Origin of the sequence: Citrobacter telavivensis, from assembly GCF_041807075.1 — a bacterium.
Taxonomy (GTDB): Bacteria; Pseudomonadota; Gammaproteobacteria; order Enterobacterales; family Enterobacteriaceae; genus Citrobacter_A; species Citrobacter_A telavivensis.
Genome location: NZ_JBGUBF010000003.1, coordinates 171,915 through 287,257 on the forward strand (window position 1 = coordinate 171,915; position 115,343 = coordinate 287,257).

The 115,343-nt window shown below is 53.2% G+C and carries 104 protein-coding genes, 1 tRNA gene and 1 other RNA gene (2 of these 106 cut by a window edge); 62 read left to right on the forward strand and 44 right to left on the reverse strand.

Annotated elements, in window-relative coordinates; genetic code table 11:
* Positions 1 to 519, reverse strand: the 5' end (the start) of a protein-coding gene (gene coaBC, locus ACERJC_RS15525; protein WP_373672125.1) for a bifunctional phosphopantothenoylcysteine decarboxylase/phosphopantothenate--cysteine ligase CoaBC. The gene continues 702 nt to the left of window position 1, outside the view; 519 of the gene's 1,221 nt are visible here — the first part of the coding sequence; it begins with the start codon at positions 517 to 519; the stop codon falls past the left edge of the window.
* 173 nt (positions 520 to 692) lie between these two features.
* Here coaBC and radC point away from each other — a divergent pair, with 173 nt between their 5' ends.
* The 4 genes from radC (at position 693) to mutM (ending at position 2,907) form a co-directional block, all read left to right on the forward strand.
* The gene (gene radC, locus ACERJC_RS15530; protein WP_152400652.1) at positions 693 to 1,358 is read left to right on the forward strand and encodes a RadC family protein; all 666 of its coding nucleotides are present in this window, start codon (positions 693 to 695) and stop codon (positions 1,356 to 1,358) included.
* A 216-nt stretch (positions 1,359 to 1,574) separates the two neighbouring features.
* Positions 1,575 to 1,811, forward strand: a complete 237-nt coding sequence (gene rpmB / locus ACERJC_RS15535; protein WP_003024071.1) for a 50S ribosomal protein L28 — start codon at positions 1,575 to 1,577, stop codon at positions 1,809 to 1,811.
* 20 nt (positions 1,812 to 1,831) lie between these two features.
* Positions 1,832 to 1,999, forward strand: coding sequence for a 50S ribosomal protein L33 (gene rpmG / locus ACERJC_RS15540; protein ID WP_003024094.1), 168 nt, complete (start codon positions 1,832 to 1,834; stop codon positions 1,997 to 1,999).
* 98 nt (positions 2,000 to 2,097) lie between these two features.
* Positions 2,098 to 2,907, forward strand: coding sequence for a bifunctional DNA-formamidopyrimidine glycosylase/DNA-(apurinic or apyrimidinic site) lyase (gene mutM, locus ACERJC_RS15545; protein ID WP_152400650.1), 810 nt, complete (start codon positions 2,098 to 2,100; stop codon positions 2,905 to 2,907).
* A gap of 25 nt (positions 2,908 to 2,932) precedes the next feature.
* Here the strand turns inward: mutM and coaD are convergent, their stop codons facing one another.
* Together coaD and waaA are read right to left on the reverse strand one after the other, a co-directional pair.
* On the reverse strand, positions 2,933 to 3,412 hold the full coding sequence (coaD, locus tag ACERJC_RS15550; RefSeq protein WP_046492137.1) for a pantetheine-phosphate adenylyltransferase: 480 nt from the start codon (positions 3,410 to 3,412) through the stop codon (positions 2,933 to 2,935).
* Positions 3,413 to 3,420: 8 nt separating this feature from the next.
* On the reverse strand, positions 3,421 to 4,698 hold the full coding sequence (waaA, locus tag ACERJC_RS15555) for a lipid IV(A) 3-deoxy-D-manno-octulosonic acid transferase (RefSeq protein WP_286631980.1): 1,278 nt from the start codon (positions 4,696 to 4,698) through the stop codon (positions 3,421 to 3,423).
* A 410-nt stretch (positions 4,699 to 5,108) separates the two neighbouring features.
* Between waaA and rfaQ the strand changes: the two genes are divergently transcribed.
* The 10 genes from rfaQ to ACERJC_RS15605 all read left to right on the forward strand — a co-directional run bounded on the left by rfaQ (position 5,109) and on the right by ACERJC_RS15605 (position 15,111).
* Positions 5,109 to 6,179 carry a lipopolysaccharide core heptosyltransferase RfaQ gene (rfaQ, locus tag ACERJC_RS15560; RefSeq protein ID WP_152400645.1) on the forward strand — a complete coding sequence of 357 codons (1,071 nt, stop codon included), beginning with the start codon at positions 5,109 to 5,111 and terminating at the stop codon, positions 6,177 to 6,179.
* A complete protein-coding gene (locus ACERJC_RS15565; protein ID WP_373672025.1) occupies positions 6,176 to 7,300 on the forward strand; it encodes a glycosyltransferase family 4 protein in 1,125 nt (374 codons plus the stop codon). The genes rfaQ and ACERJC_RS15565 overlap by 4 nt, the downstream gene beginning before the upstream one ends.
* The gene (gene rfaP / locus ACERJC_RS15570) at positions 7,293 to 8,090 is read left to right on the forward strand and encodes a lipopolysaccharide core heptose(I) kinase RfaP (protein WP_373672026.1); all 798 of its coding nucleotides are present in this window, start codon (positions 7,293 to 7,295) and stop codon (positions 8,088 to 8,090) included. The genes ACERJC_RS15565 and rfaP overlap by 8 nt, the downstream gene beginning before the upstream one ends.
* Positions 8,091 to 8,113: 23 nt before the next feature.
* Positions 8,114 to 9,055, forward strand: coding sequence for a glycosyltransferase family 52 (locus tag ACERJC_RS15575; protein WP_286631977.1), 942 nt, complete (start codon positions 8,114 to 8,116; stop codon positions 9,053 to 9,055).
* A 42-nt stretch (positions 9,056 to 9,097) separates the two neighbouring features.
* Positions 9,098 to 10,195 (forward strand): lipopolysaccharide 1,6-galactosyltransferase, encoded by a 1,098-nt coding sequence (waaB, locus tag ACERJC_RS15580; RefSeq protein WP_373672126.1) that lies wholly within the window; start codon positions 9,098 to 9,100, stop codon positions 10,193 to 10,195.
* A gap of 5 nt (positions 10,196 to 10,200) precedes the next feature.
* On the forward strand, positions 10,201 to 11,214 hold the full coding sequence (gene waaO, locus ACERJC_RS15585) for a lipopolysaccharide 3-alpha-galactosyltransferase (RefSeq protein ID WP_373672027.1): 1,014 nt from the start codon (positions 10,201 to 10,203) through the stop codon (positions 11,212 to 11,214).
* A 20-nt stretch (positions 11,215 to 11,234) separates the two neighbouring features.
* Entirely contained in the window at positions 11,235 to 12,251 is a 1,017-nt protein-coding gene (locus tag ACERJC_RS15590; protein WP_373672028.1) for a glycosyltransferase family 8 protein, read from the forward strand.
* Between the two features lie 13 nt (positions 12,252 to 12,264).
* Positions 12,265 to 12,963 carry a lipopolysaccharide core heptose(II) kinase RfaY gene (gene rfaY, locus ACERJC_RS15595; RefSeq protein ID WP_373672029.1) on the forward strand — a complete coding sequence of 233 codons (699 nt, stop codon included), beginning with the start codon at positions 12,265 to 12,267 and terminating at the stop codon, positions 12,961 to 12,963.
* Positions 12,964 to 13,143: 180 nt separating this feature from the next.
* On the forward strand, positions 13,144 to 13,998 hold the full coding sequence (waaZ, locus tag ACERJC_RS15600; protein ID WP_373672030.1) for a 3-deoxy-D-manno-oct-2-ulosonate III transferase WaaZ: 855 nt from the start codon (positions 13,144 to 13,146) through the stop codon (positions 13,996 to 13,998).
* A gap of 36 nt (positions 13,999 to 14,034) precedes the next feature.
* Positions 14,035 to 15,111 carry a glycosyltransferase family 9 protein gene (locus ACERJC_RS15605; RefSeq protein ID WP_373672031.1) on the forward strand — a complete coding sequence of 359 codons (1,077 nt, stop codon included), beginning with the start codon at positions 14,035 to 14,037 and terminating at the stop codon, positions 15,109 to 15,111.
* Between the two features lie 26 nt (positions 15,112 to 15,137).
* Here the strand turns inward: ACERJC_RS15605 and ACERJC_RS15610 are convergent, their stop codons facing one another.
* The 4 genes from ACERJC_RS15610 to rfaD are packed head-to-tail and all read right to left on the reverse strand — an operon-like array spanning position 15,138 to position 19,368.
* Complete coding sequence (locus tag ACERJC_RS15610; protein WP_373672032.1) at positions 15,138 to 16,409, reverse strand: O-antigen ligase family protein; 1,272 nt, start codon at positions 16,407 to 16,409, stop codon at positions 15,138 to 15,140.
* A gap of 11 nt (positions 16,410 to 16,420) precedes the next feature.
* A complete protein-coding gene (gene rfaC / locus ACERJC_RS15615; protein WP_373672033.1) occupies positions 16,421 to 17,383 on the reverse strand; it encodes a lipopolysaccharide heptosyltransferase RfaC in 963 nt (320 codons plus the stop codon).
* A gap of 3 nt (positions 17,384 to 17,386) precedes the next feature.
* Complete coding sequence (gene rfaF / locus ACERJC_RS15620; RefSeq protein ID WP_152400620.1) at positions 17,387 to 18,433, reverse strand: ADP-heptose--LPS heptosyltransferase RfaF; 1,047 nt, start codon at positions 18,431 to 18,433, stop codon at positions 17,387 to 17,389.
* A gap of 2 nt (positions 18,434 to 18,435) precedes the next feature.
* Positions 18,436 to 19,368 (reverse strand): ADP-glyceromanno-heptose 6-epimerase, encoded by a 933-nt coding sequence (rfaD, locus tag ACERJC_RS15625; RefSeq protein ID WP_373672034.1) that lies wholly within the window; start codon positions 19,366 to 19,368, stop codon positions 18,436 to 18,438.
* A gap of 215 nt (positions 19,369 to 19,583) precedes the next feature.
* Between rfaD and kbl the strand changes: the two genes are divergently transcribed.
* The 3 genes from kbl (at position 19,584) to ACERJC_RS15640 (ending at position 23,086) form a co-directional block, all read left to right on the forward strand.
* The gene (kbl, locus tag ACERJC_RS15630) at positions 19,584 to 20,780 is read left to right on the forward strand and encodes a glycine C-acetyltransferase (RefSeq protein ID WP_152400615.1); all 1,197 of its coding nucleotides are present in this window, start codon (positions 19,584 to 19,586) and stop codon (positions 20,778 to 20,780) included.
* Between the two features lie 9 nt (positions 20,781 to 20,789).
* On the forward strand, positions 20,790 to 21,815 hold the full coding sequence (tdh, locus tag ACERJC_RS15635; RefSeq protein WP_042323301.1) for an L-threonine 3-dehydrogenase: 1,026 nt from the start codon (positions 20,790 to 20,792) through the stop codon (positions 21,813 to 21,815).
* Positions 21,816 to 22,051: 236 nt separating this feature from the next.
* Positions 22,052 to 23,086, forward strand: coding sequence for a glycosyltransferase (locus tag ACERJC_RS15640; protein WP_286631964.1), 1,035 nt, complete (start codon positions 22,052 to 22,054; stop codon positions 23,084 to 23,086).
* Here the strand turns inward: ACERJC_RS15640 and ACERJC_RS15645 are convergent.
* From ACERJC_RS15645 to gpmM, 3 genes are read right to left on the reverse strand one after another with little or no spacing between them, the layout of a single operon-like run.
* The gene (locus ACERJC_RS15645; RefSeq protein WP_152400611.1) at positions 23,073 to 24,032 is read right to left on the reverse strand and encodes a divergent polysaccharide deacetylase family protein; all 960 of its coding nucleotides are present in this window, start codon (positions 24,030 to 24,032) and stop codon (positions 23,073 to 23,075) included. The two genes, ACERJC_RS15640 and ACERJC_RS15645, sit on opposite strands and share 14 nt — an antisense overlap.
* Before the next feature lie 3 nt (positions 24,033 to 24,035).
* Positions 24,036 to 25,319, reverse strand: a complete 1,284-nt coding sequence (gene envC / locus ACERJC_RS15650) for a murein hydrolase activator EnvC (RefSeq protein WP_178827657.1) — start codon at positions 25,317 to 25,319, stop codon at positions 24,036 to 24,038.
* 9 nt (positions 25,320 to 25,328) lie between these two features.
* The gene (gene gpmM / locus ACERJC_RS15655; protein WP_373672035.1) at positions 25,329 to 26,873 is read right to left on the reverse strand and encodes a 2,3-bisphosphoglycerate-independent phosphoglycerate mutase; all 1,545 of its coding nucleotides are present in this window, start codon (positions 26,871 to 26,873) and stop codon (positions 25,329 to 25,331) included.
* A 246-nt stretch (positions 26,874 to 27,119) separates the two neighbouring features.
* On the opposite strand from gpmM, the gene ACERJC_RS15660 reads away from it, so the two are divergent.
* From ACERJC_RS15660 to cysE, 5 genes are all read left to right on the forward strand, one after another.
* Positions 27,120 to 27,551, forward strand: coding sequence for a rhodanese-like domain-containing protein (locus tag ACERJC_RS15660; RefSeq protein WP_046492084.1), 432 nt, complete (start codon positions 27,120 to 27,122; stop codon positions 27,549 to 27,551).
* 76 nt (positions 27,552 to 27,627) lie between these two features.
* Positions 27,628 to 27,879 (forward strand): glutaredoxin 3, encoded by a 252-nt coding sequence (gene grxC / locus ACERJC_RS15665; RefSeq protein WP_152400605.1) that lies wholly within the window; start codon positions 27,628 to 27,630, stop codon positions 27,877 to 27,879.
* A 62-nt stretch (positions 27,880 to 27,941) separates the two neighbouring features.
* Positions 27,942 to 28,409, forward strand: coding sequence for a protein-export chaperone SecB (gene secB, locus ACERJC_RS15670; protein WP_042323288.1), 468 nt, complete (start codon positions 27,942 to 27,944; stop codon positions 28,407 to 28,409).
* Positions 28,409 to 29,428: an NAD(P)H-dependent glycerol-3-phosphate dehydrogenase gene (gene gpsA, locus ACERJC_RS15675; RefSeq protein ID WP_286631959.1), complete on the forward strand. Its 1,020-nt coding sequence runs from the start codon at positions 28,409 to 28,411 to the stop codon at positions 29,426 to 29,428. The genes secB and gpsA overlap by 1 nt, the downstream gene beginning before the upstream one ends.
* A gap of 78 nt (positions 29,429 to 29,506) precedes the next feature.
* Complete coding sequence (cysE, locus tag ACERJC_RS15680) at positions 29,507 to 30,328, forward strand: serine O-acetyltransferase (RefSeq protein ID WP_152400600.1); 822 nt, start codon at positions 29,507 to 29,509, stop codon at positions 30,326 to 30,328.
* A gap of 78 nt (positions 30,329 to 30,406) precedes the next feature.
* On the opposite strand, the gene trmL is transcribed toward cysE, so the two are convergent.
* From trmL to ACERJC_RS15710, 6 genes are all read right to left on the reverse strand, one after another.
* Positions 30,407 to 30,883, reverse strand: coding sequence for a tRNA (uridine(34)/cytosine(34)/5-carboxymethylaminomethyluridine(34)-2'-O)-methyltransferase TrmL (gene trmL / locus ACERJC_RS15685; RefSeq protein WP_152400598.1), 477 nt, complete (start codon positions 30,881 to 30,883; stop codon positions 30,407 to 30,409).
* 46 nt (positions 30,884 to 30,929) lie between these two features.
* Positions 30,930 to 32,270 (reverse strand): MFS transporter, encoded by a 1,341-nt coding sequence (locus ACERJC_RS15690; protein ID WP_178824876.1) that lies wholly within the window; start codon positions 32,268 to 32,270, stop codon positions 30,930 to 30,932.
* Between the two features lie 192 nt (positions 32,271 to 32,462).
* Complete coding sequence (gene lldD, locus ACERJC_RS15695; RefSeq protein WP_373672036.1) at positions 32,463 to 33,653, reverse strand: quinone-dependent L-lactate dehydrogenase; 1,191 nt, start codon at positions 33,651 to 33,653, stop codon at positions 32,463 to 32,465.
* The gene (gene lldR, locus ACERJC_RS15700; RefSeq protein WP_152400591.1) at positions 33,650 to 34,426 is read right to left on the reverse strand and encodes a transcriptional regulator LldR; all 777 of its coding nucleotides are present in this window, start codon (positions 34,424 to 34,426) and stop codon (positions 33,650 to 33,652) included. Before lldR ends, lldD begins: the two co-directional genes overlap by 4 nt.
* Entirely contained in the window at positions 34,423 to 36,078 is a 1,656-nt protein-coding gene (gene lldP, locus ACERJC_RS15705; protein ID WP_178826934.1) for an L-lactate permease, read from the reverse strand. Before lldP ends, lldR begins: the two co-directional genes overlap by 4 nt.
* Before the next feature lie 252 nt (positions 36,079 to 36,330).
* Positions 36,331 to 36,693, reverse strand: a complete 363-nt coding sequence (locus ACERJC_RS15710) for a YibL family ribosome-associated protein (protein ID WP_152400587.1) — start codon at positions 36,691 to 36,693, stop codon at positions 36,331 to 36,333.
* A gap of 287 nt (positions 36,694 to 36,980) precedes the next feature.
* On the opposite strand from ACERJC_RS15710, the gene ACERJC_RS15715 reads away from it, so the two are divergent.
* Entirely contained in the window at positions 36,981 to 37,187 is a 207-nt protein-coding gene (locus tag ACERJC_RS15715; RefSeq protein ID WP_152400585.1) for a hypothetical protein, read from the forward strand.
* A 15-nt stretch (positions 37,188 to 37,202) separates the two neighbouring features.
* Here the strand turns inward: ACERJC_RS15715 and mtlR are convergent, their stop codons facing one another.
* The 3 genes from mtlR to mtlA form a co-directional block, all read right to left on the reverse strand.
* Positions 37,203 to 37,793 (reverse strand): mannitol operon repressor MtlR, encoded by a 591-nt coding sequence (gene mtlR / locus ACERJC_RS15720; protein ID WP_152400583.1) that lies wholly within the window; start codon positions 37,791 to 37,793, stop codon positions 37,203 to 37,205.
* Entirely contained in the window at positions 37,793 to 38,938 is a 1,146-nt protein-coding gene (gene mtlD, locus ACERJC_RS15725) for a mannitol-1-phosphate 5-dehydrogenase (RefSeq protein WP_152400581.1), read from the reverse strand. The genes mtlR and mtlD overlap by 1 nt, the downstream gene beginning before the upstream one ends.
* A gap of 129 nt (positions 38,939 to 39,067) precedes the next feature.
* Positions 39,068 to 40,981: a PTS mannitol transporter subunit IICBA gene (mtlA, locus tag ACERJC_RS15730; RefSeq protein ID WP_373672037.1), complete on the reverse strand. Its 1,914-nt coding sequence runs from the start codon at positions 40,979 to 40,981 to the stop codon at positions 39,068 to 39,070.
* Between the two features lie 532 nt (positions 40,982 to 41,513).
* Between mtlA and ACERJC_RS15735 the strand changes: the two genes are divergently transcribed.
* The 7 genes from ACERJC_RS15735 to aldB all read left to right on the forward strand — a co-directional run bounded on the left by ACERJC_RS15735 (position 41,514) and on the right by aldB (position 50,067).
* Positions 41,514 to 41,876 (forward strand): DUF3302 domain-containing protein, encoded by a 363-nt coding sequence (locus ACERJC_RS15735; RefSeq protein ID WP_152400576.1) that lies wholly within the window; start codon positions 41,514 to 41,516, stop codon positions 41,874 to 41,876.
* A 2-nt stretch (positions 41,877 to 41,878) separates the two neighbouring features.
* Positions 41,879 to 43,015: an HlyD family secretion protein gene (locus ACERJC_RS15740; protein WP_373672038.1), complete on the forward strand. Its 1,137-nt coding sequence runs from the start codon at positions 41,879 to 41,881 to the stop codon at positions 43,013 to 43,015.
* Positions 43,016 to 43,087: 72 nt separating this feature from the next.
* The gene (locus ACERJC_RS15745) at positions 43,088 to 43,696 is read left to right on the forward strand and encodes a glutathione S-transferase (protein ID WP_178824759.1); all 609 of its coding nucleotides are present in this window, start codon (positions 43,088 to 43,090) and stop codon (positions 43,694 to 43,696) included.
* 120 nt (positions 43,697 to 43,816) lie between these two features.
* Complete coding sequence (gene selA / locus ACERJC_RS15750) at positions 43,817 to 45,208, forward strand: L-seryl-tRNA(Sec) selenium transferase (RefSeq protein ID WP_286631955.1); 1,392 nt, start codon at positions 43,817 to 43,819, stop codon at positions 45,206 to 45,208.
* Positions 45,205 to 47,052: a selenocysteine-specific translation elongation factor gene (gene selB, locus ACERJC_RS15755; RefSeq protein WP_373672039.1), complete on the forward strand. Its 1,848-nt coding sequence runs from the start codon at positions 45,205 to 45,207 to the stop codon at positions 47,050 to 47,052. The genes selA and selB overlap by 4 nt, the downstream gene beginning before the upstream one ends.
* 185 nt (positions 47,053 to 47,237) lie before the next feature.
* Positions 47,238 to 48,389, forward strand: coding sequence for an L-threonine dehydrogenase (gene yiaY, locus ACERJC_RS15760; RefSeq protein ID WP_373672040.1), 1,152 nt, complete (start codon positions 47,238 to 47,240; stop codon positions 48,387 to 48,389).
* A gap of 145 nt (positions 48,390 to 48,534) precedes the next feature.
* The gene (gene aldB, locus ACERJC_RS15765) at positions 48,535 to 50,067 is read left to right on the forward strand and encodes an aldehyde dehydrogenase AldB (protein ID WP_373672041.1); all 1,533 of its coding nucleotides are present in this window, start codon (positions 48,535 to 48,537) and stop codon (positions 50,065 to 50,067) included.
* 46 nt (positions 50,068 to 50,113) lie between these two features.
* On the opposite strand, the gene ACERJC_RS15770 is transcribed toward aldB, so the two are convergent.
* Positions 50,114 to 50,428 (reverse strand): hypothetical protein, encoded by a 315-nt coding sequence (locus ACERJC_RS15770; RefSeq protein ID WP_152400561.1) that lies wholly within the window; start codon positions 50,426 to 50,428, stop codon positions 50,114 to 50,116.
* A 188-nt stretch (positions 50,429 to 50,616) separates the two neighbouring features.
* Between ACERJC_RS15770 and ACERJC_RS15775 the strand changes: the two genes are divergently transcribed.
* Together ACERJC_RS15775 and ACERJC_RS15780 are read left to right on the forward strand one after the other, a co-directional pair.
* Positions 50,617 to 50,943 carry a DUF3302 domain-containing protein gene (locus ACERJC_RS15775; protein ID WP_152400559.1) on the forward strand — a complete coding sequence of 109 codons (327 nt, stop codon included), beginning with the start codon at positions 50,617 to 50,619 and terminating at the stop codon, positions 50,941 to 50,943.
* Between the two features lie 2 nt (positions 50,944 to 50,945).
* The gene (locus ACERJC_RS15780; RefSeq protein ID WP_178828533.1) at positions 50,946 to 52,082 is read left to right on the forward strand and encodes an HlyD family secretion protein; all 1,137 of its coding nucleotides are present in this window, start codon (positions 50,946 to 50,948) and stop codon (positions 52,080 to 52,082) included.
* Here the strand turns inward: ACERJC_RS15780 and ACERJC_RS15785 are convergent.
* On the reverse strand, positions 52,079 to 53,053 hold the full coding sequence (locus ACERJC_RS15785; RefSeq protein ID WP_371895520.1) for a LysR family transcriptional regulator: 975 nt from the start codon (positions 53,051 to 53,053) through the stop codon (positions 52,079 to 52,081). The genes ACERJC_RS15780 and ACERJC_RS15785 overlap by 4 nt on opposite strands.
* A gap of 122 nt (positions 53,054 to 53,175) precedes the next feature.
* On the opposite strand from ACERJC_RS15785, the gene ACERJC_RS15790 reads away from it, so the two are divergent.
* From ACERJC_RS15790 to ACERJC_RS15800, 3 genes are all read left to right on the forward strand, one after another.
* On the forward strand, positions 53,176 to 53,916 hold the full coding sequence (locus tag ACERJC_RS15790) for a MipA/OmpV family protein (RefSeq protein ID WP_152400553.1): 741 nt from the start codon (positions 53,176 to 53,178) through the stop codon (positions 53,914 to 53,916).
* A 478-nt stretch (positions 53,917 to 54,394) separates the two neighbouring features.
* Positions 54,395 to 54,802: a winged helix-turn-helix domain-containing protein gene (locus tag ACERJC_RS15795; protein WP_226991609.1), complete on the forward strand. Its 408-nt coding sequence runs from the start codon at positions 54,395 to 54,397 to the stop codon at positions 54,800 to 54,802.
* 240 nt (positions 54,803 to 55,042) lie between these two features.
* Positions 55,043 to 55,516: a 4Fe-4S dicluster domain-containing protein gene (locus ACERJC_RS15800; RefSeq protein WP_152400551.1), complete on the forward strand. Its 474-nt coding sequence runs from the start codon at positions 55,043 to 55,045 to the stop codon at positions 55,514 to 55,516.
* A 34-nt stretch (positions 55,517 to 55,550) separates the two neighbouring features.
* On the opposite strand, the gene avtA is transcribed toward ACERJC_RS15800, so the two are convergent.
* The gene (gene avtA / locus ACERJC_RS15805; protein WP_152400549.1) at positions 55,551 to 56,804 is read right to left on the reverse strand and encodes a valine--pyruvate transaminase; all 1,254 of its coding nucleotides are present in this window, start codon (positions 56,802 to 56,804) and stop codon (positions 55,551 to 55,553) included.
* A gap of 173 nt (positions 56,805 to 56,977) precedes the next feature.
* Entirely contained in the window at positions 56,978 to 59,008 is a 2,031-nt protein-coding gene (malS, locus tag ACERJC_RS15810; protein WP_373672042.1) for an alpha-amylase, read from the reverse strand.
* A 316-nt stretch (positions 59,009 to 59,324) separates the two neighbouring features.
* Between malS and ACERJC_RS15815 the strand changes: the two genes are divergently transcribed.
* Positions 59,325 to 60,149, forward strand: coding sequence for a protein bax (locus ACERJC_RS15815; RefSeq protein WP_178826323.1), 825 nt, complete (start codon positions 59,325 to 59,327; stop codon positions 60,147 to 60,149).
* A gap of 49 nt (positions 60,150 to 60,198) precedes the next feature.
* Here ACERJC_RS15815 and xylR read toward each other — a convergent pair whose 3' ends face one another.
* From xylR to xylF, 4 genes are all read right to left on the reverse strand, one after another.
* On the reverse strand, positions 60,199 to 61,377 hold the full coding sequence (xylR, locus tag ACERJC_RS15820) for a D-xylose utilization transcriptional activator XylR (RefSeq protein ID WP_152400543.1): 1,179 nt from the start codon (positions 61,375 to 61,377) through the stop codon (positions 60,199 to 60,201).
* Between the two features lie 83 nt (positions 61,378 to 61,460).
* Positions 61,461 to 62,642, reverse strand: coding sequence for a xylose ABC transporter permease XylH (gene xylH, locus ACERJC_RS15825; RefSeq protein WP_152400541.1), 1,182 nt, complete (start codon positions 62,640 to 62,642; stop codon positions 61,461 to 61,463).
* A complete protein-coding gene (locus ACERJC_RS15830; RefSeq protein ID WP_373672043.1) occupies positions 62,620 to 64,161 on the reverse strand; it encodes a xylose ABC transporter ATP-binding protein in 1,542 nt (513 codons plus the stop codon). The genes xylH and ACERJC_RS15830 overlap by 23 nt, the downstream gene beginning before the upstream one ends.
* 78 nt (positions 64,162 to 64,239) lie before the next feature.
* Positions 64,240 to 65,232 carry a D-xylose ABC transporter substrate-binding protein gene (xylF, locus tag ACERJC_RS15835; RefSeq protein ID WP_042998578.1) on the reverse strand — a complete coding sequence of 331 codons (993 nt, stop codon included), beginning with the start codon at positions 65,230 to 65,232 and terminating at the stop codon, positions 64,240 to 64,242.
* A gap of 363 nt (positions 65,233 to 65,595) precedes the next feature.
* Between xylF and xylA the strand changes: the two genes are divergently transcribed.
* From xylA to yiaB, 3 genes are all read left to right on the forward strand, one after another.
* The gene (gene xylA, locus ACERJC_RS15840; RefSeq protein WP_373672044.1) at positions 65,596 to 66,918 is read left to right on the forward strand and encodes a xylose isomerase; all 1,323 of its coding nucleotides are present in this window, start codon (positions 65,596 to 65,598) and stop codon (positions 66,916 to 66,918) included.
* A gap of 101 nt (positions 66,919 to 67,019) precedes the next feature.
* On the forward strand, positions 67,020 to 68,474 hold the full coding sequence (gene xylB, locus ACERJC_RS15845) for a xylulokinase (protein WP_152400536.1): 1,455 nt from the start codon (positions 67,020 to 67,022) through the stop codon (positions 68,472 to 68,474).
* Positions 68,475 to 68,641: 167 nt separating this feature from the next.
* The gene (gene yiaB / locus ACERJC_RS15850; RefSeq protein WP_152400534.1) at positions 68,642 to 68,983 is read left to right on the forward strand and encodes an inner membrane protein YiaB; all 342 of its coding nucleotides are present in this window, start codon (positions 68,642 to 68,644) and stop codon (positions 68,981 to 68,983) included.
* Positions 68,984 to 69,097: 114 nt separating this feature from the next.
* Here yiaB and ACERJC_RS15855 read toward each other — a convergent pair whose 3' ends face one another.
* Positions 69,098 to 70,093 carry an acyltransferase gene (locus ACERJC_RS15855; protein WP_373672045.1) on the reverse strand — a complete coding sequence of 332 codons (996 nt, stop codon included), beginning with the start codon at positions 70,091 to 70,093 and terminating at the stop codon, positions 69,098 to 69,100.
* 177 nt (positions 70,094 to 70,270) lie between these two features.
* Here ACERJC_RS15855 and ACERJC_RS15860 point away from each other — a divergent pair, with 177 nt between their 5' ends.
* The 3 genes from ACERJC_RS15860 to glyS all read left to right on the forward strand — a co-directional run bounded on the left by ACERJC_RS15860 (position 70,271) and on the right by glyS (position 73,723).
* Entirely contained in the window at positions 70,271 to 70,576 is a 306-nt protein-coding gene (locus tag ACERJC_RS15860) for a YsaB family lipoprotein (RefSeq protein WP_152400531.1), read from the forward strand.
* Positions 70,577 to 70,672: 96 nt separating this feature from the next.
* On the forward strand, positions 70,673 to 71,584 hold the full coding sequence (glyQ, locus tag ACERJC_RS15865; protein ID WP_042323214.1) for a glycine--tRNA ligase subunit alpha: 912 nt from the start codon (positions 70,673 to 70,675) through the stop codon (positions 71,582 to 71,584).
* A 9-nt stretch (positions 71,585 to 71,593) separates the two neighbouring features.
* The gene (glyS, locus tag ACERJC_RS15870) at positions 71,594 to 73,723 is read left to right on the forward strand and encodes a glycine--tRNA ligase subunit beta (RefSeq protein ID WP_373672046.1); all 2,130 of its coding nucleotides are present in this window, start codon (positions 71,594 to 71,596) and stop codon (positions 73,721 to 73,723) included.
* 77 nt (positions 73,724 to 73,800) lie between these two features.
* Here the strand turns inward: glyS and cueP are convergent, their stop codons facing one another.
* From cueP to ACERJC_RS15890, 4 genes are all read right to left on the reverse strand, one after another.
* A complete protein-coding gene (gene cueP / locus ACERJC_RS15875) occupies positions 73,801 to 74,340 on the reverse strand; it encodes a copper-binding periplasmic metallochaperone CueP (protein WP_178827603.1) in 540 nt (179 codons plus the stop codon).
* A 179-nt stretch (positions 74,341 to 74,519) separates the two neighbouring features.
* Positions 74,520 to 74,732: a transcription antiterminator/RNA stability regulator CspE gene (gene cspE / locus ACERJC_RS15880; protein ID WP_004126446.1), complete on the reverse strand. Its 213-nt coding sequence runs from the start codon at positions 74,730 to 74,732 to the stop codon at positions 74,520 to 74,522.
* Positions 74,733 to 75,004: 272 nt separating this feature from the next.
* Complete coding sequence (locus ACERJC_RS15885) at positions 75,005 to 75,295, reverse strand: HTH-type transcriptional regulator (protein WP_373672047.1); 291 nt, start codon at positions 75,293 to 75,295, stop codon at positions 75,005 to 75,007.
* 257 nt (positions 75,296 to 75,552) lie between these two features.
* Positions 75,553 to 76,923 carry an MFS transporter gene (locus ACERJC_RS15890; RefSeq protein ID WP_373672048.1) on the reverse strand — a complete coding sequence of 457 codons (1,371 nt, stop codon included), beginning with the start codon at positions 76,921 to 76,923 and terminating at the stop codon, positions 75,553 to 75,555.
* A gap of 443 nt (positions 76,924 to 77,366) precedes the next feature.
* On the opposite strand from ACERJC_RS15890, the gene ACERJC_RS15895 reads away from it, so the two are divergent.
* Complete coding sequence (locus tag ACERJC_RS15895; RefSeq protein ID WP_152400520.1) at positions 77,367 to 78,077, forward strand: DUF3053 domain-containing protein; 711 nt, start codon at positions 77,367 to 77,369, stop codon at positions 78,075 to 78,077.
* Positions 78,078 to 78,118: 41 nt separating this feature from the next.
* Here ACERJC_RS15895 and ghrB read toward each other — a convergent pair whose 3' ends face one another.
* From ghrB to ACERJC_RS15925, 6 genes are all read right to left on the reverse strand, one after another.
* A complete protein-coding gene (gene ghrB / locus ACERJC_RS15900) occupies positions 78,119 to 79,093 on the reverse strand; it encodes a glyoxylate/hydroxypyruvate reductase GhrB (RefSeq protein ID WP_152400518.1) in 975 nt (324 codons plus the stop codon).
* 22 nt (positions 79,094 to 79,115) lie between these two features.
* The gene (locus ACERJC_RS15905; RefSeq protein ID WP_152400516.1) at positions 79,116 to 80,396 is read right to left on the reverse strand and encodes an MFS transporter; all 1,281 of its coding nucleotides are present in this window, start codon (positions 80,394 to 80,396) and stop codon (positions 79,116 to 79,118) included.
* 69 nt (positions 80,397 to 80,465) lie between these two features.
* The gene (locus tag ACERJC_RS15910; protein ID WP_178823091.1) at positions 80,466 to 81,404 is read right to left on the reverse strand and encodes a sugar kinase; all 939 of its coding nucleotides are present in this window, start codon (positions 81,402 to 81,404) and stop codon (positions 80,466 to 80,468) included.
* A gap of 3 nt (positions 81,405 to 81,407) precedes the next feature.
* A complete protein-coding gene (locus ACERJC_RS15915; protein WP_152400512.1) occupies positions 81,408 to 82,157 on the reverse strand; it encodes a sugar phosphate isomerase/epimerase family protein in 750 nt (249 codons plus the stop codon).
* A 100-nt stretch (positions 82,158 to 82,257) separates the two neighbouring features.
* Entirely contained in the window at positions 82,258 to 83,274 is a 1,017-nt protein-coding gene (locus ACERJC_RS15920) for a LacI family DNA-binding transcriptional regulator (RefSeq protein ID WP_061075967.1), read from the reverse strand.
* Between the two features lie 124 nt (positions 83,275 to 83,398).
* A complete protein-coding gene (locus tag ACERJC_RS15925) occupies positions 83,399 to 84,061 on the reverse strand; it encodes an OmpA family lipoprotein (RefSeq protein ID WP_152400510.1) in 663 nt (220 codons plus the stop codon).
* A 153-nt stretch (positions 84,062 to 84,214) separates the two neighbouring features.
* Between ACERJC_RS15925 and ACERJC_RS15930 the strand changes: the two genes are divergently transcribed.
* A complete protein-coding gene (locus ACERJC_RS15930; protein ID WP_373672049.1) occupies positions 84,215 to 86,539 on the forward strand; it encodes a molybdopterin guanine dinucleotide-containing S/N-oxide reductase in 2,325 nt (774 codons plus the stop codon).
* On the opposite strand, the gene ACERJC_RS15935 is transcribed toward ACERJC_RS15930, so the two are convergent.
* The gene (locus ACERJC_RS15935; protein WP_373672050.1) at positions 86,508 to 86,948 is read right to left on the reverse strand and encodes an N-acetyltransferase; all 441 of its coding nucleotides are present in this window, start codon (positions 86,946 to 86,948) and stop codon (positions 86,508 to 86,510) included. The genes ACERJC_RS15930 and ACERJC_RS15935 overlap by 32 nt on opposite strands.
* A complete protein-coding gene (gene tag, locus ACERJC_RS15940) occupies positions 86,929 to 87,507 on the reverse strand; it encodes a DNA-3-methyladenine glycosylase I (protein ID WP_373672127.1) in 579 nt (192 codons plus the stop codon). The genes ACERJC_RS15935 and tag overlap by 20 nt, the downstream gene beginning before the upstream one ends.
* A 158-nt stretch (positions 87,508 to 87,665) precedes the next feature.
* Here tag and ACERJC_RS15945 point away from each other — a divergent pair, with 158 nt between their 5' ends.
* The 10 genes from ACERJC_RS15945 (at position 87,666) to dppF (ending at position 98,486) form a co-directional block, all read left to right on the forward strand.
* Complete coding sequence (locus ACERJC_RS15945) at positions 87,666 to 88,367, forward strand: autotransporter domain-containing protein (protein ID WP_373672051.1); 702 nt, start codon at positions 87,666 to 87,668, stop codon at positions 88,365 to 88,367.
* 230 nt (positions 88,368 to 88,597) lie between these two features.
* Positions 88,598 to 89,800, forward strand: coding sequence for an L-lactate MFS transporter (locus tag ACERJC_RS15950; RefSeq protein ID WP_373672052.1), 1,203 nt, complete (start codon positions 88,598 to 88,600; stop codon positions 89,798 to 89,800).
* Positions 89,801 to 90,062: 262 nt separating this feature from the next.
* Positions 90,063 to 91,754 carry a kdo(2)-lipid A phosphoethanolamine 7''-transferase gene (eptB, locus tag ACERJC_RS15955; RefSeq protein ID WP_152400500.1) on the forward strand — a complete coding sequence of 564 codons (1,692 nt, stop codon included), beginning with the start codon at positions 90,063 to 90,065 and terminating at the stop codon, positions 91,752 to 91,754.
* Between the two features lie 91 nt (positions 91,755 to 91,845).
* Positions 91,846 to 91,922: transfer RNA gene (locus ACERJC_RS15960), tRNA-Pro, on the forward strand.
* A gap of 32 nt (positions 91,923 to 91,954) precedes the next feature.
* Positions 91,955 to 92,087, forward strand: a non-coding RNA gene (locus ACERJC_RS15965) — RtT sRNA.
* Positions 92,088 to 92,784: 697 nt separating this feature from the next.
* On the forward strand, positions 92,785 to 94,392 hold the full coding sequence (dppA, locus tag ACERJC_RS15970; protein ID WP_371895534.1) for a dipeptide ABC transporter periplasmic-binding protein DppA: 1,608 nt from the start codon (positions 92,785 to 92,787) through the stop codon (positions 94,390 to 94,392).
* 158 nt (positions 94,393 to 94,550) lie between these two features.
* Positions 94,551 to 95,570: a dipeptide ABC transporter permease DppB gene (dppB, locus tag ACERJC_RS15975; RefSeq protein WP_152400497.1), complete on the forward strand. Its 1,020-nt coding sequence runs from the start codon at positions 94,551 to 94,553 to the stop codon at positions 95,568 to 95,570.
* A gap of 9 nt (positions 95,571 to 95,579) precedes the next feature.
* A complete protein-coding gene (gene dppC / locus ACERJC_RS15980) occupies positions 95,580 to 96,482 on the forward strand; it encodes a dipeptide ABC transporter permease DppC (protein WP_152400495.1) in 903 nt (300 codons plus the stop codon).
* A 10-nt stretch (positions 96,483 to 96,492) separates the two neighbouring features.
* Positions 96,493 to 97,476 carry a dipeptide ABC transporter ATP-binding protein gene (dppD, locus tag ACERJC_RS15985; protein WP_152400493.1) on the forward strand — a complete coding sequence of 328 codons (984 nt, stop codon included), beginning with the start codon at positions 96,493 to 96,495 and terminating at the stop codon, positions 97,474 to 97,476.
* Positions 97,473 to 98,486, forward strand: coding sequence for a dipeptide ABC transporter ATP-binding subunit DppF (gene dppF, locus ACERJC_RS15990; protein ID WP_152400491.1), 1,014 nt, complete (start codon positions 97,473 to 97,475; stop codon positions 98,484 to 98,486). The genes dppD and dppF overlap by 4 nt, the downstream gene beginning before the upstream one ends.
* Before the next feature lie 55 nt (positions 98,487 to 98,541).
* On the opposite strand, the gene ACERJC_RS15995 is transcribed toward dppF, so the two are convergent.
* Positions 98,542 to 99,840: an SLC5/6 family protein gene (locus ACERJC_RS15995; RefSeq protein WP_286631922.1), complete on the reverse strand. Its 1,299-nt coding sequence runs from the start codon at positions 99,838 to 99,840 to the stop codon at positions 98,542 to 98,544.
* 345 nt (positions 99,841 to 100,185) lie between these two features.
* Here ACERJC_RS15995 and ACERJC_RS16000 point away from each other — a divergent pair, with 345 nt between their 5' ends.
* Positions 100,186 to 100,293, forward strand: coding sequence for a type I toxin-antitoxin system toxin Ldr family protein (locus ACERJC_RS16000; RefSeq protein WP_152400487.1), 108 nt, complete (start codon positions 100,186 to 100,188; stop codon positions 100,291 to 100,293).
* Positions 100,294 to 100,374: 81 nt separating this feature from the next.
* Here the strand turns inward: ACERJC_RS16000 and bcsG are convergent, their stop codons facing one another.
* The 3 genes from bcsG to bcsE are packed head-to-tail and all read right to left on the reverse strand — an operon-like array spanning position 100,375 to position 103,798.
* Positions 100,375 to 102,054 (reverse strand): cellulose biosynthesis protein BcsG, encoded by a 1,680-nt coding sequence (gene bcsG, locus ACERJC_RS16005; RefSeq protein ID WP_373672053.1) that lies wholly within the window; start codon positions 102,052 to 102,054, stop codon positions 100,375 to 100,377.
* Positions 102,051 to 102,242 (reverse strand): cellulose biosynthesis protein BcsF, encoded by a 192-nt coding sequence (gene bcsF / locus ACERJC_RS16010; RefSeq protein ID WP_042323160.1) that lies wholly within the window; start codon positions 102,240 to 102,242, stop codon positions 102,051 to 102,053. Before bcsF ends, bcsG begins: the two co-directional genes overlap by 4 nt.
* Positions 102,239 to 103,798: a cellulose biosynthesis c-di-GMP-binding protein BcsE gene (gene bcsE, locus ACERJC_RS16015; protein ID WP_371895536.1), complete on the reverse strand. Its 1,560-nt coding sequence runs from the start codon at positions 103,796 to 103,798 to the stop codon at positions 102,239 to 102,241. The genes bcsF and bcsE overlap by 4 nt, the downstream gene beginning before the upstream one ends.
* 288 nt (positions 103,799 to 104,086) lie before the next feature.
* Between bcsE and bcsR the strand changes: the two genes are divergently transcribed.
* The 7 genes from bcsR to hmsP all read left to right on the forward strand — a co-directional run.
* Positions 104,087 to 104,275, forward strand: coding sequence for a cellulose biosynthesis protein BcsR (gene bcsR / locus ACERJC_RS16020; RefSeq protein WP_042323607.1), 189 nt, complete (start codon positions 104,087 to 104,089; stop codon positions 104,273 to 104,275).
* Between the two features lie 11 nt (positions 104,276 to 104,286).
* Entirely contained in the window at positions 104,287 to 105,039 is a 753-nt protein-coding gene (gene bcsQ, locus ACERJC_RS16025; RefSeq protein ID WP_373672054.1) for a cellulose biosynthesis protein BcsQ, read from the forward strand.
* Positions 105,036 to 107,657, forward strand: coding sequence for a UDP-forming cellulose synthase catalytic subunit (gene bcsA / locus ACERJC_RS16030; protein ID WP_178828172.1), 2,622 nt, complete (start codon positions 105,036 to 105,038; stop codon positions 107,655 to 107,657). Before bcsQ ends, bcsA begins: the two co-directional genes overlap by 4 nt.
* A gap of 10 nt (positions 107,658 to 107,667) precedes the next feature.
* Complete coding sequence (gene bcsB, locus ACERJC_RS16035) at positions 107,668 to 110,025, forward strand: cellulose biosynthesis cyclic di-GMP-binding regulatory protein BcsB (RefSeq protein WP_373672055.1); 2,358 nt, start codon at positions 107,668 to 107,670, stop codon at positions 110,023 to 110,025.
* 6 nt (positions 110,026 to 110,031) lie between these two features.
* On the forward strand, positions 110,032 to 111,138 hold the full coding sequence (gene bcsZ / locus ACERJC_RS16040; protein ID WP_152754504.1) for a cellulose synthase complex periplasmic endoglucanase BcsZ: 1,107 nt from the start codon (positions 110,032 to 110,034) through the stop codon (positions 111,136 to 111,138).
* Positions 111,120 to 114,617 (forward strand): cellulose synthase complex outer membrane protein BcsC, encoded by a 3,498-nt coding sequence (bcsC, locus tag ACERJC_RS16045; RefSeq protein WP_373672056.1) that lies wholly within the window; start codon positions 111,120 to 111,122, stop codon positions 114,615 to 114,617. The genes bcsZ and bcsC overlap by 19 nt, the downstream gene beginning before the upstream one ends.
* 143 nt (positions 114,618 to 114,760) lie before the next feature.
* Positions 114,761 to 115,343, forward strand: partial view of a biofilm formation regulator HmsP gene (hmsP, locus tag ACERJC_RS16050; RefSeq protein WP_373672057.1) — the start only. Its footprint extends 1,406 nt past the window's final position; the window shows 583 of its 1,989 coding nt (coding positions 1–583); its start codon is at positions 114,761 to 114,763; the stop codon falls past the right edge of the window.

The window sequence follows — 115,343 nt, forward strand, 5'->3', positions numbered from 1 at the left end:
GACAATCGTTAAGGGATCCAGCATGCGACCCGGACCCACGTCACCGCATGCCTGGCTGCCGCTGTCCGGTCCCCAGATGAGCAACCCACGGGAAGTCAGAACGTCCAGATTATGCTGAGTCGCCGCAGCCCGATACATCTGCTGGTTCATCGCCGGTAAAACGGCAATGGGCGCAGGTGTCGCCAGACAAATCGTGGACACCAGATCGTTTGCCATGCCGGCTGCGACACGCGCGATAAGGTCTGCGGTGGCAGGGGCGAGAACCACCAGGTCGGCCCATTTCCCCAACTCAATATGGCCCATCGCGGCTTCTGCCGCGGGATCCAGCAGACTGTCGGAAACGGGATACCCGGAAACCGCCTGTAAGCTGAGTGGGGTAATAAAGGCTTTAGCCGCCTCGGTCATTGCTACACGGACATCGGCACCGCGTTCGCGCAGACGACGCACCAGTTCAGGGGTTTTGTAGGCAGCAATGCCGCCGCTGACGCCGAGAACGATTTTTTTACCGGCCAGGCTCATCATGATCTTTCCTGTTGGATTACACCAGAAGGCGGATATTTTATCACAATCCGTAAACTGTCGTGCGTTCACCCATGAATCACTTTGCGAGGCGCTACGCAGGAGTGGAAATTGTACGTCGATTCCCCCTCATGGCTATGCCACCATTTGTGCTGGCATAAGGAGGTGTGGGGATGGAAACTGCTGAGTATGTGTTGCCAAGGGAAAAACTGTTGGCACTTGGGGTAGATACGCTGACGGATGATGAACTGCTGGCGCTCTTCTTGCGGACTGGAACGCCCGGAAAAGATGTCTTTACGCTGGCAAAAGAGATCCTGGAACATTTTGGCTCTCTCTATAGCTTGTTGACGGCGGACTACTCGCAGTTCAGTACGGTGACAGGGATTGGCGTGGCAAAATACGCGCAGCTTAAAGGCATTGCGGAGCTGGCCCGTCGCTTTTATGAAGTACAAATAAAAGGCTCGAACCCGTTACTCAGCCCGTTGTTAACACGGGATTTTTTGCAGAGTCAATTTGCGGGGGAAGGGCGAGAAGTTTTTATGGTGGTTTTTCTCGATTCCCAACACAAGGTCATTAAACATAGCCGCCTTTTTTCTGGCACCCTCACCCATGTTGAGATTCATCCGCGTGAAATTATTCGTGAAGCGATAAAAATCAATGCATCTGCGGTGATCCTTGCACATAATCATCCGTCGGGGTGTGCAGAGCCGAGTAAAGCGGATAAACTTATCACCGAGCGTGTCGTAAAATGCTGTCAGTTCATGGATATCCGTGTGCTTGATCACCTTGTCATTGGACGCGGAGAGTACGTTTCGTTTGCGGAACGTGGTTGGATTTGACGCACTTTGCGCGATCCATCGGGATCTTTGTCTGTTCGGGACTTGAGCACATCGCTGACTCAGCGTATACTACGCCACCTTTGAGAATCTCGGGTTTGGCATTTGGGCCTGGCAATCGAGTGTTCGCTTAGAACCGCGATGACCGGGCTGTAAAGCCTGACGAGGCGCCGATACCCCATACGAAGCTCGAGCTAATTTGATTTTTGGAGAATAGACATGTCCCGAGTCTGCCAAGTTACTGGCAAGCGTCCGGTGACCGGTAACAACCGTTCCCACGCACTGAACGCGACTAAACGCCGTTTTCTGCCTAACCTGCACTCTCACCGTTTCTGGGTTGAGAGCGAAAAGCGTTTTGTCACCCTGCGTGTATCTGCTAAAGGTATGCGTGTAATTGATAAGAAAGGCATCGAAACAGTTCTGTCTGAACTGCGTGCCCGTGGCGAAAAGTACTAAGTACTAAGAGGAAATAAATCATGGCTAAAGGTATTCGTGAGAAGATCAAGCTGGTTTCTTCTGCTGGTACTGGTCACTTCTATACCACCACGAAGAACAAACGTACTAAGCCGGAAAAACTGGAACTGAAAAAGTTCGATCCAGTTGTCCGTCAGCACGTTCTCTACAAAGAAGCGAAAATTAAGTAATTTCCGCTTTGCTGTAATGAAAAACCTCGCCTCGGCGGGGTTTTTTGTTTTCTGGCCATCCCCATATTAGTGAGACCTGATACACTGCCGGAGACGTTATGCCTGAATTACCTGAAGTCGAAACCAGCCGCCGCGGTATTGAGCCGCACCTGGTCGGGGCAACCATTTTGCATGCCAATGTGCGTAATGGACGTCTGCGTTGGCCGGTGTCAGAAGAGATCTACCGTCTGAGCGACAAACCGGTGCTCAGCGTTCAGCGTCGTGCGAAATATCTTCTGCTGGAACTGCCCGATGGCTGGATAATCATCCATCTGGGGATGTCGGGCAGTTTGCGTATCCTTCCTGAAGAACTTCCGGCAGAAAAACACGACCACGTCGATTTAGTGATGAGTAATGGTAAAGTCCTGCGCTACACCGATCCCCGTCGCTTTGGCGCCTGGCTGTGGACGAAAGCGCTGGAAGGGCACAACGTGCTGGCGCATCTCGGCCCTGAACCGTTGAGCGACGATTTCAACGGTGAATACCTGCAACAGAAGTGTGCGAAGAAGAAAACGGCGATTAAACCCTGGCTGATGGATAATAAACTGGTGGTGGGAGTTGGGAACATCTATGCCAGTGAATCCCTGTTTGCTGCCGGCATTCATCCTGACCGACTGGCGTCGTCGCTGTCGCAGGCCGAATATGAGCTGCTGGCGCGCGTGATTAAGGCCGTTTTGCTGCGCTCAATAGAGCAGGGCGGGACGACATTGAAAGATTTTCTGCAAAGCGACGGTAAACCGGGCTATTTTGCTCAGGAGTTACAGGTCTATGGCCGCAAAGGCGAACCGTGCAGGGTGTGTGGAACGCCGATCGTGGCATCGAAACACGCACAGCGCGCGACGTACTATTGCCGTCAGTGCCAGAAGTAAGGTGAAGCGTCCCGGCCCAGGGACGCTATTTGAGCTTAGCCAGCAGCGCCTGATGAATATTCTCTGGCAGGAAGTGGGTGACATCACCCTGATGGCGGGCCACTTCTTTCACCAGTGACGACGAGATGAAGGACCACTCTTTAGAAGGCATCAGAAAGACGCTTTCCAGTTCCGGCATCAAATGACGATTCATATGGGCCAGTTGCATTTCGTATTCAAAATCCGCAACGGCGCGCAATCCACGAATCAGGATATTGGCCTGCTGCTCACGCGCAAAATTTGCCATCAGATCGCTAAAGCCCAGGACTTCAACGCCGGGCAGATGGGCTGTAGCCTGCTGAGCCAGCGCAACGCGCTCTTCAAGGGTGAACATTGGTTTTTTACCGGGACTTGCCGCAATTGCCAGAATGACATGGTCAAACATCTGCGTAGCACGCGTGATGATATCGATATGGCCGTTCGTCAACGGATCAAAAGTGCCTGGATAAATCGCCCGTTTTTGCATAACAGCCCTCAATGCGTTTTCGGTGGCAGATAAGGTTCCAGCAGTTGCAGTAGGCGCTGTAGTGCACCCTGGTTTTGATAGAGAACTTCAACTGCGTGACGACCATAGAAATTACGATAATCGGCATCGGTCAGTAAAGAGGAAACCTCTTTAGCGAGGCTTGTGGCATCCGTGACCGTAATCAAACCGCTGGCCTGCTCCAGACGGGCGCAGATATCTTTGAAGTTGAACGTGTGAGGCCCCATCAGCACGGGAATCGCGTGGGCCGCGGCTTCCAGCGGATTGTGTCCGCCACGCTCAACCAGAGAACCCCCGACAAACGCCAGATCTGCAATTCCGTAAAGTAGCATCAGTTCCCCCATCGTATCACCCACAACGACCTGTGTACTGGCTGAAGGAACTTCACCGGAGGAACGTGTTGTATAGCTTAGTCCGGCTTCACGTACGAGGTTAATCGCATCCGGGAAACGTTCCGGATGACGCGGGACCAGAATCAATAGCAGGTTGGGGAACTGGTGTAGCAATGCCTGATGCGCGGCGATCACAATACTCTCTTCGCCATCATGGGTACTGGTTGCGATCCATACCGGGCGATGCGGCGCCCACTGGCGACGTAACGTAACCGCCTTCGCAGCGAGCTGTGGCGTCACGGAGATATCGAACTTCAGACTGCCGGTGACGGTCACCTGGTTGTTCTTCGCGCCCAGCGTCACAAAGCGCTGACCATCCTCTTCATTTTGCGCCGCAATTAGCGTAATACGACGGAGGATTCGGCGGATAAATTTCCCCAGTTTCGCGTAACCGTCAGCGGAGCGAGCAGAAAGACGCGCATTGGCGATGACCAGCGGAATATGGCGTTTATGCAGCGCGGCAATCAGGTTCGGCCACAGCTCCGTTTCCATGATCAGTACCAGCTTAGGATCGACTTGGTTCAGGAAGCGTCCCAGCGCATCAGGTAAATCATAAGGCAGATAGACGTGCTGAACATCGCTACCGAAGGCGGACTGGACACGCTCGGAGCCGGTCGGCGTCATCGTGGTGACCGTGATAGGCAGGTCGGGATAGCGATGCCGCAGGGCGCGAACCAAAGGAATGGCTGCCAGCGTTTCGCCGACAGAGACGGAATGGAGCATAATTCCGCCCGGTTTCAGGGGGCGGCGATAAAAACCGTAGCGTTCACCCCAGCGTTTACGGTAGGCCGGGGCTTTACGTCCGCGCACCCAAAGCCGTATCCAGATCAAAGGCTGAATAAGGTAGAGAAGGGCGGTGTAAAGCAATTCGAGCATAGTAAATAGCTGGCTTATGGATGTGCTGGGGATTCTATGTATTTAGACAGGGCTTTACCATTACTTTTCCCGTTTTTGACTTAAATAGCTTTAAGTTCGACTAATTCCGGCAGCCTGGCCCAGATTTTTTGCATTTTTATGCCATTTATTGATTTTTGCCGCCTTGCCGTTGTTTGCAGAGTCAATCAGTGACGTAAAAAGCGATGATTAGATTAATATCAGTTTGATTTAAAAAAGAAAAAACTCCTATTTGTGGTTAATTTATTCGAGTCGGATCGCAGCGAAAGAAGTGATACACTAGCGCGTAAAAGTCGGTGCAATATCAGTGATCGGGTAGCTGTTGAGCCTGGGGCGGTAGCGTGCTGTTTTCTGCTTAACTTTATCGGACAATCACAACAAAAGAGTCGCGTGTGGAAAAGCCTTTTCGAAAAATTCTGGTCATCAAGATGCGTTTCCACGGGGATATGCTATTAACCACTCCCGTCATCAGTACGCTGAAGCAGAACTATCCTGACGCCAAAATCGATATGCTTCTTTACCAGGATACGATGCCTATTTTGTCGGAAAACCCCGAGATTAATGCCCTCTATGGCATCAGTAATAAGGGAACGGGGGCGGCAGAGAAAATTAAAAATACGCTTTCGTTGATTAAGACTTTACGCAACAACCAATATGATCTGGTCATCAATCTGACCGATCAGTGGATTGTGGCGCTGATTGTCCGTTTTTTACGTGCAAGAGTAAAAATATCCCAGGATTTCGCCAACCGGCAGTCTGCATTCTGGAAACAGAGTTTTACCCATCTCGTTCCCTACGCCGGTGAACACGTCGTCGAACGCACGCTGTCAGCGCTCAAACCACTGGAGCTGGAACATGTTGTTACCGAAACGACCATGAGCTATCGGCCTGAGCACTGGGAAAATATGCGTCGACAGTTGCATCAACTCGGCGTGAATCGTCAGTATGTGGTGATTCAACCCACGGCAAGGCAGTTATTTAAGTGCTGGGATAATGACAAATTTTCCCGCGTTATTGATGCTCTTGAGCGTCGCGGCTACCAGGTGGTGCTGACATCAGGTCCTTCTGCAGACGATTTAGCGTGCGTGGAAGAGATTGCGCAGGGATGTGAAACCAAACCGGTCACCGGACTGGCGGGTAAAACCCGATTCCCGGAATTAGGTGCGCTGATTGATCATGCCGCGCTTTTCATTGGCGTCGATTCAGCGCCCGGACATATTGCTGCAGCGGTCAAAACGCCGGTGATATGTCTGTTTGGTGCGACCGATCACGTCTTCTGGCGTCCCTGGACCGACAATATTATTCAGTTTTGGGCAGGGGACTATCAGGCCATGCCTAAACGATCTGAACTGGACCGTGACAAAAAATATATGTCCGTTATTCCTGCTGAGGATGTGATTGCAGCAACGGAAAAAATGTTGCCGCAGAACGCGCAAATTATCGAAATGGATGCGCCGGTATGATCGTGGCTTTTTGTTTGTATAAGTATTTTCCGTTCGGCGGATTACAACGTGACTTTATGCGCATTGCGCAGACCGTAGCCGCACGCGGTCATCAGGTCCGTATTTATACCCAATCCTGGGACGGAGAATGTCCGGCTGTTTTTGAACTCATTCGCGTACCGGTTAAATCGCGAACCAACCATGGGCGCAATGCTGAATATTACGCCTGGGTGCAGGCACATTTGCGTGAACATCCTGTTGATCGGGTCGTGGGTTTTAACAAAATGCCTGGTCTGGATGTCTATTTTGCTGCTGATGTTTGTTACGCCGAAAAGGTTGCACAGGAAAAAGGCTTTTTCTACCGCCTGACCTCTCGTTATCGCCATTATGCGGCGTTTGAACGGGCAACGTTTGAGCAGGGTAAGTCAACGCAGTTATTAATGCTGACGGATACACAGATTGCTGATTTTCAGAAGCACTATCAAACCGAAGCGGAGCGTTTTCATATTCTCCCTCCGGGTATTTACCCGGACAGAAAATACAGTGCGCAAATTCCGAATGCCCGCGAAATAGTTCGCCAGAAGAACGGTATTTCGGAGCAGCAAAACTTATTGTTGCAGGTCGGTTCTGATTTTACCCGCAAAGGGGTGGACCGCTCGATTGAAGCACTTGCTTCACTGCCGGCGGCGCTGCGGCACAATACGCTTCTGTATATTGTCGGCCAGGATAAACCGCGAAAATTTGAAGCGCTGGCGGAAAAACGCGGTGTGCGTAGCAATGTGCATTTTTTCTCAGGGCGCAATGATGTCGCGGAGTTGATGGCCGCGGCCGATTTATTGCTGCACCCGGCCTATCAGGAAGCGGCAGGAATTGTTCTGCTGGAGGCCATTACCGCAGGTCTGCCGGTGTTGACCTCTGCCGTCTGTGGCTATGCGCATTATATTGCGCAGGCTAACTGTGGTGACGTTATTGAAGAGCCCTGGCGGCAGGATGCGTTGAACGACATTTTACGTAAAGCGTTGACCCAGCCGTCATTGCGCGCCGCGTGGGCAGAAAACGCACGGCATTTCGCGGATACGCAAGATTTGTACAGTCTGCCGGAAAAGGCGGCGGACATTATTACAGGTGGTCTGGATGGTTGAATTGAAAGAACCGTTAGCCACATTATGGCGCGGTAAGGATGCGTTTGAGGAAGTCAAAACGCTGCAGGGTGAAGTCTTCAGGGAACTGGAAACCCGTCGTACGCTGCGATTTGAACTGGCGGGGAAAAGCTATTTCCTTAAATGGCATCGGGGGACTTCTCTCAAGGAAATCGTCAAAAATCTTCTCTCACTGCGGATGCCGGTTTTGGGTGCCGACAGAGAGTGGAACGCTATTCATCGCCTTCAGAATTTGGGGGTGGATACCATGTATGGCGTTGGGTTTGGTGAGAAGGGGCTCAATCCTCTGACCAAAACCTCGTTCATTATTACCGAAGATCTCACTCCGACCATCAGTCTGGAAGACTATTGTGCGGATTGGGCAACGAATCCACCGGACGTCAACGTGAAGTGGATGCTTATTGACCGCGTGGCCACGATGGTACGCAAGATGCACGCAGGCGGAATCAATCACCGTGATTGTTATATCTGCCACTTCCTACTGCATCTGCCTTTTTCAGTCAATAAAGAAGACTTAAAGATTTCGGTTATTGATCTACACAGGGCACAGATTCGTACGAAAGTTCCTCGTCGCTGGCGTGATAAAGATCTGATTGGTCTTTATTTTTCGTCGCTAAACATTGGGTTGACGCAGCGGGATATCTGGCGGTTTATGCGGGTTTATTTTTCGGCTCCCTTACGTGATATATTCCGTAATGAAGCAGACCTGTTAATCCAGGCTGAAGCAAAAGCAGAGCGAATAAAAGAACGAACACTGAGGAAAAAATTATAATTATTTAGGACGAAAGATGCTAAATGTTTCTCTTCATATGCATGACTAATTTGCAGTTGCTTATTGCAAAGGCTATTATTGAAAAGGAGCGGCTGGATAATGTTGAACTATTGTTTATTGGTGACGCCGGGAATATAAAGAATGTTTGCTATTTAAATAAAATCAAACCATTGTGTCAGCATGTTAGTCTCGAAGCCAATGCAAAAAAGACATCAACTTTCAAAACATTAAAAAGGACATTGTATGCAAAGAAAATCATGATGTCATATAAGAAAACATATGACGTCGTTTTTTTTGCGAATTTTCATGTTCCACTTATTCACCATATACTATCGATGGTTTCCTTTAATGAACTAAGAACATTCGATGATGGGACGAATAATATAAATAAAAAAAGCGTGATGTATCGAGACTCTTCAGTCTCTTTCACGTCAAAGCATTTTCGAAGACTTATGGGCAGGAAGTATCATAAGGAGGATATCCTTAAACTCGACAGAATACATTATACTTTATTTCCAGAAAAACCTAATATAATAGAAAAAAAAGAAGCGATTACATTAATTTGCTACAATAGTGAAAATTCTGGAACAAATACGGTTAAAAAAGTATTGTTGGGTACCGTCTATTCAGATGCGATTGATAATAAACACGGAGTGGTATCTTTAATACAAAAAGTGCAGAGTTTTATCGATTCCAGAAAAATAGATTACTACATTCCTCACCCGCGAGAATTATTATACCAATTTAACAACGTGGAAAATATTAACTCTGAATTAATAGCGGAAGATATTATATTAGGCTTTTTAATGCAGGGTTTTAGACTTGAGTTATATGGATTTAATACTACAGCGCAAATTAATTTAAGTAACATATCTTTCATTGAAAACTATAATTTGAAAAGTCCTTTATTAAAGGAATGCTTCAATCACCATCTTGGATTTAACTTTAGCGATGTAGAATTATAATAACGATGGCAAAAAGAGAGATCGTAATCATATATGAATGAAATGCCCGTTGAAACTGGGTTAAAAATCGCATTTATTGGTGAGGCTGTTTCCGGCTTTGGCGGAATGGAAACGGTTATCCGGGATGTTATCAATAACTTTCAGACCGAACCTTCTGCAATCCAGTGCGAAATGTTTTTCTTTTGTCGGAATGACAAAATGGATAAGGCATGGTTAAGCGATATTAACTATTCATGCTCGTTCTCCACTATCCGTCTGGGGTTTTTGCGTCGGGCAAAGCATATCCATACGTTTAGTCGCTGGTTAAAGAAAACAGAACCCGATGTTGTTATCTGTATTGATGTGCTGTCCTGCCTGTTTGCCAGTAAAGCGCGGAAGAAATCAGGCCACAATTTCACGATATTCTCCTGGCCGCATTTTTCGCTGGATCATAAAAAACATGCCGAATGTGTTAGCTCGGCTGATTATCATCTGGCAATCAGTAGCGGTATTAAACAACAGATGATTGCGCGGGGTATTGATCAAAAGAACATTACCGTTGTTTATAACCCCGTATCCAGAGAATCAGAGATTATTCCACAACCAGAAGAAGGCCAGCCCGCCGTCTTTCTGTATGTTGGAAGGATGAAGTTTGAGGGGCAAAAAAGAATTAAGGACCTGCTGGATGGATTATCCCATGCGGAAGGCGAATGGCGGTTGCATGTGGTTGGTGACGGCTCAGATTTTGAAAAATGTCAGGCCTATGGGCGAGAACTGGGGATTGACAATCGTATTACCTGGCATGGCTGGCAGGTCTCTCCCTGGGATGTTGTGCAAAACAAGATAAAGAACGTCACGGCACTGTTGCTGACATCGTCATTCGAAGGCTTCCCGATGACCCTGCTGGAAGCCATGTCGTATGGTATCCCGTGCATCAGTTCAGACTGTATGTCTGGCCCCCGGGATATGATCAAACCGGGTATTAATGGCGATTTGTATCCGCCGAGCGATCTCAAACAGTTTATCCACCTACTCAACCAAATCCTCTCTGGTCAGATGAAGTATGATAGTAATCTGATCCCTGAGACGATAGATAACTTCTATAATGAAGTCTATTTCCAACATTTAAGAAGTGCGATATTTTCCAAAATCAATAAGTGATCACTATGACGCAAAAATATTTTGAAGAAAAAGTCATTCAGAAGACTTTAGATTATAACTATGCAGAACATAGTGATGTTGATAAGTTTAATATTGCCTATGGCATTGATAAGAACTTCCTTTTTGGTTGTGGTGTTTCCATCGCGTCGATACTGATTGCCAACCCCAATACGCCGTTTGCTTTTCATGTATTTACAGATTCATTTAGCAATGAAGAACAGGCTCGATTTAATGCGCTCGCAAAGCAATACGCCACCCAAATCGTGGTGTATCTCATTGACTGCGAGCAATTGAAATCGTTACCGAGTACTAAAAACTGGTCTTACGCAACGTACTTCCGATTTATTATCGCTGACCACTTCGCGGGAAAAATGGATAAGGTACTGTATCTGGATGCAGATATTGCCTGTCAGGGAAGTGTACAAGAGTTGATTGACCTCAAGTTTGCTGAACATGAAATTGCGGCCGTGGTTGCGGAGGGTGAGTCAGAGTGGTGGACTAAGCGCTCAATCAGTCTGGCAACACCGGGACTGGTTTCTGGCTACTTTAATGCGGGTTTTTTGCTGATTAACCTCCCCGTCTGGACCGCTGAGGATATTTCCCGCAAGGCTATTGAGATGCTACGCGATCCGGATGTGGTACAGCGCATTACTCACCTGGATCAGGATGTGCTGAATATGTTGCTTGTTGGCAAGGCGCGTTTTGTCGGTAAAAAATTTAACACCCAATTCAGCATCAATTACGAGTTAAAGCATGACGTGGTCAATCCCGTGGATGTAAACACGGTATTCATTCATTATATTGGGCCGACTAAGCCCTGGCATCAATGGGGTAACTACCCTATTGCGCAGAGCTTTTTGAATGCGAAAAAATTATCACCCTGGTGTGATGTTGAATTGCTGAAACCTAAAAACAGTCATCAGTTACGTTATGCGGCAAAGCATATGTTTAATCAGAAGCAGTACTTCGCTGGCTTGATTGATTATGCACTTTATTTTAAAAGTAAAATTGTTAAATAAAAATAATTATAGGTGACGCAGTGGACTCTTTTCCGGAAATAGAGATAGCAGAATATAAAGTTTTTGATGAGCGCTATGATAATAATGGTAACACATTAAATATCTCTTATGGAATCGATGAGAACTATCTTGATGGTGTCGGGGTGTCTATTACCTCGGTGTTAATTCATAATGATATTAATGTTGATTTTCATATCATCTGTGACAAATACACAAAAAGTTTCGTTGATAAGATTGGGGTGCTGGCGCAAGAACATAAGATTAAAATTTCATTATATCTTATCAATGTCAAATGCCTTGAGATATTGCCGAAAACGCAGGTCTGGTCAAGAGCTATGTACTTCCGACTTTTCGCTTTTGATTATCTGTATCATAAACTGGATAAATTATTGTATCTTGATGCAGATGTCATCTGCAAAGGTCCTCTGGATCTTCTTCTGACCCTTGACCTTAATGATAATGTCGCCGCAGTAGTAAAAGACGTTGACTCTATTCAGTCCAGGGTAAATGAAAGACTCCCCTCGTTTAATCTTCAGGGACGATATTTTAATTCCGGTGTTGTTTTTATAAACCTCCGGGAATGGGCTAAAAATCGATTAACTGAAAAAGCATTATCCCTGCTAACGGGTAAAGACGGGAGTGCAACATTTTTTAAATATCCCGATCAGGATGTCCTGAATATATTGCTGCGTGATAAAGTTTATTTTTTACCTCGTGAATATAATACAATATATACCATTAAAAGCGAGTTAAGCGATAAAACACATGAGAAGTATTTAGATATAATCCATGCTGATACTAAGTTGATTCACTTTACAGGTGCGACGAAGCCCTGGCATGCCTGGGCAAGTTACCCTTCTGTAATTTATTATACCAATGCTTTCATTAAGTCACCGTGGAAAGATGTTCCTGCCAAAGATGCGCGAACGCTGGTTGAATATAAAAAAAGATATAAACACCTTTTGGTCCAAAAACATTATCTGCGTGGAATGATTGCGGGGGCTGCATACCTCTATCGTAAATTTTTAGCAAAATGATACCTTTATACTTATGATCACTGAAACAAAAATTAAAAACTATACTGTATTCGTAAAACAAGGTGGTGAAAAATACATTGATATTTTCAATGATTTTTTAACACATAATCTTAAGGTACTAAAAGTCTTTCGTAGTATTGAGGATACCAAGGTCGTGTTAATCGATACTGACCATGGAAAATATATTCTGAAAGTATTTCACCCTAAAGTAAAAAATACTGAGCGATTTTTTAAATCACTGGTAAAAGGGGATTACTACGAAAAGCTTTTTTATCAGACCGATCGCGTTCGACAGGAAGGTTTTGATGCGTTAAATGACTTTTATCTACTTGCCGAAGTGAAGACCCTGCGCTATGTGCATACTTACATAATGATTATTGAGTATATCGAGGGTGTTGAACTGGTTGACTTGCCCGTCATTTCTTCTGATGTGAAAGAGAAGATAAAACAGTCCATTCAAGGGTTACATCAGCATGGTATGGTCTCAGGCGATCCACATAAAGGTAACTTCATATTACAAAATGAAGAGATAAGAATCATCGATCTGTCCGGGAAAAGACCTTCACGACAGCGAATGGCAAAAGATCGTATTGATTTAGAACGTCACTATGGTATTGAAAATAACAAAAAAGACCTCGGTTTTTATCTCCTGGTGTATAAGAAAAAGTGGCGGAACTTTCTGCGCCGTCTAAAAGGTAAAAGTGTGCGCTAAGTTTCAATGTGAATATTTAGAACGTTGCATTTGGTCGTTCTAAATGCAAGAATGGATTTGTGTATTTTGTGAGCAAATCTGTTCATTCTATTTTGTTCATCCTCGCTAAAGATAAACCATGAACACTTTCCTCAAAGATTCATCGTGATTTAAGTTGCATGACAAGCCTACAGGTTTCATATGAGTAATGTTAAGTTTATAACTCGAGCAGGTGTTCAGCAACTTATTGCCAGCAGAACATCTGATAACGCGATCATTTTCTTATCGGGACCCACCTCCCGAGGGACTCCGCTTTCTCTTTTGCAGAACAATGATGTCATTACCGTTAACGGCGCAGCGGAATACTTGCTCAGTAATAGTATTACTCCCTTCATTTATGTCTTAACAGATGCACGTTTTTTGCTACAAAGACGCCATGATTTTTATCAATTCAGCCGGGCGAGTAAATTCACTATCGTCAATATGGATGTTTATGAAGCCGCTACGGAAGATGATAAGAAATATATGCGTGCTCATTGTTTTATTTTACGTGCATTTTATAAGCGTGAAAAAGGCGGTTTGTTCAAGAAGCTGAAACTGGAAATGCTTTCAAAATGGAATAAAAAGTTACTGATTCGAGTGCCCGTTTCTAAACGTAAAAGACTGGTTGGATTTAGTAAGGATATCAGCTTAGGTTACTGCTCATGCCATACCGTGGCGTATACGGCGATGCAGATTGCGTATTCATTAGGTTATGACAACACGATTTGCTCCGGGTTAGATATCACCGGGAGTTGCGCGCGTTTTTATGATGAAAGCCGTAACCCGATGCCTTCTGAATTGAGCAAGGATTTAGTCAAAATTCTGCCGTTTTTCCAGTTTATGTGTGAGAATGTTGATGACTTTAGTATCTACAATCTGTCTGACGATACCGCAATTAGCTACGATATAATTCCTTATATCAAGGCAACGGACGTCGCAACCTTGTCATCCAAACTGCGCTTCATGAACAACGCGCACGATCTTCACGATCGTGCCGATTCTTATGTCAGTTAGTGTTAACCTTTTATTTATTGTAGTGTGGTAACTCGCATGGGTTTAGGTGCTTTTCATAAGAAAAAAAGATACTGCATTAATAAACTTAAGATTAATTTTTTGTCTTTTTTCCTCACCCGGAAAAAGAATAATAAAATTAATGCAGATAATATTCAGACCTGCTTGCTAATCCATGATAACAACAAGTTAGGCGATTTGATTGTTTTGAGTTCGCTGTATCGCGAACTGTCTAATCGTGGTGTCAAATTGTCAATTTTAACCACCGCAACGGGAAAAGCATTTCTTTCCGGTAATAGCAGAATACATCAATTTTATATTAAAAAATCAAATGCCATCAGTGATGTACTGGCATTACGTAAACAACTTTCCGGCGAGTCTTTCGACATCGTACTTGACCCTTTTGAAACCATGCCCTCCTTTGGCCATAGTGTGTTGTTGTCTGGTGTCAGACACTCGTACATCCTGGGTTTTGATAAGTGGTATAAACGTTACTATACCGTTTATCATCCGCATGATGAGATGTTAACGGCACATATGTGTACGCGGGCAGGTGAGATACTGCGTCATTTTTATGGCGATGAGCGTAATGAATTTGATGTCAGTTATGATTTACCCCTGCCGGAGTCGGTTGAAAAGGACGTTCAGAAATTTGTTGGCGCCTCAAAAATAGTTATTATCAATGCGTTGGGCGCAAAAAAAATCTGTCGATTATCCGATGAGCAGATTAGTACGATTTATTCGCATCTTTGCGAACATTACCCGGAATACAGGATTATCTTTACCGGCCTGGCCGAAGATATTCGGTCTATTCCACTACCGGGTATTGAATCACTCCCCTTTAAGGAATTCATTTATACCGTCGCCCTGACAAAATTCAGTCAGTACGTGATCTCAGTAGATACCGCACTGGTCCATATTGCATCGGCATATGAAATTCCCACGCTCGCACTTTATCCGAATGCGCGACAAGAGACCTACCCCTCACATCTTATCTGGGCACCGAATAACTGCAATGCCTTACAGGTGATCTCTCCGACGTATACGGTGAAGGATATTAGCCTGGAGGTTCTGGCTGAATCGGTAGAAGATTTGCTGTCAACGCGTCAGAAGTGAGGGAATAGCCACTTCTGACGGTCAACTTATTGTGGCGCGATATCGCCGTGCTGGCGGTTTTTCTTGAGGAAGAGCATTAAAACGATCGCGGTTATTAAGATGATGGGCACACTGCGAGACCAGAGAATAACATCACTGAGTCCAGTCCCGACGATCGCTAACGTTAGCGCAAAGAGTCCCAGCGAACGGTGGTAATAGACCGTAAAGAACAACGCGACATAGAATAACAGCGTCGACAGTACCCCAGCGATCCCTTTCAGTGAAGCGGCTTCGATAAACTCGTTGTGTAAGTGGACATTCGAAAACTCCAGCGCGCCTTGCAGATATTTATTTTCATTTGCGAGTTCGGTCATCCGCTGAGCCCGTGTATCGGCCGATCTTGCCGCAAGCGGAGCCTCTTTAAAGATGTCGAAGCCAATTTCATACATCGCCAGTCGCGCGCCCAGGGAACTCTTGCTATTGCCCTGGCTATAGCGCGTCAGATCCGAGACGCCTTCGTGGTAGCGGTTATAAATCGGCTTGCTAAACAGGGCAACCAGTACAACCAGCGCGATGAAAAAGCCAATCACTGAAAAGAAGAGTTTCTTCGGCGACTTGATATACCCGGCAACCAACGACAGCGCACATATCACCGGGAAGATCAGCAGCGCGGAGCGCGTCTGGGTGAGCGCCAGGGCATAGAATATCACGATGGCGTTCAGTAAAAATAATACCGGGTGTTTTCGTTGGGTGTAGAGAATCGAAATACCGCTGACAATGCCGACAAACATAATGGAGTAGGCTGCACCGGTAGCAGAACCTATTCCAAAATGAATACGTGGCACTCCTGTAAGGACTTTTATGTAATACGCATATCCCGCGATAAAAAATGACAGTGAATACAGGATATAAAGCGGTAATTCTTTCTTAAAGCGAATTCTGGACGTCAGTGCCAGCAGGGTAAGAAAAGCGCCAAAAAGAAAGATCTTCGCGGTGTTCAGGTAACTGTGGTACGTCGCGCGAAAGGGAGAATGATCAACCTTAAAGGCAGAATACCAGGCAACGTCCAGCGCGCCGATGATAAAAATAGCGAGCGGCAGCAACCAGTACTGTACTGAATAGCTTTCAGGTTTACCGCGCAACAGTAGCGCCAACAGACCCAGTATCGCGGTGACATTATAGAGCTTCATGCTCAGTGTATTATCAAACAGCGCAACAATCAGCGTGACGGTGCAGAGCAAATAGGTTGTTATTTCCAGCGCTGAAGACGTCTTCGTGGCGTAGTGACGCCACGGACTTATAAGACTCAAGGTTGGCATTCATTTACCTTTTATAATAATGATGTGAGCTCGTCGCGGACGGAATCAGCGCTTAGCGTTGCTAATTGATTTCCTGGCGCGCGACACGCCACCTGGTTCTTCCCATAACCACCAATGAGTCCCGGATCCGTAGGACCGTACAACGTGATATTGGGGCGATCGAGTGCAGCGGTCAGATGGCTTAACCCCGTATCGACTGAAACGACAAATTTTGCCCCAGCCAGCACTCGAGCGACACCTTCCAGCGTCATTCGCGGTAATACCTCAACGTGAGCGAATCCTTCCGATAACCTCTTCGCCCGTGCTTCTTCATGAGGCGCACCCCAGGGCAATTTAATGCTTATCCCACTGTCAGCCAACAAACCGATTAACGCTCGCCAGTTCGACTCCGGCCAGTGTTTATCATCGCGCGTAGTGGCATGCAAAAATACCGCATAGGGCTGTTCATCCGTATTTCCGAAGGTAAGGAAATGCTGTGCGATGGCGTAATCGCCCTGCGACATCGGTTTCTGATAGCCCAGGCTTTTCGCGAACAGTTCACGCGTACGCTCTACGGCATGCTGTTGTCTGGCGATGTGATGGCGGCGATTATAGAACAGACTGGCCAGCGGTTCACGCGCGGTTTGCCAGTCCATGCCGTGTTTTGTTCCATGCGCCAGACGCGTGACCAGCGCCGCGCTTTTCACCAGCCCCTGAGCGTCGATGATCGCGTCATAGCGTTCGGCCTGTACGGCGTCACGAAAGGCTTTGCGCTCCGCTTTAATCGGTGCGAAAAACCAGGCTTTACGCCAGCGGCGAATCGCCACAGGGATGACGCGGTTCACCGCGGCATGCCAGGACGGTATCTGCGCAAATCCTTCTTCAACCACCCAGTCAAACTGAATATCCGGGATGGCCTGTTGTGCATCCGTGAGTGCCGGCAGCGTATGTAGCACATCACCCATTGAGGATGTTTTGACGATCAGAACCCGCATTCGTCAGGCTTCCTCTTGCAGTAACAGGCTGTTGAGTTCTTCCAGTACGCGCGCAGGCGTAATGTCGATCAGGCTCTGATGATAGCCCTCGGCGGCATCGCCTTTACGCACTTTGTGATAGCCCGTAATCAGGCGAATCACGCGCGCTTTATGTGACAGTGGAGGGGTGAAATCCGGGCTGCTTGGTCCATAGAGGGCGACCAGCGGACGGTTCAGCGCCGCGGCGACGTGCATCAGGCCGGAATCATTGGTGACAACGGCCTTACACGCGCCAATCAATATGACCGCCTGTTCCAGTTGTGTTTCACCTGCCAGATTACGGCACCAGGCCTGCTGTTCGTCACTTAACGTTGCCTGAATTTCGTTTCCGGCCTCATGATCTTTCGCCGAGCCAAACAGCACAATCTGATAGCCTTCATCGATGAGCTGTTTTGCCAGCTCTGCATAGTGGTAGTGCGGCCAGCGTTTTGCCGGACCGAACTCTGCACCGGGGCAAAAGCCGATCATTGGACGTTCGTCAGAAAGCGAAAACGCGCTGCAGGTTAACGACTTCTCGCCTTCGCTCACCTGGAGTTGCGGCCATAGCAGCGGCTGCGGCAGATCTTTTGCCGTGCGCATCACGCCTTTGTCGTAGGCCAGCGCGACATAGCGTTCGACCATTAAGGGCCATGCGTCTTTATCCAGTACGCGCGCGTCGTTAAGCAGGCCGTAGCGCATTTCGCCGCGCCAACCCGTACGATGAGGGATACCGGCAAAGAAAGGAATCAGTGCGGATTTAAACGAATTGGGCAGTACATACGCACGGTCGTAGCGTTTTTCACGCAGGCTGTGACCGAGTTTGCGACGTTCGCCCAGTTCCAGCGCCCCATGTCCAAGCGGCATTGGAATCGCCTCGTTGACTTCCGGCATCCGTGATAACAGCGGACGGCACCATGCCGGTGCCATCACGTCGATTACCGCCTGGGGATAGCGCGCCTTGAGCGTGCGATAGAGACTTTGCGACATCATCATGTCGCCCACCCATGACGGGCCTACCACCAAAATTTTCATACTTACGCGTCGCGGTTCAGCCAGACCATATATTCCGTTACGCCTTCGGCAACGGTCTTGAAGGGCTTATCGTAGCCCGCAGCGCGCAGGTTGGTCAGATCGGCCTGAGTAAATGCCTGGTAACGACCTTTCAGTTTTTCCGGGAATGGAATGTACTCAAGCTCGCTTTTCTTATGGTACGCCAGTGCAGCATCGGCTACGGCCTGGAAGGATTCTGCACGGCCAGTGCCCAGGTTAAAGATGCCGGAGACGCCATTTTCCCAGAACCACAGGTTAACGTCAGCTACGTCGCCGACATACACGAAGTCGCGCTTGAAGTTTTCACTACCTTCGAACAGCTTCGGCGTTTCACCATTGTTGAGCTGCGTATTGAGATGGAAAGCCACGCTTGCCATGCTGCCTTTATGGCCTTCACGCGGTCCGTAGACGTTGAAGTAACGGAAACCCACGATCTGTGAATTGGCCTCTGGCAGGATCTGACGCACGTACTCGTCAAACAGGAACTTTGAGTAGCCGTAGACGTTCAGTGGCTTCTCATATTCGCGGGATTCAATGAAGTCAGAAGTACGACCGCCATAGGTGGCCGCAGAAGAGGCATACAGGAACGGAATTTCGCGCTCCAGGCAGTAGTGTAGCAGCTCTTTGGAGTACTGATAGTTGTTATCCATCATGTACTTACCGTCCCACTCGGTGGTGGAAGAGCAGGCACCTTCGTGGAAAATCGCTTCGATCTCGCCGAACTCTTCACCCGCCATAATCTGGATTAAGAAATCTTCTTTATCCATGTAGTCGGCAATGTTCAGATCCACCAGGTTAACAAATTTGGTGCCGTCTTTCAGGTTGTCCACCACCAGAATATCGGTGATGCCTTTATCATTCAGGGACTTAACGATGTTGCTGCCGATAAAGCCCGCGCCGCCGGTAACGATGATCATAACTGTAACCTATGAATTATGGAGTCAGAGACTATCTCAGACACGAATATCTCTTATCATATCACTACATAGCGTTGGCTTCAGCCATTCACCGAATGGTCGTGTGGGTACGCGTGATTTATCCTGCATTTTAAAGAAGTGATAATGCGTCATCTCGTATCAGCGACCAGGGTTAGGTAAGATGTGCTGAAATTTGCCCAGTCTGGAGAATCGCAATGCGTGGGGATTTTTACAAACAGTTAACTAACGATCTGCAAACCGCCCGTGCGGAAGGATTGTTTAAAGAAGAGCGCATTATCACATCTGCTCAGCAGGCAGATATCACTGTGGCGGATGGTAGCCACGTCATTAACTTCTGCGCCAACAACTACCTGGGGCTGGCGAACCATCCGGAGCTGATTGCCGCGGCGAAAGCCGGTATGGACTCTCACGGATTTGGGATGGCGTCGGTGCGCTTTATCTGTGGCACTCAGGACAGCCATAAACAGCTGGAACAAAAACTGGCTGCATTCCTCGGCATGGAAGATGCCATTCTTTACTCCTCCTGTTTCGATGCCAATGGCGGTCTGTTCGAAACGCTGCTGGGTGCTGAAGATGCGATTATCTCTGACGCGCTGAACCATGCCTCTATCATTGACGGCGTGCGACTGTGTAAAGCGAAGCGCTTGCGTTATGCCAACAACGATATGCAGGAACTGGAAGCTCGTCTGCAAGAGGCGCGCGATGCCGGGGCTCGTCATGTGCTGATTGCCACCGACGGCGTGTTCTCAATGGATGGTGTGATAGCCAACCTGAAGGGCGTGTGCGATCTGGCAGATAAATACAACGCGCTGGTGATGGTCGATGACTCCCATGCGGTAGGGTTTGTTGGTGAGAACGGTCGTGGTTCCCACGAATATTGCGATGTGATGGGCCGTGTGGACATCATCACCGGGACGTTGGGTAAAGCGCTTGGCGGGGCTTCTGGTGGCTATACTGCCGCGCGCAAAGAGGTCGTTGAGTGGCTGCGTCAGCGCTCTCGCCCCTATCTGTTCTCCAACTCGCTGGCCCCGGCGATTGTCGCTGCTTCCATCAAAGTGCTGGAGATGGTCGAGTCTGGCGGCGAATTGCGCGATCGCCTGTGGGCAAACGCGCGCCAGTTCCGCGAGCAAATGTCTGCCGCCGGGTTCACTCTGGCTGGTGCCGATCACGCGATTATCCCGGTAATGCTGGGCGACGCGGTGATTGCACAAGAATTTGCCCGCGAGCTGCAAAAAGAGGGTATTTACGTCACAGGATTCTTCTATCCGGTTGTTCCGAAAGGTCAGGCGCGCATTCGTACTCAGATGTCTGCGGCGCACACCCCGGAACAAATCACCCGCGCGGTGGAAGCCTTCACCCGCATTGGTAAACAACTGGGCGTTATTGCCTGAGGATGTGAGATGAAAGCGTTATCCAAACTGAAAGCGGAAGAGGGCATCTGGATGACCGACGTTCCGGAACCGGAAGTTGGCCACAACGATCTGCTGATTAAAATCCGTAAAACAGCCATCTGCGGCACTGACGTTCACATCTATAACTGGGATGAGTGGTCGCAAAAAACCATCCCGGTTCCTATGGTTGTCGGCCATGAGTACGTTGGCGAAGTGGTCGGTATCGGTCAGGAAGTGAAAGGCTTTAAGATCGGCGACCGCGTATCTGGCGAAGGTCACATCACCTGCGGACACTGCCGTAACTGTCGTGGCGGACGTACCCACCTGTGTCGTAATACCACGGGTGTAGGCGTGAACCGTCCGGGCTGTTTCGCAGAATATCTGGTGATCCCGGCGTTCAACGCGTTCAAAATTCCGGACAATATCTCGGATGATCTGGCCTCCATCTTTGACCCGTTTGGCAATGCGGTGCACACGGCGCTGTCGTTCGATCTGGTCGGCGAAGACGTGCTGGTGTCGGGTGCCGGTCCGATTGGCATCATGGCGGCTGCGGTTGCGAAGCACGTGGGCGCACGCAACGTGGTGATCACCGACGTTAACGAGTACCGTCTTGAACTGGCGCGTAAGATGGGTATCACCCGCGCGGTTAACGTGTCAAAAGAGAGCCTGAGCGAGGTGATGGAAGAACTGGGCATGACCGAAGGGTTTGACGTCGGCCTGGAGATGTCCGGTGCGCCGCCAGCCTTCCGCGCGATGCTGGACACCATGAACCACGGTGGCCGGATTGCCATGCTGGGCATTCCTCCCTCAGACATGTCTATCGACTGGACGAAAGTGATCTTTAAAGGGCTGTTCATTAAAGGCATTTACGGTCGCGAGATGTTCGAAACCTGGTACAAAATGGCTGCGCTGATACAGTCTGGCCTGGATCTGTCGCCCATTATCACCCATCGCTTCTCGATTGATGAGTTCCAGAAAGGCTTTGATGCAATGCGCTCAGGCCAGTCCGGGAAAGTCATTCTCAGTTGGAATTAATCAGAAAAGGCCGGAATGTCCGGCCTTATTTCCTGAGGAATATCTGGAAAGCTGTAAAGAATTGTCATTGTCATAAATAATTCGTAATCACGTCGTAGTCTTATATTGCTGTTTACCTGATGCCTCTACGCTGAAGTCTCCTGGAGCCTTTACAAATATTATTTTCAGCCTTAATCGTTTCTTAATACAAAGGCTGTAAAAAGGCAGATAACTTCAAAGGTATTCGGTAATTTATTATGATGAACAGTACAAACAGACTCAGTGTTATTATCCCGTTATATAATGCGGGTAATGATTTTAAAGCCTGCATGGAATCTCTCATCGCGCAAACGTGGACTGCCCTGGAAATTATTATTGTTAATGATGGGTCAACGGATAATTCTGTTGATATAGCAAAGTATTACGCCGAAAACTATCCCCATGTACGACTGCTGCACCAGGCGAACGCCGGGGCTTCGGTTGCCCGCAACCGGGGGATGGACGTTGCCACCGGCAAGTATATCGCGTTTGTCGATGCGGATGACCTCGTCTATCCGCACATGTACGAAACGCTGATGACGATGGCGCTGGAAGACGATCTGGATGTTGCGCAGTGCAACGCCGACTGGAGCGAGCGGGATACCGGCGTGACCTGGCAATCCATTCCAACCGACCGTATTCGCTCAACCGGCGTATTAACCGGTCCGGACTGGTTGCGTATGGCGCTCTCTTCCCGCCGCTGGACTCACGTGGTGTGGATGGGTGTTTACCGTCGGGATGTGATTGAAAAGAATAACATCCGCTTTATTCCCGGATTACATCATCAGGATATTGTGTGGACCACGGAGTTTATGTTTAACGCGCTGCGTGCCCGTTATACCGAAGAATCTTTGTATAAGTATTTTCTGCATAATAATTCTGTCAGCCGACTGAAACGTCAGGGTAATAAAAATCTGAACTATCAGCGGCATTACATTAAGATTACCCGCTTATTAGAGAAGCTGAACCGGAATTATGCCGACCGGATTACGATCTATCCTGAATTTCATCAACAAATAACGTATGAAGCATTGCGTGTTTGTCATTCCGTGCGCAAAGAGCCGGATACGTTGACGCGTCAGCGAATGATTGCCGAGATTTTTACCTCGGGGATGTATAAACGTATGGTGATGAACGTACGTAGCGCTAAAGTCGCGTATCAGACGTTACTGTGGTCAGTACGATTGTACCAATGGCGCGACAAAACGCGTTCGCACCATCGTACCGCGCGTAAAGCGCTTAACCTGGGTTAGCGGTGTTGTCGCGGGGCGATTTTCCCCAACCCTGCCACTGATTCTGGAACCAGTTCACCAGCGTACTCTGGCTGATGCTTTCGCTTAACACGCTGAAGAATCGACTGGTGTAGACCGGTTCTAACGGTTTCTTCGGTTTACACAACTTCACGCCGCGGAACGGATTTCGCGGGGCATCATTGGTTTTCGGCGGTGTCAGATTCGGCGTGGAGGTATCCACCTGCGGCTCATTGAGCAGGCTGCTCGGGCGCACAAGGGTGATGTCGGCTGGCAGGTTATACACCATTTGCTGTAACACACGCACCGTCGACGGATGAGGATGGCCTATTGCGATGGCAGAACCATTGCGGCGAGCCAGATCAATCGCGCGGGTAAACTGGCGGCGAATGTCTCCTTCGTTTTGCGTGTCATCGAGAAACACTTTCCGCTTAATCACCTTCACGCCGGTCCCGGATGCGGCACGCATCGCCTGACTGTTGCCGATGGTCATACTGTCGAGAAAATAGAGATCGTAGCGTTCCAGCGCCTGCATCACTTTCTGCATACCAAACAGGCTGGAGGTCATTGCGCTGCCCATGTGGTTGTTGAGCCCCACCGCGTAAGGCACTTTACCAACCGCCTCGCGGATGATTCGTTCAATTTCGTCGCTGCTCATCTCCGGGCGCAGCGTGTCCTTCTCCAGCGGCTGTTTACTCAGCGGCGCCATCGGCAGATGGATCAGCACTTCATGACCGCTGTTGTGCGCTTTGGTCGCCATTTCGCGCGCATGAGGCGCATTCGGCAAAACGGCAACGGAGATCGGGGCCGGCATCGCCAGAACCTGATTTTCGTAATGTGGACGATAGCCAAAATCGTCAATGACGATGGCGAGTTTGCCAGCAAAAACAGGGGATGCGAATGCCAGCAGGCTGGCGAATGAAAGAACGGTACGGCGAAATTGAGGCAAAACTTATCTTCCCAACCACGGTTGTGGATTGACGGCCTGACCCTGGCGACGAATTTCGAAATAGAGCGACGGTCGGCCCTGACCACCGCTGCTACCTACCAGCGCAATTGGCTGACCGGCGCGAACCTGCGTACCGACGCTGACCAGCGCGCTCTGGTTGTAGCCATAAAGACTCATATCGCCCTTGCCGTGTTCAACGACGACAACCAACCCATACCCTTGCAGCCAGTCCGCCAGAATGACACGACCATCGGCAATGGCTTTCACTTCGGTGCCTTCAGACGCACCGATAACCATCCCTTTCCAACGTAGCTCACCTTGTAGCTGTTCGCCATAGCGATGCAGCGTGGGACCACGAACCGGCCAGAATGCCTGACCGCGTGGCGAACCCAGTCCGCCGGTACGCGACATCAGCGATTTCTCACTGTCAGTGGGCTTGTAAGTGGTGCCTTTGCGGGTAGCCTCTTTCTGGCGATTACGTACCGCTTCCGCCTCGCGTGCTTCGCGTTCGGCGCGTGCTTTGGCGGCCGCCTCGGCTCGGGCAATGCTATTGCGCAAACGGGATTCGTTGGCGCGCAGTTCACTGAGCTGTTGCTGACCCTGCTGAATAGAGGACTCCAGCCCGGCAAGGGTTTTCTTACGTTCGTTACGCGCCTGCTCAAGCTTCGCCTGCTGGGCGCGCTGTTCATACAGTAGGGTCTGTTGCTGACTCTGCTTCTCTTCCAGTTCAGCACGCTGGGCGGCGACCGCTTCGCGAGTCTGCTTCAGCTCGTTGATCGTCTCCTGGCGCGCCTGGTTCAGATAACCGAAGTAGGCCTGCAAACGTTGGCCGCGCTGACTCTCTTCACCGCTGAGGATAAGCTGAATGCCGGTGTGTTCACCCTGGCGAAACGCCGCGTCCAGTTGCGCGGCAAGGCTGCGCTCCTGATTGGCTTTCTGCCGTTCCAGCTTCGCGATAGACGCATTCATTTCATCGATTTGCTTGTTCAGTTGCGCGAGGGTGTTTTGCGTTTCACGTAACTGGCGTGCGGCGGCGGAGATGGCCTCTTCCTGCGCCTTCAGTTGCGCAAGCAGGCCTGAACGCTGCTGCTGCTGTTGACGTACCGCACGTTCTTTGGCGGCGATATCCGCCTGAATGGATTTAAGCTGATCGCGGTCATCCGCGTGGGCGGAAAAGGCGCACAACAATACGCCAGCGCTCACCACGCTGGCGTAAATCAGGGGCCTGACTGAAAACCGTCTTGGCTTCATGGCCCCATTTTTGCTATTTATCGTCTTTCCCCTCATGGGGACGGATTATTCCACGATGAACAGCGGCTTACCAGTCATCTCTTGCGGGATTTCCATGCCCATCAGCGTCAACATGGTTGGGGCGATATCGGAAAGTTTGCCGCCTTCCACCGCTTTCACATTTTTGTTGCCGACATAAATCAGCGGTACCGGCAGGTTAGTGTGCGCGGTATGCGCCTGACCGGTTGCCGGATCGCGCATCTGCTCGGCGTTGCCGTGGTCAGCGGTGATCAGCAGTTGACCGCCAACGGACTCAACCGCTTTCGTCACCTGCTCAACACAGTGATCCAGCGCTTCAACCGCTTTAACTGCCGCTTCCATCACACCCGTGTGACCGACCATGTCGCCGTTCGGGTAGTTACAGATGATGGTGTCGTATTTTCCGCTCTCGATAGCCGCAACCAGTTTTTCGGTTAACTCTGCAGAGCTCATTTCCGGCTGCAGATCGTAGGTCGCCACTTTCGGTGAGTTGATCAGGATGCGGTCTTCACCGGTGAACGGTTCTTCGACGCCGCCGTTGAAGAAGAAGGTGACGTGGGCGTATTTTTCGGTTTCGGAGATACGCAACTGCGTTTTATCGTTCTTCGCCATCCACTCGCCAAACGTGTTTGCCAGCGAAGCCGGTGGATAAGCAACGGCCGTTTTGATGTCGGCAGCGTATTCGGTCAGCATGACGAAATTCAGGTTAACCACTTTCTTACGTGCGAAGCCGTCGAAGTCAGCGTTAACAAAGGCACGGGTGATTTCACGCGCGCGGTCAGCACGGAAGTTCATGAAAATCAGGGTATCACCGTCTTCCATGGCGGCGTCAGCCTGACCTTCCGCGCGGATCACGGTCGCTTTCACGAACTCATCGTTTTCATCGCGGGCGTAGGCAGCCTGCAACCCTTCAACGGCGGTATTGGCCTGGAATTCACCTTGTGCCAGCGTCATCAGGTCATACGCTTTTTCCACGCGATCCCAACGGTTGTCACGGTCCATGGCGTAGTAACGACCCACGATGGAGGCAACGCGACCTTTGCCCAGCTCGGCAAATTTCTCTTCAAATTTTCTCAGGGAGGACTCTGCGCTGCGCGGCGGCGTATCGCGACCGTCGAGGAAAGCGTGCAGATAGATTTTTTCTGCGCCACGTTCTGCTGCCAGTTCAACCATCGCCATGATGTGATCTTCGTGGCTGTGGACGCCGCCAGCAGAGAGCAGGCCCATAATGTGCACGGCTTTACCGGCATTTTTCGCCTGGTCAACAGCCGCGGTCAGCGTTGAGTTAGCAAAGAAAGTACGTTCTTTAATTTCAACGTCCAGACGGGTCAGGTCCTGATACACGATGCGGCCCGCACCCAGGTTAACGTGACCGACTTCGGAGTTACCCATCTGACGATCGGGCAGGCCGACTTCCAGGCCGGAAGCATCGATCAGGGTATGCGGGCGTTTTGCCCACAGCGCGTCCATTACCGGGGTTTTGGCATTAAAAATGGCGTTGTCCTGGCTCTCTTCACGGTAGCCATAGCCATCCAGAATCACCAGTACCATAGGTTTTTTAGAAACCGACATTGCGAAACCTCACACTCAAGAGACAAAATAATTGCGTAATTTTACTACAGCTGAATCGATAAAATAGCCTCAGAAGATCAAAGAATGGGGCAGGGCAGTTCCTGGATGGCATGGATTTGCGCTTTTTTTTCCGTAGTGCCCCGCAAAAATGCAATCCATTGCACGCGCTGGCTGTATTTGCGCCAACGCGCAGGTATACTCCTGTCCTGGTTTTTTTAATCACTGAGTCGGGAGTTGTTACCCCCCATGCAAGAAATTATGCAATTTGTTAGTCGCCATCCCATACTGAGTATCGCCTGGATTGCGTTACTGGTGGCGGTTTTGTTCACCACGTTTAAAGGCCTGACGTCGAAAGTAAAGGTTATCACTCGGGGTGAAGCCACGCGTCTTATCAACAAAGAAGACGCCGTTATCGTGGATTTACGTCAGCGTGATGATTTCCGCAAAGGCCATATCGCGGGTTCAATTAACCTGCTGCCAAGCGAAATCAAAGCGAACAACGTGGGCGAGCTGGAAAAGCACAAAGACAAACCGGTTATCGTGGTCGATGGTTCCGGCATGCAGTGCCAGGAAGCGGCAAACGCGCTGCTCAAAGCGGGCTTTGAGAAAGTGTCTGTGCTGAAAGAAGGCGTCGCGGGCTGGAGTGGCGAGAACTTGCCGCTGGTTCGCGGTAAGTAATTTACCCGTCGTCTTTCACGGGGCAGGGCTGCCTGCAATATGAAATCCCCAGGGTAAAATAAAATTGGAGATAAGTATGGCCAACATCGAGATCTACACCAAAGCAACCTGCCCGTTTTGCCATCGTGCGAAAGCGTTGTTGAGCAGCAAGGGTGTGAGCTTCCAGGAACTTCCGATCGACGGCGATGCCGTAAAGCGTGAAGAGATGATCAAGCGCAGTGGTCGTACGACGGTTCCGCAGATTTTTATTGATGCACAGCACATTGGTGGCTGTGACGACTTGTATGCGTTGGATGCGCGTGGTGGACTTGATCCCCTGCTGAGCTAACGCTGGGCCATGTTATTGGCATCAAGCGGTATTTAAGGACAACACTAAAGGGTTTTCTACACATGTCAGAACAAAACAACACCGAAATGGCTTTCCAGATCCAGCGTATTTACACCAAAGATGTCTCTTTTGAAGCGCCAAATGCGCCGCATGTTTTCCAGAAAGATTGGCAGCCAGAGGTTAAACTTGATCTGGATACGGCATCTACCCAACTGGCAGACGACGTATACGAAGTGGTGCTGCGTGTTACCGTAACGGCTTCCCTGGGTGAAGAAACGGCGTTCCTGTGCGAAGTTCAGCAAGGCGGTATCTTCTCTATCAGCGGAATCGAAGGCACCCAGATGGCGCATTGCCTGGGCGCATACTGCCCGAACATCCTGTTCCCGTATGCCCGCGAATGCATCACCAGCCTGGTTTCACGTGGTACATTCCCGCAACTGAACCTTGCGCCGGTTAACTTTGATGCGCTGTTCATGAACTATTTACAGCAGCAGTCTGGCGAAGGTACTGAAGAACATCAGGATGCCTGATGAACCAAAGTAATGCTTCAATGACTGTGATCGGTGCCGGCTCGTACGGCACCGCTCTTGCCATCACTCTGGCAAGAAATGGCCACCAGGTTGTCCTGTGGGGCCACGATCCTAAACATATCGCGACCCTTGAGCACGATCGCTGCAATGTCGCGTTCCTCCCGGATGTGCCTTTTCCCGATACGCTGCGCCTCGAAAGTGACTTAGCCACTGCGCTGGCGGCCAGTCGCGATATTCTGGTGGTAGTGCCAAGCCATGTCTTTGGCGACGTGCTACGCCAGATTAAACCACTGCTGCGTCCTGACGCGCGTCTGGTATGGGCGACCAAAGGGCTGGAAGCGGAAACGGGACGCCTGTTGCAGGACGTTGCCCGTGAAGCGCTGGGCGATCAAATCCCGCTGGCGGTAATTTCCGGCCCGACGTTCGCAAAAGAACTGGCGGCAGGAATGCCGACGGCTATCTCTCTGGCCTCTACTGACGACACCTTTGCTGACGATTTGCAGCAACTGCTGCACTGTGGCAAGAGCTTCCGTGTTTACAGCAACCCGGATTTCATCGGCGTCCAGTTGGGTGGTGCGGTGAAGAACGTGATTGCGATTGGCGCGGGAATGTCTGATGGCATTGGTTTTGGTGCTAATGCTCGTACCGCACTGATTACTCGCGGTTTGGCGGAAATGTCACGTCTGGGCACGGCGCTGGGTGCCGATCCGGCAACCTTTATGGGGATGGCCGGATTAGGCGATCTGGTGCTGACCTGTACCGACAACCAGTCGCGAAACCGTCGTTTTGGCATGATGCTCGGTCAGGGCATGGATGTACAAGGCGCGCAGGACAAGATTGGACAGGTGGTTGAAGGCTACCGCAATACGAAAGAAGTTCGCGAGTTGGCGCACCGTTTTGGTGTCGAAATGCCAATAACCGAGGAAATTTATCAAGTATTATATTGCGGAAAAAACGCGCGCGAGGCAGCATTGACTTTATTAGGTCGTGCACGCAAGGATGAGCGTAGCAGCCACTAGTCTCATGGATCCGTTTTTAAAAACGACCCGGCCCGCGAAGAACGGGCCGGTCGTTAGCCTCATTACCTGGAGCCCGCAATGCCGTGTGAAGAACTGGATATCGTCTGGAAAAATATAAAAGCCGAAGCCCGCGCTCTGGCAGATTGTGAGCCTATGCTGGCCAGTTTTTACCACGCAACGCTACTCAAGCATGAGAATCTGGGCAGTGCGCTGAGCTACATGCTGGCGAACAAACTGGCATCGCCCATTATGCCCGCTATTGCAATTCGTGAAGTGGTCGAAGAAGCGTACGCGGCAGACCCGGAAATGATCGCCTCGGCAGCCTGTGATATTCAGGCAGTGCGCACGCGTGACCCGGCGGTCGATAAATACTCCACCCCGCTTTTGTACCTGAAAGGTTTTCATGCCTTGCAGGCCTACCGCATTGGTCACTGGCTATGGAATGAAGGCCGTCGCGCACTGGCAATCTTCCTGCAAAACCAGGTCTCCGTGACGTTCCAGGTGGATATTCACCCGGCGGCGAAAATTGGCCGTGGGATCATGCTTGACCATGCCACCGGCATCGTGGTCGGTGAGACGGCGGTGATCGAAGATGACGTGTCGATCCTGCAATCGGTCACCCTCGGCGGTACTGGTAAAACCAGCGGCGATCGCCATCCTAAAATTCGTGAAGGTGTGATGATTGGCGCGGGGGCGAAGATCCTCGGCAATATCGAAGTCGGGCGTGGGGCGAAAATTGGTGCTGGTTCCGTGGTGTTACAGCCCGTTCCGCCGCACACCACCGCCGCTGGCGTTCCGGCGCGCATCGTCGGCAAGCCAGACAGCGATAAGCCGTCAATGGATATGGATCAGCACTTCAACGGGATTCACCATACTTTCGAATACGGCGACGGTATCTGACCTCATGCCCGGTGGCGCTGTGCTTACCGGGCCTATAAAACCGTAGGTCGGATAAGGCGACAGCCGCCATCCGACAATTCAAAGTGTGCGCAATACGGCGCCAGGATATCCCAACTGGCGCCACGCCTCATACACCACCACCGACACCGCATTTGACAGGTTCATACTGCGACTGTCCGGCATCATCGGAATACGGATTTTTTGTTCAGCGGGCAAAGCATCGAGAATGCTGGCTGGCAGGCCGCGCGTTTCCGGACCAAACATCAGGTAATCGCCATCCTGATAGCTCACCGCGCTGTGCGCCGGCGTTCCTTTCGTGGTGAGGGCAAACAGGCGCTGCGGATTTTCTGCGCCGACAAAGGCGTCATAATCGTGGTGGCGCTGGACGGCAGCGAACTCGTGATAATCCAGACCGGCGCGGCGCAGGCGCTTGTCGTCCCAGGTAAAGCCCATCGGCTCAATGATATGCAGACGAAAACCGGTATTGGCGCAAAGGCGAATAATATTGCCCGTGTTCGGCGGGATTTCTGGTTCAAATAAAACGATGTTAAGCATACTGCCCCCTTAATAACGGGGGGCAGAATAGCAGAAAGGGCAGGTACTATGCGACGGTCAGACGGTGCGGTTTATAGCGTTGCAGCTTATAAATCGTCGCGGCAGCAGCGACCAGCGCCGGAAGACTGAGGAACATCAGTATACTGTCAGCCTGCCATTGCAGGGATAGCAACTGGGCGCTCATCATGGTCCCGGCAACACCGCCAAAGCGGCCCACGCCCTGCATCCAGGCAATGCCCGTCGCGCGGCAGTGGGTAGGATAAAACGTGGCGGCCAGCGTCTGGAGTCCAGATTGCGCGCCGTTCATGGTAATTCCCATCAGGAAGATTAATGCCCCGAACAGGACGATGTGGTTGTTTTCAAACCCAAGCGCGAGGGCAAACAGCATCGTCAGGACAAAACCGAGAGAGACCACTTTGTGTGCTTCCCAACGATCCATCAGCCACCCGGCCAGCAGGATCCCCACCGTACCGCCGAACGTGAACAGCGACGTCAACCAGGCGGATTCCGCCAGTGGATAACCCATTCCCAGCATCAATGTTGGCATCCAGCTGAGCAGCACATAATAGATAACCAGCCCCATAAAGTAGGTCATCCAGAGCATCAGCGTGCCCGGTAACCACGGCATGCTGAAGAGTTGCGCCACGCTCCCTTTTTGGGTCGCGACGCGCTCTTCATCCAGATAAAACTGGGTAACCTGCTCCAGATTCCCCGACATAAAACGTTGGGCAATACGTTTGACGTGTGAAACCTCTTTACCACGGTGAACGAGATACTTCACCGATTCTGGCAGAAACAGTACCAACAGTACGGTGAGCACCAGCGGTGCGATCGCACCGGCAAGCAGTACACTGTGCCAGCCGTAGTTAGGAATGAGCCAGGAGGAGATCACGCCACCTCCTGCTGCGCCAAGAGGAAAGCCACAGTACATGGTGTTAATGGCCATTGAGCGGCAGCGCTTAGGCGCAAATTCTGAAACCAGAGTGATGGCGTTAGGCATTGCTGCACCCAGCCCGAGCCCGGTGAGAAACCGCCAGAACGTTAACATATTCAGCGTCTGGGCATACGCCGTTCCCAGACTGGCGAGACCAAAGAACAGGCAGGAAAAGACCAGCACGCGCTTACGACCCATACGATCCGAAATCGGCCCGGCCAGCAGTGCGCCAAATGAGAGCCCCAACAGTGCAGCACTTAATACCGGCCCAAGATCCTGTTTTCTGATGCCCCAGTCGGCTGAGAGCGTGGGGGCAATATAGCCCATCGCCGCCGTATCGAAGCCGTCAATGGCCAGAATGAGGAAACCCAGGACAATAATGACCCAGTGAAAGCGCGAAAAAGGACTGTCATCTATCGCCTGCTGGATATTCACTTTTCCGGTATAAACCATGTCGCCCTCGCCCGTTATGATTGTCGATGTTGTGTTGTTCTTGTATTAGCTTGTCTATACATTTGACAGCGGAATAAAAACTTGTCAAATATATTGGTCATAACTGTTAACCAATCGTTAATTTTACATAAAAAAGGGTCGGGCTGAAAAACAGACCGACCCTATAGCGGCAGAGGTTATGCGAGGTCAGGATCAGGCGGCATCGCCACGGGCAAGCGGAGCCAGCGCGGCGGGTAGACTCTTGCCCAGCTCCTGCACCAGAGAATCACGGCTGATTTCGTTAATGGATTTCGCGCCGGTCAGCGTCATAGCAACCTTCATCTCTTTCTCGATCAGATTCAGCAGATTGGCCACCCCGGCCTGACCCGCTGTTGCCAGCGCGTACAGATATGCACGGCCCAACAGGACGGTATCAGCGCCCAGCGCAATCATACGCACCACGTCCAGCCCGTTGCGGATGCCGCTGTCCGCCAGAATGGCGATGTCACCTTTCACCGCGTCGGCAATGGCGGGCAGGGCGCGCGCGGAAGAGAGTACGCCGTCCAACTGACGACCTCCGTGGTTAGAGACCACAATCCCATCGGCACCAAAACGAACCGCGTCGCGGGCGTCTTCTGGATCGAGGATCCCTTTGATCACCATCGGACCGTCCCAGAATTCCCGGATCCACTCAAGGTCCTTCCATGAAATGGACGGATCAAAGTTGTTTGCCAGCCAGCCGATGTAATCTTCCAGCCCGGTCGGTTTGCCGAGGTAAGTGGAGATATTGCCGAGATCGTGCGGACGACCGTTCAGGCCGACGTCCCAGGCCCACTGCGGATGGGTAACCGCCTGCCAGTAGCGGCGCAGTGCGGCGTTCGGGCCGCTCATTCCGGAGTGGGCATCACGATAGCGTGCGCCCGGTGTTGGCATATCGACCGTGAAGACCAGCGTTGAGCAGCCCGCCGCTTTTGCGCGTTCCAGCGCGTTACGCATGAACCCACGGTCACGCAGAACATACAACTGGAACCACATCGGACGGTTAATGGTTGGCGCGACTTCTTCAATCGGGCACACGGAGACGGTGGAAAGGGTAAACGGGATCCCTTTCGCATCGGCTGCCGCAGCGGCCTGCACTTCACCGCGACGGGCATACATGCCGCACAAGCCGACCGGCGCCAGCGCTACCGGCATCGACAGTTTTTCGTTAAACAGCGTGGTTTCCAGGCTTAAGTCAGACATGTTTTTCAGCACGCGCTGGCGTAGCGCCACGTCCGATAAGTCTTCCACATTACGACGCAGGGTGTGTTCCGCATACGCTCCGCCATCGATGTAGTGGAACAGGAATGGGGGCAGAATGCGCTGGGCTGCGGCGCGATAATCGCTGGCGGCTGAAATAATCATGCTTTGTTCTCCCTGGAATTTTCATTGTGGTCACCGGGCAGGCGGGTAATTCGCGCCTGGCGGGCCTGGTCTTCATCGAATTGTTTAATGGTGGTATGGACGAAACTGAGGTGTGCCATCATCGCCTTACGTGCGCCGTCGGCGTCGCCCGCGAGAATGGCATCTAATACGGCCTGATGTTGCTCCGTCAGCCGGGAAAAGACGGGTGGAACAAGATACATGCGCTGTCGGCTCTGCTTCACCGATGAATGCAGCACGTCGAAGAACCCGCGCATCGTCTGTAACAGCACCACGTTGTGCGAGGCTTCGGCGATAGCCAGATGAAAACGGACGTCGGCCTGTGAGGCGAGATCCGGATCTTCGCTGAGCGTGGCGTCAAAGCAGAGTTTGATTTTCTCTTTGTCGGCGGCGGTGGCGCGCATCGCCGCATGCCAGGCCGTGCTGGCTTCGATGGCGTGCCGGGCCTCGAGGATATCGAAACTGTAATCCGGGTCGTCGGCCATCAGGGTTTTCAGCGGCTGAACGATGTTTTGTTCAGACCACTCTTCATGCTGCCAGCGGACAAACGTGCCGCCGCCGCGACGGCTGAGCAGCACGCCTTCACTGACGAGCTTCGCCAGCGCTTCGCGCAGCGAGTTGCGCGAGACGCCAAGCTGTATCGCCAGCTGGCGCTCGGCGGGCAGTTTCATGCCCGCTTCCAGCTGTTGTTCTTCAATCAGCGCCCGCACACGAGAGGCAATCTCGTCCGACAGGCGTCTGGGCATCACTATCATGGAATCATCCAGGTTAAGACGTAAGCCTGAAGCGTGGTGATCACGCCCACCATGCAGGTGAAAATCAGGCTGTGTTTGACGGTAAAACGGAACAGATCCGACTCTTTGCCGACCAGTCCGACCGCCGCACAGGCGATAGCGATAGACTGCGGCGAAATCATCTTGCCGGTGACGCCACCGGTGGTATTTGCCGCCACCATCAGTACATCGGACACGCCGATTTGCTGTGCGGCGGTGGCCTGCAGGGCGGCAAACAGCGCGTTAGAAGAGGTATCTGAACCGGTCAGGAACACCCCCAGCCAGCCGAGGAACGGCGAGAAGAAGGTAAAGGCGCTGCCCGTGTGCGCCAGCGCTAACGCCAGCGTCGAGGAAAGCCCGGAATAGTTGGAGATAAATGCAAAGGCCAGCACCATCCCGATGGAGTAGATGGGCAGCGCCAGTTCCTTCAGCGTGCTGCCGAATGTCTGAATGGCGGTGGAAGGCTTCATCTTCAGCCAGACGATGGACAGCAGCGCAGCGAACAGGATTGCGGTGCCGGTCGCGGAGAACCAGTCAAATTTATACACGGCCGCGTAGGCGGTGGCTTCGTGGACCACCGGTGGCATGCGGGCAATCAGTTTGTCGAGGAACGGGACCGGTATGTTAATCACCCAGTCGTACAGCGCGCCACCGGGGGCGAACAGGGCTTTAAACGGCGGAACACTCCAGAGGGTCACGGTGGCCGTCAGGAACAGGAACGGCGACCAGGCGCGAACGACCTGTCCGGCGGTATAGTTCGTACGTGCCAGCGTCTGATCGACCTGCGATGCGCCCATGTCGCCAAAGCGGAAGATGCGAACCGGCTGCCAGCGTTTCAGGAACAAGGTCAGACAGACCAGCGATACCAGCGAGGAGATGATGTCCGGCAGTTCCGGACCGATAAAGTTTGAACTGAGGTACTGGGCGATAGCAAACGAACCACCCGCCACCATGACGGCAGGCCACGTCTCTTTCACGCCGCGCCAGCCGTCCATAATCGCCATGATCCAGAACAGCACGATAATCGTCAGGAACGGTAACTGACGACCGACCATCTGGCCGATTTCAAAGCTGTCCAGCCCGGTAACCTGACCGGCGACCAGAATCGGGATCCCCATTGCGCCAAACGCCACGGGTGCGGTATTGACAATCAGGCACAGTCCGGCGGCATACAACGGGTTAAACCCAAGGCCCACCAGCAGTGCGGCGGTGATGGCGACCGGCGCACCAAATCCTGCCGCCCCTTCGAGGAATGCGCCAAAGCAGAACCCGACAATCAGCATCTGCAAACGTTGGTCAGGGGAGATCGACAATATCGATGAGCGGATGATGTCGAACTGCCCGGTTTTCACCGAGATTTTGTAGACAAACACAGCGGCAATGATGATCCAGGCAATGGGCCACAGACCGTAGAAGAAACCGTACACCACCGAGGCCAGCGCGCGATCGACCGGCATTTTGTAGAACAGCAACGCCACGGCCAGCGCAATAACTACCGTCCACGAGGCGGCAACATAGCCTTTCAGCTTGAGCTTAATCAGTGCGAAAAAGAAGAACAGAATCGGGAGCGATGCGACCAGACTGGAAAGCCAGATGTTACCAGCCGGATCGTAGTTTTGTTGCCAGAGATTCATTGCAGGTCTCCTGAGGGCCACACGCACAATGCAATGAGTCTGTGCTCATCTCGTCGTCACATTATGTGTAAAAGTGGTCCTGCCAATATTGTTGTGTAGGGATAATGACAACGAATGGTTAATCAAATGTTATTTATTGGCAACAGTAGTGTAGGTTCAAATTAATGAATTGTGAACCAGTGGTCGTAACAACTGGGGATTGGTAGGGCCAATTGGAGGGACCGGACAGCGGACGCGCTGCCCGGTAGAAAATCAGAACTCGGTCTTTGCGAAGCCGGTCATCTCTTTCAGGCCCATTTCGCGACCTAAAGCGGTCATCGGGTGAACCACCACCAGACCCCGCACGCTTTTCTTCAGCTTGCCCATATCGGCCTGCTCTTTTTTGGTGATCGCACGGCGGTACGGCAGGTCCATCAGTTTCTGCGCTTCTTTGCTCAGTTTCTGACTATGAACATCACGCAGGCGGGCGATTTCCGCTTCCAGCGTGGCTTTCTCTTTTTCCAGCTCAGCGTATTTATCGGCAGCGTCAACCAGTGACAGATCGGCTTGCTGGTGGCGGATGGCGTCAAGGCGATCGCTCAGACGTTTGATTTCGTTTTTTTCGACTTCTTTCATGGGATGGCTTCTGATAGAAATAAGGTGAATAGCCTATAGTATGCGCGCAGAGCGGGTTTATTCACAACTAATGGGATGAGAATAATCAAATGCCGCGAGTATTCATTTGCTAACTATTTTTCTAATGGACTGATTAATTAAGAATTTTAGACGATAACAGGATCATGTAAGAGATAATTTGCCGCCGATGGATTAAGCACGTTTTCCTTAATATCATGACGCGGGCGATCCTACACTAAAATTGACCGCTGCGTTGAAGCACAGCGGGAACGTATGGAGGATGTAACATGGCGAAAATAGGTGAGAATGTTCCGCTTCTGATTGATAAAGCTGTGGATTTTATGGCCTCAAGTCAGGCGTTTAAAGAGTATCTGAATAAAATGCCTGAGCGTGACGACGTTCCGAGCGAAGTGCCTGCAGAAAATGCGCAGATGTACCTGCAACGGCTGAAATATTACCGGCGCTTGTATCAGCCAGTGCAGGAAAAAGAGTAGCAGGCAGGGAGAGGCTTACTTCTGGAAGGCTTTTTTTAAGCTGATTTTAGAAATCAGCTCAGTCAGGGAGAGAACCATCGTCGAGCGCACCGCTTGCTGGTAGCGCTGGATTTGCATCGCATACAAGCTGGGGTCGGCTGCATCAAACTGTGGCGGCGGCGGCAACGCGACGACGCAATGGAGTTCTGCGAACGGTCCGAGAATTTCATCATCCGTAAAGGCATACTCATTGCCGTCATGATTCATCTCTTCACGCATCGCCATCAGCAGTTCTGCATCTTCATACTCAGGACGACTCAGTACGCCCAGACCGTAGATCAGTTTCAGACGCACAGACAGATCGCCCAGCGGTCCGTCGCCGTCGAGTAACGGTTCTACAGCGTACTTCACTGCGTAGTCATCTTTGCGAAACACCTGAAGCACCAGAATATTTACCGCCTCGGTAAGTAACTCCACGGCGGTGATCAGGAAGCTCCGTACGGTTTTGCCAGCATTCAGACGCTCAAGCACACGATTTTCAAAGGCCTGGGTTTGTTCCATTATTGCCTGCATATCTGACAATCTATTAATCAGGCGCAGGGGCTCCTGCGCCAGTTCCAGCAGCATTACTTTGCGTTATATGCGCTAACGGCCTCGGCAACGACATCACTGTTGATATCCAGTCCGGAAATCTGCGCAAGCGCAGCCTGTGGGCCTTTATCGGCGATCAGCGCGGCCAGTTCCTGCGCCTGCGGATCGTCTTCGCTACGGAAGTGCATCGCGGCAGCGATCCCTTTGACCAGGTTAGCGTGCGGCAGATGGTATTCCAGCGTACCCAGCAGCGGCTTGATCAAACGGTCGCCCGCGCTCAGTTTACGCAGCGGCTGGCGGCCAACGCGCTCAACGTCATCTTTCAGATACGGGTTTTCAAAACGACCGAGGATTTTCTGAATGTATGCCGCATGTTTCTCGGCATCAAAACCGTAGCGTTTGATCAGCACCGCGCCGCTCTCTTCCATCGCCCCTTTGACCACTGCGCGGATTTTCTCGTCGAGAATCGCGTCACGGATGGTCTGATGACCGGTCAATTTTCCGAGGTACGCGGTTATAGCATGCCCGGTGTTCAGCGTGAAGAGTTTACGTTCGACAAATGCCATCAGGTTATCAGTTAATTCCATTCCCGGGATGTTCGGCAACTCGCCTTTGAACTGGGTCTGGTCGACGATCCACTCGCTGAAGGTTTCGACGGTCACTTCCAGCGGATCGTGGGTGGCAGAGGCTGAAGGCGGCACGATGCGGTCAACGGCGGAATCCACGAAACCAACATGGGCGTCAACCCAGGCTTTGTCGTCTTCTGCCAGTGCGTTCATCACATGGCCTTTCAGTTGGGTGGTGCCCCGTACCATGTTTTCACAGGCGATGATATTCAGCGGGGTGGTGATCCCTTGCGCTTTGCGTTTGACCAGGCCTTTGGCGATGGCCGGGGCGATGCGCTCCAGCACGACCGGGCCCACGGCGGTGGTGACCAGGTCAACCTGCGCGATCAGCTCAACAACCTCATCGCCAATGCTGCTTACTGCGTTGACGCCGCTTACGGTATCCACCTGTTCATTTTCACCCACGACATGAACCTGATAGCTATGACGGGCATTCAGGGCGTCGAGCACGACCTGATTTACATCAGCGAATGTCAGTTGTATCCCCGCGTCCGCCAGCAGTTTGCCGATAAAGCCACGACCGATATTACCTGCGCCAAAATGTAATGCTTTCATAGTATTAACCTTCATTAATGTTTTTACCCGAGAGGGCTGGGGTGAGGGAGGAGGCCCTCACCCAAACCCTCTCCACAAGGGAGAGGATCTTGTAGGCCCGATAAGCGTAGCGCCATCGGGCTACGGGGTTTACTTACGACCCGCCAGCAGCGCCAGCACTTCATCCACGCTGGTGGTGTTCGCCAGGCGTTCGATGACAGATTCGTCATCCAGCGCGTTAGTCAGGCTGGTAATGACCTGAATGTGCTCGTTGTTACGGGCCGCGATACCAATCACCAGACGGGCGATGTCGTCTTCTTCTTCACCGAAGCGAACGCCTTGCGGGTACTGGCAGAACACGACGCCGGTTTTCAGTACGCGGTCTTTCGCTTCCACCGTGCCGTGCGGAACGGCGATAGACTCACCCAGATAGGTTGGGGTCAGTTTTTCACGTTCCAACATCGCATCGACATATTCTGGCTCAACATAGCCACCTTTCACCAGTTGCTCACCGGCGAAGCGAATCGCTTCTTCTTTGGTCGTCGCGGTGCGACCGAGGAAGATGTTCTCCGCGCTCAGTTTGAACAGGTTGTTATCCCCTTCATCGAAGCTGTCTTTCAGGCTATCACGGACTTTTACTTCGTTGTCAGTGTGGCGCTGAGCGGCAACCAGACGCTCGGTCAGGCTGGTGTACAGGCCGCTGTCGAGGAAGTTAGTCAGCGAAATATGCTGCGCCTGCGGGACCTGACGCATCGCACGTTCGGTCAGATCGCGGTGGGTGATGACCAGGTCAACATCCGGCGGCAGGTTGTTAATTGCGCTGTTGGTGACAGAGATCTGGCTCAGACCTGCATCCTGCACTTTCTTACGCAGTACGCCGGCACCCATTGCGCTGGAACCCATACCGGCATCACAGGCTACGATGATTTTACGGACGTGGCTCAGGTCGTTGGTGACATCGCCAGCAGACAGCGGAGTACCGCCTTTGGATTCTGTTTTCATGTCCTGCATACGACGAGTTGCGGCTTCAATATCGTCATCTTCTTTCACTTTGCTGGTTTTCAGCAGAATGGCAGAGATAACAAAGGAAACCGCCATTGCCGCACAGATTGCCGCGATGTTAGCGAAGTAAGCCCCTTTTGGCGTCATCGCCAGCACGGCCAGGATAGAACCAGGAGACGCCGGAGAAACCAGACCACCGTTCAGGATAGTCAGCGTGAACACGCCAGTCATACCGCCGAGGATAACGGCGAGGATCAGACGCGGGTTCATCAGCACATACGGGAAGTAAATTTCGTGGATACCCCCCAGGAAGTGAATGATTGCCGCACCGCCCGCAGACTGTTTAGCACTACCGCGACCAAAGAACATGTACGCCAGCAGAACCCCCATCCCCGGACCCGGGTTGGCTTCAATCAGGAAGAAGATGGATTTACCCATCTCATGGGACTGCTGAATACCCAGCGGTGAGAAGATACCGTGGTTAATGGCGTTGTTCAGGAACAGGATTTTCGCGGGTTCAACGAAGATAGACGCCAGCGGCAGCATGTCATGGACAACCATGAAGTTAACGCCCGCTGCCAGTATTTTTGACAGAACTTCAACCGCCGGCCCAATGCCGAGGAATGCCAGAATGGCGAGGATCATACCGATGATGCCAGCGGAGAAGTTATTCACCAGCATCTCAAAACCGGATTTGATCTTACCGTCTACCCAGCTATCGAAATGTTTGATTGCCCAGCCGCCCAGCGGACCGGCGATCATCGCACCGAGGAACATCGGCATGTCTGCGCCGACGATAACGCCCATGGTGGTGATTGCACCCACCACGCCGCCACGGTCGCCGCCCACCAGTCTACCGCCGGTGAAACCTATCAGCAGCGGCAGGAGATAAGTGATCATTGGACCGACCAGCTTCGCCAGCGTTTCGTTTGGCAACCACCCTGTCGGAATAAATAGTGCGGTGATAATACCCCACGCGATAAACGCGCCGATATTTGGCATCACCATATTGCTGAGGAATCGACCAAAGCTTTGCACCTTGATCTTAATATCGGATGACATAAAAACACCCCTTCTTATGTGTTTGCTGACGCGCAGGCTGGAAGCCCGAGGTTTTGTTAATGTAGCGGCAGAGGTAGCCGGACCCTGTAGATACTGCGAAATCTGGCACTGAATCGGTAAACTGTCCAGTCAGCGACCTTTGTTGTGATTTGTGTCACACAAATATAGGGGGTAGGGAGGTAATTGATGTGATGTGAATCACAAAATATCTGTGTAGAAAAACAACAAACCTCGGTTTTAACCCATTATTGACATTAATTTGTGATGGAGGTCACGTTTTGTCTTTGGCGATTTGTTGAATGTTTGTGATCTTAATCACAAGAAATTTTCGTCCGGCTTTGTTCCGATGTGATCCTGAGCAGATTCTTCTCGCCGTCAGATCGTCGGATGTCATTAAGTAACCATTCAGCGTGAAAAATAGTCTTTGGCGTGATGGCGAAAATGCAGAACTCGAATTATGTTCAAATCATCAGCCAGTTTGCTTTCGGCTGCCTGCAATTAATATTCTGATTAGCGTGAAGCCGGGGCAGATATGTTTCTAAATTATTTCGCGTTGGGTGTGCTGATCTTTGTCTTTCTGGTGATTTTTTACGGCGTTATTGCCATCCATGATATCCCCTATCTAATTGCGAAGAAACGTAACCACCCGCATGCCGATGCTATTCATACTGCAGGTTGGGTGAGCCTGTTTACGCTCCATGTGATCTGGCCGTTTTTGTGGATTTGGGCAACCCTCTACCAGCCAGAACGCGGTTGGGGCATGCAGTCACACGCTACGCCTGCAGGGCAGGAGACCGATCCGGAGATTGCGGCGTTATCCGCGCGTATTACACAACTCGAAAAAAAGCTGGCCGGGGTTAAAACGGCTGATGAGACGACGTTTCCGGAGATCTGACCATGGATCTATTGATTGTATTAACCTATGTGGCACTGGCGTGGGCGGTCTTCAAACTCTTTCGCATTCCGGTGAATCAATGGACTCTGGCAACGGCAGCATTAGGCGGCGTATTTCTGGTAAGCGGTCTGATCCTGTTAATGAACTATAACCACCCGTACACTTTTACTGCGCAAAAAGCCGTTATTTCCATTCCCATTACGCCGCAGGTTACCGGGATTGTCAGCGAGGTTACCGATAAAAATAACCAACTGATTAAAAAGGGGGAAGTGCTGTTTAAACTTGACCCCGTTCGCTATCAGGCGCGCGTGGACAGGCTACAGGCCGATCTGGTCACCGCAACGCACAATATCCAGACGCTGAAAGCCCAACTGACCGAAGCGCAGGCCAATACGACGCGCGTTTCTGCCGAGCGCGATCGATTGTATAAAGATTATCAGCGTTACCTGAAAGGCAGTCAGGCACGGGTGAACCCCTTCTCGGAAAGCGATATTGATACGGCGCGGCAAAACTATCTGGCGCAGGATGCGCTGGTAAAAGGTTCCGTTGCTGAGCAGGCGCAAATCCAAAGCCAACTGGACAGCATGGTCAACGGTGAACAGTCGCAAATTGTCAGCCTGCGGGCACAGTTGGCAGAGGCTAAATATAACCTTGATCAGACCATTATTCGTGCTCCCAGCAACGGTTACGTTACCCAGGTGCTGATCCGACCCGGTACTTACGCCGCTGCGCTGCCATTGCGTCCGGTGATGGTCTTTATCCCTGAACAAAAACGGCAAATTGTCGCTCAGTTCCGGCAAAATTCACTGCTTCGCCTTGAACCGGGCGATGACGCGGAGGTGGTGTTTAACGCGCTGCCCGGGCAGGTTTTTCACGGTAAGTTGACCAGCATATTGCCCGTGGTGCCGGGCGGTTCGTATCAGGCTCAGGGCGCACTACAGTCCCTGACGGTGGTACCCGGGACCGATGGCGTCCTGGCGACGATTGAACTGGATCCAAATACCGATGTGGATGCGTTGCCCGACGGTATCTACGCACAGGTGGCGGTCTATTCCGACCATTTCGCCCATGTTTCGGTGATGCGTAAAGTGTTGCTGCGTATGACCAGTTGGATGCACTACCTTTATTTGGATCATTGAGAACTCTGTCACCTGCCTTTTCCCGCTGCGTGAGCCATACTCATTGTTTTGTGTTGGCGAAAAGGACCGAGCATGAAACTCATTGGTAGCTACACCAGCCCGTTTGTACGTAAGATTTCGATCCTGCTGCTGGAAAAAGGCATCACTTTCGAATTTGTTAATGAACTGCCCTACAATGCGGAAAACGGTGTAGCGCAGTACAACCCGCTAGGAAAAGTCCCGGCGCTGGTGACTGACGATGGAGAGTACTGGTTCGATTCGCCGATTATCGCGGAATACATTGAACTGCTGAATATTGCGCCAGCGATGTTGCCTCGCGAACCGCTGGCCTCGCTGAAAGTCCGACAACTTGAGTCGCTGGCCGATGGGATAATGGACGCCGGTCTGGTGTCGGTACGAGAACAGGCGCGTCCTGCCGCGCAGCAATCGGAAACCGAACTGTTGCGCCAGCGCGAGAAAATCAACCGCAGTCTGGATGCGCTGGAAGGGTACCTGGTGGACGGGACGATTAAACCTGACACGGTCAATCTGGCGACTATTGCGATTGCCTGCGCGGTGGGCTATCTCAATTTCCGCCGCGTCTCGCCGGGCTGGTGTGTGAACAGGCCCCATCTGGTCAAGCTGGTGGAGACGCTGTTCCAGCGTGAAAGTTTTGCCCGAACTGAACCGCCAAAGGCTTAACGCCTATTCGCCAAAGGCTTGATACGTATTATGTCCGTCTGAGCAATCTCACGTTACAATCCCCTCTATGTCGATATCCCTCTCCGTTGCGGAGAGGGCCACCAACAGCCAGGCCTATTCATGACGATCGAAACGCGTTCGCTCTACAGTCAACTCCCCGCCATTGATCGCTTATTGCGTGAAAGTGAATTTCTTACCCTCCGAGAGACTCACGGGCATACCCGTGTCGTTGATCTGCTCCGCCAACTGCTTGATGAAGCGAGAGAGGTGATTCGCGATACGCAAGCGTTGCCTGCATGGTGCGAAGACTGGGCGCAGGAAGTGAACGTCCGGCTGGAAAAAGAGGCCGAGAGTGCGCTGCGTCCGGTTATCAACCTGACGGGCACGGTGTTGCATACTAATCTGGGGCGCGCCTTACAGGCCGAAGAGGCCGTCGCGGCTGTCGCGCAGGCCATGCGCTCGGCGGTAACGCTGGAGTATGACCTGGACGGCGCGGGACGCGGGCATCGCGACCGCGCGCTGGCAGAATTGCTGTGCCGCATCACCGGTGCGGAAGATGCCTGTATTGTGAATAACAACGCGGCGGCGGTGCTGCTGATGCTGGCCGCCTCCGCTGCCGGTAAAGAGGTGGTGGTCTCACGCGGTGAGCTGGTGGAGATTGGCGGCGCGTTTCGTATCCCGGATGTGATGCGTCAGGCGGGTTGCACACTGCATGAAGTCGGAACCACCAACCGGACGCATGCCGACGACTATCGTCAGGCGGTGAATGAAAACACCGCGCTGCTGATGAAGGTGCATACCAGTAATTACAGCATTGAAGGCTTCACCCACACTGTTGATGAATCGGAACTGGCCCAAATCGGCCAGACGCTGGATATTCCGGTCGTGGCCGATCTCGGCAGCGGTTCATTGGTCGATTTGAGTCAGTACGGTCTGCCGAAAGAGCCGATGCCGCAACAGCTGATCGCCGCAGGCGTCAGCCTGGTGAGTTTCTCGGGCGATAAGCTGTTGGGCGGTCCACAGGCTGGGATCATCGTCGGTAAGAAAGAGATGATTGCACGATTGCAGAGCCATCCGCTTAAACGCGCGCTGCGGGCGGATAAAATGACCCTTGCGGCACTGGAAGCGACGTTGCGTCTGTATCTGCACCCGGAAGCGCTGGCCGAGAAGCTGCCGACGCTGCGCCTGTTAACCCGAAGCAAAGACGCGATTCTGGCTCAGGCGGAGCGGCTTCTGGCCCCGTTAACCGCGCACTACGACGCCGAGTTTGCGGTGAAGGTACTGCCCTGCCTGTCGCAAATCGGCAGTGGCTCTTTGCCGGTTGATAGACTCCCCAGCGCGGCATTAACCTTTACACCACATGACGGTCGCGGAAGCCGTCTTGAAGCCCTGGCGACCCGCTGGCGTGAGCTGCCGGTTCCGGTCATCGGCCGGATTTACGAAGGTCGCCTGTGGCTGGATTTACGCTGTCTTGAAGATGAGACCCGGTTTATGGAGATGTTGTTGAAATGATTATTGCGACCGCCGGACATGTCGACCATGGGAAAACGACGCTGCTGCAGGCCATTACCGGCGTGAATGCCGACCGCCTGCCGGAAGAGAAAAAGCGCGGAATGACTATCGATCTGGGCTATGCCTACTGGCCGCAGCCGGACGGGCGCGTGCTGGGGTTTATCGATGTCCCCGGTCACGAGAAATTTCTCTCAAACATGCTGGCGGGCGTGGGCGGTATCGATCATGCGTTGCTGGTCGTCGCCTGCGACGATGGCGTGATGGCGCAAACGCGTGAACACCTGGCGATTCTACAACTGACCGGGAATCCAACGCTGACAGTGGCGTTGACCAAAGCCGATCGTGTGGATGACGCGCGGGTGCTGGAGGTTCAGCAGCAGGTGCAGGATGTCCTGCGCGAGTATGGCTTTGCACAGGCGATGTTATTTGTGACGGCCGCCAATGAAGGCCGTGGGATTGACGCGTTGCGCGAGCATTTGCTGCAACTTCCCGCCCGCAAACACGCCAGGGATCAGACGTTCCGACTGGCTATCGACCGCGCCTTTACCGTAAAAGGTGCCGGGTTGGTGGTGACCGGCACCGCACTGAGCGGCGAAGTGAACGTCGGGGATACGTTGTGGCTGACCGGCGTGAATACGTCTATGCGTGTGCGCGGACTTCACGCGCAAAACCAGGCGAGCGAGCATGCCCATGCCGGGCAGCGCATCGCGTTGAATATCGCTGGCGATGCCGAAAAAGAACAGCTTAACCGTGGTGACTGGTTGCTTTCAGACGCTCCACCTGAACCGTTTACGCGGGTGATTGTGGCGCTGGAAAGTCACGTTCCACTCACGCAGTGGCAGCCGCTACACATTCACCATGCGGCCAGCCATGTGACCGGGCGCGTATCGCTGCTGGAAGATAATCTGGCGGAACTGGTATTTGATACACCGCTGCTGTTGGCTGATAACGACCGCCTGGTGCTGCGCGATATCTCCGCGCGCGCGACGCTAGCCGGGGCGCGGGTGGTCACTCTCAATCCGCCACGTCGCGGCAAACGTAAACCGGAATATCTGCAATGGCTGGCAACGCTGGCGGCGGCGAAAGATGACGGTGCCGCACTGGCTGTGCATCTGCAACGCGGGGCGGTAAATTTGCCCGACTTTGCGTGGGCACGCCAGTTGAATGGCGACGGCATGCGCTCACTCATTCACCTGCATGGTTTTATTCAGGCGGGTTACAGCCTGCTGAATGCGGAGGTCGCCGCGCGCTGGCAGCGCAAAATTCTCGACACGCTGGCGACTTATCATGAACAGCATCGCGATGAGCCAGGTCCGGGGCGTGAACGCCTGCGCCGCATGGCGCTGCCGATGGAAGATGAAGCGCTGGTGCTGTTGCTGATTGAGCAAATGCGCGACAGCGGTGATATTCACAGCCACCACGGCTGGCTGCACCTGCCGGATCACAAGGCCGGATTTACTGACGAACAGCAGACTATCTGGCTTAAGACCGCGCCGTTATTTGGTGACGAACCCTGGTGGGTCCGCGATCTCGCCCGCGAAACCGCCACCGATGAGCAAACGATGCGTCTGGTGTTGCGTCAGGCAGCACAGCAGGGGATGATTACGGCGATCGTAAAAGATCGTTACTACCGTAACGATCGCATTGTGGCTTTCGCCAGCATGATCCGCGAACTGGATCTGGAGAAAGGCTCAACCTGCGCAGCCGATTTTCGCGATCGGTTGGGCGTAGGGCGAAAACTGGCGATTCAAATTCTGGAATACTTCGACCGTATTGGTTTTACTCGTCGCCGTGGAAACGATCATCTATTACGTGATGCGTTATTATTTCCGGAAAAGGGATAATACAATTTATTTAAAATAAGAATGAATTGATACAATAAATAGTTTGAAACGAAAAGAGCCCATTAATTTGTAGCCTAATGTGCTCTTTTATTTTTTCATTAAATAAATGACCGCTGCGATCATATTTTATCCCGAGATTCGTTCGTATGCTGCAATTCCTTCTGAAACTATTAAGGATTGAGCATATGGCCGCTTCAACATTTTATATTCCTTCCGTGAATATAATAGGGGCTGATTCATTAAAAGATGCAATGAATACAATGACGGAATATGGCTTTCGTCGGACGTTAATTGTCACGGACAGCGTGCTGATGCAGCTAGGCATGGCGGGTCATATTCAAAAGGCATTGCAGGAACATGATATTTTCAGCGTCATTTTTGATGGCACACATCCTAATCCGACGACAATAAACGTCGCCGACGGCCTGAAGATCCTGAAAGAAAATGACTGCGATAGCGTTATTTCGCTGGGTGGCGGTTCCCCACATGATTGTGCCAAAGGGATTGCGCTGGTGGCCGCGAATGGGGGAGATATCCGCGATTATGAAGGTGTTGATCGCTCGGCAAAACCGCAGTTGCCGATGATTGCGATTAACACCACGGCAGGAACTGCGTCTGAAATGACGCGGTTCTGCATTATCACTGACGTCGATCGTCACATCAAAATGGCGATAGTGGATAAACACGTCACGCCGTTGCTGTCGGTGAATGACTCTTTGCTGATGGTCGGCATGCCGAAATCGTTGACGGCGGCGACCGGCATGGATGCACTGACTCATGCGATCGAAGCGTATGTCTCGGTGGCCGCCACGCCGATCACCGATGCCTGTGCGCTGAAAGCGGTGACCATGATTTCTGACAATCTGAGCATCGCGGTGGAATCGGGCGGCAATGTACATGCGCGCGAAGCGATGGCCTATGCGCAGTTCCTGGCGGGTATGGCCTTCAATAACGCGTCATTAGGCTACGTCCACGCGATGGCACACCAGTTAGGCGGTTTCTATGACCTGCCGCACGGCGTGTGTAATGCCGTTTTGCTGCCACACGTTCAGGTGTTCAACAGTCAGGTGGCCGCCGCGCGGCTGCGTGACTGCGCGACAGCAATGGGCGTGCATGTCGCGGGGATGAACGACGCCGAAGGCGCTCAAGCCTGTATCGATGCGATCCGCGCGCTGGCGCGGCAGGTCAATATCCCGGCAGGCCTGCGTGACCTGGGCGTGAAAGAAGAGGATATTCCGGTGCTGGCGACCAATGCGCTGAAAGATGCCTGCGGTCTGACCAACCCAATTCAGGCCACTCACGACGAGATCATGGCTATCTATCGTGCGGCGATGTAATTCGTTTATCTGATTATCTGGCTTGCCGATCGGACTGGATTTGCAAGCCGGATAACGTGACCACAGTCGTAAAGCTATCACGACCTGGCGAGAAAATCGCCAGCGCCGACTACCCTTGTTATACCCCTGTAGCAAGGAGACGATCATGACCAATAATCCCCCCCGTATTCAACCCGGCGAGTATGGTTTTCCCCTGAAGTTAAAGGCCCGTTACGACAACTTTATCGGTGGCGGCTGGGTTGCCCCGAGTGATGGCGAGTATTACCAGAACCTGACGCCCGTTACCGGGCAACTGCTATGCGAAGTGGCTTCTTCCGGTAAAAGGGACATTGACCTGGCGCTTGACGCGGCTCACAAGGTGAAAGACAAGTGGGCGCATACTTCTGTTCAGGAGCGGGCAGCGATTCTGTTCAAAATTGCTGACCGCATGGAGCAGAATCTCGAACTGCTGGCGACGGCGGAGACCTGGGATAACGGTAAACCGATCCGTGAAACCAGCGCAGCGGATGTCCCGCTGGCGATCGACCACTTCCGCTATTTCGCCTCCTGTATTCGTGCCCAGGAGGGCGGGATCAGCGAAGTGGATAGCGATACGGTGGCTTATCACTTCCACGAACCGCTCGGTGTGGTTGGGCAAATTATCCCGTGGAACTTCCCCTTATTGATGGCGAGCTGGAAGATGGCGCCCGCGCTGGCGGCAGGTAACTGCGTGGTGCTCAAGCCCGCACGCCTGACGCCGCTGTCCGTTTTACTGTTGATGGAAGTGATTGGCGATCTCCTTCCCCCCGGCGTGGTGAACGTGGTGAACGGCGCTGGCGGTGAGATTGGTGAGTATCTGGCGACCTCGAAACGCATTGCCAAAGTGGCATTCACCGGCTCAACGGAAGTCGGGCAGCAGATCATGCAGTATGCCACGCAGAATATCATCCCGGTCACCCTGGAGTTGGGCGGGAAATCGCCAAACATCTTCTTCGCCGACGTGATGGACGAAGAAGATGCCTTCTTCGATAAGGCGCTGGAAGGCTTTGCGCTCTTTGCCTTTAACCAGGGCGAGGTCTGCACCTGCCCGAGTCGCGCACTGGTACAGGAATCCATCTATGAACGATTTATGGAGCGCGCTATTCGCCGCGTAGAAAGCATCCGCAGCGGTAACCCGCTGGATAGCGTGACGCAAATGGGGGCGCAGGTCTCTCATGGACAGATGGAAACCATCCTGAATTACATTGATATCGGCAAGAAAGAGGGGGCGGATGTCCTGACTGGCGGACGGCGTAAGCAGCTTGAAGGTGACCTGAAAGACGGCTATTACCTCGAACCGACGATCCTGTTTGGTAAGAACAATATGCGCGTGTTCCAGGAGGAGATCTTTGGCCCGGTACTGGCGGTCACAACGTTCAAAACAATGGACGAGGCGCTGGAGTTAGCCAACGATACCCAGTACGGTCTTGGCGCGGGCGTCTGGAGCCGTAATGGTAATCTGGCGTATAAAATGGGACGCGGCATTCAGGCAGGACGCGTGTGGACCAACTGCTACCATGCTTATCCGGCCCACGCGGCCTTTGGTGGCTATAAGCAGTCTGGGATCGGACGCGAAACCCACAAAATGATGCTGGAACACTATCAGCAGACGAAATGCTTGCTGGTGAGTTACTCCGATAAACCGCTGGGACTTTTTTAACTGACGGCGTTATGCCCGATGACGCTTTGCTTGTCGGGCATGACGATTAATCCATCACCTTCACCTGTAACGGACGGAAACGGCTGTAAACCCACAGTCCCAGGCACGCAATCGACCCGATGAAAACGGTAAACAGTACCGTGATAAACACGCCGCTGAACAGCGCGGCAGGAATAGCCAGCAAACCGTGTACGGGTTGATCGTTCCATTTCACCAGGTCGAAGCCAAAGAGACTCAGAACACCGCAAACAAAACTGAAAGATATCATCGGGATACCAAGGCCAATGAGTAATAACCGGTAGATGATGGCAGCGTTGATGCGCTTGAGGCTAACGGTGGATGAGGCTTCCGCGTTGTTCATTTTTGTTCCTGTTGTATTAGTGTTAAAACATAATAAACTGCGACTTGCCTAAAAAACAATACACTAAAAAATGTACAGTATATAAAAAACCATATGTCGATATATAAATATGAGAATTGCATGGCATCTGGTCATTCCACTATCATTCTTAAACCCTTTTATTTTTGACTATATCCTCTGGGGGGAATATGTTTCTTGATTATTTTGCACTTGGGGTGCTTATTTTTGTATTCCTGGTTGTTTTCTACGGAATTATTATTTTGCATGATATTCCTTATTTAATTGCAAAAAAACGCAATCATCCTCATGCCGATGCCATTCATGTCGCAGGGTGGGTGAGTTTGTTTACATTACACGTTATCTGGCCTTTCTTGTGGATTTGGGCCACGCTATATCGTCCGGAGCGCGGGTGGGGAATGCAAAGCACTGAGCCTGGCGTTGTGCAACTCCAGGAACGTATTGCCGGACTGGAAAAACAACTGGCTGACCTGAAATCCTCCACTGCCGGGTATTAATTATGGATTTACTGATTATCCTGACCTATGTGGCTTTCGCATGGGCGATTTTTAAGATCTTCAAAATTCCCGCCAATAAATGGACGATCCCGACAGCGGCGCTGGGTGGGATATTTATTGTCAGCGGCTTAATCTTATTAATGAATTATAACCACCCCTATACGTTTAACGCGCAAAAAGCGGTGGTGTCTATTCCTGTTGTTCCGCAGGTCACCGGCGTGGTGATTGACGTGACGGACAAGAAAAATACGCTGATTAAAAAAGGTGAGGTGTTGTTCAGGCTTGATCCCACGCGCTATCAGGCCCGGGTGGATCGTCTGTTGGCGGATATTGTGACGGCGCAGCATAAGCAGCATGCGTTGGGTGCAGAACTGGATGAAATGGCCGCTAATACGCAGCAGGCAAAAGCCACGCGGGACAAGTTTGCGAAAGAGTATCAACGCTATGCGCAGGGGAGCCAGGCGAAGGTGAATCCGTTTTCTGAGAGAGATATTGATGTTGCGCGGCAGAACTATCTGGCGCAAGAAGCCTCGGTGAAATCGTCAACGGCGGAGCAACAGCAGATTCAAAGCCAGTTAGACAGCCAGGTGTTGGGTGAGCATTCGCAAATCGCCAGTCTGAAAGCGCAGCTGGCCGAGGCGGAATATAACCTTGCACAGACCATCGTCCGCGCGCCGAGTGATGGCTATGTGACCCAAGTGCTGATTCGCCCGGGAACCTATGCAGCCTCGTTGCCCCTGCGCCCGGTGATGGTGTTTATTCCTGCTCAGAAGCGGCAAATTGTCGCACAATTCCGCCAGAACTCGCTGCTGCGACTGGCGCCAGGCGATGAAGCGGAAGTGGTGTTTAATGCCTTACCGGGCAAAGTATTCAGCGGTAAGTTGGCTGCGATAAGCCCTGTGGTGCCGGGCGGGACGTACCAGGCTGGCGGGACGTTGCAGTCGTTGAATACGGTGCCGGGATCGGAAGGCGTCATTGCGACGATTGAGTTGAACGAACATGCTGATTTAAGCGCATTACCGGATGGGATCTATGCGCAGGTAGCGGTCTACTCCGACCATTTCAGCCATGTCTCTGTCATGCGTAAAGTACTGTTACGTATGACCAGTTGGGTACATTACCTCTATCTCGACCATTAATTGTCGTTGACGGATGCTTGCTCGGGCCGCAACAAGTGCGCTTGAGCAAGTTGGTTGCGTATTTCACGCAGTATCTCATCAAGTACATACTGCACTCGCCAGGGCTGGTACTCCCGCTTTCGGAAGATCGCAACCAGGTCCAGCCACCACTCATTTTGTGCAGGAAAGCAAGGTACCAGCGTACCGGCCTGGAGATCGCCTTGTACGCTTTTATCAGGGGCAAAGACAATGCCCAGATGATTACGCGCCAGTTCCAGCGCCGACTGGGTGTTGTCACAAACGTAATTTCCCGTGACGCGATAATCACGAATCTCTTTACTTCCGGTGACGTTAAACCGCCAGATATTAGCGTCATCAATCATCATGGAATCAATCAGAATACAGGAATGATGCTCAAGATCGTCAGGTTGATGAATGGGATGCATCTCAAGATAAGTGGGGCTGGCGAAAGCGGTTACTGCATATTTGGTGATAAAGCTGGCAACCAGCGATTCGTCCTTGGGATGGGCATAGGTAATTAACACATCACAGTCATCAGGGAATTCAACGCCTTCAAAAAAGGCTTTCCGCTCAAGATTACACGTTTTCAGCGACAAAGTGATGTCGCCAATATCGTTGATTTGCGCAATGACGTGTTTAGACAAGTAAGCGATAATGCCTGTCGGCGCGTACACCGTTACCCGTCCCCGCTTTTCGTGCTTATAATCAGCAATGAAATGGTTAAGCTGCTCGTTTCTGTCGAGCATGTCATTAATGTAGGGCAGTAGCGCCACGCCAAAAGGCGTCAAGGTGAGTTGCCGGGTCGTCCTGTCAAAGACCTTAAGACCGATTTTTGATTCAAAATCAGCAAGATACTTGCTGACATTGGCCTGTGCGATGCCAAGCACGGTAGCAGCATGGCTGATGTTTTCACTGGCAGCTATTACCGAAATGATCTTTAACTCCCGGTGCTTGAGTTGTAATTTATTCATCGCAGCAGCTCAATATATATAAGTTTTTATATATTACTATATAAATATGGGCCTTGCACCGAAGAATTTGTAAGCATTATTATTTCCGACGATTTGTGGCTTATTTTAAATGGAATGTCGGCATGTTAATTAAACGCAATATAGTAGCACTATTTGCTTTCTCCTTTATCGCCAGTGCATCAGCTTCAGAATTATCCATCGGTGCGGGTGCGGTATATAATGAATCTCCTTATCGTGGGTATAATGAAAATACCCATGCCATTCCCCTCATTAGCTATGAAGGTGAATCATTCTATGTCCGGCAGACCGCTCTGGGCTACATTTTGTCTAAGAGTGAACAAAATGAATTTAGCGTGACCGCCTCCTGGATGCCGTTGGAATTTGATCCTTCTGATAACGACGACCACGCCATGAAAAAGCTCGACAAGCGCGACAGCACAATAATGGCGGGCGCGGCATGGTATCACCATGAAAGTTGGGGCAGCGTGAAGGTCTCTGCCGCCGCCGATGTCCTGGATAACAGCAACGGCTGGATGGGGGAATTATCGCTGTTCCGCAAAATTCCTGTCGGCCAACTTTCTCTGATCCCATCCGTCGGCGTTTTCTACTACGATGAAAATTTTAACAATTACTATTATGGTGTTTCAGGTAGCGAATCCCGCCACAGCGGCTTAGACCGTTATTCCGCGCAGGACAGTTGGGTTCCTTACGTCAGTCTGACCGCGAAATACCCCGTCACCGACAATATTGTTCTGATGGCGAGCGCGGCTTACAGCGTGCTGCCGGATGAAATTAAAGACAGCCCGATGATCGATCGTGACGATAGCTTCACCTTCCTGTCAGGTGTGAGCTGGCGCTTCTAAAGTCGTGAGAAGACTTGCCGGATGGTGGCCATTACCCCGGCCTGGGATTGTGTAAATTCGAGGTCTGCCGCCATTCGGCATATTTCTACCGCTATTCTGATAAGAGAACTACACTGTAATGGTAATTGTCCCGGAACTGCCTGTTGCCGGGAGTCACTCCCCCTCTCCATGAAGCATAGTTGACCCATACAGCATATTAAACTGTAGTTTGTGATAAATATGCCCGTTTAACTTGCGCCGTCGAATATTCACACTGAAATAGAGTAACGCTCTGATAATTTGTTTTTAGATATTATTTAACAGCGTCTGGATTTATCCTTCAGCTATTCATTCTGCACTTTACCAATAGCGAGATTAAAATGATCGCTTCAGGTATCTATTGAAATTAACTCTATTTTTTTTAAACTTGCGTAAGACAATATCTACAAGGACTTACACATGTTTAGCTATCGATAGTTCAGTAAAACGTGAGTATGTAATGATGGAATACCAGTTACATGGATTTATGATAGGTCGGGAAATATTTTTTGACATCAATGAGTCGAGAATTTTCAGGCTTCCGGTAAATAAAATGGACAGTGTAATTGCATTTGGTGGCGTATTTTTTAACCACACGATGTTACGCTTGTTTGTTTATCTTTTACTGAACGCCCGGACCCATTATGTTTCAAAAGATGAGTTACTCGTCAACGTCTGGGAAAAAAATGAATTAAGTGCTTCGACACAGCGTTTGTCTACGATGGTAAAAAATCTCAACAACAAATTATATTTGCTGGGATTACCCCAGCATTCCATCGTCAGCGTAAAAGGAAGCGGATACATACTGGCACTGGATAATATTCAACCGCTCTACAGTGTGGTAGATGAGGCAGATTATCAAATATAGGTATCACTCAATCGAGTGCCAGCTTATTCCGTAGCGTGATGTCGCCTGCGGATTATTATCCCTGGACGTCAACGCCCAGGGTTTTTTTTATATGTCAGGCAGAAAACGAGTCGCAAACATAAGGCGAATCCCCTGAACGTTTCAGGCATCTGACAAAATTCGACCATTTCCCTTGTTTGATCAAGGCAGCCGCGTCATTCTCTCTGGCACTCTGTGGTTTTACGGCGGAGGGAGGGAGCAATGAACCGGTTTATCATGGCGGATGCGGCAAAGTGTATTGGCTGTCGTACCTGCGAAGTCGCATGCGTGGTCTCGCATCAGGAGAATCAGGACTGTGCCGCGGTGTCAGCAGGACATTTTGTCTCACGCATCCGGGTTATTAAGGAAAATACGTTCACCACCGCCGTTGCCTGCCACCAGTGTGAAGATGCGCCGTGTGCCAATGTCTGCCCGACCCAGGCCATTCGTCGCGATCGTGGACATATTTTTGTTGAACAGGCGCACTGTATTGGCTGCAAAAGTTGCATGCTGGCTTGCCCGTTCGGCGCAATGAACGTCGTCGCGCAAACCTCGCGCGTACAGGCAGTGAAATGCGATCTCTGTTGGCATCGTGATACGGGACCTGCCTGCGTAGAGGCTTGCCCGACGGGGGCCTTGAATTGTCTGGATGCGGCGAGCGTGCAACGCCAGCGTTTACACGCTCAGCCTTTATAAGCGCGTCACCCGGCCTGGTTGGGCCGGGACAGCGTTATTGATTTTCCGCCCAGGCGCGTTCTACCTCTTCAGCCAGAATTTTTACCCCAGCTTCAATTTTCTCCGGATCGGGAACATAGTTCATACGCATACACTGGTGCGTGTGCGGCCAGGGCTTATCGAGCCCCGGGAAGAAGTAATGTCCCGGTACCATCAGCACACCACGTGCTTTCAGGCGCTGGTAGAGCAGTTCGGTGGTGATGGGCAGGTCCTGGAACCACAACCAGAGGAAAATCGCCCCTTCAGGTTTGTGAATTAAGCACCGATTTTCAGGTAAATAGCGGCGGATGATCGCAATAGTCTGCTGAACGCGCTGTAAGTAAAACGGCTTGATAACCGTTTCTGACAGTCTCATCAGGTCGTTGCGCTTAATCATCTCGCACATCATCGCCGGTCCAATCCCGCCGGGCGCGAGGCTGATGATACCGTTCATATTGGCGATAGCCGTGATGATTTTTTCATTGGCGATGATGATGCCGCAGCGCGAGCCAGGCAGGCCCAGCTTGGAGAGGCTCATGCACAGCACAATGTTGGGATTCCACAGCGGACGCGCTTCGCTAAAAATAATACTCGGGAACGGTACGCCATAGGCATTATCAATCACCAACGGAATACCGTGCTGGTTGGCAAGCGTGTCGAGTTTTATCAGCTCTTCATCTGTGATGACGTTACCCGTCGGATTGGTTGGTCGGGAGACGCAGATCATCCCGGTCTCTTCGCCAATGTGCAGATGTTCAAAGTCAACGTGATACTTGAACTGGCCCTCTGGCAGCAGTTCAATATTCGGTCGCGCCGAGACGAACAGATCCTCCTCCAGCCCGGAATCCGCATAGCCGATGTATTCCGGTGCAAGAGGGAATAGCACCTTTTTGGTGGTCCCATCGGCGCGACGGCCAGCAAAAAGATTAAACAAGTAGAAAAATGCGCTCTGACTGCCGTTTGTTAGTGCAATATTCTGCGGTTCGATATCCCAACCCAGATTCTCACGGAGTAGCGAAGCGAGCGCGGTCAGCAGCTCGGTTTTCCCCTGCGGACCGTCATAATTGCAAAGCGCATCAGTGAGTTTGCCGTTTTCCAGCATCTCAGTCAGGAGTGTATGGAAGTAATCCTGCATCGCCGGGATTTGTGCCGGATTTCCGCCGCCCAGCATGATTGCGCCAGGGGTGCGTAAACCGTCATTGAGGTCCTCCATCAGGCGGGTAATGCCTGAATGGCGGGTGAATTTGTCGCCAAAAAGTGAAAATGTCATAACGGATGGTCTGTCAAACGCTGAGTCGAAGTGGGTTACCTTAACGCTAGCACTGGCAGGGTGCAAATCGAGCTGAAATGCGTGTTTTGGCGTTTTACGCTTATAATTTTCATAAAGGTGGCGTTTTATTCTGTGATGTCTGAGGGGTTTCAACCCTCAGACGCCGGTTCACGTTAGCGCTGACCTGCCCAGATGACCATTACGGTGTCGTCGCCGTGCTGGCGCACGAAACCGTACCCTTGTTTGAGTGAGAGCGTGGTTTGTCGGCCTGCGCCGATGGCCGGATGTCGGGCTCTGAACTGACCGAGGCGCTGCCAGTGGGTGACATTGTCGGCTAATTTACCGCTGACATCCTGCCAGTTCATATCTGAACGCGTGCCCTGTAACGGATCGGAACCCGTAGGACCGAAAGGCCGTAAGGATTCATCACCATAGAATATTTGAACGGCACCGGGGGCTAACAACAGCAACTCAGCCGCTTTATCACCACCTTCGCGGAACAGGCGAGTATCGTGCGAAGAGAGGTAGCTCAGCACATTAAAACCCTGTAATTTTTCCGCCATCTGTTGCCAGGTGAGATCCATACCAGACAGGCAATCGACTGTTTTTGCAGCCTGCTCCTGATAGTCAAAGTTGATCATGGCGTCAAAGCCGTGGCGATAGTAATCGCTTTGCATCACGCCGTGGCCCCAGGCCTCGCCGGTCATCCAGAACGGCTTATCATCGAGCGCTTTGTCCGGGTTGGCTTTTTTCCACTCCACCAGCGCCGCGCTGGCCTGCGTTTTTAGCTGTTGCCAGGCCGGAAGTTCGACGTGTTTCGCGGTGTCGACGCGAAATCCATCGACACCGTAATCGCGCACCCATTGGCTCAGCCAGTGGGTCAGATAATCCCGGGGCGTGTAGCCTTCAATGGCTTTCGCGCGTGTATCGGTTTTGTGTTGATAAAACACCGGCAGGCCGGAGGGGATCGTCGACTCGGTCTTCAGATCCGGCAGAAAAGCCAGCGACATCGTGAGATCGTCAAAGCCAGGGTTGTCGTAATCGCCAATATCAGTACGGATCCACGCTTTCCCCCACCATTTTTCCCAGGCGGCCTTATCGCTAAAGTTGATGTAATCATTGAAGCTGTGCCAGCTTTGTCCGGCAGCGGGTTTCCAGTCTGTCCAGCGATCGCCGAGCGTTTTTTTCAGCTCATTGCCAGAAAGATAGAGCGCGCCGAACTGATATTCCTGCATATCTGCAAGCGTCGCGTAGCCGGTATGGTTCATCACCACATCAAAGAGAATGCGGATCCCGCGCTGATGTGCGCCGTCAATCAACGCGCGCAGATCGTCCTCACTGCCCATGTTGGCATCAAGGGTGGTCCAGTCCTGGGTGTAATAACCGTGATAGGCATAGTGCGGGAAATCGCCTTTTGTGCCGCCGCCCACCCAGCCATGGATTTGTTCGAACGGCGCGCTTATCCACAACGCATTCACGCCCAACTGTTGCAGATAATCCAGTTTGCGGGTCAGACCGCGCAAATCGCCGCCGTGAAACGTGCCGATTTCCTCCATGCCGTCTTTATGGCGACCGTAACTCTGGTCATTCGAGGGATCGCCGTTCTCGAAACGGTCGGTCAGCACAAAATAGACCGTGGCGTTGTGCCAGTCGAACGGAGCAGGCGCATCGGTCTCTGCCCGTTCCAGCAGTAACAGACCGTTACTGGCCGGAGCGGGTTGCAGGGTTATTCGTCCGTTTTTAACCATGGCGGTCTGTCCGCTGTAAAAATCGCGCACCACGCTGCCTTCCGGGAAGGTCTGTGCGACCTCTAACGTCAGTGGCGAACCCTCCCACGTCGGACACTGGCGCACCACATCTGCTGTCGGTTTGGCCTCGCGCGGCACCGTAATCATCAATGTTGGCGTGCCAGAGCGGGTATCGATTTCCAGCGTGTAACTGTCGTCTTTGAACAGACGCCACTGCGGCGGGGCGCCTTCGCACGGGATCAGCGAAAGCATCTGATTGAGCTTTATCGCGTTAGCCGGCTGCCAGCACTGTTGGTCAAAATTTAGCGTTAATGAGCGTGTACCCTTAGTCAGCTCGGCGTGGCTGGCAAACTTACCGGTTCCCTCGGCGGTGAAGGCGGGGAAGCCCTGAGACGTCCATGTTGCGGCGCTCGCGATACCTGGCAGCAGCGCGAGGGCAATGGCGGCAAGTTTCATGATGCGGTCCTTTTTGCGGCGATTTTAATCAGTTTGCCTGAGAACCCGCTGATGAAACTCATCCTTCAACCGCATTCAATCAGGATGAGGGGTACGGATGAGTGATTTAGGGCAAAAAATAGCCTTGATTTGCGATAACCACCACAAATCTTTCGAATTAGTCCCTCGCGGGATAGTTTATGCGTGACACGGTTTCGGAATTGGCCTATTCATTAGGGTGCTCTTGATCGCTATTTTTGATATGATTTGAGATTCGAATCTCAAAATTGTGAAAAATAAAAGGTGTTGGAATGATTCAATCCGACCAGGAGACCTAATGATATTGACTCCCATGCGACGATATGGGGCAATGATTCTTATGTTACTCACTATGGTATTTTCGGGTGAGGTGCTGGCAAAGACGCACACAACAACATCGAGTCAGAAGTCCCACGTAACCAAGACAAGTCATAAACAGGTAAGCAGTAAACAAGAGTATTCTCGCAATAGTGCAAAGAGCAGTTCACTTCCTGATTTGCGAAAATACCCTTCCGGAACACCAAGAAAAAAAGCGTTTCTCCGGACCGTTATGCCTTATATTACCAGTCAAAATGCTGCGATCACGGCCGATCGTAACTGGCTGATCTCAAAGCAGTATCAGAACCGTTGGTCACCGACCGAGCGTACGCGTATGAAAGACATCGCGAAGCGCTACAAGGTGAAATGGTCTGGCAACACGCGGAGCATTCCGTGGAATACGTTGCTGGAACGCGTAGACATTATCCCGACCAGTATGGTGGCGACGATGGCGGCGGCAGAAAGCGGTTGGGGTACCTCTAAGCTTGCGCGTAGCAATAACAACCTGTTCGGCATGAAGTGTGCGAAAGGGAGTTGTAACAATGCGCCAGGTAAAGTGAAAGGTTACTCTCAGTTCGATTCCGTCAAAGAGTCGGTCAACGCTTATGTGATCAACCTGAACACGCATCCGGCTTACGCCTCTTTCCGTAAATCGCGCGCACAGCTGCGTAAAGCGGATCAGGAAGTGACGGCGACGGCGATGATTCATAAGCTGAAGGGTTATTCAACGAAGGGACAGAGTTACAACAACTATCTGTTCGCGATGTACCAGGATAACCAGCGATTAATCGCAGCTCATATGTAATCCCGAACGCCTTCTGCAAAGAAGGCGTTTTTGTTTCTACCTTACCGCATCACACCAACACTTCACTGTTCAGATCGCGATACTCTTTCGGCGTAGTGTCGTACTCTTTCTTAAAGACAGAATAGAAATATTGCAGCGAAGGATAGCCGCACATCTGCGAGATTTCGTTGATCGACAGCGTCGTGGAAATCAACAGGCTGCGCGCTTTCTCCAGCTTTTCCGCGTGGATCACCGCGTGAATGGTCTCCCCCACTTCTTCTTTAAACCGCTTCTCCAGATTAGAACGTGAAATTCCGACCGCATCCAGAACCTGATCCACTTTAATGCCTTTGCAGGCGTGGTTACGGATATAGTGCATCGCCTGAATGACGGCGGGATCGGAGAGGGAGCGATAGTCTGTCGAACGGCGTTCAACGACGCGTACCGGAGGGACCAGAATGCGCTGAAGCGGCAGTTCCTCATTTGCCAGCAGGCGATGCAACAATTTTGCCGCCTGATATCCCATTTGCCTTGCGCCCTGAGCCACCGACGACAGCGCAACCCGTGACAGATAGCGGGTCAGTTCTTCATTATCAATGCCAATGACGCACAGCTTTTCGGGTACCGGAATATGCAGGTGTTCGCAGACCTGAAGCACATGACGGGCGCGAGCGTCGGTGACCGCTATAATGCCCGTCTGTGGCGGCAGGGTTTGCAGCCAGTCTGCCAGCCGGTTCTGTGCGTGTTGCCAGAGTTCCGGCGCGGTTTCCAGTCCCTGATACACCACGCCACGATACTTTTCCTCCGCCACCAACTGGCGGAAGGCATGCTCGCGTTCAGCAGCCCAACGCTTTCCGCTGGAGGCGGGCAGGCCGTAAAAGGCAAAACGGTTGACACCTTTTTCTTTCAGGTGCAGAAAGGCGCTTTCAACGAGGGCATGGTTATCGGTGGCAATGTAATGGACGGGGGGATAATTTTCCGCCAGATGATAGGAGCCTCCGACACCGATGATGGGCACATGGACATCAACTAACAATCGCGCGATCTCGTCGTCGTCATAGTCAGCAATAACGCCGTCACCTAACCACTCTTTGATGTTATCAATACGGGCGCGGAAGTCCTCCTCTATGAAGATGTCCCATTCGGATTGCGAGGCTTGTAGATATTCACCGACCCCTTCCACAACCTGACGGTCGTAGGCTTTGTTGGCATTAAATAACAGGGTAATACGGTGACGTTTATCAAACATGTTTCTGTCTCTGCTCAATCTTTCATAAACGACAATGCCGGACAGGTGTGACCGGCATGAAAATAGCCCTATTTTTCTGCAGTTCAGGCGCGGCGTTTTGTCGCCGAATCCATCCACACTGCCAGCAACAGAATTGCACCTTTCACGATGTACTGCCAGAACGTTGGGACATCCATCATACTCATTCCGTTGTCCAGAGAAGCCATAATAAATGCGCCCATGACTGCGCCTGCGACGCTGCCGACACCGCCAGCCAGGCTTGTTCCGCCAATGACGCAGGCGGCAATGGCATCCAGTTCAGCGATATTTCCCGCCGATGGCGACCCGGCACCGAGACGCGAACTGAGGATAAGCCCGGCAATCGCCACCATCAGACCGTTGATGGCAAATACCGCCAGCTTGGTCCGCGCGACGTTAATGCCGGAAAGACGGGCGGCCTCCAGATTGCCACCGATGGCATAAATACGTCGGCCAAATGCGGTTCGCGTGGCCATAAACATCCCGGCGAGCAGCAAGAACACCAGCAGCAGAACGGGCGTCGGCACGCCGCGATAATCATTCAGTAGCCAGATGGCACCTAACACAATGATGGCGGTCAACGCCTGGCGACCCACGACGCTGGTTGATGCCGGGGCACCGAGCCCCAGGGACTGCCGACGCATGCGTCCACGCCACTGCCAGCCGATAAACGCCATCAAACCGATCGCGCCGAGGGTGAAGCCCAACCCATTGGATAAGTAGCTTTGCCCAATTTGCGACATAGCAGAACTGGTCGGCGATACGGTTGTACCATTGGTGATGCCGATCAGGATACCGCGAAACGCCAGCATCCCGGCCAGAGTCACAATAAACGACGGGACTTTGCGGTAGGCGACCCACCAGCCATTCCAGGCGCCGAGCAGTAACCCCAGCGCCAGCGTTACAATAATGGTAAACGGCAGCGGCCAGCCCAGCCAGACGTCACAGATAGCCGCGACGCCCCCCAGCAGCCCCATCATGGAACCGACAGAGAGATCGATTTCCGCTGAGATGATGACGAACACCATGCCGACCGCCAGGATCCCCGTAATCGCGGTCTGGCGGAGCAGGTTGGAGACGTTACGTGCGCTGAGATACGCACCGTCCGTTGTCCAGGTAAAGAACAGCATGATCACAATGATGGCCGCGATCATCACGAACACCTGGAGATTTAGCGATTTAACCCCGGGAAAAACGCCCGTCAGTGGGGCGGTGAGTTTGACTTCAGACGGATTGTTTTTCGACATGATGTTCGCTCCTCAAAGCGGCTTCCATCACCTGCTCTTGCGTCAGGTTATGATTGACCAGGTTGGCTTTCAGTTTTCCTTCGTGCATCACCAGAATGCGGTCGCTGAGCCCCAGAACTTCGGGCAGTTCCGACGAGATGACGATAACGGCGATGCCCTGCTGAACGAGCTGGTTAATGAGCTTGTAGATTTCATATTTCGCGCCGATGTCGATACCCCGGGTGGGCTCATCAAGGATGAGAATTTGCGGGTTGAGCAACAGGCAGCGCGCCAGAATCGCTTTTTGTTGATTCCCGCCGCTCAGACGTCCGATCGCCAGCTCAGGAGAGGAGGTTTTGACTTTCAGACGTTGCAGGGATTCGAGGATGCATTTGTGTTCGGCAGCATCGTCTAGCTGGCTCACCTTGCCGGTAAACTGATCGAGCGCGGCGAGAGTAATGTTTTTCCCCACCGCCATGACCGGCACAATGCCATCGCGCTTACGGTCCTCCGGGACCATGGCGATCCCGTGGGCGATGGCTTGCTGACAGTTGCGGATATTGACGGCCTGGCCGTCAATCACGACTTCACCTTCCCAGCGTCCGGGCCATACGCCAAACAGACACTGAACAAGTTCTGTGCGTCCTGCGCCCACCAGACCGGCGATCCCCAGAATTTCACCGCGCTTAAGCGAGAAGGAGACGTCATTCACGCGCCGAATATGGCGATTGACGGGATGCCAGGCCGTGAGATGATCAACGCGTAAAATCTCTTCACCCGTGGTGTGAGGTTCGCTGGGGTAGAGTGCGGTGAGCTCGCGACCAACCATCATGGTGATGATATCGTCTTCGCTCATGCCAGCCGCGTCGCGGGTGCCAATATGCTTGCCATCACGGATCACGCAGATCGTGTCGGAAATGGCCTTCACTTCGTTCAGTTTGTGTGAAATATAGATGCAGGCGATATCGTGCTGTTGCAGATCGCGGATGATCTCCAGCAGCACGGTCGTTTCCTGCTCGGTGAGTGACGCTGTCGGCTCGTCCAGAATCAGCAGGCGCACCTGTTTATTCAGCGCTTTCGCAATTTCAACCAGTTGTTGCTGACCAAGTCCCAGATCGCCTACCCGGGTATCGGGAGAAATAGCCAGGCTGACCTGATTGAGCAATTTTTGGCAGCGCAGGGTCATCATGTCGTAATCAAGCACGCCATGACGGCTTATTTCGCTGCCGAGGAAAATATTCTCCAGCACGGTTAAGTGTTTAACCAGTGCTAGCTCCTGATGGATGATGGCAATTCCTTTGCGTTCGGTATCACGAATATGGTTGGCCTGCAGTGTTTCTCCGGCAAATTCAATTTCACCTTCGTAACTACCATGGGGATAAATACCGCACAGTACCTTCATCAGCGTCGATTTACCCGAGCCATTCTCGCCGCATAATGAAATAATTTCACCGGCATTCAGTCTGAGGCTGACGTTATCAATCGCCTTGACGACACCGAAGGTTTTGGTGATGTTCTTCATTTCAAGTAGACAGGACATAGCGACTCCGCAGTAGCCAATGAGAGATCCCGGCATGATGGGAAATGCGCGCCCTCAGCGGTTGCCGGGGCGCTGCGCTTACAGTTCGCTCTGCTTATGGAATCCGTCTTTAATCACGGTCTCATTGATGTTGTTTTTGTTAACGTCAATCGGCGTCAATAAGCGGGAAGGGACATCTTTCAGACCGTTGTTTAACGTAGCGTCGGCTTTAGGTTGCTGTCCGTTGCCCAGTTCTACGGCGATTTCGGCGGCGGTATTGGCCAGCAGCGTAATCGGCTTATAGACGGTCATGGTTTGTGTTCCTGCGACAATGCGTTTGATACCCGCAAGGTCGGCGTCCTGACCTGAAATCGCCACTTTCCCTGAAAGCCCCTGCGCACTGAGCGCCTGAACCGCCCCGCCTGCCGTTGCGTCATTGGAGGCGACAACCGCGTCAATGTTGTTATTGTTCGCGGTTAAGGCGTTTTCCATTATTTTCAGCGCATTTTCCGGCAGCCAACCGTCAACCCACTGATCGCCCACCACCTTTATTTTTCCGGAATCGATATACGGTTTTAAGACTTTCATCTGCCCGGCGCGGAAGAGTTTGGCATTATTATCGACCGGCGAACCGCCCATCAGAAAATAATTTCCCTGAGGGACGCGCTCAACTAATGCCTGAGCCTGTAACTCACCCACTTTTTCGTTATCAAATGAAATATAGAAATCAATGTCAGCGTCATTGATCATGCGGTCATAAGCTAAAACTTTAATACCTTCCTGTTTCGCCTCTTTAACCACGTTACTTAATACTTGTCCGTTATAAGGAATAATAACGAGGACATCCACCCCTCGGTTGATCATATTTTCAATCTGCGACATCTGGGTTTCTTCATTCCCGTTCGCGGATTGCACAAAGACTTTAGCGCCAAGCGATTCGGCTTTGCTGACGAAAATATCGCGATCTTTCTGCCAGCGCTCGAGGCGCAGGTCATCAATCGCCATGCCGATTTTAATTTCTTTGGCATGTCCCGCCACGCTGGTAAGCAAAAGGGAGGTGCAGACAGTGAGTAAGAGATTCTTCATCTTCATAATCGTGATGCCTTTTGTTAGAGGGAGCAACAATAAAAGTAACAATCACAGCATAAGACGTTGCAGAATTTAGCAATTCATACGGGGAAGACAATTACAGATTTTTATCTTGCGGTTACGAAATTTGGTTTATTTCCTGAATTATGACCAGGATCTTACTTTTTACCGTGGGGACTGGATGTTGCATTTATGCCAGCAGAGTACCCATTTTTTGCAAATGGATATTTTTATTTTGCGAGGTGGCGCACACTTGTGAATTCTCTCAATAGCAGTGTGAAATAACATAATTGAGCAACGGGAATAGAGTGACCAATATTACGGCATGACCTATCACCGCCGTATTTCCTGATTATGGAGTTCATTATGCAGGCATATTTTGACCAACTCGATCGCGTTCGTTATGAAGGTTCCCAATCCACTAATCCGTTAGCATTCCGTCATTACAATCCTGATGAGATCGTTCTGGGCAAACGGATGGAAGATCATCTGCGTTTTGCGGCCTGCTATTGGCACACCTTCTGCTGGAACGGGGCTGATATGTTTGGTGTTGGGGCGTTTAATCGTCCGTGGCAGCAACCGGGCGATGCGCTGGCGCTGGCGAAGCGTAAAGCTGATGTCGCGTTTGAGTTCTTCCACAAGCTGCATGTTCCGTTCTACTGCTTCCACGATGTTGATGTTTCGCCGGAAGGCGCGTCGCTAAAAGAGTACAAAAATAACTTTGCTCAAATGGTGGATGTGCTGGCTGAGAAGCAAGAACAGAGCGGCGTGAAGCTGCTATGGGGCACGGCAAACTGTTTCACCAACCCACGTTATGGCGCCGGGGCGGCCACGAACCCGGATCCGGAAGTCTTCAGTTGGGCGGCCACTCAGGTGGTGACAGCGATGGATGCCACGCACAAACTGGGCGGTGAAAACTATGTGCTGTGGGGGGGACGTGAAGGATACGAAACCTTGCTCAATACCGACCTGCGTCAGGAGCGTGAGCAAATTGGCCGCTTCATGCAGATGGTGGTTGAGCACAAACACAAAACGGGATTCCAGGGCACGCTGTTGATCGAGCCGAAACCACAGGAACCGACCAAGCATCAGTATGACTATGATGCGTCGACCGTTTACGGCTTCCTCAAGCAGTTCGGTCTGGAAAAAGAGATCAAACTGAATATCGAGGCTAACCACGCGACGCTGGCGGGCCACTCATTCCACCACGAAATCGCGACGGCAATTGCGCTGGGTCTGTTCGGCTCTGTGGATGCCAACCGGGGGGACGCACAGCTGGGCTGGGATACCGACCAGTTCCCGAACAGCGTAGAAGAGAACGCGCTGGTGATGTATGAAATTCTCAAAGCGGGCGGTTTCACTACCGGTGGTCTGAATTTTGACGCCAAAGTGCGCCGTCAGAGTACAGATAAGTACGATCTGTTTTATGGCCACATCGGCGCGATGGACACGATGGCACTGTCGCTGAAAATCGCGGCACGCATGATTGAGGGTGGCGAACTGGATAAGCGCGTCGCGAAGCGTTATGCCGGCTGGAGTAGCGAACTGGGTCAGCAGATCCTGAAAGGACAGATGTCGCTAAGCGAACTGGCGCATTATGCTGAACAGCACAACCTGGCACCGGTACATCAGAGCGGCCATCAGGAGCAGTTGGAAAACCTGGTGAATTATTACCTGTTCGATAAGTAATCGACGTCACCGGGTGACGCAGTGCTTTCCCGGTCGGTTGTTTTTTACAGGCCCGGTGAGCATTGTGTCACCGGGCATTTTCAGTTTAAGGAACCCACTTTATGTATATCGGGATCGATCTTGGCACCTCGGGCGTGAAAGCGATTTTGCTCAATGAGCAAGGCGAGGTGGTCGCATCGCAAACGGAAAAACTCACTGTCTCCCGTCCTCATCCGCTCTGGTCGGAACAAGATCCCGAACAGTGGTGGCTGGCGACGGACCGCGCCCTGAAGGCGCTGGGCAAACAGCATTCATTAAGCAAAGTAAAAGCGCTGGGGATTGCCGGGCAGATGCACGGCGCGACGTTGCTCGACAGCCAGCAGCAGGTACTGCGACCGGCCATTCTGTGGAATGACGGACGCTGTGGCGAGGAGTGCGCGTTGCTGGAGTCAATGGTGCCGCAGTCGCGGGCTATCACCGGTAACCTGATGATGCCTGGATTCACAGCACCGAAGCTGCTGTGGGTACAGCGTCACGAGCCTGCGGTTTTCCGCCAGGTAGCGAAAGTGCTGCTGCCAAAAGACTATCTGCGTTTACGCATGACGGGTGAGTTTGCCAGCGACATGTCTGATGCCGCGGGAACGATGTGGCTGGATGTGGAAAAACGTGACTGGAGTGACGTGATGTTGAATGCCTGTGGCCTGACTCGTGACCATATGCCTGCGCTATTCGAAGGGAGTGAGATTACCGGCAGGTTGCTGCCTGATGTCGCAATGGCGTGGGATATGCCTGCGGTTTCTGTTGTTGCGGGTGGTGGCGACAATGCCGCAGGTGCGGTGGGCGTGGGAATGTTCAACGCCGATCAGGCCATGCTGTCTCTGGGGACGTCCGGCGTCTATTTTGCCGTTAGCGACGGTTTCCTGAGCAAGCCCGAAAGCGCGGTACACAGTTTTTGCCATGCGTTGCCTGAGCGCTGGCATCTGATGTCGGTGATGTTAAGTGCGGCCTCCTGTCTGGACTGGGCGGCGACGTTAACCGGTCTGGTGACGGTGCCGGCGCTGATTGATGCGGCGCAGCAGGCTGATGATGCCGCAGACCCCATCTGGTTTCTGCCGTACCTTTCAGGTGAGCGTACGCCGCATAACAATCCTCAGGCGAAAGGCGTTTTCTTTGGTCTGACCCATCAGCATGGGCCTGCTGAACTGGCGCGCGCGGTGCTGGAAGGGGTGGGCTATGCGTTGGCTGACGGGATGGACGTGGTACACGCCTGTGGCGTTAAGCCGCGTAGCATCACGCTGATCGGCGGTGGTGCACGCAGCGCGTACTGGCGGCAGATGCTGGCGGATATCAGCGGTCTGCAACTGGATTATCGCACCGGTGGCGACGTGGGGCCGGCGCTGGGCGCCGCCCGTCTGGCGCAAATAGCGATGAACCCGGAGAGATCGTTAGTGGAACTGTTGCCACAACTCTCGCTTGAGCAGACGCATATGCCCGATGCGCAACGTCATAGCGTTTATCAACAGCGCCGCGAAATCTTCCGTCGTCTTTATCAGCAATTACTTCCACTCATGTCCTGAGCCTGAATCCCTCCTGGTCGCAGGAGGGATTTATCTAATCGATAAGAAAATCAAAATAATAGATTAATCGCATGAATGAATTCTGAATTCTCCTGCTGACACTATTTTTCGTTGTTGTCTTTACGGGGTTGTCCCTACTCTGATCCCCTATTGGATAAGGGGACTCAGTGAAAAGCTCAACGTTGATTTCATGGTTGTTGCTCATTTCCGGCATATCGACTTACGTTATCGGCTTATGGATGGCATGTCCGTCACTGAGCGGAAAGGGCTATTTTCTCAGTATCCTGGTGACCGCAATGTTTGTTACGTACGTTTATCTGCGTGAGGCTATGCGCGAGCAACTCGACGACCGCTTTGTCTCCACATGTCAAATGGTGGCGCTGATTACGCTTGGCTTATTTCTGGTTGGGATTATCAATGCGCCGCTTTCGCTGAGTGAACGGGCAGTCTATCTCGTGGCGCTGTGCGTGAGTTTGCAGGGATTCGTACGCGTGGTTCGGGTTAAATAAAAGGAGATCACATTGCTGTGGTGCTGTCTGGTCTGCTATCTGCTTCGCCGCCTGAAACGGCGTTCGGTCTAATTTCCCCCCAATGCCCGGTTCAAAAGACCGGGCATTTCAACGTCAACTGACCAGTCTGCGCGTATCGAGTCGTTGTAACAGCATTGAAAGCAGTAAACTGCCTGCGAGGGTGGCGCTAAAGATCCACAGTATATCCAGCGGTGGCCAGCGTTTGATGTCCAGTCCGCCAGTGCGTAACGCATGAATAATGAGCGCATGAAAACCATAAATGCCGAGCGAATGGCGGGAGATCAATCCCAGGCCAGGGACGGTTTGCGTGTTCAGCGTGTTTTTGACCAGAGTAAGCAGTGCGACGGCGCAGATAAAAACCATCGGCCCGCAATAGAGATACCAGGTATCGGCAAAATTACCGCGCCACTGCAATTCATGCAGCGTCCCACGAGATATGACCCACACCGCAACCACGAAAAGCCCCGCGCTTAGCCAGGAAAGCGCACTTTTTTGCGTCTCCATCATGCCAATGGCGCGCCCCAGCATTCCGTACAGAATGTAGTAAAAGGTATCGCCGTTGATATACAAATTAATGGGGAGCCACTCGAACCCGCCCACTTTTTGCGACACGGTGTTTGGGTTGGCGAGGATGCCAATGACCACCATCAGCACCAGCAGCATTTTGCCGCTGACGTTTTTTACCTGAATCAGCGGTGAGACCAGGTAGATTACGGCAATCGCGAAGAAAAACCACAGGTGATAAAACACCGGCTTTTGCAGCAGGTTTTTTAAGGAGAGTCCGGCGTTAATCGAGGTAAATAGCGTGATGTAGAGCAGGGCGACGGCGCTGTAGAACAGCAGGCACAGCGCGATGCGTAAAAAATGGCGCGATTGCGCGCTGCGCTCGCCAAAAAAGAGATAGCCCGAAATCATAAAAAACAGCGGTACGCTGACGCGGGATGCCGAATTCAGTATGTTGGCAAGATCCCAGTTAACGGAACTGACGCTCTGTGCATTTGTAATGTACCAGGTTGTAGTGTGAATCATCACCACCATCAGACAGGCGATCCCTCGCAGGTTATCAATCCAGAAAATTTTGGGCTGCATCAGTTCCTCTGTTTTCGTTTCAAAAATGCTCTGACTCACATTTTGTCAGCCTGTCTCGCTGGATTAATCTGAGTTTTTACACTAAAGCTTGTGATGGTCCGATGAGATTCGCAAAATGCGTCTGCCACACCGAACGTAATAATAATAAGACTGATCAGTAAATTAGGCGGTAATAAAATGATGATGAAATCTTTCTTTCCAGCAATGGTGATGCTTCTGCTGGCAGGATGTACAACCTCTCAACAACCGCCGATGCAAAAGGCGCAGAAAGCGAAAGTCAGCCCCACGCGCACGCTGGATATGGAAGCGTTGTGCAAGGATCAGGCCGCGCGACGCTATAACACCGGCACGCAGAAAATTGATGTCACGGGCTTTGAACAATTTCAGGGGAGTTATGAGATGCGCGGTGCTACCTTCCGTAAAGAGAGTTTTGTCTGCTCTTTTGACGCGGATGGGCAGTTTTTACATCTTTCCATGCGCTGAGTCCTGCCTTTTTCCCGTTTCGTACTGTATATCTTGCAGTCAGCGGGTATACTGATCCCTTCCTTTTAAAACCACACGTATCCAGCACGAAATACTATGCAAAAGTTTGATACCAAGACCTTCCAGGGCCTGATCCTGACATTACAGGATTACTGGGCTCGCCAGGGCTGCACCATTGTTCAACCTTTGGACATGGAAGTGGGCGCAGGTACCTCGCACCCGATGACCAGCCTGCGCGCGTTGGGGCCAGAACCGATGGCAACCGCGTATGTGCAACCTTCTCGTCGTCCCACTGATGGACGCTACGGCGAAAACCCAAACCGTTTACAGCACTACTATCAGTTCCAGGTGGTGATTAAGCCCTCTCCGGACAACATCCAGGAGCTGTATCTCGGGTCGCTGAAAGAGCTGGGCATGGACCCCACCATTCACGACATTCGGTTCGTGGAAGATAACTGGGAAAACCCAACGCTGGGTGCCTGGGGTCTGGGCTGGGAAGTGTGGCTGAACGGGATGGAAGTGACGCAGTTCACTTACTTCCAGCAGGTTGGCGGACTGGAATGTAAGCCGATCACCGGTGAAATCACCTATGGTCTGGAACGTCTGGCGATGTACATTCAGGGCGTAGACAGCGTTTACGACCTGGTCTGGAGCGACGGCCCGTTGGGTAAAACCACTTACGGCGACGTGTTCCATCAGAACGAAGTGGAGCAATCCACCTACAACTTCGAATACGCGGATGTGGACTTCCTGTTCACCTGCTTTGAGCAGTACGAGAAAGAAGCGCAGCAACTGCTGGCGCTGGAAACCCCACTGCCGCTGCCTGCCTACGAGCGTATTCTGAAGGCCGCCCATAGCTTCAACCTGCTGGATGCTCGTAAGGCCATCTCCGTCACTGAACGTCAGCGCTACATTCTGCGTATTCGTACCCTGACCAAAGCGGTGGCAGAAGCTTACTACGCGTCCCGTGAAGCCCTCGGCTTCCCGATGTGCAATAAAGACAAATAAGAGGCGGCCATGTCTGAGAAAACTTTCCTGGTGGAAATCGGCACTGAAGAGCTGCCACCAAAAGCCCTGCGTGACCTGGGGGAGAATTTCTTCAATAACATCGTATCTGGGCTGAATGCCGAAAGAATTGTGATTAACGACCCAGACAATTGTCAGTGGTATGCGTCACCAAGAAGGTTGGCGTGTAAGTTCACTGGACTAGCAACACAGCAACTCAATAATGAAAATTTGTTGTGGGGCCCTCCGTCAAGAATTGCTTTGTCTCCAACTGGGGTTTTGACAAAAGCAGGGATGGCTTTTGTCTCCAAAATATCATCACAGGTCATTGATAATTCAAAAGAATATACTATTGATGAAATCAATGGAGATTATGATTTACTTATATCAAAAGCATATGATGGAAAAGAGGAAAAGCTGAATGCTTTGATTCGCAATGAGCCTAAGAATACATCCGATATTCTTCCTGGAATAATTGATAAAGCACTAAAAAATCTGCCGATCCCGAAACTGATGCGCTGGGGGGCGAGTGACGTGCACTTCGTGCGTCCGGTACACACCGTCACCCTGCTGCTGGGCGACAAAGTCATTCCGGCAACCATTTTGGGTATCCAGTCCGATCGCGTCATTCGCGGCCATCGCTTTATGGGCGAGCCGGAATTTACCATCGACAATGCCGACCAGTATCCGCAGATCCTGCTGGAGCGCGGTAAGGTCATTGCCGACTACGAACAGCGTAAAGCCAAAATCAAAGCGGATGCGGAAGACGCGGCGCGTACCATTGGCGGGAATGCCGATCTGAGCGAAAGTCTGCTGGAAGAAGTGACTTCGCTGGTGGAATGGCCAGTCGTACTGACGGCGAAATTCGAAGAGAAATTCCTCGCGGTACCTTCTGAAGCGCTGGTGTACACCATGAAAGGTGACCAGAAGTACTTCCCGGTCTACGCCAACGACGGCAAATTGCTGCCGAACTTTATCTTCGTTGCGAATATCGAATCGAAAGATCCACAGCAAATCATCTCCGGTAACGAGAAGGTGGTGCGCCCGCGTCTGGCGGATGCCGAGTTCTTCTTTAATACCGACCGTAAAAAACGTCTGGAAGACAATCTGCCGCGTCTGCAAACCGTGCTGTTCCAGCAGCAACTGGGTACGTTGCGCGACAAGACCGATCGTATTCAGGCGCTGGCGGGCTGGATTGCCGGTCAGATTGGCGCAGACGTTAACCATGCTACCCGCGCGGGCCTGCTGTCGAAATGTGACCTGATGACCAACATGGTCTTCGAGTTCACCGACACCCAGGGCGTGATGGGCATGCACTACGCCCGTCACGATGGTGAAGCGGAAGATGTCGCTGTTGCTCTGAATGAACAGTATCAGCCGCGCTTTGCCGGTGATGACCTGCCGTCTAACCCGGTTGCCTGCGCACTGGCGATTGCGGACAAGATGGATACCCTGGCGGGTATCTTCGGTATCGGTCAGCACCCGAAAGGAGATAAAGATCCGTTCGCCCTGCGTCGTGCTGCACTGGGTGTGCTGCGCATTATCGTTGAGAAGAACCTGAACCTCGACCTGCAGACGCTGACCGAAGAAGCGGTGCGTCTGTACGGTGACAAGCTGACCAACGCTAACGTCGTTGATGACGTCATCGACTTCATGCTCGGCCGCTTCCGCGCCTGGTATCAGGATGAAGGCTACACGGTGGATACCATCCAGGCGGTACTGGCGCGTCGTCCGACTCGCCCGGCAGATTTCGATGCGCGTATGAAGGCGGTCTCCCACTTCCGCACTCTGGAAGCGGCCTCTGCGCTGGCGGCTGCCAACAAGCGTGTTTCCAACATTCTGGCGAAGTCTGATGAGACGCTGAACGAGCGTGTTAACGCCGCGACGCTGAAAGAGCCGGAAGAGATCGCGCTGGCGATGCAGGTTGTCGTGCTGCGTGACAAGCTTGAACCGTACTTTACCGAAGGTCGTTACCAGGACGCGCTGGTGGAACTGGCTGAACTGCGTGAGCCGGTTGATTTATTCTTCGAAAAAGTGATGGTGAACGTTGAGGATAAAGAGCTGCGCGTTAACCGTCTCTCGATGCTTGAAAAACTGCGCGAGCTGTTCCTGCGCGTAGCGGATATTTCGCTGCTGCAATAAGCGTGGCGCCAGCAATAAAAACCTGCCTCCGGGCAGGTTTTTTTATGGGTACAGTTTGGACAGAGCAGTCAGCGCGCTTACTGCAGCCGCAGTTCTGTCAGACAGGTCTGGCTGTCATCCTTCGTGGCAATCGCGTGTGACGCCGTTTTGCCGTTGTAGCTCACTTCTATTGTCCCTTCGATGTTGCGCGGCAACCAGACGCCGATAAACCCGTTCTGATAGCTTTTGATGGGTTTCTGAATCAACACATCGCCTTTCTTATCCGTCACTTTAACGTTGAACGTGGTATCCGGCATTTCACCCTGACAGCCGGAAAGGCTGTGGTTAAAGCACGGGTGAGTCTGTTGTTGGTAAGGCGCAAAGGAGAGATAGAACTTTTCGCCCAGCGGCAGGGTATACATCTGCCCATCAGAGGCGAGTTTTAACTCGGTACTGGTGATGGAAGCCGAATACGGTAGCGGACGGGACTGTGGCGTTTGATCGATGGTATCCACGATCTGTTCGACTGACTTACCGGCAAGACCATGTTCGGCAAGGAACGCGGCTTCTGGTGATGCAGCAAATGCGGTGCTGCTGGCGAGTAAACCTAACGTAAGGAACAAAGGGAGTCTGGACATAGTGTCAATTCCATGTGTAAAACAAGGTTTTTACTATAAAGCTTACCCTTAGGGAAAGGTCAAAGCCTGGACAGGTAAAGTAATGCAAAGAAGGGGAATGGGGATGGCAAAAGGTGGGAGAGAGATAAAAAAAATCCCCGCCGTCTGGCAGGGATCTTGAATTCTGAGCTTATGTAAGCTTACAGGCTGGTTACGTTACCAGCTGCCGGGCCTTTAGCGCCGCTTTCGATGGTGAAGGAAACTTTCTGACCTTCATCCAGAGATTTGTAGCCTTCGTTCTGGATAGCAGAGAAGTGTACGAACACGTCTTTAGAGCCATCGTCAGGAGTGATGAAGCCGAAACCTTTGTCAGCGTTGAACCATTTTACGATACCAGTCATTTTACCGGACATAGTGTATTACCTTTTAAAAAATAAGTGTGCCTTTCGGCGATATGGCGTGCTCTACAGATTTTTTAAGCGTTAAGGAAATGCGCACTACGAGGGGTATCAACGATAACTCTTGAAGGGGACTACCTTACTAAACTGCTTTAATGGTCTGTACGTCAAACCGTGGGACGCATTAACTCATGTAACGCCAGTTGATGCAACTGTTATTTTGCTCCTGGTGGGTTAAGTGGTCAGAAAACGGCCCTGTATCAGGACCGTTCATTAATCATTGTCGACTACTCCATCAACTGCTTACTCAATGCCGGGTTAGCCTGTATCAGGCGCATCAGCTTCAATTCCGTACTGGAGGGTTTAACGCGTCTTGATTCCCACTCCTGTACCAGTGCAACCGTTACGCCTAACGCTCTGGCGAAATCATCTGTTTTAAGTCCACTCCCTCGTCGTAGCTGTTCAACTTCGCTAAAGGGGCTTGGCTTATTTGTCAGGGTGATTCTTGATGATTCTTCTTTAAAAACAATTTGTTCCAGGCTGCTCAGCAGCTCAAACATAGGATCTTTAGATTCCATTGAGAACTCCTCTAAATCACACTGCGGGATCGTGAATTTCATCGAAGCCAGTTAAGAATAGTCGCAAAAGAGAAAGTATGGAGGGCGTCACATTTTCAGGGGAGAGAAAGACTCGTTTCAGCGACGAGGGGAAGGCGGATGAGTAGCCTGCTAAAGATCTGATAACGGGCGCTATATCACGCGTGACAGAGAGAATTGTAAAGATTACGAAAATCTGACTATTTCCTGGCAGGTTGTTACCTGCCAGGAAGGGGAGATCAGGCTTTTTGCGCGGCGTGAGTCGGCGATTCTGCCAGTGTTGAGGAAGTAGAGAGCTGGCGTTTACTTGCCCAGTATTTCACCATTAAGGCAAATGCGGAAACCAGTGCCGGAATCGCAAGGAATGTGAAGATGGTTTCAAACGCGAGCTGTGCCTGCATCAGGAAGGCACCGCTAAACGCACCGAGAATGCCACCAAAACGGCCCAGACCTAACATCCATGCCACGCCGGTCGCACGGCCCTGCGTGGGGTAAAAACCTGCCGCCAGCGCGGGCATGGACGATTGTGCGCCATTCATGATCGTCCCGGCGATAAAGACCATCACCCCCATGAGCACCAGGCTGCTGGTGGAGAACCCTACCAGGCAGACGAACACCCCGGTCAGCAACCAACCGACCGCGACCACTTTGTTCGGGTTGAATTTGTCCATCAGCGCACCCAGCACCAGGACGCCAATCCCGCCGCCCAGCGGGAACAGGGCGGTTATGATGGACGCCTGACTCAGCGTGGCCCCCGTTTCACGGATCAGCAGCGGCAGCCAACTGGTCAGCAGATAGAAGATCAGCAATCCCATAAAGTAGGTCAGACACAGCATCACCGTGCCCAGCGCGTAACGCGGCGAGAAGATGACGCCCAGTGCCGATTTCTCTTTAATCTGGCCGGTTTCACGCAGGACAAAGTGCGTTGCTTCCGGCAGCGGGGCGATACGGCGCAGAATAGTGCCTATCTGCTGTTGTGATTTGTTCTTTACGACCAGATAACGGGCGGATTCTGGCAGCAGGAAGATCAGCACCACCGCCAGCGCCAACGGCATCACGCCGCCGAGGATCAGCACGCTTTGCCAGCCGTAATGCGGAATCAGCCAGGCGGAGATAAACCCGCCCATCGACGACCCAATCGGGAATCCGACGAACATCAGATTCACCAGCAGCGCACGACGGCGTTCAGGCGCATATTCACTCATCAGGGTTGCGGCATTGGGCATCGCCGCCCCCAGGCCCAGACCGGTTAAAAAGCGCAGTGCCGTCAGTTGGTTCAGCGTGCCGGCAAAGGCGGTGAGCAGGCTGAAGCCGCCAAACACCAGAATCGACATGATCAGGACTTTTTTGCGACCGATACGATCGGCCAGTGGACCCGCAGTGAGCGCCCCCACGGCGAGACCGACCAGCGCAGCGCTCATGACCGGACCGAGTGCGGATTTTTCAACCCCCCACTCCTGAACGAGATCGGAGGCGATGAACCCAATAATTGCGGTATCGAACCCGTCCATCGCGACGGTCACAAAACACAGCACGAGGATCATCCACTGGTATTTTGAAAATGGATGCTCGTTAATAAACGCTTGAATATCAGTTGTTCTGTTTGTCATGCGGTCATTCCTGCGAAAGCCACGCGGGGGACAGAGGGCGTTTTTATTTTCTCCACCGCTAGCGTTTGGATTAATTGTGCGATTATCGAACGTTTATTCGGTAATCGTTCAACTAATCAAAACATCGAAGTCCTTGTTCGGCAATCATCCTGCCGTGGTAAACGTGCGATAATCGTACGAATTGCCCCTGCGCTGGCTTTGCTAACGATGAAACTCTATTAAAATCATAGGACTACTTCATGGCAATACCCCCACGGCAGAGACGGTAAATGTGATGCAATTAACAATAAAGCAACAAATCAACGATCGGCGTTCCGCCATGCGAATTTCCGCCACAAGATTACGCGTAAGGGGTATCCTGCGAGCCTGACCTGGACTATCCTTGTAAGCCGTAAGGCACGCGTGTTGCGTTGTGCGCATTTTTGGGTGAAAGGAGTATTAAAATGGCGACAGGTAAGTCCTGCTCTCGCTGGTTTGCGCCTCTTGCGGCGTTATTAATGGTAGTTAGCCTGAGTGGGTGTTTTGATAAAGAAGGCGATCAGCGTAAGGCATTTGTCGATTTTCTACAGAATACGGTGATGCGTAGCGGCGAGCGTCTACCCACCCTGACTGCCGATCAGAAAAAACAGTTCGGCCCGTTTGTTTCTGATTACGCCATTCTGTATGGCTACTCGCAGCAGGTGAATCAGGCGATGGATTCCGCGTTGCGTCCGGTCGTTGATAGCGTTAACGCCATCCGTGTGCCACAGGATTATGTGACACAACGTGGGCCGCTACGTGACCTGAACGGTTCTCTCGGCGTACTGGGCCAGCAACTGCAAAATGCGAAACTACAGGCGGATGCGGCGCATGGCGCACTGAAACAGACCGATGACCTGAAGCCGGTGTTTGACCAGGTGTATAAGAAAGTAGTGACGACGCCAGCAGACGCGTTACAGCCGCTGATCCCAGCCGCACAGATCTTCACTCAGCAGTTGGTCCAGGTGGGTGACTTTGTCGCGCAGCAGGATACGCAGGTTAGCTTTGTGGCGAATGGTATTCAGTTCCCGACGTCGCAACAGGCAAGTCAGTACAACACATTGATTGGGCCGTTGGCCTCGCAGCATCAGGCATTTAATCAGGCCTGGACTGCGGCGGTAAACGCCATCCAGTGATGAAGTTGCCGGGCAGGCGATAGCGCCTCCCGGCCGTTTTGTTATCCTGCTACCTGCGGGTTCACGCAGTTCTTCTCGACCTTCCCTTGCAGTGCATCAATCAGGTTATCTACCGCGCAGGCCGCCATGTTATAGCGCGTTTCATGCGTAGCCGAACCAATGTGCGGCACCGCCACGACGTTGTTCAGCGACAGCAGCGGCGAGTCAACCGGCAGTGGCTCCTGTTCAAACACATCCAGTCCAGCAGCATGGATCTCGCCCTTTTGCAGCGCGGCAATCAGCGCATTTTCATCGACTACCGGACCGCGCCCGGCGTTGATGAAGATGGCAGAGGACTTCATTTTGGCGAACTGTTCTGCCCCAAACAGATGATGGGTCTCGTCGGTCAGCGGCAGGATCAGGCAGACAAAGTCCGATTCTTGCAGCAGCGTATCGAGATCGCAGTAGCGGGCGTTGAAGCGTTCTTCCGCTTCCTGATGGTGACGGCGGGCGTTGTAGAGAATCGGCATGTTGAAGCCGAAGTGGGCGCGCTGCGCCAGCGCAAGGCCAATGCGTCCCATACCGACAATACCCAGCGTTTTGTGGTGCACATCGATACCAAACCAGTCGGGACCAATGCTGGAGGTCCATTCGCCGACCTTCACACGCTCGGCCACTTCCACGACACGGCGAGCGGTCGACAGCACCAGCGCCATGATTGTATCGGCGACGGTCTCCGTCAGCACGGTGGGCGTGTGCATCAGCAGCACCTTGCGCGCGTTCAGCGCATCCACATCGAAATTGTCATACCCCACGGAGATCGTTGAGGTCGCGCGGAGCTTAGGCATTTTCTCCAGCAGCGCGGTATCGACGGTTTGGCTGGAGCCCAGCAGACCTTCGGCACTGGCAAAGGCTTGTGCGTGTTGTTCAACCGTCTGCGGACTCAGGTTCGGCACCTGCGTGACGGTGAAATGTTCTTCCAGGCGATGCAGTAAATCGTCGGGTAACGCTTTGTAGAGAATAATGGACGGCTTCATACGACTCTCCATGAGGTAAAGTTTACGCGTGGCGTGCGCCAACCGGTACTTGCTGATTATTCGCGGGTTTGACGACTAAAGTTAGCCATACTGAGGCGAAAAGCGCCACCCCCATAAAAATGTACGAGGCGGATGGACTGCCGGTCGCGCCGTTGAGGTAACCGACAAACCAGGAGCCGAGGAACGATCCGAGCGCGCCCATACTGTTGATCAGCGCCATCGCGCCGCCGGCAACGTTGCGTGGCAACATCTCCGGAATAATGGCGAAAAACGGGCCATATGGGGCGTACATCGCCGCGCCGGCAATCACCAGCAGGGTATAAGAAGCCCAGAAGTTATTCGTGCCAACGGCCCAGGAACCGATAAAGGCGAACGCAGCAATCAGCAGCAGGGGCCAGACGAACAGCTTACGATTCTGTAGTTTATCCGAGGCCCAGGAGGCAACAATCATCGCCACGGTGGCCGCCAGATACGGTACGGAAGAGAGCCAGCCCACTTCGACCATCCCCAGATTCGCGCCGCCTTCGCGGATGATTGACGGCAACCACAGCACGAAGCCGTAGACGCCAATACTCCAGGTGAAGTACTGCATGCAAAGCAGGATAACGTTGCGGGAGCGGAATGCTTCGCTGTAGTTGCGTACCGCCTTAATGCCCTGCTGCTCTTGTTCGAGTTGCGTTTGCAGCGCCGTTTTTTCTGACTCGGTCAGCCAGCCGACCTGCGCCGGTTTATCTTTCACCAGCACCCACCAGCAAAAGGCCCACAGGATGGCGGGAACCCCTTCGATGATGAACATCTCACGCCAGCCGAGCGCCTGGATCAGGTAACCGGACACCACCGACATCCACAGGACCGTTACCGGGTTACCGAGGATCAGGAAGGTATTCGCCCGCGAACGCTCCGATTTTGTAAACCAGTTACTGATGTAAATCAGCATCGCTGGCATAACGGCGGCTTCTACCACCCCGAGAATAAAGCGAATGGCGGCGAGTGCCGGGATATTGCTGACCATCCCGGTTAGCGATGCGCAACCCCCCCATAAAATCAGGCAGACAAAGATCAGTTTGCGCACGCTCCGGCGTTCGGCATACACCGCGCCGGGGATCTGAAAGAAGAAATAGCCGAGAAAGAACAGGGCGCCGAGCAGGGATGAGATCCCTTTGGTGATGCCGAGATCTTCGTTAATGCCCGCAGCGGAGGCGAAGCTGAAGTTTGCACGGTCAAGATACGCCAGGCTATACGTGATAAACACGATAGGCATGATGTACCACCAGCGTTTTGCTGCATTTGTTGAGTTTGCCATAATCAACCTCTGTTGTTTCTGCCGCCGCTGTCTGTAGGGTACAGGGGGCCGTTATCATTACGTAACGCGTTATTCGCCTAACGTTTCACGTGTGGGTAAGCCTTCGCTGTCGCCCTGTACCTGAATGGCCAGCGCGCCAATTTTGTTGCCGCGTGTGACGGCCTGATGCAGCGTCCGGCCTTCCAGCAGGGCGCTGATGACGCCGACCGCAAAGCCATCGCCGGCACCGACCGTATCGACCACGTTGTCTACTTTTACCGGAGCGACACTGCCTTTTTCGCCGTCGGCGGTTTTATACCAGGCACCGTCTGCGCCCGTTTTCAGCACCACGGCTTTCACGCCGTGGCGGAGATAGAAATCCGCAATCCCTTCCGGCGTCTGTTGTCCGGTTAAAATCATCCCTTCTTTAAGACCGGGTAACACCCAGTCGGCCTGGAACGCGAGACGGTTCAGTTTCTCAATCATCTCCGCTTCACTTTTCCACAGCACCGGACGCAGGTTGGGGTCAAAAGAGAGCGTCTTACCCTGCGCTTTCATGGTGCGCGCCGTGTGTGCCAGCAGTTCATAAGCGCTGGCGGAAAGTGCTGCTGCGACACCGCTAAGATGCAGATGGCGGGCCGCGGAGAAGTACGCGTCGTTGTAATCCGCCACGGAAAGGTGGCTGGCTGCGGAGCCTTTGCGGAAGTATTCCACAATGGGATCGGTTCCATTTTCAACTTTAGATTTCAGCTGAAAGCCTGTAGCGTAGCGCTCATCCAGCGTCACGCCTTGCGCATCAATACCCTCTTTTTTCAGTGAGTTGAGAACAAAACGACCAAAGCTGTCATTACCTACGCGGCTCACCCAGCCCACCTTCATACCCAGTCGCGCCAGGCCTGTGGCAACGTTCAGTTCGGCACCGGCGACGCGCTTGATAAACGGCTCGACCTCGGCCAGATCGCCGGTCTGTGTCGCAACAAACATCGCCATCGCTTCGCCGATGGTGATGACATCCAGTGAATGCTTCATGCCTTACTCCTTACGTAACAAATCGACGTAGCGGCGAGTGACCGCAGTCAGGTCGGCCCCTTCCAGTGGAAATTCAATGCCGCGTGGAACGTCGGTGGGCAATTGATTGAGCAGCCCGAGCCAGCGAGGCTCGGCGTCGTCCGGGGGAATTGCGCGATAGCTGTCATGGTGCGCGGTGGCGGCTTTGACGTGAACATAACCGACTGATGCGGCCAGTTGACGAGCGGCCTCTTCCGGCGAATCGCCCACCCACAGCCAGTTGCCCATATCAAACGTCAGTTGTACCGGCAGCGCATGTTGCTGACTGGCGGCGTTAAAACGTTGCATCGGAGCCAGTCGTCCGCAGGCGGTCTGGTCATTTTCTACCACCAGAGCCATACCGCTGCTTTCCAGCCAGTCGCGCAGGGTGTCAAACTGATCTGCGTGGACGAAATGGCCCAGAGAAACCTTCAGCCACAGCGCGCGCAGCGTTTGCGCTTCCTGAAGCAGAGACGGCAGTTGCGGATTAAGGCGGCCATCTTCCATGAACAGCGGTTGTGGCGCGGAATAGCAGGCCAGCAGATCGACGCGTTCGATGGCTGCAGCCAGTGTGGTCAGGGCGCTGAGTTCAGCGTCAGTAAACAGTTCACGGCGAATCTCGACGCCGTCTGCGCCTGCACCGGCAATGACCGGCAGCATCGCGGTTTGTCCGCCGGCAGCGCGGACGGTGTCGTAGCCATAGGCGGCGGTGACCACCATAATTTTTCTCTGCATGGGAACTCCAGAACTAACGCTATTGTGATTACGCTAGATGGAACCGGTTCCAAAGAAAAGCATCATGTGTCGAAATTATGATCACCATCACGAAGGAAAATTAGCGGGCGGTGGAACCGCGAACGATCAGTTCGCCGGAAAAAACCTGTTCATGAATGGCATCGCTACCGCCTTCGATCCGGCGTACCACCTGTTCGACGGCGGCATAACCAATCTGCCATGTGGGCTGTTTCATGGTCGTAATCCCGACGCCTGCCAGTTCGGCCCATTCCAGCTCATCAAACCCCAGCAGGCCGATATCGCTGCCCCAGTTGAGGCCAATGCGTTTCAGCGAGCGGGCGACCTGAAGGGTGAGCGCGCCGTTAGCGGAGATCACCGCCTTACGCATCCCGCGATGCTGCTGGTGGAACTGACGTAAAGTGTTATCGAGCTGCGTATTCTCGCTGAGCGGGACTTCGGCGTTTTCGGCGACAACGCCCGGATAGCGCGCCAGCGTTGCCCGAAAAGCGCTCAGTCGTTCACGGCGGGTATTGACCATGCCCAGCGGTTCGCTGAGAAACAGCAGGGCCTCAAAGCCTTGTTCAATCAGGTGTTCGGTGGCCGTGGTGGCGGCCTGGGTGTTGTCCAGTCCGACGACGTCACAGGCGAAGTCAGGGATTTTGCGATCGATAAGTACCATCGGCAACGCAGACTGTTGCAGGCGATTCAGCCCCTCTTCACGCATCCCCACGGCGTTGACCACGATGCCTTCTACCTGATAACTGCGCAGCAGATCGAGATAGTGCAGTTCCTGGTTCACCTCGTTATTGGTGTTACAGACCAGCGGCGTAAAGCCTTTCTCGCGACAGGCGGCTTCGATACCGCTTAAGACGTGGACGGAATAGGGGTTGGTGATATCGGCAATGATCAGGCCAATCAGGCGGGTACGACCTCGTTTCAGGCCGCGAGCCATCAGGCTGGGGCGATAGTCGAGATCGGCAATGGCTTTTTCAATACGCGCCAACAGAGCATCAGAGAGCAGGTGTTTTTCGCCGTTGAGATAACGTGAAATACTGGTTTTACCGGTTTTTGCCGCTTTCGCGACATCGCTGATGGTAGGGCGTGTTGATTTGCTCATCGCTGATTTCCTTGCCTTGGATGAGCATACCTTAGCGCGAAAATGCCCGGTGGCGCTACGCTTACCGGGCACACTGTTGGGTTTTGTCGGCCGGGTAAGGCAACGTCGCGACCCGGCAGGAAACTTATTGCACAGGACTTAAGGTAATTTCGACACGACGGTTCTGGGCTTTCCCTTCCGCCGTGCTGTTGCTGGCGATCGGATTTGCCGGGCCCAGGCCGCGGGTGCGGATGCGGTTGGCGGCAACACCCTGAGCGATGAGTGAGCTGGCCACGCTGTCCGCACGCTGTTGCGACAGACGCATATTCAGGTCCTGACCGCCGGTGCTATCGGTATAGCCGATCACATTGACGGCCGTTTTATCGTACTCCTTCAGCACCATCGCCACGCCGGTCAGCGTGTTCGCGCCCGCCGGTTTCAGGGTCGCGCTGCTGCTGTCGAAGGTGACGTTATTTGGCATGTTCAGAATGATGTTATCGCCGCTTCGCGTCACGCTCACGCCGGTTCCCTGCATTTTATCGCGCAGTTTTGCTTCCTGTACGTCCATGTAATAACCGACGCCGCCACCGAGCGCCGCACCCGCCGCTGCGCCAATCAGTGCGCCTTTACCGCGATCTTTCTTCGAGGAGGAGAGGGCGCCAATACCCGCGCCGACCAACGAACCAATGCCCGCGCCAATACCGGATTTACCCGCTTCGCGTTCACCGGTGTAAGGGTTGGTTGTGCAGCCAGAAACCGCCAGGGCGCCACTCACAATAGCGGCAATGACTAAAACACGTTTCTTCATCTTAATTCCTTAATGACATTCTTATTTTTACCACAGCGACCGTGGCGGTTGATTATGACGTGTGAAGATGAAGAAAATTCCAGGGATCTCTCTGAAATTTGTAAGTAACATTGAACGCCGTAATACATCAGCCTATCTGCAGGAGTGCCTGACTTGACGACGCACAATCCGGTGTTAACCGCCGCCCACTGGGGACCCATTCTTGTCGAAACGGACGGAGAAAAGGTGCTCTCCTCCCGGGGCGCGCTGTCCACCTCGCATCCGAATTCACTGCAAAGCGCGGTCCGCGATCAGGTGCACAGTAAAACCCGGGTGCGTTATCCGATGGTACGTAAAGGGTTTCTTGCATCGCCTGCACAGCCGCAGGGCGTGCGCGGACAGGATGAGTTTGTGCGCGTGAGTTGGGACGATGCGCTGGCGCTGATTCATGCGCAGCATACGCGGATCCGCGACACCTGGGGCCCCTCGTCTATTTTTGCCGGTTCTTACGGCTGGCGTTCCAACGGCGTCCTGCACAAATCGGCGACGCTGTTACAACGCTATATGGCGCTGGCGGGCGGCTACACCGGGCATCTGGGCGATTACTCCACCGGCGCAGCGCAGGCCATCATGCCGTACGTAGTGGGCGGCAGCGAGGTGTACCAGCAGCAGACCAGCTGGCCGGTGATTCTGGAACACAGCGATGTGGTGGTATTGTGGAGTGCCAACCCACTGAATACACTTAAGATTGCCTGGAACGCGTCGGATGAACAGGGGATACCTTACTTTGACGCGTTGCGCGAAAGCGGAAAACGGCTGATCTGTATTGATCCCATGCGATCGGAAAGTGTCGATTTCTTCGGCGACAAGATGGAATGGATTGCGCCGCATATGGGTACCGACGTGGCGCTGATGCTCGGCATCGCGCATACGCTGGTGGAAAAGGGCTGGCATGACGAGGCGTTTCTTGCCCGCTGTACCACGGGTTATACGGTCTTCTCAGACTATCTGCTGGGTATAAGCGACGGGATCGCTAAAACGGCCGAGTGGGCGGCCGCGATTTGCGGCGTTCCGGCAGCCAAAATCCGTGAACTGGCGGAATTGTTCCATAAAAATACCACTATGCTGATGGCCGGTTGGGGCATGCAGCGTCAGCAGTTTGGCGAACAAAAGCACTGGATGATTGTCACCCTGGCCGCCATGCTGGGACATATAGGTACTCCCGGCGGCGGTTTTGGCTTTTCTTATCACTTTGCCAACGGCGGTAACCCGACTCGCCGTTCTGCTGTGCTGGCGTCAATGCAGGGCAGTCTGCAAGGGGGTACCGACGCGGTGGAGAAAATCCCGGTGGCGCGCATTGTTGAAGCGCTGGAAAACCCCGGTGCGCCGTATCAGCACAACGGTATGAACCGTCACTTCCCGGATATCCGCTTCATCTGGTGGGCGGGCGGGGCGAATTTTACCCATCATCAGGACACGAACCGACTGATCCGCGCCTGGCAAAAACCGGAGCTGGTGGTCATCTCGGAATGCTTCTGGACCGCAGCCGCAAAGCATGCCGATATCGTGCTGCCGGCGACGACCTCCTTTGAACGCAACGATCTCACCATGACCGGGGATTACAGCAACCAGCATCTGGTGCCGATGAAGCAGGTTGTACCGGCGCAGGGAGAAGCGCGTAATGATTTTGACGTCTTTGCCGAACTGAGCGAGCGCTGGGAAGCGGGCGGTTATCAACGCTTTACCGAGGGGAAGAGCGAGCTGGAATGGCTGGAAACGTTCTACACCATTGCCGGACAGCGTGGTGCCAGCCAGCAGGTGACGCTGCCGCCGTTTGCCGAATTCTGGGCCGCTAACCAACTGATTGAAATGCCGGATAATCCGGCCAACGCGCAGTTCATCCGTTTTGCTGATTTTCGTCGTGACCCGGACACGCATCCGCTGAAAACTGACAGCGGTAAGATCGAGATATACTCGCAGCGGATTGCCGGTTATGGCTATGCGGACTGTCCCGGACATCCGATGTGGCTGGAGCCGGATGAGTGGCACGGCAATGCCGAACCTGAGCAGTTACAGATCGTGTCGGCGCACCCGGCGCATCGGCTGCACAGCCAGCTTAACTACAGTCACCTGCGCGAACGGTACGCCGTCGCGAACCGCGAGCCAGTGACGATTCACCCGCAGGATGCGCAGGCGCGCGGCATTCGCGAGGGTGATACGGTGCGTATCTGGAATCACCGTGGTCAGATCCTTGCGGGTGCAGTGGTCACCGACGGTATCAAACCCGGCGTGATCTGCATTCATGAAGGGGCATGGCCGGATCTCGACCCTGCGGCCGGGGGCATCTGTAAAAATGGCGCGGTGAATGTGCTGACCAAAGACCTGCCCAGTTCGCGTCTGGGGAACGGCTGTGCAGGCAATACCGCGCTGGCGTGGATGGAGAAATACAGCGGACCCTCGCTCGCGCTTACTGCGTTTGATCCGCCCGCCAGCCCATAATCCAGGTGGGATGCTGGGTATCCTCCTGCCATGCGCTGTCTTCAATACGAAAACCCAGCGCATGGTAGAAATTTACCGCGTTCTGGTTTTTCTGATATACCTCGAGGCTCAGCACGCTATAACGCTGCTGAACATGCTGCACCAGCGCTTTACCCATTCCACTGCGTAACCTATCCGGGGCGACAAACAGCGCCCCTAAAAAGCGTTGTTCCATCACGCTGACAAACCCTTTCAACGCCCCTTCTTCCTCCCAGACCCAGGTTCTGGCGGCGGGCAGGTAGACATCACGCACAACCTCTTCACTCTCGTGCCAGTAACGTTCAGGGATAAAAGGATGCGCATAGATGGTGCTTTCCAGCCATAGCGCCAGCAGCGGCGTCATGTCATCACTATGAAACTCGCGAATCATTTTTATCTCCTGGATGACAGAAACAGCCGGTGATGTGGTCGTTGACCAGTCCGCAGGCCTGCATGAAGGAGTAGCAAATGGTCGTACCGACGAATTTAAATCCCCGCTTTTTTAACGCTTTTGACAAGGCGTCCGAGGCGGGAGTGGAGGTCGGGATCTCACCCAACGTCGCGGCGCGGGTGATTTGCGGCTGATTTTCTACGAATGACCAGACGAAATCGGCAAACGGTTCGCCGTTTTGCGCCATCGCCAGATACGCCCGGGCATTACCGATGATGGCCTGAATTTTCCCCCGATGGCGGATAATCCCGACATCAAGCAGCAATCTTTCCACATCGTCTTCTTGCATGGCTGCCACGCGTTCGGGATCGAACTGGTGGAAATTAGTGCGATAATTTTCGCGTTTCTTGAGGACGGTAATCCACGAAAGACCGGCCTGCTGACCTTCCAGGCAGATCATTTCGAACAGTTTTTTACCGTCGTGCTCGGGTACACCCCACTCGTTATCATGGTAGGCAATGTAAAGCGGGTCCTGACTGACCCAACCGCAACGTTCCATACTTTCCCTCGCTCTTTGACTTGCCATAAAAATATCGTTCCGGACGCCTTGACGCGCCAGCGAAAAAGACAATATTTAATACAGGGCTTTCGCCTGTCATCCTTAAATTACAATGACAATAATATCGCCGATTTCGGCTCTCTTCTGGAGTCGCATTGATGATGATAAAAAAACGCAGTGGTCGCCGGGAAATTATTCTCCTGGCGAGCGTCGTGGTCTGTTCGCTTTACATCAACACAGCCCGCGCCTGGCAGCAAGAATATATCGTTGATAACACGCCTGGATATACGACTGAACGCTATACATGGGACAGCGATCACCAACCGCGCTATGACGACATTCTGGCTGAACGTATCCGGACGACACAAAGTGTGCCGGGGCTGGCCGTTAATCTTGAGCAGGCTTCGCCGGTGGAGGCAACCAGCGGCATGAGCATGGGCTGGAATTTTCCTGTCTCTGGCGGTGTAACCACCGGGCCAGTCGCGGCGTTGCATTACGATGGCACCACTTCCTCTATTTATAACGAATTTGGCGACAGTGTGACCAGCCAATCGTTCGATCCGCTATGGCATGCCAGCGTCAGCACGCTGGGCTGGCGGGTGAATTCGCAATTTGGCGATCTGCGGCCGTGGGCGCAAATCAGCTACAACCAGCAGTTTGGCGACAATGTCTGGAAGGCGCAGTCGGGACTCAGTCGAATGACGGTGACCACTCAGGACAGTAACTGGCTGGACGTGACCGTTGGTGCCGATATGCTACTTAATCAGCATATGGCGGCCTATGCCGCACTCTCGCAGGCGGAAAACACTACCAACAGTACCGACTACCTCTACACGATGGGGGTGAGTGCCAGATTTTAACCTGTCATTTACAATTTAAACCCAGTGATAACAGTGGCTGTGTCGATAGTACGCACTAACTGACGGGGCAAAAATTCATTCAATGAATATTTGTCTCGTCATTCATTCCGCATTCCAGGCATTTCATTCCGTTCTGATGGCACTTCATGCCGTTTTCTCCCTGCATAAAATGCATTTCGTTATGGTTGACGGCAGAGAATTTTCCCTTTTGCTTATGCAGGAAGACTGCCATGAAAACCGCATCGTATCAGCGCACCCGTTGGTTGACCCTTATCGGTACCATCATTACGCAATTTGCCTTAGGTTCTGTGTATACCTGGAGCCTGTTTAATGGCGTGCTTTCCGAAAAGCTGGGTGAGCCCGTTAGCCAGGTGGCCTTTTCTTTCGGCCTGTTGAGCTTAGGCCTGGCAATATCCTCTTCTGTCGCCGGGAAGTTGCAGGAACGATTTGGCGTGAAACGCGTCACCATGGCGTCCGGCATACTGCTCGGGCTGGGCTTCTTCCTGACTGCACACTCCAGTAACCTGACGATGCTGTGGCTGAGCGCGGGCGTGCTGGTGGGTCTGGCGGATGGCGCGGGCTATCTGTTAACGCTGTCTAACTGCGTGAAGTGGTTTCCGGAGCGTAAAGGACTGATCTCCGCCTTTGCCATTGGTTCTTATGGTCTCGGAAGCCTGGGTTTCAAATTTATCGACAGCCAACTTCTGGCGACCGTCGGTCTGGAAAACACCTTTGTGATTTGGGGTGCGATTGTGCTGGTGATGATCGTCTTCGGCTCGACGCTGATGAAAGATGCACCCAATCAGGAAGTCAAAACACAAAATGGCGTGGTAGAAAATGACTACACCCTGGCGCAGTCCATGCGTAAACCGCAGTACTGGATGCTGGCGGTGATGTTCATGACGGCGTGCATGAGCGGGCTGTATGTGATTGGCGTGGCGAAAGATATCGCTCAGGGGCTGGCGCATATGGACGTGGCTTCGGCGGCCAATGCGGTGACAGTGATTTCTATTGCTAACCTGTCTGGTCGTCTGGTGCTGGGTATCCTGTCCGACAAAATTGCCCGTATCCGTGTGATCACCATTGGTCAGGTGGTATCTCTGGTGGGAATGGCCGCTCTGCTGTTTGCGCCGCTGAATGCGCTGACCTTTTTTACCGCCATTGCCTGTATCGCCTTTAACTTTGGTGGGACTATCACCGTCTTCCCGTCACTGGTCAGCGAGTTTTTCGGTCTGAACAACCTGGCGAAAAACTACGGGGTGATTTATCTCGGCTTCGGGATTGGCAGCATCTGCGGTTCGATTATCGCGTCGCTGTTCGGTGGATTCTACGTGACCTTCTGCGTCATTTTCGCTCTGCTGATTCTCTCGCTGGCGCTCTCCACCACCATTCGTCAGCCAACGCGCGAGGTGCTGGAAATAGCACACGCCTGATAGCCGAAAAGAGTTTCTCCAGGCCAGCCGACGTGCTGGCCTTTTTTGTTATGTTTGCCGTGAATAGTTCGCTTTCAAACTTGATTTTTTGTAAATATCTCTTTCGATCACATTCTCTGTTGCCACTTTCTTTGCTGCATGTGGTCTACTTAGCCGCGTGTGTCGATTTTGATATTTGACTACCTTCGCAATTTCACCTGCCCGGCGGATGTCGCCGTTGCGCAGGCGGTGTTAATCCCCTCGATTTCCAGGGCTTGCTTGCATGAGATACATTACGTCGATGTCGCAGCAAAAGCTGAGTTTTTTGCTCGCGATCTATATCGGTCTGTTTATGAATGGCGCGGTTTACCTCCGTCGGTTTGACGGTTACGCGCAAGACTTTACCTTCTGGAATGGAATCTCCGCGGTTGTCGAACTGGCTGGCACAGTGCTGGCAACATTCTTCTTTTTAAGACTCCTGTCACTGTCTGGCAGGGCAGTATGGCGTGTTCTGGCTTCGCTGCTGGTGCTGATTTCAGCCGGCGCAAGTTATTACATGACCTTTATGAACGTGATGATCGGTTACGGTATCGTGGCCTCAGTCATGACCACGGATATCGACCTCTCTAAAGAAGTGGTCGGCTGGACGTTCGTCCTCTGGCTGGTGGCGGTGAGTATTATCCCGCTGATACTTATCTGGTTTAACCGCTCGACGGATACCCTCTGGCGTCAACTCTGTACGCCAAAAGTGCGCTGGCGCAGCGCGCTGATCGTGCTGATGGCGGGGTTGCTGGTCTGGGTGCCGATTCGTCTTCTGGAGATGCATCAGAAGCGCGCCGATCGTATTGCGGGCGTGGATATGCCGAGCTACGGCGGCGTTCTGGCGAACTCCTATCTGCCGTCAAACTGGCTGTCTGCTCTGGGGCTGTATGCCTGGGCGCAGGTGGATGAATCGTCAGATAACAAATCGCTCATCAACCCGGCGAAGAAGTTCACTTATGCTCCGACGCAGAACCTGGATGACACCTACGTGATTTTCATTATTGGTGAAACCACGCGCTGGGATCATATGGGGATGTTGGGTTATGAACGCGACACCACGCCGAAGCTCGCTAAAGAGAAGAACCTGGTGATGTATCGGGGCTATTCCTGTGATACCGCGACGAAACTGTCGCTGCGCTGCATGTTCGTTCGTCAGGGTGGGGCCGAGGACAACCCCCAGCGTACGCTGAAAGAACAGAACGTCTTTGCGGTGCTCAAGCAGTTAGGCTTCAGCTCCGATCTCTACGCGATGCAGAGTGAGATGTGGTTCTACAGCAACACGATGGCTGACAACATTGCCTATCGCGAACAGATTGCCGCTGAGCCGCGTAACCGGGGGAAAGCCGTGGATGATATGCTGCTGGTCAATGAGATTGATCGTTCGCTGCAGGAACACCCGCAGGGTAAGCATCTGATTGTGCTGCATACCAAGGGCTCTCACTATAACTACACTCAGCGTTATCCCCGCGAGTTCGCCCAATGGAAGCCGGAATGCTACGCTATCGATCGTAAGTGTCCGAAAGAGCTGATGATTAATTCGTACGATAACTCGATTACCTACGTCGATCATTTTATCGATACGGTGATTGATCAGGTACGCGATAAGAAAGCGATTGTGTTCTACGCTGCCGATCACGGTGAGTCGATCAACGAGCGGGAGCACCTGCACGGTACGCCGCGCAAGATGGCACCACCGGAGCAGTTCCGCGTGCCGATGATGGTCTGGATGTCTGATAAATATCTGGAGAACCCGTCCAACGCGCAGGCGTTCGCGCATCTGAAGAAGGAAGCGGAAATGAAGGTGCCGCGCCGTCATGTGGAGCTGTACGACACCATCATGGGCTGTCTCGGCTATACCTCGCCGAATGGCGGTATTAATGAGAACAACAACTGGTGTCATATCCCTGACGGGCAGAAAAGCGTCGCTCAGTAAAAGGGCTGACGACTTTCTCGCCGATCAAATGGCATTTTGCGACGAAGGGATTGACGAGGGCGCACCTGCGCAGTAAGATGCGCCCCGCATTCGGTGATTGGCGCAGCCTGGTAGCGCACTTCGTTCGGGACGAAGGGGTCGGAGGTTCGAATCCTCTATCACCGACCAAATTCAAAACCCTGCTCAGCGAGCAGGGTTTTTTGCATTCAGAGCCCGAGAGGATGAGAACCTCCGGGGGCAGAGGTTCGACTCGAGCGGAGCGAGAGAACGTTGCGCCAGCAACGGCCCGCAGGGCGAGCCACGACGTGGCGAGTCATCCTCTATCACCGACCAAATTCAAAACCCTGCTCAGCGAGCAGGGTTTTTTGCATTTGTAGGCCTGATAAGCGAAGCGCCATCAGGCAATTCGTTGCATCATTTCTGGTAGTGTCGGATGGTGAGGCCGGCACCTTACCCAGACTACAGGCGACCTTCATTTCTGCTACAAAAAATGAGCACCACTTCTCACTATTCATTAACGATTTTGTGACATATTCCATTGTCTTTTTTTATCTATGCATGGATCTTTTTTTGCGTTACTTATGGCTGGCGCTAGCATTTTCCGCTGTGCGTTTTAACGTTCGTGGGATTTATCGCTCAGATATGCACCATTTTGTCAGAAATTTTTTTTATTCTGCACAATTGTTAATCACCAAATGTTGAGAAATATTAAGGTATTTATTCTGGCATTCAGGGCGTAGCATAAATTTCTCTGCTGAAAATACCCACCTGAAGTTTTTTTAATCTTTGTTTGCTAATTCTCACCGTTGTTGTAAATCATGGTTACCTGTATTGACGTTTTCACATTCTGTTGACAGATTGTAGGGCATGAGGGGCATTTCATGGAGAATCCGCGCTGCTACTCAGTCGTTTATGTGAACGGAATCCCCACCTCTTAACGCCGACCCAGCCGGTTAAAAAACAAAAAAGGCCAGGCGGTGCAAACCCATTGCAAAGGGTAAAACAACAACATCACATTTGGAGCAGAAGAATGAGTATTTCCTTGAAGAAGTCAGGGATGCTGAAGCTTGGTCTGAGCCTTGTAGCTATGACTGTCGCAGCAAGTGTACAGGCTAAAACTCTGGTTTATTGTTCAGAAGGTTCTCCTGAAGGGTTCAACCCGCAGCTGTTTACCTCTGGCACAACCTATGACGCCAGCTCAGTACCTATCTATAACCGTCTGGTCGAATTCAAAACCGGGACGACGGAAGTGATTCCGGGCCTCGCTGAGAAGTGGGAAATCAGTGAAGACGGTAAAACCTATACCTTCCACCTGCGCCAGGGCGTGAAGTGGCAGGACAATAAAGAGTTCAAACCGACGCGTGATTTCAACGCCGATGACGTGGTGTTCTCTTTTGATCGTCAGAAAAACGCGCAAAACCCGTACCACAAAGTATCCGGTGGTAGCTATGAATACTTTGAAGGCATGGGCCTGCAGGACCTGATCAGTGAAGTGAAGAAAGTGGACGACAAAACCGTTCAGTTCGTGCTGACGCGTCCGGAAGCCCCGTTCCTCGCCGATCTGGCGATGGACTTCGCCTCTATTCTTTCTAAAGAATATGCCGATAACATGATGAAAGCCGGCTCGCCGGAAAAAGTAGACCTGAACCCAATCGGTACCGGTCCGTTCCAGTTGCAGCAGTACCAGAAAGACTCCCGTATTCTCTACAAAGCGTTCGAAGGTTACTGGGGCACCAAGCCGCAGATCGACCGTCTGGTCTTCTCCATCACGCCTGACGCTTCCGTGCGTTACGCCAAACTGCAGAAGAACGAGTGCCAGGTGATGCCGTACCCGAACCCGGCTGACATCGCCCGCATGAAGCAGGACAAAAACATCAACCTGATGGAACAAGCGGGTCTGAACGTTGGTTACCTCTCTTTCAATACCGAGAAAAAACCGTTCGATGACGTAAAAGTGCGTCAGGCGTTGACCTACGCGGTGAACAAAGACGCGATCATCAAAGCCGTTTATCAGGGTGCTGGCGTGGCCGCGAAGAACCTGATCCCACCAACCATGTGGGGCTATAACGACGACATTAAAGACTACACCTACGATCCTGAGAAAGCGAAAGCTCTGCTGAAAGAAGCCGGTCAGGATAAGGGCTTTACCGTTGAGCTGTGGGCAATGCCAGTACAGCGTCCGTACAACCCGAACGCTCGCCGTATGGCCGAGATGGTTCAGGCCGACTGGGCGAAGATTGGCGTTCAGGCCAAGATTGTGACCTACGAGTGGGGCGAGTATCTGAAACGCGCCAAAGCGGGTGAGCATCAGGCGGTCATGATGGGCTGGACCGGCGACAATGGGGATCCGGATAACTTCTTCGCGACCCTGTTCAGCTGCGCTGCGGCGAAAGACGGTTCCAACTACTCTCGCTGGTGCTACAAGCCGTTTGAAGACTTGATTCAACCGGCGCGTGCGACCGACGACCACAACAAACGTATTGAGCTCTACAAACAGGCTCAGGTGGTGATGCATGACCAGGCTCCGGCGCTGATCGTGGCTCACTCCACCGTGTACGAGCCAGTGCGTAAAGAAGTCAAAGGCTATGTGGTTGATCCATTAGGCAAACACCACTTCGAAAACGTCTCAGTCGAATAATAAAAGCAACGCCGGCGAGCGCTACGCACCGTTAAGTCGGTTCGCGGTGCGCTCCCGGCAGTAATGCTTTATCCCCTTCTCATTGAGGAGGGGATAAGATTTGTGAGCAATACAGACTCACGGTTCCAGGCCGTGTGTCATGAGAGAGAATCCGGGTTATGTTGCAGTTCATTCTCCGACGTTTGGGACTCGTCATCCCCACGTTTATCGGTATCACCCTTCTCACCTTTGCTTTTGTCCATATGATCCCCGGCGATCCGGTGATGATCATGGCAGGTGAGCGTGGTATCTCCCCTGAGCGTCATGCTCAACTGTTGGCTGAACTCGGTCTCGATAAGCCGATGTGGCAGCAGTACCTCCATTACATCTGGGGGGTTATGCATGGTGATTTAGGTATTTCACTGAAAAGCCGTTTACCGGTGTGGGACGAGTTCGTGCCTCGTTTTAAAGCGACGCTGGAACTGGGTGTCTGCGCCATGATTTTTGCCACCGCCGTGGGGATTCCCGTGGGCGTCCTGGCTGCCGTTAAGCGCGGTTCCATTTTCGATCATACCGCTGTTGGCCTGGCGCTGACCGGTTACTCCATGCCTATCTTCTGGTGGGGCATGATGCTTATCATGCTGGTCTCTGTACAGCTCAACCTGACCCCCGTCTCCGGACGCGTCAGCGATATGGTGTTCCTTGATGATTCTAACCCGCTGACCGGCTTTATGCTGATAGATACGGCGATCTGGGGTGAAGAGGGCAACTTCGTTGATGCCGTGGCGCATATGATCCTGCCGGCAATGGTGCTCGGCACCATCCCTCTGGCGGTGATCGTGCGTATGACCCGTTCGTCGATGCTGGAAGTGCTGGGCGAAGATTACATCCGTACCGCGCGCGCCAAAGGGTTGACGCGTATGCGCGTCATCATCATTCACGCGCTGCGTAACGCAATGCTGCCGGTGGTGACCGTGATTGGTCTGCAGGTGGGAACGCTGCTGGCGGGTGCCATTCTGACCGAAACCATTTTCTCCTGGCCTGGCCTTGGGCGCTGGCTGATTGATGCGCTGCAACGTCGCGATTATCCGGTTGTACAGGGTGGGGTGTTACTGGTGGCGACGATGATTATTCTCGTCAACCTGCTGGTCGACCTGTTGTACGGCGTGGTGAACCCGCGTATTCGTCATAAGAAGTAAGGGGCCATCATGTCACAGGTTACTGAAAATAAAGTTGTTGCTGCACCGGTGCCGATGACGCCGATGCAGGAGTTCTGGCACTATTTTAAACGCAACAAGGGCGCGGTAGTGGGACTGGTGTACGTCGCGATCATGATCCTGATTGCGGTATTCGCCAACTTCCTGGCACCGTATAACCCGGCTGACCAGTTCCGTGATGTCCTGCTGGCACCGCCTGCCTGGCAGGAAGGCGGCAGCCTGGCGCATCTGTTGGGGACCGACGACGTGGGTCGCGACGTCCTGTCGCGCCTGATGTACGGCGCGCGCCTGTCGCTGCTGGTGGGCTGCCTGGTGGTCGTGCTGTCGCTGGTGATGGGCGTGGTGTTGGGTCTGGTTGCCGGGTACTTTGGCGGCATCGTTGATAACATCATTATGCGTATCGTCGACATCATGCTGGCGCTGCCGAGCCTGCTGCTCGCGCTGGTGCTGGTGGCGGTATTCGGTCCTTCAATTGGTAACGCCGCGCTGGCGCTGACGTTCGTCGCGTTGCCGCACTATGTGCGACTGACGCGCGCCGCCGTGCTGGTGGAGGTCAACCGCGACTACGTGACCGCTTCCCGCGTGGCGGGTGCCGGTGCGATGCGCCAGATGTTTATCAACATCTTCCCGAACTGCCTTGCGCCGTTGATCGTTCAGGCGTCGCTCGGCTTCTCTAACGCCATTCTCGATATGGCCGCGCTTGGCTTCCTGGGCATGGGTGCGCAACCGCCAACACCGGAGTGGGGCACTATGCTCGCGGATGTGTTGCAGTTTGCGCAAAGCGCCTGGTGGGTCGTGACCTTCCCGGGTCTGGCGATCCTGCTGACGGTGCTGGCATTTAACCTGATGGGTGACGGTCTGCGTGACGCGCTCGATCCCAAACTGAAGCAGTAAGAGGTTCGAGATGGCGTTATTAAATGTAGATAAATTATCGGTGCATTTCGGTGATGTTGGCTCCGAATTCCGCGCCGTAGACCGCATCAGCTACAGTGTGAATCAGGGTGAAGTGGTCGGTATTGTCGGTGAGTCAGGCTCAGGGAAATCGGTCAGTTCACTGGCGATTATGGGGCTGATTGATTATCCGGGCCGCGTGATGGCGGAGAACCTGCTGTTCAACGGCCAGGACCTCAAGCGTATCTCTGAGAAAGAGCGACGTAACCTGGTGGGTGCCGAAGTGGCGATGATTTTCCAGGACCCGATGACCAGCCTGAACCCGTGCTACACCGTCGGTTTCCAGATTATGGAAGCGATCAAGGTGCATCAGGGCGGCAACAAGAAAACCCGTCGTCAGCGGGCAATTGACTTGCTGAACCAGGTGGGGATTCCCGATCCGGCCTCGCGCCTGGACGTGTATCCGCATCAGCTTTCCGGTGGGATGAGCCAGCGCGTGATGATCGCGATGGCGATTGCCTGTCGGCCGAAACTGTTGATTGCCGATGAGCCGACGACGGCGCTGGACGTGACCATCCAGGCGCAAATCATCGAACTGCTGCTGGAACTGCAGCAGAAAGAGAACATGGCGCTGGTGCTCATTACCCATGACCTGGCGCTGGTGGCGGAAGCCGCGCATAAAATCATTGTGATGTACGCCGGTCAGGTGGTGGAAACGGGGGCGGCGCACGATATTTTCCGCGCACCGCGTCACCCTTATACCCAGGCACTGTTGCGTGCACTGCCGGAGTTCGCTCAGGATAAAGCGCGACTGGCCTCGCTGCCAGGCGTGGTGCCGGGGAAATATGACCGCCCGATGGGCTGTCTGCTGAACCCACGTTGCCCCTATGCGACGGACAAATGCCGCAGTGAAGAACCTGAACTGGCCCAGTTGGATGGCGGTCGCCAGTCGAAATGTCATTACCCACTCGATGATGCCGGGAGGCCCACACTATGAGTACGCATGAGGCCACCTCGCAACAGCTGTTGTTGCAGGCAATCGACCTGAAAAAATACTACCCGGTGAAGAAGGGGATTTTCTCCCCGGAACGTCTGGTGAAAGCGCTCGACGGCGTATCCTTTACCCTTGAACGCGGTAAAACGCTGGCGGTGGTGGGCGAGTCCGGCTGTGGGAAATCCACGCTTGGCCGTCTGCTGACGATGATTGAAACGCCGACGGGCGGTGAACTGTATTACCAGGGGCAGGATCTGCTTAAGCACGATCCGCATGCGCAGAAACTGCGTCGGCAGAAAATCCAGATTGTGTTCCAGAACCCGTACGGTTCGCTGAACCCGCGTAAGAAAGTGGGACAGATTCTGGAAGAACCCTTACTGATCAACACCTCGCTCAGCAAAGAGCAGCGCCGTGAAAAAGCGCTGGCGATGATGGCGAAAGTGGGGCTGAAAACCGAGCACTACGACCGCTATCCGCATATGTTCTCCGGCGGTCAGCGCCAACGTATTGCCATCGCCCGTGGGCTGATGCTGGATCCGGATGTGGTGATTGCCGATGAACCCGTCTCCGCGCTCGATGTTTCTGTCCGTGCGCAGGTGCTGAACCTGATGATGGATTTGCAGCAGGAACTGGGGCTGTCCTACGTCTTCATCTCTCACGACCTGTCGGTTGTTGAGCACATTGCTGATGAGGTGATGGTGATGTACTTAGGTCGTTGCGTGGAGAAAGGGACGAAGGACCAGATCTTCAACAACCCGCGCCATCCGTACACCCAGGCGCTGCTCTCCGCCACGCCGCGTCTGAATCCAGACGAGCGCCGCGAGCGCATCAAGCTGACCGGTGAGCTGCCCAGCCCGCTGAATCCGCCGCCGGGCTGCGCCTTCAACGCCCGCTGCCGTCGCCGTTTCGGACCCTGCACCCAGTTGCAGCCGCAGTTAAAAGACTACAGCGGTCAACTGGTCGCCTGTTTCGCGGTTGATCAGGATGAAAATGCGCAGAAACCCGTAGCGTAAATTCGTCACTTCTCCAGGCCCGAGGATGCGGTTACGCCCTCGGGCTTTTTTAATTCTATTCAATCAGTTTCAGCAGTGGCGACAGGCACAACAGGATCCCGTAGAGCAAAATCAGCCAGGTTTTCAGACCGCGCAGCTTTTCCAGTGGAGCGACCTTATAAATCAGGAAGAACGGGATGAGGCAGGAGACGATGCCGTACAGCGGGCTGCCCAACTGGAAGAACACCAGCACTGAGACGCGAAACGAAACCCAGACAACCAGCGTAGTGACGATAAACACGCAGATCCCCAGCGTAATCACGCGTGAAGGAATTTTCCCGACGTTAACGACGCGACCCAGCACGTTCAAAATAATGCCCTTCATTGCCTCGTGGAATCCCAGGTAGATCCCAAAGAACGCGGTCAGGACGGCAAAGATATTCAGCACCGTCGAGGTGATGTGAATAATCGGGCCAGGTATGACCTGCGCGGCTAACGCCAGTGCGGAAATGTTTTGCTCAAAGGCGGAGACCGCCTCCTCGTGAGTGATAGAGAAGGTGAACGAGAAGGAGAAAAACAGGATCACCGCAATGAGCGTGATGTAACTGATGCGGTGAGTGCGAATCGCCATGCGGGTTGCCAGTACTCTGTCCGCTTCACGCTTGCGATAGGCAATATTCATCGGGTTGAGAACCTGAATGAAGACCGCCGAAAAGAAGCAGAAGGGGATCGTGAGCAACACGTCGCGAAAGAACACCGTCGCCTGCGGGAAAGCGGTGATATTGCTCAGGTTCCAGTGGGGGATCATCGCCAGCCCAAACACCACGATGATACCGACTTTCACCACCACCATCGGGCCGGAGATTTTGAAAAGCAACTTCTCACCGCCGGAGGCGATCGCCACCAGAGCCGCAAAAATCGCCACTTTATAGACCAACGACTGTGAAAGGTCGGCGTCAGTCAGGCCAAAGGTGCGGATATACGATGCGCTGTCGAACACCACGGAAAGCGAGTAGATAAATATGCCGTGGATGATCATCAGGAAGTAAATCACGCCAAGGAAGACACCCCAGTTTTTCCCCAGGTAATGGCTGATGACATCGGTATAGTCATGACAGGTTTCGCTCTCGGAGAGCGTTTTCAGATAGATATCCTGTACGATCCAGGTGGCAGGATAGGCAATCAGAGAGGCGGTAATAAAAACCCAGATGCCTTTCAGCCCAATCTGCACCGGCATTAATACCGTTCCTGCGCCAATCGCCATGCCAATGCACAGCAGCACCCAGCCAAAATCGTAGCGGGTAAACGGTAAAGTCTGCGATGCCGGTTTGCCGGATGCGCGGTGATCGCAAAGTGGTGATGTGTCGTGCTGCATGGAGTCCCCTGCCAAAAATAGCCGTCACGGCTTGATGACCGCGAGGGGACGCAATTCTACAGAAGAGTGTGGGTCTCTGCCAGTTGGCTGATTGCGAGGCGTCGCGCAAAGCGAAAGCGTGTCGGATGTCGGGCAAGGCGGGTTATCGTAGAATCTGCCCCAAGCCGGGCTACCCGGTGAGGCGCAACGTTGCGGGGGCTTGATCCCTGGCGGCGTGAGTTGCTGGAAAGAGAAAACCCCCGCACGTTGTTTGGTAATAACCTGGCAACAAAACGGGGGCTAAACTTGAACCATAACAACTCAAGGATAGCCGCGAACGGTTGCCATTGCAACACAGGCGGCGATATGACGCTAACTCAGTTAGGCATTGCCTTCTGGCATGATTTAGCGGCTCCAGCCATTGCCGGCATTATTGCGGGAATGGTTGTGAACTGGCTACGTAGCAGGAAGTAATGCGCTAAGGGGCGTCTGCCTGCCGCAGTGGCAACATGCGCCCGAACCAGGCCGCAAGGGCGATCCTTGCGGCCTTCTTCGTTACTGCGGATACGGCACCCAATCGCCACCGTTCAGACGGACGTACGGTTTGTCCTGATACTGGATAACGACCGCGTTGGCGTTTTCCGAGACCGCCGCCGTCTGCGGCAGGTTGCTGGTGAGTTTCGTCCAGTCCACGCTGTCTTCGGTGAAGATCTTACCGTCAAGCACGCGCACCACCAGGTCAGAAATCGCCAGGTAGCTGCTTGGCTGGTTAATGACAATCGGCGCCCCCTGATGCGGTGCTTTCATGCCGAAGAATTTCACTCCTGCCGGGACGTTCGTAATCGACGGGCTTGGGATATCACGCAGACCAGAGACCTGCATCCTGTCGCCTTTTAAGGCTCCGCCGTGTTCCGGGACGACCACAACCATCACCTTACGCCCTGATTTCTCCAGCTCAGTGAAGAACGCGTCCAGTTCATCAAAGAATTTCTGTGCGCGGGCTTTGTAATCCGCCGTTTTGCTTACGCCCGGATAGTGGTTACCGTCGTGGAGCGGCAGGGTGTTGTAGAAGGTGGCGCTGCGAGAATCCTTATCTTTCTCCGTGGTCTCCATCCAGCGTTGCAGCACGGCGGTGTCGTCATAAACCGGAGAACCATCAAAGCCCAACAGCGGCGCGGGTAAACCCTTCTGATCCATCAGCTCAGCCTGCATCCCGCCGTTTTCACGGACCTCTTTCAGGAAGCCGCCGAACTCGCCGTTATGCCCCATCATCAGATGCTGCGTGAAACCCAGTTTTGACAGGTTATCAAACAGATAACATTCGTTGCCTGCTGGTTGATACAGATTGGTGTGCGAGGGCTGTCCACAACTGGCGCGTAACAGACGAATCGCCGCCGGGCCGCTATACGAGGTGGCAGAATTGAAGTGCTTAAACTGAATATCAAAATGCGACCACAGCGGGTGCGACATCAATCCTGCGGCTTCAATATCGGACCAGGAGAGCGAGCAGATGTTGATGACCAGCAGTTCAAACGGCTGCGCATCCGCAGGAAGCGCTGACGGGAAAGGTGTTTTGCGCTTGGCTTCCGCATTGTAGAACGTGTTCAACCATGCGTTGAGATTCGCCGAGGTCGGCGGCGCGGTCTGCGCCGGGATATCACCGACGACCGGCGTTCCTCCGGTGGTCGCGACCGTTTCTGCCGCCGTACCGCCCGTGGTGGTCACCGTGGTCGTCGGTTGGCCTGCCGGCCACAGAGAGAAACTGGGGCCTGCCAGCGTCAGGACGTTCAGCCAGACCAGAATCGCCACCACAAAAACGGTAACCCGAATCCATTGTGACAAAAACAGCCACGCGACCAGCAGGACAAACACGGCGCCTATCATCTGCCAGTTGATAAAGCGGGTGGCAAGATCCAGTAAATAGTCCGCGCTAAAACCGGCCACCTGCGAGCCCTGGCTCATAATACTTTCCGGACCAGGCAGCCAGGTGTCGTGCCAGAACAGACCAAAACCGATCGGAATGGCTATCCAGTGACGAATGCGATGCAGGCTGTAACGCGGAATAGGTATCAGCAGGAAGGCCATAAAGACCAGGTTCAGCAGCGGGTGAAAATTAAGATAGCCCGCCCAGAGCAGGCCGAACTTCACCAGGAAATAGAAGTTCCAGCCAGAAAGGCCGCGCCAGTATTGCCAGAGTGGTGAAGGCAGTGATGCGTTTTGCGTTTGTTGAGTCATTTTTTCGTTGCCCTGGAAATCACCGTGCGGCGCAATGTTCCGGCCGGTTTAACATAACGAGGTTTCGCAAATAACAGCCGGGTTGTATTACTGATCCGCCGAAGTGAATGGCGTGCCAGATACCCCAGCGGGAAGAAAATCAGCGCACAAACAACAATGATCTGCAGGATATCGCTGATGGTCATCATGATGAGCGCTCCGTTTCATCGTCCAGTAAGCGTAGCGGGTGTGGAATGCGGCGCCACGTCTTGCCGTCATGCTCGGCATTGAGGACCGGCTTCACGTTCTGGGTCAGCGGCAGCGGTTGTCCCCACTGCTCTGGCGCCAGTAAGCGCATCTGCACCAGTTCAGCGCTGATGAGATTATCTTCAAACCAGACCATACGGTTAGAAAAGAGATCGCCGGTCGGGAGCGGAAAGATATGATTGAGCGCGGTATCGAGATCGTTCACGCGACAAAACGACAAGAACAGCACCAGGCGGTTGCCGCCAATGGTAACAATATCGCCGGTACGGTGCGGGCGGCACATCGTTAAGGCTTGCTCAACGCGGATACCCGGAACGGGCCGCAACGCTACCATCACCCCTTTCCCGTCGGCAGGCAGCAGGGTGTTGCTCATCATGTTGTTCACCGCTTCACAGAACGCATCCCACTTCTGAAAACCGCGCAGTTTCATCGGCTGGGTCATCGACAGTAGCGTCGTGATGTCTTCCGGCACGTAGCGGCTAAATTGCTGGCCCTGAACGCTTTCAATCAGCGTCAGACAACGTGAGAGCGGGGCATTCCACGGAATCACCATATTGGCACCGCAGCCTAACAGCAGGCGTTCATCGGTGGCGCGAAGGCTGGCGATGTTTTCCCGCACGAGGATTTTCAGCGCGCTTCCCCGCTGGCGACGCAGGGTATGAATGCTACGCGCCATGGGTTCAATCTGGCTGTTTTGCTGAAGCGAGAAGATCAGCGTTGCCGCCTGGGCCGTACGCGCCTCATTGAATAAAGCTTCATTATTATCGAATAATTTCCAGTGTTCGGAGAGCGGCGGTGCCCCCTCCAGCACGGCGACATTACTCAGGATCTGTTTTTCATCGCTACGGGGTTGGATTTCAGCCTCTTCTTTCTGTGCCAGTTCCCACTGACCGTCATGATGGCGGATGGTGAGTTGCTGACGAGCGCTGACGCCTTTTTCGTTGCACCAGAAGGCAATATCAAACAAATGTTGATCGCCCTGATAACGCATGCTGGCGAGACCGTAAAGCGATCGGTATTCCCCCATTAAAAGAGAGAATTGTTTATCGTTATTATTCCCGGGGTTAAGCACCACTACAGAACAGTGATGGAGACGCGTCCATTTATTCATTTTGTCCAGCCACAGACGCAAACGTTCAACTGGAATATTTTGCCAGCCGTTATTTGCGCAAATAAGAATGAATAAGTAATGCGTCGGATCCAGAGAACAGAGTAAATCTCGGGTCATAAAGTATAGACCCTTCTCAGAATTTGGCATAGAAAATAACTGAATTTTTTCCGGGCCGTGAGATTCATCTAATTTGAATATTTTTCCAGGATCGCTGCCCATAGAAATGGCCGCGACTTTTGCAGTCCCGGTCTGAAAAGCAATCGTTTGATTCGCCAGACTGATAGCATCTTCAACGCGATCAGTGTTAATCCACCAGACTCCACCGGCTGGCATATGGCGTAGTTCATCCCATAATGATGAGATGCCAATTGAAAATACAGGGTCCACAGCGTTCCTCGGGTCGCTATTTTATCTGTTTATCAGTTTACTAGCGAAAGCCCAGAAATAAACCTAACATTGAAATTAAAACGTATCAGATTTAGCATGTGAATCAATTTGGCGAGCAAGAAGCCTTGTAACATCGGCCTTTCCGATTCCATGACGCGTATTTTCACGAAAAAACAACTCAGAAAATGAGCAACTTTTAGCCTTATCGAATTTCGGTGGGGACAAAGCGGAATGCAAACAGAAAAAATGTTTGAAGCATGGCGAGTCTATTCAAAGGGATAAAACAAAATGTCTGACAACGAACCCGGCACGCAAACTGATTCAACATTGGGCTATACCTTTCAAAACGATTTCCTGGCATTAAGCCAGGCTTTTTCATTGCCAGAATTTGATTACACCGATATTTCCCAGCGTGAACAGCTTGCCGCCGCGATTAAACGTTGGCCGCTGTTGGCTGAATTTGCGCAACAACAATAAGGGAGCCGTGAATGGCCATTCTGGGACTCCAGGGCATACGAGGCGGGGTAGGCACGACGTCGATCGCTGCTGCGCTGGCCTGGTCATTGCAATTATTAGGGGAAAACGTACTGGTTATTGATACCAGCCCCGATAATTTGTTGCGCCTGTCATTCAACGTTGATTTCAGTCATCGCGACGGCTGGGCCAGAGCGATGCTCGATGGTCGTGACTGGCAGGACGGTGGGATGCGCTACACCTCGCAACTTGATTTGCTGCCGTTTGGTCAACTGACGGCTCAGGAACGTGAATATCCCGACCACTGGCTGGAACAGCTGGGCGGTATCGCGGCCGGTATTCGTGCTCTGAAAGAGAGTGGACGATACTCGTGGATTTTACTGGATCTGCCCCCGGGGTGCGCGCCGTTGACCCGGCAACTGGTCAATGAGTGCGACCACACGCTGACGATTGTCAAAGCTGACACCAACTGCCATGTCCGTTTGCATCAGCAGTCGCTGCCGGCGGGCGCGCATATTTTGATCAATGACTTACGCGTTGGCAGTCAGTTGCAGGACGATCTTTACCAGGTCTGGCTACAGAGTCAGCGTCGTCTACTGCCAATGGTGATTCACCGCGATGAAGCCGTGGCGGAGTGCATGGCGACAAAACAGCCGCTGGGTGAATACCGCAGCGACTCGCTGGCTGCAGAAGAAGTGTTGACGCTGGCAAACTGGTGTTTATTACATTACTCAGGCCATAAAACCCCTGTCGGGAGCGCATCATGAGTGTCCTGTCCCGGTGGTTGCTTATCCCGCCGGTCAGCGCCCGTTTAAGCGAGCGCTATCAGGGTTATCGTCGTCATGGCGCGTCGCCTTTTAGCGCGGCGCTGGGCTGTCTGTGGGTGATTCTCGCGTGGGTCTTTATCCCGCTGGAGCATCCACGCTGGCAGCGGATCCGTGCCGAACGTAAGGCGCTCTATCCCCACATTAACGCCGCGCGCCCGCGCCCTTTAGATCCTGCTCGTTACGCCATTCAGACCTTCTGGCTGATGGCGGCCTCGCCACGTCAGGAGACGACACCACCCCGCTGGCAGACCTTTTCCCGCCTGCAGGGCTTCGTCGGGCGTTACCACCAGTGGATGGACGCGCTACCGGGACGCGTGACGCAGAACACCACGCATCTGGATAAACAAAAAGAGCTCGGCCATCTGAGCCCTGGCGCGCGTCGCTTTATCATCGGGATTATCGTCACCTTCTCGCTGATTCTGGCGCTGATTTGTGTGACTCAACCGTTTAACCCGCTGGCGCAATTTATCTTCCTGATGCTGTTGTGGGGCGTTGCGCTGATCGTGCGCCGCATGCCGGGGCGCTTCTCCGCGCTGATGCTGATTGTGCTGTCGCTGACGGTATCGTGCCGTTATATCTGGTGGCGCTATACCTCCACGCTGAACTGGGATGACCCGGTGAGTCTGGTCTGCGGGCTGATCCTGTTGTTTGCCGAAACCTATGCGTGGATTGTGCTGGTATTGGGCTACTTCCAGGTTGTCTGGCCGCTGAACCGCCAGCCGGTGCCGCTGCCAAAAGACATGTCGCTGTGGCCGACGGTCGATATCTTTGTGCCGACCTACAACGAAGACCTTCACGTGGTGAAAAACACCATTTACGCGTCGCTGGGTATCGACTGGCCGAAAGATAAGCTCAATATCTGGATCCTCGACGATGGCGGACGTGAAGAGTTCCGCCAGTTCGCCCAGACCGTAGGGGTAAAATATATTGCCCGTACCACCCATGAACACGCCAAAGCCGGGAACATTAACAACGCGTTGAAATATGCCAAAGGCGAGTTTGTCTCGATCTTTGACTGCGACCACGTGCCGACGCGTTCATTCCTGCAAATGACGATGGGCTGGTTCCTGAAAGACAAGAATCTGGCGATGATGCAGACGCCGCACCACTTCTTCTCGCCGGATCCGTTTGAACGTAACCTCGGACGTTTTCGCAAAACGCCAAACGAAGGCACGCTGTTTTACGGTCTGGTGCAGGACGGTAATGACATGTGGGATGCCACCTTCTTCTGCGGCTCCTGTGCGGTAATTCGCCGTAAACCGCTGGATGAAATTGGCGGCATTGCCGTTGAAACCGTGACTGAGGATGCGCATACGTCGCTGCGTCTGCACCGTCGCGGTTATACCTCCGCGTACATGCGTATTCCGCAGGCGGCGGGGCTGGCAACCGAAAGTTTATCTGCCCACATCGGTCAGCGTATTCGTTGGGCGCGGGGGATGGTACAAATTTTCCGTCTCGATAACCCGTTGACCGGCAAGGGGCTGAAGTTCGCCCAGCGATTATGTTACGTCAACGCCATGTTCCACTTCCTGTCAGGCGTTCCACGACTGATCTTCCTGACCGCCCCGCTGGCGTTCCTGCTGCTGCATGCCTATATCATCTATGCGCCAGCGCTGATGATTGCGCTGTTCGTACTGCCGCACATGGTCCATGCCAGCCTGACCAACTCGAAAATTCAGGGTAAGTACCGTCACTCTTTCTGGAGTGAGATTTACGAAACGGTGTTGGCCTGGTATATCGCGCCGCCGACGCTGGTGGCGCTGATCAACCCGCACAAAGGGAAGTTTAACGTCACCGCGAAGGGCGGACTGGTAGAAGAAGAGTATGTCGACTGGGTGATTTCCCGTCCGTACATCTACCTCGTGCTGATTAACCTGTTCGGCGTGGCGGTCGGCGTCTGGCGTTACTTCTACGGGCCGGAAAATGAAATGCTGACCGTTATCGTCAGCCTTGTGTGGGTGTTCTACAACCTGATTATCCTCGGCGGCGCGGTTGCGGTGTCGGTAGAAAGTAAACAGGTTCGCCGCTCACACCGTGTCGAAATTTCCATGCCGGCGGCGATTGCCCGTGAAGACGGACACCTGTTCTCGTGCACCGTGCATGATTTCTCCGACGGCGGTCTGGGGATCAAGATCAACGGTCAGGCCCAGGTGCTGGAAGGGCAGAAGGTGAATTTACTGCTCAAACGCGGTCAGCAGGAGTATGTCTTCCCGACGCAGGTCGCGCGCGTTTGGGGTGAACAGGTGGGGTTACAGCTGATGCCGCTGACCACCAAACAGCATATCGATTTTGTGCAGTGTACGTTTGCCCGTGCCGATACATGGGCGCTCTGGCAGGACAGCTATCCGGAAGATAAGCCGCTGGAAAGCCTGTTGGATATTCTGAAGCTGGGTTTCCGTGGCTATCGCCATCTTGCGGAGTTCTCCCCGTCTTCTGTCAAAATAATTTTCCGGTCTCTGACTTCTCTGGTTTCCTGGGTTGTGTCGTTCATTCCACGCCGTCCTGAGCAGGACGAGGTGGCGGTGCAACAGCCGGATCAGGTTATGGCTCAACAATGATGATAACGCGATGAAAAGAAAACTTTCCTGGATTTGTGCAGTGGCAATGGGGATGAGCGCAATCCCTTCTTTCATGACGAATGCGACGCCTGCAACGCAACCACTGATAAATGCTGAGCCAACCGTGGTCCCGGCTGCGGCCGAACCTGCACAGGCAGATGCAAATCAGCCGGTGGGGCAGGTGATGCCGGGTGTACCGGGAGCCGATGCGCCGATTGTGGCGCAGAATGGCCCTTCCCGGGACGTGAAACTAACGTTTGCGCAGATAGCGCCGCCGCCGGGCAGCATGGTGCTGCGTGGCGTGAACCCCAACGGCAGTATTGAGTTTGGCATGCGTAGCGATGAGGTCGTCTCCAGAGCCGTACTGAACCTGGAGTACACGCCGTCACCTTCACTGCTACCGGTACAGTCGCAGCTCAAGGTCTACCTGAATGATGAGCTGATGGGCGTGCTGCCGGTCACCCAGGAACAGTTGGGTAAAAAGACGCTGGCCCAAATGCCGATCAACCCGCTGTTTATCACCGATTTTAACCGCGTGCGGTTGGAGTTTGTCGGTCACTACCAGCAGGTTTGTGAAAACCCAGCCAGCAGTACACTGTGGCTGGACGTTGGTCGCAGCAGCATGCTGGACCTCACTTACCAGACGCTGGAAGTGCAAAACGATCTCTCGCACTTCCCGGTACCGTTCTTCGATCCGCGTGACAGCCGTGCGGTGACGCTGCCGATGGTCTTTGCCGGAGCACCAGATAGTACCTTGCAACAGGCGGCGTCGATCGTGTCTTCCTGGTTTGGCTCCCGGGCGGGCTGGCGGGGTCAGCACTTCCCGGTGTTGTACAACGCGCTGCCGGATCGTAATGCCATCGTCTTTGCCACCAACGACAAACGACCTGATTTCCTGCGTGAACATCCGCCGGTGAAAGCGCCGGTTATCGAAATGATCGGCCATCCGGATAACCCGTATGTGAAACTGCTGGTGGTATTTGGTCGTGACGATAACGATCTGCTGCAGGCGGCGAAAGGCATTGCCCAGGGCAATATCCTCTTCCGTGGTAGCAGCGTGGAGGTGAACGACGTGAAGCCGCTGTTGGCGCGTAAACCATACGATGCGCCAAACTGGGTCCGTACCGATCGCCCGGTGACCTTCGGCGAACTGAAAACCTATGAAGAGCAACTGCAGTCCACCGGGATGGAACCTGCCGCCATCAACGTCTCTCTGAACCTGCCGCCGGATCTCTATCTGCTGCGCAGTACCGGTATTGATATGAACCTCAATTACCGTTACACCACGCCGCCGACCAAAGACAGCTCGCGCATGGACATCAGTCTGAACAACCAGTTCCTGCAAGCCTTTAGTCTGACCAGCAATGAGAAGAGCAACCGTCTGCTGCTGCGTCTGCCGGTGCTGCAAGGGCTGCTGGACGGGAAAACGGATGTCGCCATCCCGGCACTGAAGCTGGGCGCGATGAACCAACTGCGGTTTGACTTCGAGTACATGAACCCGATGCCGGGCGGCTCGATTGAAAACTGTATTACCTTCCAGCCGGTGCCGAACCACGTGGTGATTGGCGACGACTCCACCATCGACTTCTCGAAGTACTACCACTTCATTGCGATGCCGGATCTGCGTGCGTTTGCGAACGCAGGCTTCCCGTTCAGCCGTATGGCGGACTTGTCCGAAACCATCACCGTGATGCCGAAAAACCCGAACGAAGCGCAGATGGAAACCCTGCTCGACGCGACCGGGACCATCGGCGCGCAAACCGGCTTCCCGGCGATTAACCTGACCATCACCGATGACAGCAGCCAGATTCAGGGCAAAGAGGCAGACATCCTGATTATCGGGTCGATCCCGGACAAACTGAAAGACGACAAGCGTATTGACCTGTTAGTTCAGGCGGCGGAGAGCTGGGTGAAAACCCCGATGCGCCAGACGACGTTCCCGAGCATCATGCCGGATGAAGCCGATCGCAAAGCGGATGCGCAGGCGACGGTGACGTCAAGTGGACCGATGGCGGCGGTCGTCGGCTTCCAGTCACCGTTCAGCGATCAGCGTAGCGTAGTGGCGCTGCTGGCAGACAGCCCGCGCGGCTATGAATTGCTGAACCAGGCCATCAATGACAGCGGTAAACGGGCGGCAATGTTTGGTTCCGTCTCTGTGATCCGCGAATCTGGCGTGAGCAGTTTACGCGTCGGCGATATCTACTACGTGGGTCACCTGCCGTGGTTTGAACGTCTGTGGTACGCGCTGGCCAACCATCCGGTGCTGTTAGCGGTACTGGCGGCCATCAGCGTGGTGTTACTGGCCTGGGTGCTGTGGCGTCTGCTGCGCATCATCAGTCGCCGCCGTCTCGATCCGGATCATGAGTGATAAATAATGAACGCGTTGCGTAGTGGGATAGTCATGGTGTTAATGCTGGCCGCGCTGAGTGTACAGGCGGCCTGTACCTGGCCTGCATGGGAGCAATTTAAAAAGGATTACATCAGTCAGGAAGGGCGGGTGATTGATCCCAGTGACGCACGCAAAATTACCACCTCGGAAGGGCAAAGTTATGCAATGTTCTTTGCCCTCGCCGCCAACGATCGCCGGGCCTTTGATGCGTTACTTGACTGGACGCAGAACAACCTCGCGCAAGGGTCGTTACAGGAGCATCTGCCCGCCTGGCTGTGGGGACAAAAAGAACCTTCCACCTGGGCGGTGCTGGATAGCAACTCCGCTTCTGATGGCGATATCTGGATCGCGTGGTCGCTGCTGGAGGCGGGACGCTTGTGGAAAGAGCCGCGCTACACCGATATCGGCAAAGCCCTGCTGAAGCGGATTGCCAGCGAAGAAGTGGTAACGGTGCCGGGGCTGGGCTCCATGCTGTTACCCGGCAAGATTGGTTTTGCCGAAGCCAACACCTGGCGCTTCAACCCGAGCTATCTACCGCCGCAGCTGGCGCAGTATTTCGCCCGCTTCGGCGCGCCGTGGTCCACCCTGCGCGAAACCAACCAGCGACTGCTGTTAGAAACCGCGCCGAAAGGCTTCTCGCCGGATTGGGTCCGTTACGAGAAAAACAAAGGCTGGCAACTGAAGCCAGAGAAAACGCTGGTCAGCAGTTACGACGCGATTCGCGTCTACCTGTGGGCGGGCATGATGCATGACGGCGACCCGCAGAAAGCGCGGCTGCTGGCAAAATTCAAACCGATGGCAACCCTGACAACTAAAAACGGTCTCCCGCCGGAGAAAGTGGACGTCGCCAGCGGCAAAGCGCAGGGCAATGGCCCGGTGGGCTTTTCTGCGGCCTTACTGCCTTTCCTGCAAAACCGCGACGCACAAGCGGTGCAGCGACAGCGCGTGACGGACCATTTCCCTGGCAGCGATGCCTACTATAGCTACGTGCTAACCCTCTTCGGACAAGGGTGGGATCAGCATCGTTATCGCTTCACCGTTAAAGGTGAGCTACTACCTGACTGGGGCCAGGAATGCGCAAGTTCAAATTAAGTTTACTCGGGGTCTCACTCGGCATTGCCCTGATGCCTTTTGCCGACGCGGCGCCGTCGGCGCAACAGCAGTTGCTGGAGCAGGTGCGGTTAGGCGAAGCCACGCACCGTGAAGATCTGGTGCGTCAGTCGCTCTATCGCCTCGAACTGATTGACCCGAATAATCCGGACGTGGTCGCTGCCCGTTTTCGCTACATGCTGCGTCAGGGCGATAACGACGGCGCGCAGAAGCAGCTTGAAAGACTTTCTCAGTTAGCGCCGAGTTCTAACGCCTATCAATCTTCCCGCACGACCATGCTGTTAGCGACGCCAGAAGGGCGCCAGTCTTTGCAGCAGGCGCGTCTACAGGCGACGACCGGGCATGCTGAGGAAGCGGTTGCCGCCTACGATAAGCTGTTCAAAGGCAGCCCGCCGGAAGGCGACCTGGAAGTGGAATACTGGAGTGCGGTGGCAAAAATTCCTGCCCGCCGCAATCAGGCGATCAATCAGTTGAAGGCAATTAACGCCCGCAGTCCAGGCAATAACACGCTGCAAAATACGCTGGCGCAGTTGCTGTTTGATAACGATCGTCCAACTGAAGGCTTTGTGATTCTGGAGCAGATGGCGAAATCCAACTCCGGGCGGAATGCCGCAGCCAATATCTGGTACACCCAGATCAAGGATATGCCGGTCAGCGACGCCAGCGTGAAGGCGCTGCAAAAATACCTCATGGTATTCAGTGAAGGGGACAGCGTGGCCGCTGCGCGCAGTAAGCTTAGCGAACAGCAAAAACAGCTCTCCGATCCTACATTCCGCGCGCGTGCGCAGGGTCTGGCGGCAGTTGAAGCCGGACAGGGCGGACGGGCGGTCTCTGAACTGCAGCAGGCGGTGAAAGCGAACCAAAGCGACAGCGAGGCCGTGGGCGCGCTGGGGCAGGCCTATTCTCAGCGTGGCGATCGCGCCAGCGCCGTTGCGCAGTTTAAGAAAGCACTGGCGATGGATCCGCAAAGCGGGAGCCGCAGCAAGTGGGAAAGCCTGTTGAAAGTGAACAGCTACTGGCTGGCGATTCAACAGGGCGACGCCGCGCTGAAAGCCAACAATGTTGACCAGGCTGAACGCCTCTATCAGCAGGCCAGAAACATCGACAATACCGACAGCTATGCGGTTCTGGGACTGGGCGATGCGGCAATGGCGCGGAAAGATTATCCGGCTGCCGAACGCTACTATCAGCAGACGCTGCGCATGGACAGCGGCAACACCAATGCCGTACGCGGTCTGGCAAACCTTTATCGCGCGCAGTCGCCGGAGAAAGCCTCCGCGTTTATCGCCACGCTCTCTGCCAGTCAGCGTCGCAGCATTGATGACATTGAACGCGGTCTGGAAAACGATCGCCTGGCGCAGCAGGCTGAAACGCTGGAGAACCAGGGCAACTGGGCGCAGGCGGCGGAACTGCAACGCCGTCGACTGGCGCTGGATCCGGGCAGCGTCTGGATAACCTATCGTCTGTCACGCGATCTGTGGCAGGCCGGGCAGCGCAGCCAGGCTGACGCACAGATGAGTGCGCTGGCGCGCCAGAAACCCAACGACCCGGAACAGGTTTACGCGTACGGACTGTACCTGTCCGGCAATAATCAGGATCGGGCGGCGCTGGCGCATATCAACAACCTGCCGCGCAGTCAGTGGAACAGCAACATTCAGGAACTGGCAGAACGGTTGCAGAGCAACCAGGTGCTGGAAACGGCTAACCGCCTGCGCGACAGCGGCCGGGAAGCCGAGGCCGAAGCGCTGTTACGTCAACAGCCTGCTTCGACCCGTCTCGACTTAACGCTGGCCGACTGGGCGCAGCAGCGCGGGGAATACAATGCGGCGCGAGGTGCTTACGACGCGGTGCTGGCGCGCGAACCGGACAACGTCGATGCGATGCTGGGTCTGACAGAAGTGTACATCGCCCAGGGCGACAAGCCCGCCGCGCGAGCGCAACTGGCAAAACTGCCCGCAACGCAGACCCCGTCGATCAACATGCAGCGGCGGATTGCGCTGGCGCAGATGCAGCTTGGCGATACCGCTGCCGCAACGCAGACCTTCAACACTCTGATTCCGCAGGCCAAAGCGCAGCCGCCGTCAATGGAAAGCGCAATGGTGCTGCGTGACGCCGCGAATTTCCAGGCGCAGAGCGGCGAGCCGCAGCAGGCGCTTGATACCTATAAAGACGCGATGGTGGCGTCCGGCATCACGCCAACGCGTCCGCAGGATAGCGACACCTTTACTCGTCTGACCCGTAACGATGAGAAAGATGACTGGCTGAAGCGCGGCGTGCGCAGCGACGCGGCGGATTTATATCGCCAGCAGGATCTGAACGTCACGCTGGAGCATGACTACTGGGGATCGAGCGGCACCGGCGGCTATTCCGATCTGAAAGCGCATACCACCATGCTGCATGTGGATGCGCCATATTCGGACGGTCGCATGTTCTTCCGTACCGATCTGGTCAACATGAATGCAGGCAGCTTCTCAACCGATGCGAATGGCCGCTACGACAATAACTGGGGCACCTGTACGCTGGAAGACTGTAGCGGCAGCCGCAGCCAGTCGGATACGGGGGCGAGCGTCGCCGTCGGCTGGAAGAATGACACCTGGAGCTGGGATATCGGCACCACGCCGATGGGCTTCAATGTCGTCGATGTTGTCGGCGGCGTCAGTTACAGCAATGACATCGGGCCGTTGGGTTATACCCTGAACGCGCATCGTCGCCCCATTTCCAGTTCTCTGCTGGCTTTTGGCGGACAAAAAGATGCGCAGAGCCACAACGGCGACAGCAACGACATTAATACGGGCAAAAAATGGGGCGGCGTTCGCGCTGACGGCGGCGGGATTAGTCTCAGCTACGACAAAGGTGAAGCCAACGGCGTCTGGGCCTCTCTTGGTGCCGATCAGTTGACCGGGAAGAACGTTGAGGATAACTGGCGCGTCCGCTGGATGACCGGTTACTACTACAAAATCATCAACGAGAACAACCGTCGCGTGACCGTGGGCCTGAACAATATGATCTGGCACTACGACAAAGATCTGAGCGGTTATTCACTGGGCCACGGCGGTTACTACAGTCCGCAGGAATACCTGTCCTTCGCCGTGCCGGTGATGTGGCGTCAGCGGACGGAAAACTGGTCCTGGGAATTGGGCGGTTCGGTGTCCTGGTCGCATTCGCGCACCAAAACGATGCCACGTTATCCGTTGCTGAATTTGATTCCATCGGATTACCGTCAGGAAGCCAGCGAACAAACCAACGGTGGCGGTAGCAGCCAGGGCTTTGGTTATACCGCGCGGGCGCTGATCGAGCGTCGGGTGACCTCTAACTGGTTTATCGGGACTGCCGTGGATATTCAACAGGCAAAAGACTACGCGCCAAGCCATTTGCTGCTGTACGTTCGCTATTCCGCCGCAGGATGGCAGGGCGATATGGATTTACCGCCGCAGCCGCTGGTGCCTTACGCGGACTGGTAAGGGTTATGATCGCAGGCCGGATAAGCGCTGTGCTATCCGGCAGTCAATAATCAGAAAAGTCCTTTTCCGACACAGCCTCTCTCAATGTCGCTGCGATCGGGTATACTCGGGCGGCAATCTGGGATATCCGGGGGGAGACAATATTGCGCGTCAGTCGCTCGTTAACAATTAAGCAGATGGCAATGGTGGCTGCCGTTGTCATGGTGTTTGTATTTTTGTTTTGCACCGTTTTGCTGTTTCATCTGGTACAGCAGAACCGCTATAACACGGCGACGCAACTGGAAAGTATTGCCCGTTCTGTACGTGAACCTCTCTCTTCCTCAATTTTAAAAGCCGATATTCCCGGAGCCGAAGCGATTCTCGCCAGTATCAAACCAGCCGGGGTGGTGCAACGGGCCGATGTGGTGCTGCCGAATCAGTTTCAGGCGCTGCGCATGAGCTTTATCCCTGAACGGCCCGTGCCGGTGATGGTGACCCGACTCTTCGAACTGCCGGTGCAGATCTCGCTTCCCGTCTATTCGCTTGAGCGTCCTGCGAATCCACAGCCGCTGGCGTATCTGGTGCTCCAGGCCGACTCCTTCCGCATGTATAAGTTTGTGATGAGTACGCTGTCTACGTTAGTGACCATTTACTTACTTTTGTCCCTGATGCTGACGGTGGCCATTAGCTGGTGTGTGAATCGCCTGATTTTGCACCCGCTGCGCAAAATTGCCCGCGAGCTGAATA

Bases quoted from the DNA above. Each gene is read 5' to 3' on its own strand.
- radC (WP_152400652.1), top strand. From the start codon at position 693: ATGGAAACTGCTGAGTATGTGTTGCCAAGGGAAAAACTGTTGGCACTT.
- rpmB (WP_003024071.1), top strand. From the start codon at position 1,575: ATGTCCCGAGTCTGCCAAGTTACTGGCAAGCGTCCGGTGACCGGTAAC.
- rpmG (WP_003024094.1), top strand. From the start codon at position 1,832: ATGGCTAAAGGTATTCGTGAGAAGATCAAGCTGGTTTCTTCTGCTGGT.
- mutM (WP_152400650.1), top strand. From the start codon at position 2,098: ATGCCTGAATTACCTGAAGTCGAAACCAGCCGCCGCGGTATTGAGCCG.
- coaD (WP_046492137.1), bottom strand. From the start codon at position 3,412: ATGCAAAAACGGGCGATTTATCCAGGCACTTTTGATCCGTTGACGAAC.
- waaA (WP_286631980.1), bottom strand. From the start codon at position 4,698: ATGCTCGAATTGCTTTACACCGCCCTTCTCTACCTTATTCAGCCTTTG.
- ACERJC_RS15565 (WP_373672025.1), top strand. From the start codon at position 6,176: ATGATCGTGGCTTTTTGTTTGTATAAGTATTTTCCGTTCGGCGGATTA.
- rfaP (WP_373672026.1), top strand. From the start codon at position 7,293: ATGGTTGAATTGAAAGAACCGTTAGCCACATTATGGCGCGGTAAGGAT.
- ACERJC_RS15575 (WP_286631977.1), top strand. From the start codon at position 8,114: ATGTTTCTCTTCATATGCATGACTAATTTGCAGTTGCTTATTGCAAAG.
- waaB (WP_373672126.1), top strand. From the start codon at position 9,098: ATGCCCGTTGAAACTGGGTTAAAAATCGCATTTATTGGTGAGGCTGTT.
- waaO (WP_373672027.1), top strand. From the start codon at position 10,201: ATGACGCAAAAATATTTTGAAGAAAAAGTCATTCAGAAGACTTTAGAT.
- rfaY (WP_373672029.1), top strand. From the start codon at position 12,265: ATGATCACTGAAACAAAAATTAAAAACTATACTGTATTCGTAAAACAA.
- waaZ (WP_373672030.1), top strand. From the start codon at position 13,144: ATGAGTAATGTTAAGTTTATAACTCGAGCAGGTGTTCAGCAACTTATT.
- ACERJC_RS15605 (WP_373672031.1), top strand. From the start codon at position 14,035: ATGGGTTTAGGTGCTTTTCATAAGAAAAAAAGATACTGCATTAATAAA.
- ACERJC_RS15610 (WP_373672032.1), bottom strand. From the start codon at position 16,409: ATGCCAACCTTGAGTCTTATAAGTCCGTGGCGTCACTACGCCACGAAG.
- rfaC (WP_373672033.1), bottom strand. From the start codon at position 17,383: ATGCGGGTTCTGATCGTCAAAACATCCTCAATGGGTGATGTGCTACAT.
- rfaF (WP_152400620.1), bottom strand. From the start codon at position 18,433: ATGAAAATTTTGGTGGTAGGCCCGTCATGGGTGGGCGACATGATGATG.
- rfaD (WP_373672034.1), bottom strand. From the start codon at position 19,368: ATGATCATCGTTACCGGCGGCGCGGGCTTTATCGGCAGCAACATCGTT.
- kbl (WP_152400615.1), top strand. From the start codon at position 19,584: ATGCGTGGGGATTTTTACAAACAGTTAACTAACGATCTGCAAACCGCC.
- tdh (WP_042323301.1), top strand. From the start codon at position 20,790: ATGAAAGCGTTATCCAAACTGAAAGCGGAAGAGGGCATCTGGATGACC.
- ACERJC_RS15640 (WP_286631964.1), top strand. From the start codon at position 22,052: ATGATGAACAGTACAAACAGACTCAGTGTTATTATCCCGTTATATAAT.
- envC (WP_178827657.1), bottom strand. From the start codon at position 25,319: ATGAGGGGAAAGACGATAAATAGCAAAAATGGGGCCATGAAGCCAAGA.
- gpmM (WP_373672035.1), bottom strand. From the start codon at position 26,873: ATGTCGGTTTCTAAAAAACCTATGGTACTGGTGATTCTGGATGGCTAT.
- ACERJC_RS15660 (WP_046492084.1), top strand. From the start codon at position 27,120: ATGCAAGAAATTATGCAATTTGTTAGTCGCCATCCCATACTGAGTATC.
- grxC (WP_152400605.1), top strand. From the start codon at position 27,628: ATGGCCAACATCGAGATCTACACCAAAGCAACCTGCCCGTTTTGCCAT.
- secB (WP_042323288.1), top strand. From the start codon at position 27,942: ATGTCAGAACAAAACAACACCGAAATGGCTTTCCAGATCCAGCGTATT.
- gpsA (WP_286631959.1), top strand. From the start codon at position 28,409: ATGAACCAAAGTAATGCTTCAATGACTGTGATCGGTGCCGGCTCGTAC.
- cysE (WP_152400600.1), top strand. From the start codon at position 29,507: ATGCCGTGTGAAGAACTGGATATCGTCTGGAAAAATATAAAAGCCGAA.
- trmL (WP_152400598.1), bottom strand. From the start codon at position 30,883: ATGCTTAACATCGTTTTATTTGAACCAGAAATCCCGCCGAACACGGGC.
- ACERJC_RS15690 (WP_178824876.1), bottom strand. From the start codon at position 32,270: ATGGTTTATACCGGAAAAGTGAATATCCAGCAGGCGATAGATGACAGT.
- lldD (WP_373672036.1), bottom strand. From the start codon at position 33,653: ATGATTATTTCAGCCGCCAGCGATTATCGCGCCGCAGCCCAGCGCATT.
- lldR (WP_152400591.1), bottom strand. From the start codon at position 34,426: ATGATAGTGATGCCCAGACGCCTGTCGGACGAGATTGCCTCTCGTGTG.
- lldP (WP_178826934.1), bottom strand. From the start codon at position 36,078: ATGAATCTCTGGCAACAAAACTACGATCCGGCTGGTAACATCTGGCTT.
- ACERJC_RS15710 (WP_152400587.1), bottom strand. From the start codon at position 36,693: ATGAAAGAAGTCGAAAAAAACGAAATCAAACGTCTGAGCGATCGCCTT.
- ACERJC_RS15715 (WP_152400585.1), top strand. From the start codon at position 36,981: ATGGCGAAAATAGGTGAGAATGTTCCGCTTCTGATTGATAAAGCTGTG.
- mtlR (WP_152400583.1), bottom strand. From the start codon at position 37,793: ATGCTGCTGGAACTGGCGCAGGAGCCCCTGCGCCTGATTAATAGATTG.
- mtlD (WP_152400581.1), bottom strand. From the start codon at position 38,938: ATGAAAGCATTACATTTTGGCGCAGGTAATATCGGTCGTGGCTTTATC.
- mtlA (WP_373672037.1), bottom strand. From the start codon at position 40,981: ATGTCATCCGATATTAAGATCAAGGTGCAAAGCTTTGGTCGATTCCTC.
- ACERJC_RS15735 (WP_152400576.1), top strand. From the start codon at position 41,514: ATGTTTCTAAATTATTTCGCGTTGGGTGTGCTGATCTTTGTCTTTCTG.
- ACERJC_RS15740 (WP_373672038.1), top strand. From the start codon at position 41,879: ATGGATCTATTGATTGTATTAACCTATGTGGCACTGGCGTGGGCGGTC.
- ACERJC_RS15745 (WP_178824759.1), top strand. From the start codon at position 43,088: ATGAAACTCATTGGTAGCTACACCAGCCCGTTTGTACGTAAGATTTCG.
- selA (WP_286631955.1), top strand. From the start codon at position 43,817: ATGACGATCGAAACGCGTTCGCTCTACAGTCAACTCCCCGCCATTGAT.
- selB (WP_373672039.1), top strand. From the start codon at position 45,205: ATGATTATTGCGACCGCCGGACATGTCGACCATGGGAAAACGACGCTG.
- yiaY (WP_373672040.1), top strand. From the start codon at position 47,238: ATGGCCGCTTCAACATTTTATATTCCTTCCGTGAATATAATAGGGGCT.
- aldB (WP_373672041.1), top strand. From the start codon at position 48,535: ATGACCAATAATCCCCCCCGTATTCAACCCGGCGAGTATGGTTTTCCC.
- ACERJC_RS15770 (WP_152400561.1), bottom strand. From the start codon at position 50,428: ATGAACAACGCGGAAGCCTCATCCACCGTTAGCCTCAAGCGCATCAAC.
- ACERJC_RS15775 (WP_152400559.1), top strand. From the start codon at position 50,617: ATGTTTCTTGATTATTTTGCACTTGGGGTGCTTATTTTTGTATTCCTG.
- ACERJC_RS15780 (WP_178828533.1), top strand. From the start codon at position 50,946: ATGGATTTACTGATTATCCTGACCTATGTGGCTTTCGCATGGGCGATT.
- ACERJC_RS15785 (WP_371895520.1), bottom strand. From the start codon at position 53,053: ATGAATAAATTACAACTCAAGCACCGGGAGTTAAAGATCATTTCGGTA.
- ACERJC_RS15790 (WP_152400553.1), top strand. From the start codon at position 53,176: ATGTTAATTAAACGCAATATAGTAGCACTATTTGCTTTCTCCTTTATC.
- ACERJC_RS15795 (WP_226991609.1), top strand. From the start codon at position 54,395: ATGATGGAATACCAGTTACATGGATTTATGATAGGTCGGGAAATATTT.
- ACERJC_RS15800 (WP_152400551.1), top strand. From the start codon at position 55,043: ATGAACCGGTTTATCATGGCGGATGCGGCAAAGTGTATTGGCTGTCGT.
- avtA (WP_152400549.1), bottom strand. From the start codon at position 56,804: ATGACATTTTCACTTTTTGGCGACAAATTCACCCGCCATTCAGGCATT.
- malS (WP_373672042.1), bottom strand. From the start codon at position 59,008: ATGAAACTTGCCGCCATTGCCCTCGCGCTGCTGCCAGGTATCGCGAGC.
- ACERJC_RS15815 (WP_178826323.1), top strand. From the start codon at position 59,325: ATGATATTGACTCCCATGCGACGATATGGGGCAATGATTCTTATGTTA.
- xylR (WP_152400543.1), bottom strand. From the start codon at position 61,377: ATGTTTGATAAACGTCACCGTATTACCCTGTTATTTAATGCCAACAAA.
- xylH (WP_152400541.1), bottom strand. From the start codon at position 62,642: ATGTCGAAAAACAATCCGTCTGAAGTCAAACTCACCGCCCCACTGACG.
- ACERJC_RS15830 (WP_373672043.1), bottom strand. From the start codon at position 64,161: ATGTCCTGTCTACTTGAAATGAAGAACATCACCAAAACCTTCGGTGTC.
- xylF (WP_042998578.1), bottom strand. From the start codon at position 65,232: ATGAAGATGAAGAATCTCTTACTCACTGTCTGCACCTCCCTTTTGCTT.
- xylA (WP_373672044.1), top strand. From the start codon at position 65,596: ATGCAGGCATATTTTGACCAACTCGATCGCGTTCGTTATGAAGGTTCC.
- xylB (WP_152400536.1), top strand. From the start codon at position 67,020: ATGTATATCGGGATCGATCTTGGCACCTCGGGCGTGAAAGCGATTTTG.
- ACERJC_RS15855 (WP_373672045.1), bottom strand. From the start codon at position 70,093: ATGCAGCCCAAAATTTTCTGGATTGATAACCTGCGAGGGATCGCCTGT.
- ACERJC_RS15860 (WP_152400531.1), top strand. From the start codon at position 70,271: ATGATGATGAAATCTTTCTTTCCAGCAATGGTGATGCTTCTGCTGGCA.
- glyQ (WP_042323214.1), top strand. From the start codon at position 70,673: ATGCAAAAGTTTGATACCAAGACCTTCCAGGGCCTGATCCTGACATTA.
- glyS (WP_373672046.1), top strand. From the start codon at position 71,594: ATGTCTGAGAAAACTTTCCTGGTGGAAATCGGCACTGAAGAGCTGCCA.
- cueP (WP_178827603.1), bottom strand. From the start codon at position 74,340: ATGTCCAGACTCCCTTTGTTCCTTACGTTAGGTTTACTCGCCAGCAGC.
- cspE (WP_004126446.1), bottom strand. From the start codon at position 74,732: ATGTCCGGTAAAATGACTGGTATCGTAAAATGGTTCAACGCTGACAAA.
- ACERJC_RS15885 (WP_373672047.1), bottom strand. From the start codon at position 75,295: ATGGAATCTAAAGATCCTATGTTTGAGCTGCTGAGCAGCCTGGAACAA.
- ACERJC_RS15890 (WP_373672048.1), bottom strand. From the start codon at position 76,923: ATGACAAACAGAACAACTGATATTCAAGCGTTTATTAACGAGCATCCA.
- ACERJC_RS15895 (WP_152400520.1), top strand. From the start codon at position 77,367: ATGGCGACAGGTAAGTCCTGCTCTCGCTGGTTTGCGCCTCTTGCGGCG.
- ghrB (WP_152400518.1), bottom strand. From the start codon at position 79,093: ATGAAGCCGTCCATTATTCTCTACAAAGCGTTACCCGACGATTTACTG.
- ACERJC_RS15905 (WP_152400516.1), bottom strand. From the start codon at position 80,396: ATGGCAAACTCAACAAATGCAGCAAAACGCTGGTGGTACATCATGCCT.
- ACERJC_RS15910 (WP_178823091.1), bottom strand. From the start codon at position 81,404: ATGAAGCATTCACTGGATGTCATCACCATCGGCGAAGCGATGGCGATG.
- ACERJC_RS15915 (WP_152400512.1), bottom strand. From the start codon at position 82,157: ATGCAGAGAAAAATTATGGTGGTCACCGCCGCCTATGGCTACGACACC.
- ACERJC_RS15920 (WP_061075967.1), bottom strand. From the start codon at position 83,274: ATGAGCAAATCAACACGCCCTACCATCAGCGATGTCGCGAAAGCGGCA.
- ACERJC_RS15925 (WP_152400510.1), bottom strand. From the start codon at position 84,061: ATGAAGAAACGTGTTTTAGTCATTGCCGCTATTGTGAGTGGCGCCCTG.
- ACERJC_RS15935 (WP_373672050.1), bottom strand. From the start codon at position 86,948: ATGATTCGCGAGTTTCATAGTGATGACATGACGCCGCTGCTGGCGCTA.
- tag (WP_373672127.1), bottom strand. From the start codon at position 87,507: ATGGAACGTTGCGGTTGGGTCAGTCAGGACCCGCTTTACATTGCCTAC.
- ACERJC_RS15945 (WP_373672051.1), top strand. From the start codon at position 87,666: ATGATGATAAAAAAACGCAGTGGTCGCCGGGAAATTATTCTCCTGGCG.
- ACERJC_RS15950 (WP_373672052.1), top strand. From the start codon at position 88,598: ATGAAAACCGCATCGTATCAGCGCACCCGTTGGTTGACCCTTATCGGT.
- eptB (WP_152400500.1), top strand. From the start codon at position 90,063: ATGAGATACATTACGTCGATGTCGCAGCAAAAGCTGAGTTTTTTGCTC.
- dppA (WP_371895534.1), top strand. From the start codon at position 92,785: ATGAGTATTTCCTTGAAGAAGTCAGGGATGCTGAAGCTTGGTCTGAGC.
- dppB (WP_152400497.1), top strand. From the start codon at position 94,551: ATGTTGCAGTTCATTCTCCGACGTTTGGGACTCGTCATCCCCACGTTT.
- dppC (WP_152400495.1), top strand. From the start codon at position 95,580: ATGTCACAGGTTACTGAAAATAAAGTTGTTGCTGCACCGGTGCCGATG.
- dppD (WP_152400493.1), top strand. From the start codon at position 96,493: ATGGCGTTATTAAATGTAGATAAATTATCGGTGCATTTCGGTGATGTT.
- dppF (WP_152400491.1), top strand. From the start codon at position 97,473: ATGAGTACGCATGAGGCCACCTCGCAACAGCTGTTGTTGCAGGCAATC.
- ACERJC_RS15995 (WP_286631922.1), bottom strand. From the start codon at position 99,840: ATGCAGCACGACACATCACCACTTTGCGATCACCGCGCATCCGGCAAA.
- ACERJC_RS16000 (WP_152400487.1), top strand. From the start codon at position 100,186: ATGACGCTAACTCAGTTAGGCATTGCCTTCTGGCATGATTTAGCGGCT.
- bcsG (WP_373672053.1), bottom strand. From the start codon at position 102,054: ATGACTCAACAAACGCAAAACGCATCACTGCCTTCACCACTCTGGCAA.
- bcsF (WP_042323160.1), bottom strand. From the start codon at position 102,242: ATGATGACCATCAGCGATATCCTGCAGATCATTGTTGTTTGTGCGCTG.
- bcsR (WP_042323607.1), top strand. From the start codon at position 104,087: ATGTCTGACAACGAACCCGGCACGCAAACTGATTCAACATTGGGCTAT.
- bcsQ (WP_373672054.1), top strand. From the start codon at position 104,287: ATGGCCATTCTGGGACTCCAGGGCATACGAGGCGGGGTAGGCACGACG.
- bcsA (WP_178828172.1), top strand. From the start codon at position 105,036: ATGAGTGTCCTGTCCCGGTGGTTGCTTATCCCGCCGGTCAGCGCCCGT.
- bcsB (WP_373672055.1), top strand. From the start codon at position 107,668: ATGAAAAGAAAACTTTCCTGGATTTGTGCAGTGGCAATGGGGATGAGC.
- bcsZ (WP_152754504.1), top strand. From the start codon at position 110,032: ATGAACGCGTTGCGTAGTGGGATAGTCATGGTGTTAATGCTGGCCGCG.
- bcsC (WP_373672056.1), top strand. From the start codon at position 111,120: ATGCGCAAGTTCAAATTAAGTTTACTCGGGGTCTCACTCGGCATTGCC.